The 109,485-nt window shown below is 74.1% G+C and carries 115 protein-coding genes and 1 pseudogene (2 of these 116 cut by a window edge); 58 read left to right on the forward strand and 58 right to left on the reverse strand.

Annotation, left to right across the window (positions count from 1 at the left end):
* The 4 genes from BT341_RS29985 to BT341_RS30000 all read left to right on the forward strand — a co-directional run.
* A protein-coding gene (locus tag BT341_RS29985; protein WP_072479462.1) for a hypothetical protein crosses the window boundary here: on the forward strand, window positions 1-300 show its 3' portion. Its footprint begins 147 nt before the window's first position; the window shows 300 of its 447 coding nt (coding positions 148-447); its start codon lies off the left edge, out of view; it ends in the stop codon at window positions 298-300.
* A 130-nt stretch (window positions 301-430) separates the two neighbouring features.
* Window positions 431-1,630, forward strand: coding sequence for a sialidase family protein (locus BT341_RS29990; protein WP_143168674.1), 1,200 nt, complete (start codon window positions 431-433; stop codon window positions 1,628-1,630).
* 73 nt (window positions 1,631-1,703) lie between these two features.
* Window positions 1,704-3,695 carry an NAD-dependent DNA ligase LigA gene (gene ligA / locus BT341_RS29995; RefSeq protein ID WP_072479463.1) on the forward strand — a complete coding sequence of 664 codons (1,992 nt, stop codon included), beginning with the start codon at window positions 1,704-1,706 and terminating at the stop codon, window positions 3,693-3,695.
* 57 nt (window positions 3,696-3,752) lie between these two features.
* Window positions 3,753-4,145 (forward strand): hypothetical protein, encoded by a 393-nt coding sequence (locus BT341_RS30000; RefSeq protein ID WP_072479464.1) that lies wholly within the window; start codon window positions 3,753-3,755, stop codon window positions 4,143-4,145.
* A gap of 44 nt (window positions 4,146-4,189) precedes the next feature.
* Here the strand turns inward: BT341_RS30000 and BT341_RS30005 are convergent, their stop codons facing one another.
* From BT341_RS30005 to BT341_RS30010, 3 genes are read right to left on the reverse strand one after another with little or no spacing between them, the layout of a single operon-like run.
* Entirely contained in the window at window positions 4,190-4,432 is a 243-nt protein-coding gene (locus BT341_RS30005) for an acyl carrier protein (protein ID WP_072479465.1), read from the reverse strand.
* 25 nt (window positions 4,433-4,457) lie between these two features.
* Window positions 4,458-4,598 carry a hypothetical protein gene (locus tag BT341_RS45545; protein WP_177328922.1) on the reverse strand — a complete coding sequence of 47 codons (141 nt, stop codon included), beginning with the start codon at window positions 4,596-4,598 and terminating at the stop codon, window positions 4,458-4,460.
* A gap of 42 nt (window positions 4,599-4,640) precedes the next feature.
* Window positions 4,641-5,486: a phytanoyl-CoA dioxygenase family protein gene (locus tag BT341_RS30010; RefSeq protein WP_072479466.1), complete on the reverse strand. Its 846-nt coding sequence runs from the start codon at window positions 5,484-5,486 to the stop codon at window positions 4,641-4,643.
* An 83-nt stretch (window positions 5,487-5,569) separates the two neighbouring features.
* Here BT341_RS30010 and BT341_RS30015 point away from each other — a divergent pair, with 83 nt between their 5' ends.
* Window positions 5,570-6,565, forward strand: a complete 996-nt coding sequence (locus BT341_RS30015) for a LacI family DNA-binding transcriptional regulator (RefSeq protein ID WP_072479467.1) — start codon at window positions 5,570-5,572, stop codon at window positions 6,563-6,565.
* Window position 6,566: 1 nt separating this feature from the next.
* On the opposite strand, the gene BT341_RS30020 is transcribed toward BT341_RS30015, so the two are convergent.
* A complete protein-coding gene (locus BT341_RS30020) occupies window positions 6,567-7,016 on the reverse strand; it encodes a hypothetical protein (protein ID WP_072479468.1) in 450 nt (149 codons plus the stop codon).
* Between the two features lie 133 nt (window positions 7,017-7,149).
* On the opposite strand from BT341_RS30020, the gene BT341_RS30025 reads away from it, so the two are divergent.
* Together BT341_RS30025 and BT341_RS30030 are read left to right on the forward strand one after the other, a co-directional pair.
* On the forward strand, window positions 7,150-8,331 hold the full coding sequence (locus BT341_RS30025; RefSeq protein WP_072479469.1) for a sensor histidine kinase: 1,182 nt from the start codon (window positions 7,150-7,152) through the stop codon (window positions 8,329-8,331).
* A gap of 20 nt (window positions 8,332-8,351) precedes the next feature.
* Window positions 8,352-9,002, forward strand: coding sequence for a response regulator (locus BT341_RS30030; RefSeq protein ID WP_177328923.1), 651 nt, complete (start codon window positions 8,352-8,354; stop codon window positions 9,000-9,002).
* On the opposite strand, the gene BT341_RS30035 is transcribed toward BT341_RS30030, so the two are convergent.
* Window positions 8,883-9,464 carry an RDD family protein gene (locus BT341_RS30035; RefSeq protein ID WP_072479471.1) on the reverse strand — a complete coding sequence of 194 codons (582 nt, stop codon included), beginning with the start codon at window positions 9,462-9,464 and terminating at the stop codon, window positions 8,883-8,885. The genes BT341_RS30030 and BT341_RS30035 overlap by 120 nt on opposite strands.
* Window positions 9,465-9,622: 158 nt before the next feature.
* On the opposite strand from BT341_RS30035, the gene BT341_RS30040 reads away from it, so the two are divergent.
* Complete coding sequence (locus BT341_RS30040) at window positions 9,623-11,284, forward strand: alpha/beta fold hydrolase (RefSeq protein ID WP_072479472.1); 1,662 nt, start codon at window positions 9,623-9,625, stop codon at window positions 11,282-11,284.
* On the opposite strand, the gene BT341_RS30045 is transcribed toward BT341_RS30040, so the two are convergent.
* Both BT341_RS30045 and BT341_RS30050 read right to left on the reverse strand, forming a co-directional pair.
* Window positions 11,265-12,467: an MFS transporter gene (locus BT341_RS30045; protein ID WP_072479473.1), complete on the reverse strand. Its 1,203-nt coding sequence runs from the start codon at window positions 12,465-12,467 to the stop codon at window positions 11,265-11,267. The genes BT341_RS30040 and BT341_RS30045 overlap by 20 nt on opposite strands.
* Window positions 12,468-12,485: 18 nt before the next feature.
* Window positions 12,486-13,337 (reverse strand): helix-turn-helix domain-containing protein, encoded by an 852-nt coding sequence (locus BT341_RS30050; protein WP_072479474.1) that lies wholly within the window; start codon window positions 13,335-13,337, stop codon window positions 12,486-12,488.
* Window positions 13,338-13,451: 114 nt separating this feature from the next.
* Here BT341_RS30050 and BT341_RS30055 point away from each other — a divergent pair, with 114 nt between their 5' ends.
* Both BT341_RS30055 and BT341_RS30060 read left to right on the forward strand, forming a co-directional pair.
* The gene (locus BT341_RS30055; protein WP_072479475.1) at window positions 13,452-14,510 is read left to right on the forward strand and encodes an aldo/keto reductase; all 1,059 of its coding nucleotides are present in this window, start codon (window positions 13,452-13,454) and stop codon (window positions 14,508-14,510) included.
* Between the two features lie 69 nt (window positions 14,511-14,579).
* Window positions 14,580-15,776 carry an amidohydrolase family protein gene (locus BT341_RS30060; RefSeq protein WP_072479476.1) on the forward strand — a complete coding sequence of 399 codons (1,197 nt, stop codon included), beginning with the start codon at window positions 14,580-14,582 and terminating at the stop codon, window positions 15,774-15,776.
* 189 nt (window positions 15,777-15,965) lie between these two features.
* Here the strand turns inward: BT341_RS30060 and BT341_RS30065 are convergent, their stop codons facing one another.
* Window positions 15,966-16,817 (reverse strand): C1 family peptidase, encoded by an 852-nt coding sequence (locus BT341_RS30065; RefSeq protein WP_072479477.1) that lies wholly within the window; start codon window positions 16,815-16,817, stop codon window positions 15,966-15,968.
* A 270-nt stretch (window positions 16,818-17,087) separates the two neighbouring features.
* On the opposite strand from BT341_RS30065, the gene BT341_RS30070 reads away from it, so the two are divergent.
* Window positions 17,088-19,811, forward strand: coding sequence for a helix-turn-helix transcriptional regulator (locus tag BT341_RS30070; protein WP_072479478.1), 2,724 nt, complete (start codon window positions 17,088-17,090; stop codon window positions 19,809-19,811).
* Between the two features lie 6 nt (window positions 19,812-19,817).
* Here BT341_RS30070 and BT341_RS30075 read toward each other — a convergent pair whose 3' ends face one another.
* Entirely contained in the window at window positions 19,818-20,630 is an 813-nt protein-coding gene (locus BT341_RS30075) for an alpha/beta hydrolase (protein WP_072479479.1), read from the reverse strand.
* 56 nt (window positions 20,631-20,686) lie between these two features.
* On the opposite strand from BT341_RS30075, the gene BT341_RS30080 reads away from it, so the two are divergent.
* Complete coding sequence (locus tag BT341_RS30080) at window positions 20,687-21,292, forward strand: SGNH/GDSL hydrolase family protein (protein ID WP_072479480.1); 606 nt, start codon at window positions 20,687-20,689, stop codon at window positions 21,290-21,292.
* A gap of 280 nt (window positions 21,293-21,572) precedes the next feature.
* On the opposite strand, the gene BT341_RS30085 is transcribed toward BT341_RS30080, so the two are convergent.
* A complete protein-coding gene (locus BT341_RS30085; protein ID WP_072479481.1) occupies window positions 21,573-22,268 on the reverse strand; it encodes a helix-turn-helix transcriptional regulator in 696 nt (231 codons plus the stop codon).
* Window positions 22,269-22,384: 116 nt separating this feature from the next.
* Here BT341_RS30085 and BT341_RS30090 point away from each other — a divergent pair, with 116 nt between their 5' ends.
* The 4 genes from BT341_RS30090 (at window position 22,385) to BT341_RS30105 (ending at window position 24,242) form a co-directional block, all read left to right on the forward strand.
* Complete coding sequence (locus tag BT341_RS30090) at window positions 22,385-22,909, forward strand: DUF2231 domain-containing protein (protein ID WP_072479482.1); 525 nt, start codon at window positions 22,385-22,387, stop codon at window positions 22,907-22,909.
* 27 nt (window positions 22,910-22,936) lie between these two features.
* Window positions 22,937-23,341 carry a hypothetical protein gene (locus tag BT341_RS30095; RefSeq protein ID WP_072479483.1) on the forward strand — a complete coding sequence of 135 codons (405 nt, stop codon included), beginning with the start codon at window positions 22,937-22,939 and terminating at the stop codon, window positions 23,339-23,341.
* A gap of 85 nt (window positions 23,342-23,426) precedes the next feature.
* A complete protein-coding gene (locus BT341_RS30100; RefSeq protein WP_072479484.1) occupies window positions 23,427-23,771 on the forward strand; it encodes an STAS domain-containing protein in 345 nt (114 codons plus the stop codon).
* Window positions 23,772-23,834: 63 nt separating this feature from the next.
* Window positions 23,835-24,242, forward strand: coding sequence for a DUF6924 domain-containing protein (locus BT341_RS30105; RefSeq protein ID WP_072479485.1), 408 nt, complete (start codon window positions 23,835-23,837; stop codon window positions 24,240-24,242).
* A gap of 22 nt (window positions 24,243-24,264) precedes the next feature.
* Here the strand turns inward: BT341_RS30105 and BT341_RS30110 are convergent, their stop codons facing one another.
* A complete protein-coding gene (locus BT341_RS30110; protein ID WP_072479486.1) occupies window positions 24,265-24,984 on the reverse strand; it encodes an SDR family NAD(P)-dependent oxidoreductase in 720 nt (239 codons plus the stop codon).
* A 55-nt stretch (window positions 24,985-25,039) separates the two neighbouring features.
* Between BT341_RS30110 and BT341_RS30115 the strand changes: the two genes are divergently transcribed.
* The 3 genes from BT341_RS30115 to BT341_RS30120 all read left to right on the forward strand — a co-directional run bounded on the left by BT341_RS30115 (window position 25,040) and on the right by BT341_RS30120 (window position 26,638).
* Complete coding sequence (locus tag BT341_RS30115) at window positions 25,040-25,591, forward strand: MarR family winged helix-turn-helix transcriptional regulator (protein WP_245805152.1); 552 nt, start codon at window positions 25,040-25,042, stop codon at window positions 25,589-25,591.
* 326 nt (window positions 25,592-25,917) lie between these two features.
* On the forward strand, window positions 25,918-26,079 hold the full coding sequence (locus tag BT341_RS44510; protein WP_143168675.1) for a hypothetical protein: 162 nt from the start codon (window positions 25,918-25,920) through the stop codon (window positions 26,077-26,079).
* A 58-nt stretch (window positions 26,080-26,137) separates the two neighbouring features.
* The gene (locus tag BT341_RS30120; protein ID WP_072479487.1) at window positions 26,138-26,638 is read left to right on the forward strand and encodes a hypothetical protein; all 501 of its coding nucleotides are present in this window, start codon (window positions 26,138-26,140) and stop codon (window positions 26,636-26,638) included.
* Window positions 26,639-26,643: 5 nt separating this feature from the next.
* Here BT341_RS30120 and BT341_RS45550 read toward each other — a convergent pair whose 3' ends face one another.
* The 3 genes from BT341_RS45550 to BT341_RS30130 are packed head-to-tail and all read right to left on the reverse strand — an operon-like array spanning window position 26,644 to window position 27,954.
* Window positions 26,644-26,808, reverse strand: a complete 165-nt coding sequence (locus tag BT341_RS45550) for a hypothetical protein (RefSeq protein WP_177328924.1) — start codon at window positions 26,806-26,808, stop codon at window positions 26,644-26,646.
* 32 nt (window positions 26,809-26,840) lie between these two features.
* Window positions 26,841-27,317, reverse strand: coding sequence for a DinB family protein (locus BT341_RS30125; protein ID WP_072479488.1), 477 nt, complete (start codon window positions 27,315-27,317; stop codon window positions 26,841-26,843).
* Complete coding sequence (locus BT341_RS30130) at window positions 27,301-27,954, reverse strand: SAM-dependent methyltransferase (RefSeq protein ID WP_072479489.1); 654 nt, start codon at window positions 27,952-27,954, stop codon at window positions 27,301-27,303. The genes BT341_RS30125 and BT341_RS30130 overlap by 17 nt, the downstream gene beginning before the upstream one ends.
* Window positions 27,955-28,021: 67 nt before the next feature.
* Between BT341_RS30130 and BT341_RS30135 the strand changes: the two genes are divergently transcribed.
* Window positions 28,022-28,609 (forward strand): helix-turn-helix domain-containing protein, encoded by a 588-nt coding sequence (locus BT341_RS30135; protein WP_072482259.1) that lies wholly within the window; start codon window positions 28,022-28,024, stop codon window positions 28,607-28,609.
* A 9-nt stretch (window positions 28,610-28,618) separates the two neighbouring features.
* Here the strand turns inward: BT341_RS30135 and BT341_RS30140 are convergent, their stop codons facing one another.
* The 4 genes from BT341_RS30140 to BT341_RS30155 form a co-directional block, all read right to left on the reverse strand.
* Entirely contained in the window at window positions 28,619-29,212 is a 594-nt protein-coding gene (locus tag BT341_RS30140; RefSeq protein WP_072482260.1) for a LutC/YkgG family protein, read from the reverse strand.
* Window positions 29,209-30,651 carry a lactate utilization protein B gene (locus BT341_RS30145; protein ID WP_072482261.1) on the reverse strand — a complete coding sequence of 481 codons (1,443 nt, stop codon included), beginning with the start codon at window positions 30,649-30,651 and terminating at the stop codon, window positions 29,209-29,211. The genes BT341_RS30140 and BT341_RS30145 overlap by 4 nt, the downstream gene beginning before the upstream one ends.
* 17 nt (window positions 30,652-30,668) lie before the next feature.
* Window positions 30,669-31,388, reverse strand: a complete 720-nt coding sequence (locus tag BT341_RS30150; protein ID WP_072479490.1) for a (Fe-S)-binding protein — start codon at window positions 31,386-31,388, stop codon at window positions 30,669-30,671.
* Window positions 31,389-31,466: 78 nt separating this feature from the next.
* The gene (locus BT341_RS30155; protein WP_072479491.1) at window positions 31,467-31,748 is read right to left on the reverse strand and encodes a helix-turn-helix transcriptional regulator; all 282 of its coding nucleotides are present in this window, start codon (window positions 31,746-31,748) and stop codon (window positions 31,467-31,469) included.
* Window positions 31,749-31,934: 186 nt separating this feature from the next.
* Between BT341_RS30155 and BT341_RS30160 the strand changes: the two genes are divergently transcribed.
* The 5 genes from BT341_RS30160 (at window position 31,935) to BT341_RS30180 (ending at window position 35,834) form a co-directional block, all read left to right on the forward strand.
* Entirely contained in the window at window positions 31,935-32,849 is a 915-nt protein-coding gene (locus BT341_RS30160; RefSeq protein WP_072479492.1) for a TerC family protein, read from the forward strand.
* 78 nt (window positions 32,850-32,927) lie between these two features.
* Window positions 32,928-33,656 carry a hypothetical protein gene (locus BT341_RS30165; RefSeq protein WP_072479493.1) on the forward strand — a complete coding sequence of 243 codons (729 nt, stop codon included), beginning with the start codon at window positions 32,928-32,930 and terminating at the stop codon, window positions 33,654-33,656.
* Window positions 33,657-33,740: 84 nt separating this feature from the next.
* Window positions 33,741-34,304 (forward strand): TetR/AcrR family transcriptional regulator, encoded by a 564-nt coding sequence (locus tag BT341_RS30170; RefSeq protein WP_072479494.1) that lies wholly within the window; start codon window positions 33,741-33,743, stop codon window positions 34,302-34,304.
* A 10-nt stretch (window positions 34,305-34,314) separates the two neighbouring features.
* A complete protein-coding gene (locus BT341_RS30175; protein ID WP_072479495.1) occupies window positions 34,315-35,064 on the forward strand; it encodes a cupin domain-containing protein in 750 nt (249 codons plus the stop codon).
* Window positions 35,061-35,834 (forward strand): SDR family NAD(P)-dependent oxidoreductase, encoded by a 774-nt coding sequence (locus BT341_RS30180; protein WP_072479496.1) that lies wholly within the window; start codon window positions 35,061-35,063, stop codon window positions 35,832-35,834. The genes BT341_RS30175 and BT341_RS30180 overlap by 4 nt, the downstream gene beginning before the upstream one ends.
* On the opposite strand, the gene BT341_RS43705 is transcribed toward BT341_RS30180, so the two are convergent.
* The 5 genes from BT341_RS43705 to BT341_RS30205 are packed head-to-tail and all read right to left on the reverse strand — an operon-like array spanning window position 35,769 to window position 38,819.
* A complete protein-coding gene (locus BT341_RS43705) occupies window positions 35,769-36,191 on the reverse strand; it encodes a hypothetical protein (protein ID WP_084743032.1) in 423 nt (140 codons plus the stop codon). The genes BT341_RS30180 and BT341_RS43705 overlap by 66 nt on opposite strands.
* Complete coding sequence (locus BT341_RS30190; RefSeq protein WP_072479497.1) at window positions 36,188-37,126, reverse strand: metallophosphoesterase family protein; 939 nt, start codon at window positions 37,124-37,126, stop codon at window positions 36,188-36,190. The genes BT341_RS43705 and BT341_RS30190 overlap by 4 nt, the downstream gene beginning before the upstream one ends.
* Window positions 37,123-37,518, reverse strand: coding sequence for a cupredoxin domain-containing protein (locus BT341_RS30195; RefSeq protein ID WP_245805153.1), 396 nt, complete (start codon window positions 37,516-37,518; stop codon window positions 37,123-37,125). Before BT341_RS30195 ends, BT341_RS30190 begins: the two co-directional genes overlap by 4 nt.
* Before the next feature lie 39 nt (window positions 37,519-37,557).
* Window positions 37,558-38,241, reverse strand: a complete 684-nt coding sequence (locus tag BT341_RS30200) for a QcrA and Rieske domain-containing protein (RefSeq protein ID WP_072479498.1) — start codon at window positions 38,239-38,241, stop codon at window positions 37,558-37,560.
* Window positions 38,238-38,819 carry an RNA polymerase sigma factor gene (locus BT341_RS30205; RefSeq protein ID WP_072479499.1) on the reverse strand — a complete coding sequence of 194 codons (582 nt, stop codon included), beginning with the start codon at window positions 38,817-38,819 and terminating at the stop codon, window positions 38,238-38,240. The genes BT341_RS30200 and BT341_RS30205 overlap by 4 nt, the downstream gene beginning before the upstream one ends.
* Before the next feature lie 115 nt (window positions 38,820-38,934).
* Here BT341_RS30205 and BT341_RS30210 point away from each other — a divergent pair, with 115 nt between their 5' ends.
* A complete protein-coding gene (locus tag BT341_RS30210; RefSeq protein ID WP_072479500.1) occupies window positions 38,935-40,203 on the forward strand; it encodes a vanadium-dependent haloperoxidase in 1,269 nt (422 codons plus the stop codon).
* A 167-nt stretch (window positions 40,204-40,370) separates the two neighbouring features.
* On the opposite strand, the gene BT341_RS30215 is transcribed toward BT341_RS30210, so the two are convergent.
* Window positions 40,371-41,495, reverse strand: a complete 1,125-nt coding sequence (locus BT341_RS30215) for an FAD-dependent oxidoreductase (RefSeq protein ID WP_425426406.1) — start codon at window positions 41,493-41,495, stop codon at window positions 40,371-40,373.
* 68 nt (window positions 41,496-41,563) lie between these two features.
* Between BT341_RS30215 and BT341_RS30220 the strand changes: the two genes are divergently transcribed.
* Together BT341_RS30220 and BT341_RS30225 are read left to right on the forward strand one after the other, a co-directional pair.
* Window positions 41,564-42,271: a TetR/AcrR family transcriptional regulator gene (locus BT341_RS30220; RefSeq protein ID WP_072479502.1), complete on the forward strand. Its 708-nt coding sequence runs from the start codon at window positions 41,564-41,566 to the stop codon at window positions 42,269-42,271.
* Complete coding sequence (locus BT341_RS30225) at window positions 42,258-42,719, forward strand: DinB family protein (RefSeq protein ID WP_245805154.1); 462 nt, start codon at window positions 42,258-42,260, stop codon at window positions 42,717-42,719. The genes BT341_RS30220 and BT341_RS30225 overlap by 14 nt, the downstream gene beginning before the upstream one ends.
* Window positions 42,720-42,744: 25 nt before the next feature.
* Here BT341_RS30225 and BT341_RS30230 read toward each other — a convergent pair whose 3' ends face one another.
* Complete coding sequence (locus tag BT341_RS30230) at window positions 42,745-43,473, reverse strand: TetR family transcriptional regulator (RefSeq protein ID WP_072479504.1); 729 nt, start codon at window positions 43,471-43,473, stop codon at window positions 42,745-42,747.
* Window positions 43,474-43,571: 98 nt separating this feature from the next.
* On the opposite strand from BT341_RS30230, the gene BT341_RS30235 reads away from it, so the two are divergent.
* Window positions 43,572-44,021, forward strand: coding sequence for a glycogen operon protein GlgX (locus BT341_RS30235; protein ID WP_072479505.1), 450 nt, complete (start codon window positions 43,572-43,574; stop codon window positions 44,019-44,021).
* Between the two features lie 468 nt (window positions 44,022-44,489).
* Here the strand turns inward: BT341_RS30235 and BT341_RS30240 are convergent, their stop codons facing one another.
* Window positions 44,490-45,743: an ROK family protein gene (locus tag BT341_RS30240; RefSeq protein ID WP_072479506.1), complete on the reverse strand. Its 1,254-nt coding sequence runs from the start codon at window positions 45,741-45,743 to the stop codon at window positions 44,490-44,492.
* Window positions 45,744-45,873: 130 nt separating this feature from the next.
* Here BT341_RS30240 and BT341_RS30245 point away from each other — a divergent pair, with 130 nt between their 5' ends.
* Together BT341_RS30245 and BT341_RS30250 are read left to right on the forward strand one after the other, a co-directional pair.
* Window positions 45,874-46,881: a sugar phosphate isomerase/epimerase family protein gene (locus BT341_RS30245; protein ID WP_072479507.1), complete on the forward strand. Its 1,008-nt coding sequence runs from the start codon at window positions 45,874-45,876 to the stop codon at window positions 46,879-46,881.
* A 20-nt stretch (window positions 46,882-46,901) separates the two neighbouring features.
* Entirely contained in the window at window positions 46,902-48,002 is a 1,101-nt protein-coding gene (locus tag BT341_RS30250; protein WP_072482264.1) for a Gfo/Idh/MocA family protein, read from the forward strand.
* Between the two features lie 10 nt (window positions 48,003-48,012).
* Here BT341_RS30250 and BT341_RS30255 read toward each other — a convergent pair whose 3' ends face one another.
* The gene (locus BT341_RS30255; protein WP_072479508.1) at window positions 48,013-48,699 is read right to left on the reverse strand and encodes a methyltransferase domain-containing protein; all 687 of its coding nucleotides are present in this window, start codon (window positions 48,697-48,699) and stop codon (window positions 48,013-48,015) included.
* Between the two features lie 28 nt (window positions 48,700-48,727).
* On the opposite strand from BT341_RS30255, the gene BT341_RS30260 reads away from it, so the two are divergent.
* A complete protein-coding gene (locus BT341_RS30260) occupies window positions 48,728-49,108 on the forward strand; it encodes a helix-turn-helix domain-containing protein (RefSeq protein WP_072479509.1) in 381 nt (126 codons plus the stop codon).
* Between the two features lie 65 nt (window positions 49,109-49,173).
* Window positions 49,174-49,986: an alpha/beta fold hydrolase gene (locus BT341_RS30265; RefSeq protein ID WP_072479510.1), complete on the forward strand. Its 813-nt coding sequence runs from the start codon at window positions 49,174-49,176 to the stop codon at window positions 49,984-49,986.
* A 9-nt stretch (window positions 49,987-49,995) separates the two neighbouring features.
* Here the strand turns inward: BT341_RS30265 and BT341_RS30270 are convergent, their stop codons facing one another.
* Together BT341_RS30270 and BT341_RS30275 are read right to left on the reverse strand one after the other, a co-directional pair.
* Window positions 49,996-51,549 carry a Na+/H+ antiporter gene (locus tag BT341_RS30270; RefSeq protein ID WP_072479511.1) on the reverse strand — a complete coding sequence of 518 codons (1,554 nt, stop codon included), beginning with the start codon at window positions 51,547-51,549 and terminating at the stop codon, window positions 49,996-49,998.
* A gap of 289 nt (window positions 51,550-51,838) precedes the next feature.
* Window positions 51,839-52,165 carry a rhodanese-like domain-containing protein gene (locus tag BT341_RS30275; RefSeq protein WP_072479512.1) on the reverse strand — a complete coding sequence of 109 codons (327 nt, stop codon included), beginning with the start codon at window positions 52,163-52,165 and terminating at the stop codon, window positions 51,839-51,841.
* A gap of 81 nt (window positions 52,166-52,246) precedes the next feature.
* Here BT341_RS30275 and BT341_RS30280 point away from each other — a divergent pair, with 81 nt between their 5' ends.
* A complete protein-coding gene (locus BT341_RS30280; RefSeq protein ID WP_072479513.1) occupies window positions 52,247-52,819 on the forward strand; it encodes a TetR/AcrR family transcriptional regulator in 573 nt (190 codons plus the stop codon).
* A gap of 352 nt (window positions 52,820-53,171) precedes the next feature.
* On the opposite strand, the gene BT341_RS30285 is transcribed toward BT341_RS30280, so the two are convergent.
* From BT341_RS30285 to BT341_RS30300, 4 genes are all read right to left on the reverse strand, one after another.
* A complete protein-coding gene (locus tag BT341_RS30285; RefSeq protein WP_072479514.1) occupies window positions 53,172-53,552 on the reverse strand; it encodes a YunG family protein in 381 nt (126 codons plus the stop codon).
* Window positions 53,553-53,574: 22 nt separating this feature from the next.
* Window positions 53,575-54,489 (reverse strand): ABC transporter substrate-binding protein, encoded by a 915-nt coding sequence (locus BT341_RS30290; protein ID WP_072479515.1) that lies wholly within the window; start codon window positions 54,487-54,489, stop codon window positions 53,575-53,577.
* 73 nt (window positions 54,490-54,562) lie between these two features.
* Window positions 54,563-55,852, reverse strand: coding sequence for an NtaA/DmoA family FMN-dependent monooxygenase (locus tag BT341_RS30295; RefSeq protein WP_072479516.1), 1,290 nt, complete (start codon window positions 55,850-55,852; stop codon window positions 54,563-54,565).
* Window positions 55,849-56,985, reverse strand: coding sequence for an LLM class flavin-dependent oxidoreductase (locus tag BT341_RS30300; RefSeq protein ID WP_072479517.1), 1,137 nt, complete (start codon window positions 56,983-56,985; stop codon window positions 55,849-55,851). The genes BT341_RS30295 and BT341_RS30300 overlap by 4 nt, the downstream gene beginning before the upstream one ends.
* Before the next feature lie 121 nt (window positions 56,986-57,106).
* Here BT341_RS30300 and BT341_RS30305 point away from each other — a divergent pair, with 121 nt between their 5' ends.
* On the forward strand, window positions 57,107-57,559 hold the full coding sequence (locus BT341_RS30305) for a winged helix-turn-helix domain-containing protein (RefSeq protein ID WP_072482265.1): 453 nt from the start codon (window positions 57,107-57,109) through the stop codon (window positions 57,557-57,559).
* Between the two features lie 21 nt (window positions 57,560-57,580).
* On the opposite strand, the gene BT341_RS30310 is transcribed toward BT341_RS30305, so the two are convergent.
* From BT341_RS30310 to BT341_RS30345, 8 genes are read right to left on the reverse strand one after another with little or no spacing between them, the layout of a single operon-like run.
* On the reverse strand, window positions 57,581-58,423 hold the full coding sequence (locus BT341_RS30310; protein ID WP_072479518.1) for an SAM-dependent methyltransferase: 843 nt from the start codon (window positions 58,421-58,423) through the stop codon (window positions 57,581-57,583).
* A gap of 44 nt (window positions 58,424-58,467) precedes the next feature.
* Window positions 58,468-59,685: an MFS transporter gene (locus tag BT341_RS30315; RefSeq protein WP_072479519.1), complete on the reverse strand. Its 1,218-nt coding sequence runs from the start codon at window positions 59,683-59,685 to the stop codon at window positions 58,468-58,470.
* 12 nt (window positions 59,686-59,697) lie between these two features.
* A complete protein-coding gene (locus BT341_RS30320) occupies window positions 59,698-60,741 on the reverse strand; it encodes a 3-oxoacyl-ACP synthase III family protein (RefSeq protein WP_072479520.1) in 1,044 nt (347 codons plus the stop codon).
* Between the two features lie 37 nt (window positions 60,742-60,778).
* Window positions 60,779-62,041 (reverse strand): ATP-grasp domain-containing protein, encoded by a 1,263-nt coding sequence (locus tag BT341_RS30325; protein ID WP_072479521.1) that lies wholly within the window; start codon window positions 62,039-62,041, stop codon window positions 60,779-60,781.
* Window positions 62,042-62,052: 11 nt separating this feature from the next.
* A complete protein-coding gene (locus tag BT341_RS30330; RefSeq protein WP_072479522.1) occupies window positions 62,053-64,005 on the reverse strand; it encodes an acetyl/propionyl/methylcrotonyl-CoA carboxylase subunit alpha in 1,953 nt (650 codons plus the stop codon).
* Between the two features lie 7 nt (window positions 64,006-64,012).
* Entirely contained in the window at window positions 64,013-65,617 is a 1,605-nt protein-coding gene (locus BT341_RS30335) for a carboxyl transferase domain-containing protein (protein ID WP_072479523.1), read from the reverse strand.
* On the reverse strand, window positions 65,614-66,819 hold the full coding sequence (locus BT341_RS30340; RefSeq protein WP_072479524.1) for an 8-amino-7-oxononanoate synthase family protein: 1,206 nt from the start codon (window positions 66,817-66,819) through the stop codon (window positions 65,614-65,616). The genes BT341_RS30335 and BT341_RS30340 overlap by 4 nt, the downstream gene beginning before the upstream one ends.
* A 14-nt stretch (window positions 66,820-66,833) precedes the next feature.
* Window positions 66,834-67,694 carry a 3-hydroxybutyryl-CoA dehydrogenase gene (locus BT341_RS30345; RefSeq protein ID WP_072479525.1) on the reverse strand — a complete coding sequence of 287 codons (861 nt, stop codon included), beginning with the start codon at window positions 67,692-67,694 and terminating at the stop codon, window positions 66,834-66,836.
* Window positions 67,695-68,370: 676 nt separating this feature from the next.
* On the opposite strand from BT341_RS30345, the gene BT341_RS30350 reads away from it, so the two are divergent.
* Window positions 68,371-71,202, forward strand: a complete 2,832-nt coding sequence (locus BT341_RS30350) for a helix-turn-helix transcriptional regulator (RefSeq protein ID WP_072479526.1) — start codon at window positions 68,371-68,373, stop codon at window positions 71,200-71,202.
* A 21-nt stretch (window positions 71,203-71,223) separates the two neighbouring features.
* Here BT341_RS30350 and BT341_RS30355 read toward each other — a convergent pair whose 3' ends face one another.
* Window positions 71,224-71,712, reverse strand: a complete 489-nt coding sequence (locus BT341_RS30355; protein ID WP_072479527.1) for a hypothetical protein — start codon at window positions 71,710-71,712, stop codon at window positions 71,224-71,226.
* 98 nt (window positions 71,713-71,810) lie between these two features.
* Here BT341_RS30355 and BT341_RS30360 point away from each other — a divergent pair, with 98 nt between their 5' ends.
* From BT341_RS30360 to BT341_RS30375, 4 genes are all read left to right on the forward strand, one after another.
* A complete protein-coding gene (locus tag BT341_RS30360; RefSeq protein WP_072479528.1) occupies window positions 71,811-71,996 on the forward strand; it encodes a hypothetical protein in 186 nt (61 codons plus the stop codon).
* Window positions 71,997-72,084: 88 nt separating this feature from the next.
* Window positions 72,085-73,710, forward strand: coding sequence for a cytochrome bc1 complex cytochrome b subunit (qcrB, locus tag BT341_RS30365; RefSeq protein WP_072479529.1), 1,626 nt, complete (start codon window positions 72,085-72,087; stop codon window positions 73,708-73,710).
* Window positions 73,707-74,213 carry a hypothetical protein gene (locus tag BT341_RS30370; RefSeq protein WP_072479530.1) on the forward strand — a complete coding sequence of 169 codons (507 nt, stop codon included), beginning with the start codon at window positions 73,707-73,709 and terminating at the stop codon, window positions 74,211-74,213. The genes qcrB and BT341_RS30370 overlap by 4 nt, the downstream gene beginning before the upstream one ends.
* 29 nt (window positions 74,214-74,242) lie before the next feature.
* Window positions 74,243-74,836, forward strand: coding sequence for a DUF2231 domain-containing protein (locus tag BT341_RS30375; RefSeq protein WP_072479531.1), 594 nt, complete (start codon window positions 74,243-74,245; stop codon window positions 74,834-74,836).
* A gap of 232 nt (window positions 74,837-75,068) precedes the next feature.
* Here the strand turns inward: BT341_RS30375 and BT341_RS30380 are convergent, their stop codons facing one another.
* Window positions 75,069-75,599 (reverse strand): copper resistance CopC family protein, encoded by a 531-nt coding sequence (locus tag BT341_RS30380; RefSeq protein ID WP_072479532.1) that lies wholly within the window; start codon window positions 75,597-75,599, stop codon window positions 75,069-75,071.
* Window positions 75,600-75,987: 388 nt separating this feature from the next.
* Here BT341_RS30380 and BT341_RS30385 point away from each other — a divergent pair, with 388 nt between their 5' ends.
* From BT341_RS30385 to BT341_RS30415, 7 genes and pseudogenes are all read left to right on the forward strand, one after another.
* Window positions 75,988-76,620 (forward strand): hypothetical protein, encoded by a 633-nt coding sequence (locus BT341_RS30385; protein ID WP_072482266.1) that lies wholly within the window; start codon window positions 75,988-75,990, stop codon window positions 76,618-76,620.
* A gap of 2 nt (window positions 76,621-76,622) precedes the next feature.
* A complete protein-coding gene (locus BT341_RS30390; RefSeq protein ID WP_072479533.1) occupies window positions 76,623-77,531 on the forward strand; it encodes a copper resistance D family protein in 909 nt (302 codons plus the stop codon).
* A gap of 28 nt (window positions 77,532-77,559) precedes the next feature.
* Complete coding sequence (locus BT341_RS30395; protein WP_072479534.1) at window positions 77,560-78,537, forward strand: cupredoxin domain-containing protein; 978 nt, start codon at window positions 77,560-77,562, stop codon at window positions 78,535-78,537.
* A gap of 68 nt (window positions 78,538-78,605) precedes the next feature.
* On the forward strand, window positions 78,606-79,106 hold the full coding sequence (locus BT341_RS30400; protein WP_072479535.1) for a YceI family protein: 501 nt from the start codon (window positions 78,606-78,608) through the stop codon (window positions 79,104-79,106).
* Window positions 79,103-79,753, forward strand: coding sequence for a cupredoxin domain-containing protein (locus BT341_RS30405; protein WP_072479536.1), 651 nt, complete (start codon window positions 79,103-79,105; stop codon window positions 79,751-79,753). Before BT341_RS30400 ends, BT341_RS30405 begins: the two co-directional genes overlap by 4 nt.
* 34 nt (window positions 79,754-79,787) lie before the next feature.
* Window positions 79,788-79,886, forward strand: a pseudogene (locus tag BT341_RS46770) (HD domain-containing protein); the annotation flags it as partial.
* A 497-nt stretch (window positions 79,887-80,383) separates the two neighbouring features.
* A complete protein-coding gene (locus BT341_RS30415; RefSeq protein ID WP_072479537.1) occupies window positions 80,384-81,109 on the forward strand; it encodes an SDR family NAD(P)-dependent oxidoreductase in 726 nt (241 codons plus the stop codon).
* Window positions 81,110-81,155: 46 nt separating this feature from the next.
* Here BT341_RS30415 and BT341_RS30420 read toward each other — a convergent pair whose 3' ends face one another.
* Window positions 81,156-81,737 carry a TetR/AcrR family transcriptional regulator gene (locus BT341_RS30420; protein ID WP_072479538.1) on the reverse strand — a complete coding sequence of 194 codons (582 nt, stop codon included), beginning with the start codon at window positions 81,735-81,737 and terminating at the stop codon, window positions 81,156-81,158.
* A 113-nt stretch (window positions 81,738-81,850) separates the two neighbouring features.
* On the opposite strand from BT341_RS30420, the gene BT341_RS30425 reads away from it, so the two are divergent.
* The 3 genes from BT341_RS30425 (at window position 81,851) to BT341_RS30435 (ending at window position 84,324) form a co-directional block, all read left to right on the forward strand.
* Window positions 81,851-83,380 carry an MDR family MFS transporter gene (locus tag BT341_RS30425; protein ID WP_072479539.1) on the forward strand — a complete coding sequence of 510 codons (1,530 nt, stop codon included), beginning with the start codon at window positions 81,851-81,853 and terminating at the stop codon, window positions 83,378-83,380.
* Between the two features lie 9 nt (window positions 83,381-83,389).
* The gene (locus BT341_RS30430; RefSeq protein ID WP_072479540.1) at window positions 83,390-83,875 is read left to right on the forward strand and encodes a universal stress protein; all 486 of its coding nucleotides are present in this window, start codon (window positions 83,390-83,392) and stop codon (window positions 83,873-83,875) included.
* Between the two features lie 107 nt (window positions 83,876-83,982).
* A complete protein-coding gene (locus BT341_RS30435) occupies window positions 83,983-84,324 on the forward strand; it encodes an STAS domain-containing protein (RefSeq protein WP_072479541.1) in 342 nt (113 codons plus the stop codon).
* Window positions 84,325-84,793: 469 nt separating this feature from the next.
* On the opposite strand, the gene BT341_RS43715 is transcribed toward BT341_RS30435, so the two are convergent.
* A complete protein-coding gene (locus BT341_RS43715) occupies window positions 84,794-86,014 on the reverse strand; it encodes a serine/threonine-protein kinase (RefSeq protein ID WP_245805156.1) in 1,221 nt (406 codons plus the stop codon).
* A gap of 254 nt (window positions 86,015-86,268) precedes the next feature.
* On the opposite strand from BT341_RS43715, the gene BT341_RS30445 reads away from it, so the two are divergent.
* A complete protein-coding gene (locus BT341_RS30445) occupies window positions 86,269-87,222 on the forward strand; it encodes a helix-turn-helix domain-containing protein (RefSeq protein ID WP_072479542.1) in 954 nt (317 codons plus the stop codon).
* On the opposite strand, the gene BT341_RS30450 is transcribed toward BT341_RS30445, so the two are convergent.
* On the reverse strand, window positions 87,135-88,001 hold the full coding sequence (locus tag BT341_RS30450; protein WP_072479543.1) for a helix-turn-helix transcriptional regulator: 867 nt from the start codon (window positions 87,999-88,001) through the stop codon (window positions 87,135-87,137). The genes BT341_RS30445 and BT341_RS30450 overlap by 88 nt on opposite strands.
* A gap of 133 nt (window positions 88,002-88,134) precedes the next feature.
* Between BT341_RS30450 and BT341_RS30455 the strand changes: the two genes are divergently transcribed.
* Entirely contained in the window at window positions 88,135-89,151 is a 1,017-nt protein-coding gene (locus tag BT341_RS30455) for a zinc-dependent alcohol dehydrogenase family protein (RefSeq protein ID WP_072479544.1), read from the forward strand.
* A gap of 223 nt (window positions 89,152-89,374) precedes the next feature.
* Window positions 89,375-89,782 (forward strand): (R)-mandelonitrile lyase, encoded by a 408-nt coding sequence (locus BT341_RS30460; RefSeq protein ID WP_072479545.1) that lies wholly within the window; start codon window positions 89,375-89,377, stop codon window positions 89,780-89,782.
* 50 nt (window positions 89,783-89,832) lie between these two features.
* On the opposite strand, the gene BT341_RS30465 is transcribed toward BT341_RS30460, so the two are convergent.
* From BT341_RS30465 to BT341_RS30485, 5 genes are all read right to left on the reverse strand, one after another.
* Window positions 89,833-91,029, reverse strand: a complete 1,197-nt coding sequence (locus BT341_RS30465; RefSeq protein WP_072479546.1) for an acyl-CoA dehydrogenase family protein — start codon at window positions 91,027-91,029, stop codon at window positions 89,833-89,835.
* A 156-nt stretch (window positions 91,030-91,185) separates the two neighbouring features.
* Entirely contained in the window at window positions 91,186-95,439 is a 4,254-nt protein-coding gene (locus tag BT341_RS30470) for a cation-translocating P-type ATPase (protein ID WP_072479547.1), read from the reverse strand.
* Between the two features lie 115 nt (window positions 95,440-95,554).
* Window positions 95,555-96,040, reverse strand: a complete 486-nt coding sequence (locus BT341_RS30475) for a GreA/GreB family elongation factor (protein ID WP_072479548.1) — start codon at window positions 96,038-96,040, stop codon at window positions 95,555-95,557.
* Window positions 96,041-96,072: 32 nt separating this feature from the next.
* Window positions 96,073-97,326, reverse strand: coding sequence for an NAD(P)/FAD-dependent oxidoreductase (locus BT341_RS30480; protein ID WP_072479549.1), 1,254 nt, complete (start codon window positions 97,324-97,326; stop codon window positions 96,073-96,075).
* A 189-nt stretch (window positions 97,327-97,515) separates the two neighbouring features.
* On the reverse strand, window positions 97,516-99,039 hold the full coding sequence (locus BT341_RS30485) for a PucR family transcriptional regulator (RefSeq protein ID WP_072479550.1): 1,524 nt from the start codon (window positions 99,037-99,039) through the stop codon (window positions 97,516-97,518).
* Window positions 99,040-99,171: 132 nt separating this feature from the next.
* Between BT341_RS30485 and BT341_RS45555 the strand changes: the two genes are divergently transcribed.
* The gene (locus BT341_RS45555) at window positions 99,172-99,342 is read left to right on the forward strand and encodes a hypothetical protein (RefSeq protein ID WP_177328926.1); all 171 of its coding nucleotides are present in this window, start codon (window positions 99,172-99,174) and stop codon (window positions 99,340-99,342) included.
* Window positions 99,343-99,404: 62 nt separating this feature from the next.
* Here the strand turns inward: BT341_RS45555 and BT341_RS30490 are convergent, their stop codons facing one another.
* Window positions 99,405-100,793: a serine hydrolase domain-containing protein gene (locus BT341_RS30490; RefSeq protein WP_072479551.1), complete on the reverse strand. Its 1,389-nt coding sequence runs from the start codon at window positions 100,791-100,793 to the stop codon at window positions 99,405-99,407.
* Between the two features lie 87 nt (window positions 100,794-100,880).
* Complete coding sequence (locus BT341_RS30495; protein ID WP_072482267.1) at window positions 100,881-101,429, reverse strand: TetR/AcrR family transcriptional regulator; 549 nt, start codon at window positions 101,427-101,429, stop codon at window positions 100,881-100,883.
* 90 nt (window positions 101,430-101,519) lie between these two features.
* On the opposite strand from BT341_RS30495, the gene BT341_RS30500 reads away from it, so the two are divergent.
* The 3 genes from BT341_RS30500 (at window position 101,520) to BT341_RS30510 (ending at window position 104,029) form a co-directional block, all read left to right on the forward strand.
* Window positions 101,520-102,590: an MFS transporter gene (locus BT341_RS30500; RefSeq protein ID WP_245805157.1), complete on the forward strand. Its 1,071-nt coding sequence runs from the start codon at window positions 101,520-101,522 to the stop codon at window positions 102,588-102,590.
* A 118-nt stretch (window positions 102,591-102,708) separates the two neighbouring features.
* Complete coding sequence (locus BT341_RS30505) at window positions 102,709-103,071, forward strand: hypothetical protein (RefSeq protein ID WP_072479552.1); 363 nt, start codon at window positions 102,709-102,711, stop codon at window positions 103,069-103,071.
* Window positions 103,072-103,267: 196 nt separating this feature from the next.
* A complete protein-coding gene (locus tag BT341_RS30510; protein WP_072479553.1) occupies window positions 103,268-104,029 on the forward strand; it encodes a GAF and ANTAR domain-containing protein in 762 nt (253 codons plus the stop codon).
* Here BT341_RS30510 and BT341_RS45560 read toward each other — a convergent pair.
* Both BT341_RS45560 and BT341_RS30515 read right to left on the reverse strand, forming a co-directional pair.
* Window positions 104,023-104,169, reverse strand: a complete 147-nt coding sequence (locus BT341_RS45560) for a hypothetical protein (protein ID WP_177328927.1) — start codon at window positions 104,167-104,169, stop codon at window positions 104,023-104,025. The two genes, BT341_RS30510 and BT341_RS45560, sit on opposite strands and share 7 nt — an antisense overlap.
* Window positions 104,166-104,810 (reverse strand): RNA polymerase sigma factor, encoded by a 645-nt coding sequence (locus BT341_RS30515; protein WP_072479554.1) that lies wholly within the window; start codon window positions 104,808-104,810, stop codon window positions 104,166-104,168. Before BT341_RS30515 ends, BT341_RS45560 begins: the two co-directional genes overlap by 4 nt.
* 108 nt (window positions 104,811-104,918) lie before the next feature.
* Here BT341_RS30515 and BT341_RS30520 point away from each other — a divergent pair, with 108 nt between their 5' ends.
* Window positions 104,919-105,626, forward strand: a complete 708-nt coding sequence (locus tag BT341_RS30520) for a TetR/AcrR family transcriptional regulator (RefSeq protein ID WP_483860502.1) — start codon at window positions 104,919-104,921, stop codon at window positions 105,624-105,626.
* Between the two features lie 114 nt (window positions 105,627-105,740).
* On the opposite strand, the gene BT341_RS30525 is transcribed toward BT341_RS30520, so the two are convergent.
* The 3 genes in view from BT341_RS30525 to BT341_RS30535 are tightly spaced (at most 31 nt apart) and all read right to left on the reverse strand, a layout consistent with a single transcriptional unit that may run on beyond the window.
* Window positions 105,741-107,210 (reverse strand): endo-1,4-beta-xylanase, encoded by a 1,470-nt coding sequence (locus tag BT341_RS30525; RefSeq protein WP_072479556.1) that lies wholly within the window; start codon window positions 107,208-107,210, stop codon window positions 105,741-105,743.
* A 31-nt stretch (window positions 107,211-107,241) separates the two neighbouring features.
* Complete coding sequence (locus BT341_RS30530; RefSeq protein WP_084743035.1) at window positions 107,242-108,708, reverse strand: arabinofuranosidase catalytic domain-containing protein; 1,467 nt, start codon at window positions 108,706-108,708, stop codon at window positions 107,242-107,244.
* A 28-nt stretch (window positions 108,709-108,736) separates the two neighbouring features.
* Window positions 108,737-109,485, reverse strand: the final stretch of a protein-coding gene (locus BT341_RS30535; RefSeq protein WP_072479558.1) for a ricin-type beta-trefoil lectin domain protein. Its footprint extends 1,642 nt past the window's final position; 749 of the gene's 2,391 nt are visible here — the last part of the coding sequence; the start codon falls outside the window, past its right edge; the stop codon is at window positions 108,737-108,739.

A 109,485-nucleotide genomic window follows, 5' to 3' on the forward strand; every position in this document is an offset into this window, starting at 1 on the left:
GCCAGCTTCGGCGGCGCGCGCACCAACACGGTCGCCGACGCCACCCCCGTGCTCCTGCACTGCTACTTCACCTTCGGCGACGAGGGCGACGTGGTCTTCGCGGTCGTCCCGGCGGGCAACCTCCGCGGCAGCGGCTGCCCGGTGCACGACACGCGCGAGCGCCGGTTCCCGCTCACCGAAGCGGGCCGGGTGGACCTGGTCACGCTCACGACGGTGCTGGACGAGCTGGAGCCGCGGGCCCGCGCCCACGACGTCCACGCTCTGGTCGAGTGCCTGTACTTCGGCCCCTGCACCCGCTGACCCGCGCTCGCACCGTCACCGTCCGACCGCACAACGTAGTCCTTGACGCGCGTGCCGCGGCCTCCTTAGGTTGTCGAGACATAGGACGTCAGACATCCCATGTCCTACCTCGACGAGGAGGTCGAACCCGGTGTCCCCGATTCGCAGGTTCAGCACCGTTCTCCTGGCCGCCGCCACGCTCGGGCTGCCGTTCACCCCCGCCGCCACCGCCGCCACTCCCGGCTGCGCTTCCTCCGTGCCGTTCACCTCGGGCGCCGACGGCTACCACACCTTCCGCATCCCCGCGGTGGTCCGCGCCGGCGACGGGGCGCTCGTCGCGTTCGCCGAGGGGCGGCGGGACTCCGCCGGGGACTCCGGAGCCATCCAGACCGTGTCCCGCACCTCCCGCGACGGCGGCTGCACCTGGGGCCCGCTGTCGGTGGTGGACAGCAACGGCGACGCCACCGCCGGCAACCCCACGCCGGTCCTCGCACGGGACGGGTCGCTCGTGCTGCTGACCGTCCACAACGGACCGGTGTCGGAGAAGCAGATCATGACCGGGCAGGTGTCCGATCAGGACAGCCGCCGGGTGTTCGTCCTGCGCAGCCGCGACGACGGGCGCACCTGGAGCGCCGCGCGCGACATCACCGCCGACACGAAGCTGCCGGCCTGGCGGTGGTACGCCACCGGTCCCGGGCACGCGACGCTGCTGCAGCACGGCCCGCACGCGGGCCGGATCGTCGTGCCGGCCAACCACTCCAGCGCCCCGCCCCCCGGCTCGCCCGACGCCGGCACCGAGGCGAAGTACTACGGCGGCCACGACCTGTACAGCGACGACGACGGCCGCACCTGGCACCTCGGCTTCACCGACGACCGCACCGACGGCGTCGTCGCCGCGAACGAGACGACGGCGACCGAACTGCCCGACGGCACCCTCTACTTCTCCAGCCGCAACCAGGGTTCCGCCGCCGAGCACCGCGTCGACGGCTACAGCACCGACGGCGGCGAGACGCTCGTGCGGCCGTACCGGGTGCAGCCGTCGCTGTCCGGGCCGAAGGTCGAGGGCAGCGTGCTGCAGACGACGATCCCCTGGCTGCTGGTGTACTCCGGCCCGGCGGACCCGGCCACGCGCAAGACGATGCAGCTGCGGCTGAGCACCGACCGCGGGCGCACCTGGCGGCCGGGCCCGGTCGCCGCCGCCGGACCGGCGGCCTACTCCGACCTCGTCCAGGCCGGCCCCGGCAGGGTCGGGCTGCTGTACGAGACCGGCACGGCCGGACCCTACGAGACCATCGTGTTCCGGCGGATCCCGCTGGGCAGCCTGGCTTCGGGCGGCCCGGGGAACGGCTGACCGGCACGACGCCACCCGGCCGCGCCGGGCGGAGCGCCGCGATTGTCGGACCCGCCCGGTAACGTCCTGAGGCGTGGAAGCTCGCGAACGCATTCAGGAACTCGCCGACCGCGTCGTCGTCCTCCGCGACGCCTACTACCGGGGCTCGCCGCTGGTGGCGGACGCGGAGTACGACGCGGTCGAAGACGAGCTGCGCGCCCTGATCGAGGCGAACCCGGACCTCGCGCCGGACCCGAACCCGCTCGAGCAGGTCGGCGCGCCCGCGGTGCTGCACGCGCCGATCCGGCACGCGCGGCCCATGCTGTCGCTGGAGAAGGCCACCAAGCCCGAGCAGGTCGAGGCGTTCTTCGCCCGCTTCCCCGGCCAGGCCGTCGTGGTCATGCCGAAGCTTGACGGCCTGTCCCTGTCCGTGGTCTACGAGAACGGCCGCCTGGCCAGGGCCGTCACCCGCGGGGACGGCACGACCGGCGACGACGTCACCGTGCTGGTCAAGGCCCTGACCGACGGGATCCCGGACCGCGTCGGCGCGCCCGGCCGCGTCGAGGTGCGGGGCGAGGCCGTCATGCTGCGCTCCACCTTCGCCGCCTACAACACCGCGCACCCGGACAAGCCGCTGATCAACCCGCGCAACGCCGCCGCCGGCACCCTGCGGGCCAAGGACCCGGCGACCGTCGCCGAGCGGCGGCTGCGGTTCTTCGCCTTCGACCTGGACACCGACCCCGACAGCGCCGAAACCGATCTGGCCGCCGCGCTGGGCACGCTCGGGTTCACCGCCGCCGACATGCGCCGCTGCGCCGGCGCCGCCGAAGCCCAGGCGGTGATCGCCGAGATCGAACGGCAGCGCAACGACCTGGACTACGACCTCGACGGTGCCGTCCTGCGGCTGGCCGACCGCGACGCCTATGCCGCCGCCGGCACGCGGTCGAGCTCGCCGCGCGGAGCGCTCGCCTACAAGTTCGCCGCCGAGGAGAAGACGACCGTGCTGGCCGACGTGGTCTGGGACGTCGGCAAGACCGGCAAGATCGCCCCGGTCGCCTGGCTCGAGCCGGTGTTCGTCGGCGGCACCACCGTCACCCGCGCGACACTGGCCAACCAGGAGGTCATCCGCGCCCGCGGCATCAAGATCGGCGACACGGTCCTGGTGCGCCGCGCCGGTGACGTCATCCCGTTCGTCGCGGGCGTGCTCGACGCGTCCCGGCGCACCGGCGCCGAGCGGGACATCGTCCCGCCGACCACCTGCCCGTCGTGCGGGCAGCCGCTGACCGAGCAGGGCAACAGCCGGGAACTGTTCTGCACCAACGTCTCCTGCCCCGCCCAGACCGTGCGGCGGCTGATCCACTGGGCCTCGCGCGCCGCGGCCGACATCGACGCCATCGGCGGGGTGTGGATCGAACGGCTCGCCGAGTCCGGCGACCTCGAGCACCCGTCGGACTTCTACCGGCTGACGAAGGAGCGGCTGCTGGAGTTCGACCGCATCGGCGAGGTCTCGGCCACGCGCATGATCGAGTCGATCGAGCACAGCAAGTCCGTCGGGCTGCGCCGGGCGCTGATCGGGCTGGCGATCCCGATGGCGTCGGAAGGCACCGCCGCCCGCCTGTGCCGCGCGGGCTTCGGGTCGCTGGAAGAGGTCGCCGGCGCGGGGGTCGACGGGCTCGTCGCCGTCGAGGACATCGGGCCGAAGGTCGCCGCGTCGCTGATCGAGCACCTCACCCGGCTGCGGCCGGAGCTGGAGCGGCTGCGGGAGCGGGGCGTGTCGCTGGACGTCCGCGAGGAAGACCTGCCGCCGGTCGTCGCGGCCGGCGCGCCCCTGGCCGGCAAGACCGTGGTCGTCACCGGCGCGATCAGCGACCCCCGCTCCGGCGAGAAGGTGCCCAGGCCGACCTTCCAGCGGCTCTGCGAGAAGGCCGGCGCGACCATCGCGTCGTCGGTGTCGGCGAGCACGGACCTGCTCATCACCGGCGCCGACGTCGGAGCCGCCAAGCTGACGAAGGCCGAGAAGCACGGCGTCGAGGTCGCCGACCAGAGCGAAATCTGGCCGCGGCTGATCGAAGCCGGGATCGTCTGAACCCGTGGCCCGTGAGATGCTGCGACCGCGCAGCAGGTGCGGAGAGAGGCGGAGCGCGTGACCACCTGGACCGAAGTGATCACCTATGTCCGGACGCGGTACGAGGTCCTGGAGGAGTCCGACGGCTGGCTCCGGTTCCGGCTGGAGGGCCCGGACTCCCGGACGCAGCAGGTCACCGCGCACCACGTGGAAGACCTGCACGGCGGCGCGTGGGTGGAGCTGTCTTCACCGGTCGGCTGGGCCGACAAGATCGACCTGCGGCGCCTGCTGGAGCTGGCCGGCACCTCACCCGTCGGCGGCGCGGCGGTGGTCGACGGGGTGGCGCTGCTCAAGCACACGGTGCCGCTGGAGGACCTGAGCATCCAGCACGAGTTCGAACGCCCGCTGAAGGCGGTCGTCGCCCGGGCCGACGCCCTCGAACACGAGCTGACCAGCTCCGACGAGTTCTAGTCCCGCGTGGGGCGCGGAGCCGGGCTCCGCGCCCCGGCGCGGTCTCAGGAAACCGCCGGGCCCGACTGCGAGCTGCCGGACAGTTCCTTGAGGAATTCGTGGCACTGCTTGGCGCGGGCGGAGTCCTCGTCCATCACGCGCCGGAAGAAGTCGGCGATGTCCTTGCGGCCCGCGTTGTCCGCGTCGCGGACGTACTGGCCGTAGTCGTGCCCGGCCTTCAGCGCGTGGTACTGCACCGAAACCAGGTCGTAGGTCACGTCGTCGAAACCGGTCTCTCCGGTCGCCATGTCCGTTCCTCCCTTCACCGGGACCCTAGAGATGCATCGCGAGCCAGAGCGCCATCCAGGCGAGGCACGCGAGCGCGCCGCCGACTCCGAACGCCAGCAGGACACGTCGCAAGCCCGCGACGACCCCGGCCCGGCCCGACATCTCGGTGATCCCTGCTTCAGCCATGGCCCCCTGATGCCCGGGTCCGCGGCCGACAAACATCGGGATTCACGCCTCCCCCATCACCAGCCCCTCGATCGTGTGCTTCTGGGTGATCGGCCGCAGCGTGTCGACGACCGGGCAGCCCAGGTGGGCGCGCACGGACTCCGGCAGCGACGCCCAGTACTCGCGCGTCACGGCGGCGTCGTGGCGTTCGTCGTTGCCGGCGCCCGGCGCGTCGAGGCCGAGGACCAGCACCGGCCGGGACTTGGCCGAGTGGTTGGCCGTGCCCCGGTGGATCGTCAGCGCCGAGCGGATCGAGATGTCCCCCATCTTGGGGTACTTGCGGACGGCGAGCTCCCGGTAGCGCGGGTAGGCCTCGCGCGGCGGGAACATGCCGTGGTCGAAGGCGCTGCCGTCGTCGAAGTGGGTGCCCGGCGCGATCTCGAACGGCCCCATGTCCGGTTCGGTGTCGACGGCGGTCACGTTGACGGCCAGCGAGTTCAGCCTGCGGTGGCGCGCGGTCTCCTCGGGCATCGGGAAGTCGCGGTGCCACGGCTGGTCGACCGCGCCGGCCAGCGGGACGTCGAACCCGACCTCGACGATCTTGTACTCCGGGCCCAGCACGGCTTCGGCGATCGCGGTGATCCACGGGTGGCCGGCCAGGTCGGCGAACCCGCGCAGCTGCTCGGGGTGGATCTCGACGTAGAACCGGTTCGGCCCGCGGCCGACGGCGCCGCCCGGCCGGGCGCGGGCCTCGGCGAACGCCGTGTCGATGTCTTCGCCGAGCTGCTTGACCCAATCCCGCGAAAACGCCTGGGGCAGGCCGATGATGCCGTCCTGGTACAGGCGGGCGGTCAGCGACTCGGCTTCGGCGGCGCCGAGCGGGGCGGGGGCGGTCCGGTGCACGGTCATTCTCGGCCTCCGAGTGGTCACGACGGCGTGGCGACCTCAGTTTGCAACGTGGCATGCCACGTTGCAAGAGGTACGCTGCGGGCGTGAACCCGAAACTGCGGGATGTGGCCGAGCACGCCGGGGTGTCCGTGCGCACGGTGTCCAACGTGGTCAACGGCTTCCGCTACGTGGCCCCGGCGACCCGCGAGCGGGTGCAGGCGAGCATCGACGCGCTCGGCTACCGGCCCAACCTGGCCGCGCGGACGCTGCGGCGCGGCCGGACCGGTCTCGTGGCGCTGGTCGTCCCGGAAATCGACTCGCCGTACTTCGCCGAGCTGGCCGCGCGGACCGTGCGCATCGCCGGCCGCCGCGGGCTGACCGTCCTCATCGACCAGACGGACGGCGACGCCGAGCGCGAGAAGGAGCTGCTGCACGGCAAGCGCAGCCAGCTGGTCGACGGCGTGCTGTTCAGCCCGTGGGCGGTGGCCCCGGCCGAGCTGACGGCCCGGACCGACACCGTCCCGCTCGTGCTGCTCGGCGAGCACGACGGGACGGGCGGCGTCGACCACGTCGCGATCGACAACGTCGCCGCCGCGCGCGAGGCCACCGGGCACCTGCTGGCGGCCGGCCGGCGGCGCATCGCGGCGCTGGGCATCCAGCCGAAGTCCCTCAACGCGACCGCTCGCCAGCGGCTGGCCGGGTACCGCGAGGCGCTCGCCGCCGCGGGGGTGGCCGCGGACCCGGCGCTCGAGGTGCCGGTCCGGCGCCTGCACCGGGCCGACGGCCACCGCGCGATGCTGCGGCTGCTGGACCGGCCCGAGCCGCCGGACGCGGTGTTCTGCTTCACCGACGAACTGGCACTCGGCGCGCTGCGGGCGGCCGCCGACCGCGGCGTCCCGGTGCCCGCCGGCGTGGCGCTGGTGGGGTTCGACGACATCGAGGACGGCCGGTTCAGCGTCCCGGCGCTCACGACGGTGGCACCGGACAAGGACCGCATCGCCGAGCTGGCCCTCGACCGGCTGGCCCGCCAGGCGGCCGAGCCGGAGCCGCCGCGCTCGATCGTCGCGCCGCACCGGCTGGTGGTGCGCGGGACCAGCTGAGTCAGGTGTCCCGGTTCACCACCCGCAGGATCAGCCACTGGTCGAACCACGCCCCGGCCGTCGTCACCACGAGCATCACCAGGCCGAGGATGAGGTGCGTGTAGCTGTGCAGCGGCGCGGCCCGGTCGGTCAGCTTCGTCAGCCCCACCTGCAGCAGCAGCCGCAGCGTGAAGAGGACGACGACGAGGGTGAGCGCCTGCTTGCTGCGCCACACCGCGCGCAGGTACTTGCGGCGCCGCGCCAGCAGCGTGAACCACAGCACCAGGTGCACCGCCAGGAGCGCGACCGGCAGGAACACCACCCACCGGTACCGGTCGCCGAACTGCAGGCTGAGGTCGTTGCTGGCCACCAGCAGCCCGACGAGCACGAAGTACCAGCCCGGCAGGCCCTCGATCTTCCCGGCCCCGGTTCCGGCCGCTCGCGTGGGAACTGCTCCGCTCGGATCGGTCATGATCCGAGCTTTCCCGGATCGCCGGTGTCCGCGATCGACCTGCGGTACGAGATTGCGCGCCGCGTCTCGTACCCAGGTACGAACTCACCGCGCGAGAGCGGCACCCGGCCGCCGGGTGCGGCACCATCGGCGGATGACCTTCGCAGGCGCGGCACGCATTCCGTGGACCGGCCGCCGGGGGCCGCTGGTCGCCGAAGCCGTCGTTCTGGGCGCGCTCGTCGTGCTCGACACGGTCCTCGCCGCCCGGGCCGGCCCCGGCCGGGGTCAGCTCACGACGATCGCCGTCGAGTTCGCGCCGGGCGTCGGGCCGGTCGTGGCGCTGCTGGCCGTGCTGCGGCGCCGGTTCCCCGCCCACATCGCGGGGCTGGCCACTGCCGTGTCCGGGCTTTCCCTGCTGGGCACGGCGATCGCCGCCGCGCTCGCCGCCGCGGACGCGCGGCTCCCGCCGCAGCCCGGCGCGGCCGAAGCCCTCGCGATCGCGTTGCTGGTCGGGGCCTGCTGCCACCGGCTCCCGCCCCGGACGGCCACGGTCCAGGCCGTCCTCGGGGGCTGCGCGGCCACGCTCGCCCCGATCCTGCGCTACGGCACGGATTCCCCGGCCGCGCTCTACTCGGCCGGCGCCGCGCTGCTCTGGGGCGGCGCGCTCGCCGGCGGCCTGGTCCTGCGCGACGCCGACGTCCGGCACCGCGTCGAGGTGCTCGAACTCCGCTCCGCCGAACGCCTCCGGCTCGCCCGCGAGCTGCACGACCTCGTGGCCCACCAGATCACCGGCATCGTCGTGCGCGTGCAGGCCGCGCACCGCGTCGCCGAGCGCACCGGCGGCGACACCGCGACGTTCGCCGAGCTGGAAGCCGCGGGCACGGCGGCCCTGTCCGCGATGCGCCGGCTGGTCGGTGCCCTGCGCACCGGCGATGAAGACCTCTTCGTGCCGCCGGCCGACCTCGCCGCCGCCGTCGACCGCGCAGTGCCCGACGACGAGCGCGTCCACCTCGACGTCAGCCCGGACCTCGCGAGCCTGGCGGTCGCGCCCGAAGTGGTGACCACCGCGCACCGGCTGCTCACCGAGTCGCTCACCAACGTCCGGCGGCACGCGCCCGACGCCGCCGAAGTCCGGGTGCTCGTCCACCACGAACCGCCCGGCGAGCTCCGCGTCGAAGTGGTCAACGACGGCGCTGCCCGGCCCGCGCGCCGGGGCGGCTACGGCCTGCTCGGGATGGCGGAGCGGGTGGCGGCGGTGGGCGGTACGGTGCAGGCGGGACCGGCGGCGGGCCGGCGCTGGCGCGTGGTCGCGCGGCTGCCGCTCGAGCCGGGCTGACGCGGCAGAGGGGAGCGCGGGTGCCGACGCGAGTGCTGATCGCCGACGACCAGGCGATGGTCCGCGCGGGGTTCCGCCTGATCCTCGAGGGCGAACCGGACATCGAGGTGGTCGGCGAGGCCGCCGACGGCGACCAGGCGGTCCGCCTGGCCCGGGAGCTGCGCCCGGACGTCACGCTGATGGACATCCGGATGCCCGGCGTCGACGGGCTGCGCGCGACGGAGCTGCTGGCCGGCGCGGGCGTCCCGGACCCGCTGCACGTCGTGATGGTCACGACGTTCGGGCTCGACGAGAACGTGCACGCCGCGCTGCGGGCCGGCGCCTGCGGGTTCCTGCTCAAGGACGCCGGGCCGAACCTGCTCGTCGAAGCCGTGCACGCGGCCGCCCACGGCGAGGCGCTCGTCTCCCCCGCGATCACCACCCGGCTGCTCGCCCACTTCGCGCGCCGCGACACCCGGCGTGCCGCCGAACCCACGACCCCGCTCACGCCGCGGGAGCTCGACGTCGTGAAGGCCGTGGCGCGCGGCGCGACGAACGACGAGATCTGCCGCTCACTCGTGGTTTCGCTGCCCACCGTCAAGACCCACATCGGCGCGGCCAAGCGCAAGCTGGGGGCCCGCAACCGCACCGAGATCGCCATCTGGGCGTGGGAAAGCGGACTCGTCGGCTGAGCCGCCGGAGCCGTCACGGCGCCGCGGGACCCGCACGACGACCGTGCGCGCGACGACGTCGCCGAACCGCTGCCGCCGTCGCGTCACCAGCATCACCACCACGCCGGTCAGTCCCCACGCGAAGCCGTCGACCACCATCAACAGGTCCCGGACGACGAACGCCCCCAACGACGGGTGGCCGCCTTCGACGGTCCTGACTCGCAGGCGCAGCCAGCGCATCGCCGGTGTCTGGCCGCCGTGCCGGTACGGCCACCACGTGTTGAGCAGCTGGAGGCCGGCGAAGTCGAGCGCCAGCATGGTGTAGAGGACGACCTTCAGGAACGTCAGCAACCCGGGGCCGTGCGGGTGGAACAGCCAGACCACGGCGATCGCCAGCAGCAGCATGGGCACGAAGACGAGCATCTCGTCCAGCACGAACTGCGCGAGGCGGCGCCCGACGACACCGATCCCCGAACCGGTCATGCGCCCATGATCGCGGCTGCGGCGGGCGGCCGCGCGCTGAGTGGCCTCATACCCCGGGCGGAGGCGGGCGGCGCGACTTCGTCCCACGGGCTGATCACCGCCGGCCGCGGCCGGGCCAGGCTCGGGCGCACCCCACCCGGCGACGGAAGGAACCCCCGGTGCGCATTTCCCGGACAGGACTGGCGGCCGCGACGGCTGCCCTCTTCGCGGCCGCGGTGCCCGCTGCGGCCGCGGACCCGCTCACGCCGTACACGACCCAGCAGCTCCAGTGGGGCGACTGCCCGTTCAAGCCGGGCGCGGACGACGCCGCGGTGCAGTGCGCGCTCGTCACCGTGCCGCGCGACTGGGCCGACCCGGCCGCGGGCACCGACCTGACGGTGTCGATCAGCCGTGCCGCCGCGACCGGCGAACGGCGGGGCGCGCTCCTGCTCAACCCGGGCGGGCCGGGCGGCCAGGGCACCACGCTGGCCGGCCCGCTCGCCGCGCTGGAACCGTCCGTGCACCGGCTCTACGACTTCGTCGGCATGGACCCGCGCGGCACCGGCCATGCGGGCACCGACGACAAGGGCTTCCAGTGCCAGGTCCCGGTCGGCAGGCTGCCGCAGGGCCCGCTCGACGCCCGCGACCGTTCGGCCGCGAGCATCGCGAACCACCAGCAGGTGCCGCGCGCGGTCGCCGAGGCGTGCCAGAGCGACGCGCTCGCGCCGTACGTGACGACGTGGCAGACCGCGCACGACATGGACCTGATCCGCACGCTGCTGGGCGACGAGAAGCTGAACTACCTCGGCTACTCCTACGGCACGTGGCTCGGCGCCAAGTACGCGTCGCTGTTCCCGGAGCACACCGGCAAGACCGTGCTCGACTCCAGCGTGAACTTCGAAGGCCGGCTGCAGGCGGACTTCGAGGCGTTCCCGGTGATCGACCAGCGGCAGTTCGACGACGTCTACCTGCCGTGGCTGGCCCGCAACTTCACGGCCCAGCTGGGTGGCACGGCGGCCGCGGTCAAGGCGAAGTGGGAACGCGTCCGCGCGTACTACGGCAGCCACGGCGTCTCCCCCGACACCTACGACGGCATCTTCGTCGGCAACGGCAGCGAACTGCGCTGGCTGCTCGGCGCGCTGGTCCTCCTGCAGGGCGCGGCGGCGCTCGACGGCACGCCGGCCACTCCCCCGCCGGTGCTGGCCGGCCGGCTCGACGCCGCGGCGCGCCAGGCGTTCGGCGTCCCGGCCGCCGCGGTGACCCCGGCCGTGGTGGCCGCGTCCGCGCCGGACTACACCCGGGCGCCCGGCACCCGCTACGCCGTCGCGTGCGGTGACCAGCCGACCCGCCCGGCCCCCTGGTACAAGCGGCTGTCCGACCGGCAGGGCCCGGCGTACCCGCTCTTCGGCTGGGCCTACGGCCTCGGCGAGACGTGCGGCTTCTGGTCGGACGAGCCGCGGCACGCGCTGCCGGACGTGCCCGCGTCGGTGGCGGGGAACATCCTGGTGGTGCAAGGGGAATTCGATCCGCAGACCGGCTACGAGCAGGCTTCGTCGGCGGCGCGGGCGGCCGGCGTGCCGCTGGTGTCGGTCGACGACTCGCCGTTCCACGGCCAATACGCGCTGGGCGGCAACCCGTGCGTCGACGGGCTGGTGAACGTGTTCCTCACCAGGAACTCCCGGCCCGGCAGCACGACGTGTCCCGGTGTCCCGCTGCCGGGCGAGGACGAGGTCCACCCCGTCGCCGGGCCGGTGCGCGGCACGGCGGCCGTCCAAACGCGACTGTCCGGCGACGCCGTGCGCACCCGGGTGCAGGACGAAGTCAGCGCGGTGAACCGCTGACGGCGCGGCCGCGGCGCGCCAGGTGCGCCGCGGCCAGCACGCCCGCCACGAGCGCGGCCAGCACCCCGGCGAAGACGTACGTCCGGCCCAGGCCGGCCGCGTCGATCACCGGCTGGGCGAGCAGGGGTGAGGCGAACTGGCCGAGGAACAGCGCCGAGGTGAGCAGGCCCAGCGCCTTCGTCCGGGCACCCGGCGCCACCGACGCGACGACCCAGCCGTTGACCGTCGGGTTCTGCAGGCCGATGCCGAGGCCGACCACGACCATGCCGATCGCCGCCGTCGCGAGGCCACCCGCCAGGCCGATCACCACCAGGCCCGCCGCGAACGCGGCGAACATGCCGGTCGCCAGTCCCGGGAAGCTCCACCTCGTCCGCAGCCGCGGGAAGTTGAGCCCCACCAGCGTCATCACCAGGTTGACCGCGGCGATGAGCGCGCCCGCGGCGGCCGGGCCCGCGCCGCCGACCTGCGCCAGCCAGAACGGCGCCTGCGTCGGCACGGTGTAGAACACCACCACGCCGAGGAACATCACCGCGTACAGGCCGAGCAGCCGCGGCTGCCACGGCGACTCCGCCGTGGCCTCTTCGGCGGCGGGCTGGGCGACGGCCTCGGGCACGAACCGGAGCACCAGGACCAGCAGCGGCACCGCGAGGAGGTAGACCGCGAACGGCCCGCGCCAGCCGGCCGCGGCGAGCAGGCCGCCCAGCAGCAGCGCGACGACGCCGCCGAACCCCATCGCCGCCCCCTGCAGGCCCAGCACCCGGCCGTGCTCGGTGACCGGGTGGTGGTCGGCGAGCAGCGCGGTCGACGTCGTCATGACACCCGCGATCCCGACGCCGAGCAGCGCCCGCCCGGCCAGCAGCGCGGGCAGCGAGTCCAGCACCAGGCCGGAGCCACCGCCCACGGTGTACAGCACGAGGCACGCGGCCAGCACGCGGACCCGGCCGATCCGGCCGCCGAGCCGCGCCAGCAGCGGCGCGGACACCATGATCGCCAGCCCCGGCAGGGTCAGCACGAGCCGCACCAGCAGCTCGGCGTGCGCTTCGGCGGCGAAGTGCCGTTCCATCCCGGGCAGCGCCGGGGTGATCGTGGCGCTGGCCATGATGGTCATGGTGCTGACGCCGAGCAGGGTCGCCAGCAGGGACCGCGGCGGGCGGCGCACCTCGGTGAGCATCGTCTCCGTCATGCCGCCGACGGTAAGACCTCAACCTTTGTCGAGGTCAACATCCGGGGCGCGCAACCGGTCCATCGCGGACTGGCTCGCCGCGTCCGCGGCCCGGTAGATCACCAGCAGCTGGTCCGGATCCTGAAGGGGCGCAAGCGTTTCGTACTGCACGGCGAACTCGCCGGCGACGGGATGCCGCAGCCGCTTGCGCCCGCGTCCGCTGACCTTGACGTCCCGCTCGGCCCACAGCCGGGCGAAGTCCGCGTCACGGGCGGTGAATTCGGCGATGAGACCGGACAGGGCCCGGTCGCCGGGGTGCGCGGCCCACGCGGCGCGCAGGTGGGCGATCCCTTCCCGCACCACGCGTTCGCGGTCGACGTAGAACTCGCGCACCTGCGGGTGCAGCAGGCACAGCCACATCGCGTTGCGCCGCGACGGCGGCAGGGTGGCGAAGTCCACCAGCAGCCGCGTCATTTCGGCGTTCCAGGCGAGGATGTCGTAGCGGTGGTTCATCAGCATGGCCGGCAGCGGTGCCAGATCGGTGACGAGCCGGGCCAGCGGTGGCGCCGCGGCGGTGGCGGGCTCGCCGCCGGTGCGGGGGCGGTGGCCGGCCAGGTCGAAGAGGTAGGCGCGTTCGTCCGGCGTCAGGCGCAGCGCCCCGGCCAGTGCCTCGGCCACCTCGGCCGACGGCCGCAGCCCGCGGGCCTGCTCCAGCCGCACGACGTAGTCGACGCTGACGCCGGCCAGTTCGGCGACCTCTTCCCGGCGCAGTCCCGGCGTCCGCCGGGCCCGGCGCGGCGGGAGGCCGAGGTCGCCCGGGTCCAGGCGTTCCCGCCGGCTCCGCAGGAACGCGGCCAGCTCCTGGGTCCGGTCCACGGTGCTGGTGATCATGGCGTGTGCAACGGCCGGGGTGGGACGCGTGTTCCCAGGATGTTCCTTCCCTTACCCCGGGCCCGCGGCGATCGCAGACTCGGTCCCGCACCGATCACGAGCACAGGAGGACCGATGTCGCTCACCCTCGACACCTACCGGCTGCTGGGCCGCTCCGGGCTGCGGGTCTCACCGCTGGCGCTCGGCACGGCCACCTTCGGCACCGAGTGGGGCTGGGGCGCCGGGCAGGACGACGCGCGCAAGCTGTTCGACACCTACGTCGAGCGCGGCGGCAACTTCGTCGACACCGCCGTCACCTACACCGAAGGCAGCGCCGAGCGCATGCTGGGCGAGTTCGCCCGCGGCCGGCGCGAGAGCCTGGTGCTGGCCACGAAGTACACGACGCTGCGCCGTCCCGGCGACCCGAACTCCGGCGGCAGCCACCGCAAGAACATGTTCGCGTCGGTGGAGACCAGCCTCCGCCGCCTGGGCACGGACTACCTGGATCTGCTCTACCTGCACGTGTGGGACTTCACGACCCCGGTCGAGGAGATCCTGCGCGGCATGGACGACCTCGTCCGCCAGGGCAAGGTCCGGTACCTGGCGATGTCCAACGTCCCGGCGTGGGAGATCTCGCGCATGCAGGCGATCGCCGACCTGCGCGGCTGGTCGCCGCTGATCGCGCTGCAGATCGAGTACAGCCTGATCCAGCGGACCGGCGAACGCGACCTCATCCCGATGGCGCGCGAGCTGGGGCTGGGCGTGCTGCCGTACTCGCCGCTGGGCGGCGGGGTGCTGACCGGCAAGTACGGCCGCGCGGACCTGACCGCGCCGAGCACGGCCGAGAGCACCCGCAAGAGCTTCAACGCCGCCCAGGGCATGGTCACCGAGCGCACCCTGGCCATCGCCGACGTCGTGCGGGAGGTCGCCGCGGAGCTGGACCGCACGCCCGCGCAGGTCGGGCTGGCCTGGACGCTGCGCAACCCGGCCGTGACCGCGCCGGTCGTCGGCGCCCGCACCCCGGCACAGCTCGAGGACAACCTGGGCGCCCTCGAGGTCGAGTTCACCGGCGCGCAGCTCGCCCGCCTCGACGAAGCGAGCGCGATCGACCCCGGCATCCCGCACGGCCTGCTGACCGGCGGCTTCGGCCGCCAGGTGACCCGCGGCGAGCTGGCGATCGAACCCCGGCGCTGAGGATCTCCGTACCCCGGTTCCGTAGTTGCCCCGACGCCCCGGACGCCGTCCGCGGCGATCGTGTCCGCCATGACGAAACAGCTTGTGGTGACCGAGCGGCGCCGGCTCACGGCGGTCCGGGCGGCTCGGTTGTTCGACGGCGTGGGTGCGGCCCTGGTCCCGGACCCGCTGGTGGTGCTCGACGGCGCCACGATCCTGGGTGTCGAGTCCGGCGGGACGGTGCCGGCAGGGGCCGACGTCGTGGACCTCGCCGGGACGACGCTGCTGCCGGGCCTGGTCGACACGCACGTCCACCTGGCCTTCGACGCCAGTGCCGACCCGGTGGCCCGGCTGGCCGCCCGCGACGACGACCAGGCGCGGGAAGCGATGGCCGAGGCCGGGCGGGCGTCGCTGCGGGCGGGCGTGACGACGGTGCGGGACCTGGGCGACCGCGGCTACCTCTCGCTGGCGCTGCGCGAGCGGGCCGGCCAGCCGACGGTGGTCGCCGCCGGGCCGCCGATCACCAGTCCCGGCGGGCACTGCCACTTCCTCGGCGGAGCCGCCGAGGCGAGCGAGGCCGGGGTGCGGGCGGCGGTGCGCGAACACGTCGAGCGTGGCACCGACGTCATCAAGATCATGGCCAGCGGCGGGACGATGACGCCCGGCACGCGCCAGGAGGACGCGCAGTTCGACCGGGACGTCCTGCGGGCGGCGGTCGACGAGGCGCACCGCCACGGGCTGCCGGTCACCGCGCACGCGCACGGCACGGCGGCGATCGTGGACGCGCTCGCCGCCGGTGTCGACGGCATGGAGCACGTGACGTTCTGGTCCCCCGCCGGCGTCGACCATTCCGAGGAACTGCTGCGGGCCCTGGTGGACCAGGGCGTGGCGATCGGGGCGACGGTCGGCATGGTCCCGGTCGAGGGCCTGGCCCCGCCCGCGGAGATCGCCCGCCGCCTGCCGGCGGTCACCCGGAACTACCGGCGCCTCCACGAACTGGGCGCGCGGGTGGTGGCGGGCACGGACGCGGGCATCGCCCCGGTGAAGCCGCACGGCGTGCTGCCGTGGGCACCGCTGATGCTGCGCCAGATCGGGCTGTCCCCGGCGGAGACGCTGCGGGCGATCACGTCGGTCGCCGCCGGCGTCTGCGGGCTGGCGCACCGCAAGGGCCGTGTGGCGCCGGGCTTCGACGCGGACCTGCTGGCCGTCGACGGCGATCCGCTGGCCGACCCGCGTGCGTTGCTCCGGGTGCGTGCGGTCTGCGCGCGAGGGACGTGGGTCGCATGAGGGGGTTGCGGAAGGTCTGGGACGTCGTGGTGGCGGGTTTGGCGCGGGCCGCGTGGTTTCCCGCGCCGATCTGGCCGGCGGGCCCGAAGTCGCGGTGGCCCGGCGAATCTCGCTGAGGCGCGTTGCGGACCGAGGAGAGCCGAGCGTCCGTCCGGCCGTGGCCAGGCGGACGCTCGGCTGCCGGATCGGTCAGCCCTGGGCGAGCGGGCCCATCGCGTGGATCTCCATCACGTCACCGGTGTCGAAGAAGCTCCACGGCACCGTCACGAACCCGCCGTCGCCCCAGTTGGCGCCCCACGAGTTTTCGATTTTCACGCCCTGGCTGTTGTAACCGACGATGGTGACCTCGTGACCGCCGACGATCGGGTCGCTGCGCTGATCGCCGGGCAGATAGCTGTAGTCCGAAGCGGACCGGGCGTCCAGGTCCATGAAGCTCTGGTGCACCTGGAAACCGATCGGCACCGGCTTGCCCTGCGAAATCGCGTTTTGGATCGCGGTGCGCGCGGAACTGCCGCTGGTGGGCAGCTCGGTGAAGCCGGAAAGCCGGTAATGGGCGGCGTTCGCGCGCTCGGCGGCGTCCGGCTGGGTGGTGTAGTCGAAGTCGCCCTGCCAGTAGTCGCTCTTGGTGTCGATGCCCTGGTTCTGTTCCATCGGCAGCGCGACGGAGGCGGTGGTGCCCTCGTCGTTGCCCTTCGCGATCTGCGAGTAGATGAACATCGGCGCCATGGGCGCGCCGTCGACGTTCTGCTCGTTCGTCAGGATTCCGTAGCCGGTGTAACCGGTGGCCCACGTGACGCAGGAGCCGACCTGGCCCTGGTCGCCGGGCGCCGGCGCGTACTGCGAAAGGTCGTAGCTCGCCGGGGCGCGCAATGCCTGTGGCGCGGCCAGGTGCGCGGTGCTGTGGTGCGCGCGGGCCGCGGCGAGGTTCAGGCCCAGCCCGTGCGCGAGGTGGTGATGCTCGGCCGCCGCCGCGGCAGCGGTCGTGGCCGACAGCCCGGCCAGCGCGACGGCGACGACGCCGACAGCTTTCTTGAAGTCCACCGGTTTTCCTGTTCTCGAAAAGGGAATGGGGAAAAGGGAGGGAATGGTTCCCGATGTTTGTGCGACGAATCGCGTCGGAGGCGACAGTAGGGTGTCGTTGGAGTTTCACGGAACCCGACGAAGGTATGTTCCTCGGATACGAAGACACGTCTTACGTCGGAATTCGGGCATCGGGAACGGCGTGCCCTTGCCGGCAACGGGGAATTCGGCGCCGCGCCCTCGGATGACAGGTGCGGCTGATCAGGCCGGCGCGCCGTATCGTATGGGCGCATGGAGCTCGGGCGGGGCTTCGTCGGGCGGGCCGGCGAACTGGACCTGCTGCGCGGCCGCCTCGACGAGGCCAGAGCCGGCCGCGGCGGGCTCGTGCTCGTCGTCGGCGAGCCCGGCATCGGCAAGACCAGCCTGGCCCGGGAGCTGACCCGGCACGCCGGGCAGGCCGGGGTGCCGGCCGGCTGGGGGCGGGCCAGCGACGACCAGGGCAGCCCGCCCTACTGGATCTTCCGGCAGCTGGCCCGCTCGCTCGGCCGCCGGTTCCCCATCGGTGGCGCGGACGGCTCGCCGGAGGCGCGGTTCACCGCCTTCGAGACCTTCGCCGACGAACTCCGCGCCGCCGCTGCGTCCCACGGCCTGCTCGCCGTGCTCGACGACCTGCAGTGGGCCGACGCCGCGTCGCTCGCCCTGCTCGTGCACCTGGCCCGCGACCTCGACCGGATGCCGGTGCTGGTCGTGGTGACCTACCGGGACACCGAGACCACCGGCCGGGAGGCCCTCACCGCCGCGCTGGCGGCGCTGGCCCGCGAGCCGGTCCTGACCCGGATCCGGCTGGCCGGGCTGTCCGAGGCCGAGGTCGCCGCGCAGATCGGGACCGGCGTCCCGCCCGAATTCGCGAAACTGGTCAGCCGCCGGTCGGGCGGCAACCCCTTCTTCGTGACGGAGCTGGCCCGGCTCGCCGGCACGGCCGGAGAGGCGCTGCCCGACGGGGTCGCCGACACCGTCCGGGCGCGCCTGGCGCGGCTGAGCGAGCCGTGCCGCCGGCTCGTCGCCACCGCGGCCGTGCTCGGCGGCGAACTCGATCCGGCCGCGCTCGCCGACGTCACCGGCAGCCCCGTCGCCGACGTCCTGGCCGGGCTCGACGAAGCCACCGAAGCCGGCATCGTCACCGCGCGCGGCTTCAAGCACGACCTGATCCGCGAGTCCGCGGCGACCGGCCTGCCGACGGTTGCGCGGCTGACCGCGCACGCCCGGATGGCGGCGTGGCTCGAGCGGCGCGACCCGTCCCGGACCCCCGCGATCGCCCACCACTGGCTGGAATCGCTGCCCGTCGGCGACGCGGCGCGGGCCGCGCGGTGGGCCGAGCGGGCCGGTGACCAGGCACTCGCGGAACTGGCCTGGGAACGCGCGGCGCAGCTCTACCGGCGCGCGCTCGACGCGGCACCCGCGTCCGCCGCCTGCCGGGCGCGGCTGCGGCGCCGGGAAGGGATCGCCCGCCTGCGCGGCGGCGAGATCGAACGCGGCTCCCGTGCCCTGGAAGCCGCCGCGGCGGCGGCGCGGGAAGCCGGTGACCCGGCCGCGCTGGGCGAGGTGGCGCTGGCCGTGGAGGGCCTGTCCGATCCGTGGGGCAGCTTCAACGGCGGCAAGATCGCGCAGGAGGCGCTCGCGCAACTGCCGCCCGGCCACGACTCGCTGCGGGCGCGGCTGCTCGCCCTGTACGCGGGCGAAGCCGGATTCCTCGGCGGCGGCGAAGCGGAGGCGGCGTCCGCCGAGGCCCTGGCCATCGCCGAGCGGCTGGGCGACCCGGATGTGCTCCGCTCGGCGTTGCGCGCCCGGCAGATGGTGCGCTCGGATCCCGGCGGCGTCCACGAACGGCTCGCCCTCGCGCGTCGCATGGTGGCCCTCGGCGAAGCGGCCGACGACGCCGACGCCATGCAGTGGGGCCGGCTGTGGCGGTTCGACGCGCTGCTCATGCTCGGCAGGCTCGGCGAAGCCGAGCACGAGCTCACCGCGGTCCGGCAGCTGGCCGGACGGCTGCGCCGCCCGCTCGCGCGGTGGCACCTGCTGCGCAGCACCGCCACGATCGCCATCGCCCGCGGCCGGTTCGGCGAAGCCGTCGAAGCGCTCCAGCAGAGCTTCGCGCTCGTCGCCGACGAAGCGCACATGTCCCTGCGCGGGGTGCCGATCACCGTGCTGGCGACCATCGCCGGGCTCACCGGCCGCGCGGAGCTCGTGACGCCCGCGATGTACCGGGTCTTCGCCGAGCACGCGCCGCCGTTCGTCGGCTTGATGCACGCCGGGTGGCTGCTGCTGGCGGGTGACCGGGCCGGGGCGTGCGAGCTGTACCGGCGGGCTTCGGTCGGCGAGCCGGTCCCGGTACCCGCGACGCTGCCGGTCGCCGCCACGGCCGTGGAGCTGGCCGCCGAGTTCGGGCCGCCGGCGGCGGTCGAGTCGGCGGCGGCGATCCTGCGTCCGCACGCGGGGCTGTTCGTCACCGGCGGCGCCGGCTCGATCGTCGTCACCGGCTCGGTCCGGCGGTACCTGGGTCTCGCCGCCGCGTCCGCCGGACGGCTCGGCGAAGCGGTCCGCGAGCTGAAGCTCGCGGTCGCGGCCAACGACGAAGCCGGCACGCCGCCGTATGCCGCGCTGGCCCGCTTCGATCTGGCGAAGGTGCTCGCGCGGCGCGACCGTCCGGGCGACGCGGCCGAAGCGCTCGGGCTGGCCGCGTCCGTGTCGGCCACGGCCGCGCGGCTCGGGATGGCGCCGCTGCGGCGGGCCACCGAAGCTCTGACCGCGTCCCTGCGCGGTGACACCCCGGGCCCGTTGACGCGGCGCGAACGGGAGGTCGCCGCCCATGTGGCCGACGGGCTGACGAACAAGCAGATCGCCGCCCTGCTGCACATTTCCGAGCGGACGGCGGAAAGCCACGTGCAGCACATCCTCACCAAGCTCGGCTTCACCAACCGCGCCCAGATCGCGACGTGGGTGACAGCCGGCCGGTGACGGCCCTCAGCGCGGGACGAGCGACAGCACGGCGTCGACGATCTCGGGGCCGTCCAGCAGCACCGGATCGTTGTGGTCGGCTCCGGGAATCTCGACCAGCCGGGCCGACGCGGCCGCGGCGACGTCCCGGCTCTGCGCCGGCGGGACGATCGAGTCGCGGGTGCCCAGCACCACCACCGACGGCACGCGCAGGCGCGTGACCTCGTCCCGGACCGGGAACCGGTCGCGCAGCAGCAGCCGCACCGGCAGGTACGGGTGGATCTCGGCCGCCACGGCCGCGAGGTCGGCGAACGGCGACCGCAGGAGCAGCCCCGCGGGCGGGTGTTCGAGAGCCAGCTCGGTCACGACGGCGGACCCGAGGCTTTCGCCGTAGAAGAGGATCCGCCCGGCGGGGACGCGCCGGTCCTCGACCAGGAAGCGGTAGGCCGCGCGGACGTCGAGAGCCAACCCGGCTTCGCTGGGGTCGCCGGGATTGCCGCCGTAGCCCCGGTAGTCGGGCAGGAGCACGGCCAGCCCGGCCTGCGCGAGCTTCGCGGCCAGTGGCGCCCGGCCGGCGCGGTTGCCACCGTTGCCGCCCGCGACCAGGACCGTCGCCGCCGGGTCGCCGCCCGGCGGCCGGACGAACCAGGCGCCCAGCTCCAGTCCGTCGGCGGTGCGGAGGCGGACGTCCTCGCCGCCGGGCAGCACCACGCCGGCGGCGGCCACGGGCGTGGTGTCCGGGACGAAGACGAGCCGCCGCTGGAAGGTCCACAGCAGCGCCAGAGCCAGGACGACGACCAGCGCCAGCCCCAGCAGGACCCGCACGAGCGGCTGGGCCATGCGCAACCCCCTTCGCGCCGGGAAACAACGACACGGCGCCGACGTTGTAGGAGACGATGACCATTCTGCGCTTTTGCGTCCTCGGCGACTCGCTGGCGGCCGGAGTCGGCAGCAGCCGCGGCGAAGACACGCTCGGGCAGCGGCTCGCCCGGCGGCTGCGCGCCGCGGGCCACAGCGTCCGGCTTCGCGTGACGGGCGTGCCCGGCGCCCGGTCGGCGGACCTGGGCCGGCAGGTCGGCGCGGCCGTGCGCGACGGCGTGGACCTGGCGCTGATCGTGATCGGCGCCAACGACCTCGCGGGGTTCGTCAGCCCGGCGGCGGGCGCCCGGCAGCTGCAGGAGGCGGTCGCGCGCCTGGTCCGCGCCGGCGCCCGCGTCGTGGTGGTGCCGGCGCCGGATCTGGGGATCGTGTCGAGGGTGCCGGGCGCCTACCGAAGCCTGGTCTCGGCGGCGAGCGGCGAATACGCGCGGGTCCAGGCGGAAGCGGCGAGCCGGGCCGGCGGCGTGGTGGCGACGGCGGGACCGCGGCTCGCGGCCCGGTTCGCGGCGGAACCGGGCTTGTTCTCGGCGGACCGGTTCCACCCGTCGTCGGCGGGCTACGCGGCGATCGCGGAGGCGCTGGCACCGGAAGTCTTGGCCGCCGCGGCCGATCTCGCCGCCTGAGGCCGCTCCGGCAGCGGGCCACGCCGGGCCCGGGCCTGCCCGCTGCGCTGGGCCGATCCGCGTGGCCACGTCCGGCCCGGATCTCGCCGGCGCCCATGGCGCGGGCGGGCCACCAGTGACCCGGCCACGGCTCCGGCGCCCCCGCCGGAGCCGCGAACGGAGTGGCCGGGCCGATCACTCCGTCGCGGCTGGCCTGAGCTCCACGCAGCACTCACCCGCCCGCGGGCCCAGAACCGCCTCCACCGGCCCCCGCGAACAGCGTGCGACCGGCCCGGGCCGATCACTCCGTCGCGGCCGGCCTGAGTTCCACGCAGCACTCACCCGCTCGCGGGTCCAGAACCGCCTCCACCGTGCGTGCCTCGAGCCCCGCCAGCAGGCCGCTCATGAAGGCCTGGTTGATGCCGCACACCAGGTCCGGCGCCTTCGCCGCCAGCGGGTGGAACGGGCAGTTGCGCAGCCGCAGGCAGGTCGGGGCCTCGCGGCCCGGCTCGAAGCCGTGGCGCTCGACGATCGACGACGCCAGCGTCAGCGCCCGTTCCGTGCCCAGGCGGCCGGGGCGGGTCTCGGCGCGGGCTGCCGCGCCCAGGCGCTCGCCGTGGCGGTGTGCCGTGCGCAGTGCCGCGTCGCGCGCCGTTTCGTCGCCGCCTTCGTCCAGGACCGCGTCCAGCAGGATCTCCGCCAGGACGTCGTGGTGCCGCGGCGGGATGCTCACCCGCACCTCGAGATCCGACGGCTCGTACACCTTCGGCGCGCGCCCGACCTTGCGGACCCCGCCGGCGAACTCGTAGCGCGTCCGCAGCAGCCCGGCGTCGACCAGCTTGTCCAGGTGGAACGCCGCGAGCTTGCGGGAGATCCCGACCGCCTCCGCGGCCTCGTCGCGCGTCACCGGGTGCCGGGCCTGCCGGATGTGCGCGTACATGCCGCGCCGCAGCGGCTCGTCCAGCGCGGCCAGCGCGCCGATCGGCTCCCGGTCCATGGCTGCAGGCTAACACCGACGCACGTTTACGTAACTCCGATCGGGTAACGCTCGCCGGGCCGGGTTGACCACTCCCGGCAATAAGACCAAACTTCGTTGGCGAAAAGGAGCCTGACATGACGAACGAACTCGAACACGCGAAGCAGCCGGTGAGCGCCGTGCTGGCCGGCCCGTACGGACACCCGTTCCACCCGATCCTGGTCACCGTCCCGATCGGTGCCTGGGTTTCCAGCCTCGTGTTCGACATCGGGTCGCTGATCGTCGACGACCCCGGGTTCCTGGCCCGCGGATCGGTCTGGCTCATCGCGATCGGCGTCGTCGGGGCGCTGGCCGCGGCCCTGATCGGCACCCTCGACCTGCTGGCGGTCCCGACCGGTACCCGGGCGTTCCGCACCGGGCTGACGCACATGAGCCTCAACCTCGCCGTCACCGCCGCCTACGTCATCGGGTTCTTCTGGCGCCGGGCGTCTTCCGACGGGCCGGGAGCGGTCGGGACCGGCCCGCTGGTGCTGTCGGTGGCCGCGCTCCTCGCGCTCGCCGCGTCGGGATACCTCGGGGGAAAGCTCGCCTACCACTACGGCGTCCGCGTCGCCGCCGAATCGACCCAGGCCGAGGGCTACGCGACCCGCCACCCCGCCTGACCCACCACCACACCGAGGAGACCGATCATGAACATCGCCGCGCTCATCGCCTGGCTCGTCACCGCCGTGGGCGGCTTCGTGATGCTGGGCACGTGGATCGCCAAGGGCGGCACCCGCGAGCCGGCGCGCAGCCGCTTCTCCCCCGGGCTGATCTTCGGCCACTTCGCGCTCGCCGCGGCCGGGCTGGTCCTGTGGATCATCTACCTGATCGCCGGCGGCAAGACGCTGGCGTGGATCGCGTTCGTCCTGCTCGTGCCGGTGGCGGCGCTGGGCTTCACCATGCTGGCCCGGTGGCTCCCCGGCCGCCGCGCCCGGACCACCGACGCGCCGGAGCAGCACTTCCCCGTGGTCGTGGTCGGGGCGCACGGGCTGGTCGCGGTCGCGACGGTCGTCCTCGTGCTCCTCGCCGCGCTCGGCGTCGGCAACAGTTGACGCAGGCAACAGTTCGCGGGGTTGAGAGTCACGCGGTTTCCTCGTAGGTTCGAAGGAGCAGCCAGGACACACGAGGAACCGGGACATGGACGCCGAACCGAACATTCCGGCACTGGCCGGACCGCTGGAGATCCACACCGAGACCCGAGGCGACGGCGTCCGGACGATCCGGCTCGACGGCGCCGTCGACCTGACCGACCGCGACCGGCTGCACGCCGAGTTCGACGCGGCGCTGGCGGCCCGTCCCACGGCCGTGGAAGTCGACATGACCGGGGTCGGCTTCTGCAGCTCGACCGGCCTGGAGGCGCTGGTGCGCCTCCAGGCCAGTGCGCGCGAAGCCCAGGTGCCGGTGCGGATCCGCCCGACGGCCCGCCTGCGCCGGCTCATCGACATCACGGGCTTGAGCGACGCCCTGAACCTGACCTCCTGACCTCCTGACCCCGCCAGGGTGCGGGCGCGTCCGCGCGGGGGCCTGCGCCGCTAGGGTGCGGGCATGACGACGTTGCCGAGCAGCCCGGTCCTCGTCCGCACGTGGTTCGGGGACGACGACGCCTGGGCCGCCCTCGCCGAAGAAGCCCGCACCCCCAGCGAAGACGGCTTCCTCGCGCATCTCAGCCTCGTCGACGACCGGGCGTTCGAAGGCATGGACGCGGACGCGTTGCGGGCGAAGCAAACGGCCGGGCCGATCGTCTCCTTCCTCGCGGACGAGACGACCCTCACCAGCGCGGAGCACCCCGTCCTGGCGGTCTGGGTGCTGCCGCGCGCGGACGGCGGCTTCCGGCCGTTCCGGGTGCTGCCCGCCCACCTGTGGAGCGTGGAGAACAACATCAACCTGGCCAACATGGACTGGGCCGACTTCACCACTTCGACCGGCGAGGACGGCGTCTTCCGCGGGTTCTGACGAGCCGCTCCACAGTGGACGGTCAGCGCGTGGTGTGCGCGCCGCCGTTGACGTGCAGGGTCTGGCCGGTGATGTGCCGGGCGCCCGCCGAGGCCAGGAAGTACGCGGTTTCCGCGATGTCGCGCGGGTGCCCGGCCCGCCCGTTGTGCGTCGCCGCGATGAGCGCCTCCCGCCGCTGCTCGCTGAGCTGCCCGCGGAAGAAGTCCGTTTCGGCGATGTAGCCCGGCGAGATCAGGTTGGCGGTGAGGCCCTTCGGGCCGACCTGCGCGGAAAGCCCGGCCGTCCACGCGGCCAGCGCGGCTTTCGCCGCACCGTAGGACGAGGACGCGTATTCGGCGCCGATCGACCCGACGTTGACGATCGTGCCGCCCGGGCGCAGCTTGCCGAGCACCGCGGTGGTCGTCAGCACGGCGCTGAGCAGGTTGGCGTCCAGGTTCGCCCGCCACGCCGCGAGCACGCCCGGCAGCCCCGGCTCCGGTTCGGCACCGAGATCGGTGTTGCCGCCGGCCATGTTGACGACCACGTCGAGCTCCGGGCCCAGCTCGTCCGCCAGCCGGGTGACCTGCGCGGGATCGGTGGCGTCGCACGGGATGGGCCGGACGTCGAGCTCGGCGGCCGCGCGGTCGAGCTTGGCGGCGTCGCGGCCGGTGACGACGACGCTGTCGCCGTCCGCGCGGAACCGCGCGGCGACGGCCTTGCCGAGGCCGGACCCGCCTCCGGTGACCAGCACGATGCGACTCACAGCTACCTCCACCTCTGCTACGTTTAGCTCTAAACATAGCAACGGGAGGGCGACGGTGTCCAACGACAGCTACCCGATGGAAGCGATCCTGCGCTGGCCGGCCGCGGACATCGCGGCGGCGTGGGAGCGCGAGCTCCCCGGTGTGCGCACCGAATCGATCGAGGTCATCACGCCGGCGTGGCGCGTCGCCAAGCTCCTGGCCGACGACCGCCGCCGGACGCTGGCCGCATTGGGGATCGACCCGTCGACCCTGGACCTGCTGAGCGTGATCCGGCGGGCGGGACCGCCCTACGAGCTGACGACTCGCGAGATCACCCGCCGGACCCTGGTGACGGCGGGCGCGGTCTCGCAGCGGGTGGCGCGCGCGGAGGAGGCGGGGCTGGTCGAGCGAGCACCGTCGACGGCCTCGCGCCGAGCGGTGGGGGTCAGGCTGACGGAAGCGGGACATACGCTGATCGAGGCGACGGTACGCCGCCTGCTGGAGCACGAGGCGGACCTCATCGGCGCCTTGACGCGCGAGGAACGCACGACACTGACCGGCTTGCTCGCCAAGCTGGAGGCGAGCTTGCACGCCCGCGCGGAGTCCCGGGCCCGCGGGGAGAGGTGAGGTTCGAGGGCGCCGGGGCACGGCCGGAGCGGCCCGCAAGGAGGCGAACCTCGACGCCCGCACGGCCACGCCCGGCCTAGCCACTCCCCCGCGAATCCCGTCCCGAACTCCACCGGCCGCGCGGCCCTCCCGCGAATACCGCGGCCGCAAGCACCACCGACCACCCGGCCCAGGCCCCCGGCTACCGCAGCCCCAAGCACCACCGGCCCCCAGGTCACCCTGCACCCGGTCGCCGTCACCTCCGCGTGCGGAGCCGCCACCTCCGCGAGGTGTAGCTCGGCCGCCGGGCGGGTATCACTCCCGCCACCTGCAGAAGGGAAGCGGTCATGGGACTTCTCATCGGGCTACTCGTGATCTGGGCCGTCCTCGTGGTCCTCGGCATCGTCATCAAGGGCCTCTTCTGGCTGATCATCGTGGGCGCGGTGCTGTTCGTCGCCACCGCGGTGATCGGCTTCGTCAAGCGGGAGGCGCTCGGCAGGCGACACTGACCAGCCAGAAATGGTCGCTCGATCAGCGGGTCATCCGAAAGAGTGCTATTCGATCTCCATGACTGATTCAGCGAACTACCCGAACCACCCCGATTCCGCGACCACCGGCCACCCCGTTGCCGCCGAGCGGCCCAGCACCGTCGAAGGCGCTTTCTGGGCGTTCATCGCCTCGACGGTGCTCGGGCTCGTCGGCGGCGTGCTCATCTTCGCCAGTCGCGACGCGATCGCCGCCGCGTTGCGCGATTCCACCAGACGAAGCGGCGGCACCCTCACCGACGCGCAGATCGACCAGGCGGTGAACATCACGATGATCGTGGCGCTCGTGATCGCCGTGATCATCGCCGCGCTGTACCTGCTGTTCGCGTTCAAGCTGCGGGCCGGCCGGAACTGGGCGCGGATAGTGCTCACGGTCATCACCGCCCTGCAGCTGATCTCGCTGCTGGCCGGGCAGAGCACGGTCCTCGGCTACGTCAGCGTGGCCGCCGCCGTCGTCGGGGTGATTCTGTCGTTCCTCACCCCGTCGAATGCTTATTTCGCGGCGGCCGCGCGGATCCGCTGACCGATTCACCCTTCCGGTTCGTCGTCGTCCTCGCCGGGGACGATCACGTCGGGACCGGTGGCGCCGGGGCCGAATCCGTCGGCCGTTTCCGGCGCTCCCGGTCCCGGGTCGGCGGCCGCGATTTCCTGCTCGCCCACGTGCGGATCCGGTTCGAACGGCGAAGTCGTCATGCGGCCGGCATACCCGGCAGGCGGCGTTTCATTCACCGGCCGGTCGAGCCGTCGATCAGTTCGCGCAGGATGTCGGCGTGACCGGCGTGGCGGCCGGTCTCCTCGATCATGTGGACCAGCGCCCAGCGCATCGACGGCGGTGTGCCACCCGGCCGGGCCACCGGCTCGGTCAGGTCGGTGCACGCGTCGATCACCGCGTTGGCCTCCCGGACGGCGGCGCGGTAGCCCGCCAGCACCGCCGCCGCCGTCTCGTCCGGACGCGGCCGGAACGTGCCCGGCCAGTCCCGGGGACGTTCACCGAGGAAGGTGAACCGTTCGACGTGGGTGAGGTGCCGCACCAGGCCCAGCAGGGACGTCCCTGACGGCACGCCCGGCGCGCGGACGCGGGGTTCCGGCACGCCTTCGGCCTTGGCGGCCACGGCGGCACGCAGCTGGTCGAGAAAACCGCGCAGGACGTCCTTCTCGCCGGGCCCGGTCCGCGGGGGCGGGGTGTCACGTCGGCGGGGCATGAAAATCCTCCTCGGAGGTCCAGCGCGTCCGGCGGATCAGCAGCAGCTGGTCGACGACTTCGGCGCGCTGCCCGCCGGGCCCGGCCGCCCGCCGGGGAAGCACGTCGGCGCGTTCGACCGTCCACTCCCGGGGGTCGAGCGAGAGCGTCCCGGCCACTTCGCGCGGGGACGGCAACCGGTCGCCGGAGCTCCAGGACCACGGCGTGACCGACCCGTGGTCGACGACCAGCAGCCGTCCCCCCGGCGAGAGCGCCTCCGCGGCCCGCCGCAGGACCCGGGCTCGCGCGAGGGGGAACGGCGTGTGCAGGTACGGCACCGATACGAGGTCGAAGCGGCCCTCGGGGAACGTCTCGGCCAGATCGTGGCGCTCGGCCTTGACGCGGTGGCCGAGCCCGAGGCCGCGGGCCCGGCCGGTCAGGCGGGCGATCGCGACGCGGGAGAGGTCGGCCGCGGTCACGCGCCAGCCGCGCCGGGCGAGCCACAGCGTGTCACCGCCGGCGCCGCAACCCAGGTCGAGCGCCGTGCCCGGGCCGAGGGTGGCGGCGACTTCGGTGAGCCGGACGTTGGCGCGCGGCGCGGGCCGCCGGGTCCCGTAGTGCCGGTCCCAGAAGCGGGCGGCCTCTTCGGTGACGGTCATGCGGCCCACCTTGCCCCGCACCTGCCGGGGTGGCACGCCTTCTTGCGGTTTCGGCAAGATGGCCGGGGTGAGCGACGACTTCGAGGACGTGCTGCACGCCGTCGGCCCGCGGCTGCGGGCACTGCGCCGCGCCCGCGGGCTGACGCTCGCCGAGCTGGCCGTCACGACCGGCGTGTCGGAAAGCACGCTGTCCCGGCTGGAAAGCGGGCAGCGGCGAGCCACCCTGGAACTGTTGCTGCCGCTGGCCCGCGCCTACCGCGTCCCGCTGGACGACCTGGTGGGCGCGCCGCCGACCGGCGACCCGCGGATCCACTTGACGCCGATCCACCGGCACGGCATGACGTTCGTCCCGCTGTCGCGGCGGCCGGGCGGCATGCAGGCGTACAAGATGATCATCCCCGGCGACGGCCCGCGCGAGCCGGACCACCGGTCGCACGACGGCTGCGAATGGCTCTACGTGCTCCACGGGCAGCTGCGGCTGGTCCTCGGCGAACACGATCTGGTGCTGCCGGCGGGCGAGGCGGCGGAGTTCGACACGACGCTGCCGCACTGGCTGGGCAGTGCCGACGGGAATCCCGTCGAGCTGCTGATCCTCTTCGGACAACACGGCGAACGGGCCCACCTGCGCGCCCGCGCGGCGGCCCGCCGCCGGTGACCGAGCCCGTCAGGGGGCCACGAGGATGACGTGCAGGGTTCTCGGCCCGTGCACGCCTTCCACCCGCGTCAGCTCGATGTCGCTGGTGGCGCTGGGGCCGCTGATCCACGTCTGCGGGCGCGCCGGATCCAGCGCGGCGACGGCGTGCGGCACCCCCGGCACGATCTGGTCTTCGCGCAGCACGCACATGTGCACGTCCGGCACGAGGCTCAGCGCGCGACGGCCCTGTCCGCGGCCGTGGTCGAGCACGATGGTGCCGGTGGCGGCGATGCCGAGCGCGGCCGTGGTGACGACGGCGTCGAACCCGGCCAGCTCCGCCGTGGTCCGGACCGCGGACGCGGGCACGCCGTCCACCTCGGCCGGAAACCCGTCCGGCACCAGAACTTTCCGCGCGGGGCCCAGCGCCGCCCGGATCGTCTCCGGCAGCGAAGCGGTCGTGCAGCGGGTGAGCGTGGCGCGGTAGCCGGCCACTCGCTCGGCGAACAGCTCGACGAAGTCGTTCGCCACAGCCGAACGGTACCCGCGTGGAACGTCCACTTCGGACCGGTCGGCGTTCCGCAGCGCACCACGGACGGCCGCCAGGATCTCTTCGCGCGCGCTCATCGCTTCCGCCACCACACGCGGAACGGCTCGCGCGGCGGAGCGGGCAAGTCACGGGCGTTCGTCCACAGTGAACCGGGCCACGGCAGCCACGACACCGCGCGGCGGCCGCCCGGCAGCACCCGGCGCCCGAACCGGGTCACGGCCCGGTTCGCCACCGCCAGCCCGCGTTCGGCCCACCCGAGCCGCCGGACGTCGGACAGCACCCAGGAGGCCGTCTTCATCGCCACCGCCTCGGGTTCCGGCGGCCGGCCGCGGTGCGCGTCCACCACCCGGGATCGCAGGTGCACCAAGACTTCGGGGATGTCGATCCGCACCGGGCACGCCTCGAAGCAGGCCCCGCACAGACTGGAGGCGTAGGGCAGCGAGTCGGTCTGCTCGTCGACACCGACGCCCTTGAGCAGCGGGTTGAGGATCGCTCCGATCGGTCCCGGGTAGACCGAGCCGTAGGCGTGGCCGCCGGTGCGCTCGTAGACCGGGCACACGTTCAGGCGCGCCGAGCACCGGATGCACCGCAGCGCCTGACGGCCGACGTCGTCGGCGAGCGCCCGCGTGCGGCCGTTGTCCAGCAGGACCACGTGCATCTCCCGCGGCCCGTCCGCGGGGGCCGGTCCCGACCAGGTCGAGGTGTACGGGTTCATCCGCTCCCCCGTGCTCGACCGCGGCAGCAGCTGGAGGAAGACGTCCAGGTCGGACCAGGTCGGGACGACCTTCTCGATGCCGACCACCGAAACGAGCACCTCGGGCAGCGTCAGGCACATCCGGCCGTTGCCCTCCGACTCGACGACGACCAGGGTGCCGCTCTCGGCGACCGCGAAGTTCGCCCCCGACACGGCCATCTTCGCGCGCAGGAACTTCTCCCGCAGGTGCAGCCGGGCGGCGCCGGCCAGCTCGGCCGGGTCGTCGGTCAGGCCCGCGGGCGCCGGACGTCCCGCCGCGGCCATCTCGCGCCGGAAGATCTCCCGGATCTCCGCGCGGTTGCGGTGGATCGCCGGCACCAGGATGTGGCTGGGCAGGTCGGCGCCGAGCTGCACGATCAGCTCGGCCAGGTCGGTCTCCCACGCCGTGATGCCGTGCCCGGCGAGAACTTCGTTGAGCCCGATTTCCTGCGTCGCCATCGACTTGACCTTGACGACCTCGTCGGCACCGTGGTCCCGCGCGATCCCGGCGACGATCTCGCACGCCTCCCGCGCGTCCCGCGCCCAGTGCACGGTCGTGCCCCGGGCCCGCAGGGCGGCTTCGAGGGTCAGCAGGTGCTCGTCGAGCCGCCGCAGGGTGTTGTCCTTGATCGCCGCGCCGGCCAGGCGCAGTTCCTCCCACTCGACCACCTCGCCGACCACGGCCGCGCGCTTGGCGCGGATCGTGCCGGTGGCGTGCGCGAGGTTGCGGCGCAGCTGCGTGTCGGCCAGCGCTCGCCTGGCCGCCTCGGGAAACGCGGGCATGCCGACGAACGTGGCGCTCACGCGTCCTCCTCGGTCGAAGCCAGCACGTCGGCCAGGTGCAGCACGCGGACACCGGAACGCTGCCGCGAGAGCAGGCCGCCGATGTGCAGCAGGCACGAGTTGTCCCCCGCCACCAGCACCTCCGCCCCGGTCTCCCGCACGTGCCAGGTCTTGTCCGCGCCCATCGCGGTCGACGTCTCGGCGTTCTTCACCGCGAACGTCCCGCCGAACCCGCAGCACTCCTCCGCGGCGGGCAGCTCGGCGAGCTCGAGCCCGCGGACCGCGCGCAGCAGCCGCAGCGGCTTGTCGCCGACGCCCAGCATCCGCAGCGAGTGACACGTCGGGTGGTAGGTGACGCGGTGCGGGAAGCAGGCGCCCACGTCGGTCACGCCGAGCACGTCCACGAGGAACTCGCTCAGCTCGTAGACCGCCGGGCCTTCGCGGGGCGGGTCGCCGGCCCGCCGGGCCACGAGCGCGTGCTGGTGCCGCGCCGACCCGGCGCACGAACCCGACGGCGTCACGACGGCGTCGTAGCCCGCGAAAGCTTCGGTGAACGCGCGGACCACGGGCACGGCCTCGTCGAGGTAGCCGGTGTTGATCATCGGCTGGCCGCAGCAGGTCTGCGCCTGCGGGAAGTCCGCGTCCACGCCGAGGCGCCGCAACAGCCGGAAGACGGCCTTGCCGGTGTCGGGGAAGAGCGCGTCGTTGAGGCAGGTGACGAGCAGGGCGACCTTCATGCGTGCCTGCCGCGCATCGTGACCTCCGCGTTGAAAGCTTTCACAAGTTGAGCGTCCCGACGCTACTACGGCAGCTTATTACGTTTCAAGACGTCCGAAGGCGGCGATGAGGTCCGCCACCCGGTGGTGCGCTTCCAGCGGGTGGCGCAGCCGTCCTTCCGGATGCAGCGTGTAGTGGTTGCGCCGGCCGACCCGCTCGCGCTCGACGTAGCCGCCGTCGATGAGGTCCGCGAGGATGAGCTGCACCCCGCGTTCGGTGATGCCCACCCGCTCGGCGATGTCGTGCAGCTTGTGGTCCGGGTTTTCCGCCAGGCACAGCAGGACGTGCGCGTGGTTGCTCAGGAACGTCCACGAAGCCATGGCGGCAGCCTAGCCGTCCACACTTGACAGACGAAGCGCAGTTCGTCATTCTGGAGTGGACGGAGGGGAGTACCCGTCTCGGTCCGGCATCGTCAATCCGGCTGCCCCGGCGCAGACCCGGTGCCGGCGCCACCTTCGGGTGGCCGGGAAGACCTCCGGTTCGCCACCGAACCGGAGGAGTGTGCCGTGACCGTTCCGTTCTGGGCCTGGGCCGCTGTGCTCGGCGTCATCCTGCTCATGCTCGCGGTCGACCTGTTCGCCCACCGCAAGGCGCACGTCGTCGGCGTGCGCGAGGCGCTGGCGTGGTCCGGCGTGTGGGTGGCGCTGGGGGTCGCGTTCGGCGCCGTCGTCTGGTGGGCCTGGGGTGCGGAGTTCGCCGGCCAGTACTTCGCCGGCTACCTGATCGAGAAGTCGCTGGCCGTGGACAACGTGTTCGTCTTCGCGATCATCTTCGGGTACTTCGCCGTGCCGCGCGAGCACCAGCACCGCGTCCTGTTCTACGGCGTGCTCGGCGCCCTGGTCTTCCGCGCGGTCTTCATCGCCGCCGGCTCGGCGCTGCTCGCGAGCTTCGGCTGGGTCCTGTACGTGTTCGGCGCGTTCCTGGTGCTCACCGGCGTCCGGATGGCCCGGCACCGCGAGCAGGCCGTGGACTACGAGCGCAACGTCGTGCTGCGCGTGTTCCGCCGCCTGGTCCCGTCGACCGACACCCGCCACGGCGGCAAGTTCGTCGTCCGCGAGGCCGGCCGCCGGGTGGCGACGCCGCTGCTGGCGGTGCTGGTGCTGGTCGAGGTGACGGACATCGTCTTCGCGATCGACTCGATCCCGGCGATCTTCGCGGTGACGCAGGAGCCGTTCCTCGTGTTCACCTCGAACGCCTTCGCCATCCTCGGCCTGCGCGCGCTGTACTTCCTGCTCGCCGACCTCATGCACCGGTTCGTCTACCTCAAGCTCGGCCTCGCTCTGATCCTCGTCTGGGTCGGCGCGAAGATGCTGCTGCTGGAGGTGTGGAAGATCCCGACCACGCTGTCGCTGGCCGTGATCGGCGTGATCCTCGCGACCGCCGTCACCGCCAGCCTGCTCCGGACCCGCACCGCGAGCTGACCGGGTGTAACGGATCACCCCTCCGGCCGATACCCCGTTCGTGTCCGGGACGCCCGGACCCTGCACGAATGGAATCCCATGTCTCGTTCTCACCTGGCGGTGCTCGTCGCCGTCGCCGCTGTCTGCGCGGCCTGCTCGAGCGCTCCCGCCACCCCGGCCCCGGCCGCCGGCACGTCCTCGTCCTCGTCGGCCGCCCCGGCGAGCGCCGCGCCCGCGGGCCTCGAGGCCGCCAAGGCGGGCTCCGCCGTGGCCGACGCCGCCAAGCAGGCCTCCGCCGTCCACGTCCGCGGCACCATCTCGCAGGAGGGCACGATCAACCTCGACCTGCAGCTCAACCAGGACAGCGCGAGCGGCACGGTGGTGAAGGACGGCATCGAGATCCCGGTCCTGCGCGTCGGTGACAAGTACTACTTCCGGTTCACCGCCTCGCTGATCAAGGAGGCCGGGATCCCGGCCTCGGCGGGCAAGCTGCTGCAGGACAAGTGGGTGCCGTCCACGGCCAAGGTCGGGGCCGGCATCGCCGACGCCTTCAAGCAGTTCCTCGACTACCGGACGTTCACCGACAACACCGTCGGCCAGCTCGCGACGTCGACCTTCACCGGTGGCGAGCAGACCACCGTCGGCGGCACGCCCGCCCAGACCTTCACCAGCACCGACGGCACCCTCACCGTGGCCGCCGCGGAGCCGCACTACCTGCTCCGCATGCAGCAGCCGAAGGACGGGACGATGGAGTTCAGCGACTGGAACAAGCCGACGACCGTCGAGGAGCCCGCGGGCGCGGAGGTCTACTCCGGCCCCGGCGCCTGAACCACCGTCGAGGCGGCGGGCCCGGCCGGGCCCGCCGCCTTTTCGGTCTTCCCTTCTGTACCTACTAGTATGTACAGTGCGAGTGTGGACACGAGGGACCAGCTCATCGACAGCACCCGCGAGCTGCTGTGGGAACGCGGCTACGTCGGCACCAGCCCCAAGGCCATCCAGCAGCGCGCCGGCGCCGGCCAGGGCAGCATGTACCACCACTTCAGCGGCAAGCGACAGCTCGCGCTGGAAGCCGTGCGCCGCAGCGCGGACGAGCTGCTGGCCGCCGCCGAGGCCCAGCTGAGCCGGCCGGGGACCGCGGTCGAGCGGATCACCGCGTACCTGCGCCGCGAGCGCGAAGTGCTGCGGGGCTGCCCCATCGGCCGGCTCACGCAGGACCCGGAGATCGTGGCGGATCCGGAGCTGCGCGCGCCCGTCGACGAGACACTCACCCGTCTGCGGGCGCGCCTGGCCGGGGTCCTCGACGACGGCCGGGACGCGGGTGAGCTGCCCGCCGCACTGGACACCGCGGCGCTGGCCGCCACGGTCGTCGCCGTGCTCCAGGGCGGTTACGTGCTCGCCCGCGCGGCGAACGCGCCCGAGCCGTTCGACCAGGCCGTTTCCGGAATTCTCGCCCTGCTCGCCACCCACACCGACTGAGGAGCCCGCCGTGCACGTCCGTCCCGTTCCGCCGGCCAGCGTGGCCGCGCCCGCCGATGCCGTCACCGGCAGCGCCTGGATCACGTCGCTCGCCGTGCCCGAAGGCCCGTCGCGGACCCGGGTGGACCGGGTGCAGTTCGCGCCCGGCGCCCGGACCCGCTGGCACCGGCACCCGCTCGGGCAGGTGCTCGTCGTCACCGAAGGCACCGGTTACGTGCAGCGCCGGGGCGGTCCGGCCCAGCTGGTCCGGCCGGGCGACACCGTCCGCGTCGGCGCCGGGGAATGGCACTGGCACGGCGCCACCGACACGTCCGCGATGACCCACCTGGCAATCGAGGAAATCCCCGGCGACGGCACCCCTACCGAACTCGGCGACGCCGTGGCCGGTGCCGATGCCGCCGCGGTCCCGGCCGAGCCCGTCACCCGGACCCTGGTGCTGGAGCAGCGGCTCCCGCAGCCGCGTCTGGTCGACCACGTCGAGATCCGCCGCATCACGATCGCCCCCGGCCACGGGTCGGGCCTGCACGTCCACAACGGACCGGTGTTCGGCAGCATCGAAACCGGTTCGGCCGTCTACCAGGTCGAGGGCGAACCCGCCTCGGTGCTGCGCGCGGGCGACGTGTTCCATGAGCCGGAAGGAGCGCGGATCGCCCGGTTCGACGCCGGGGAAGACGGGGTCACGTTCATCGCCCACTTCCCCGCCGGCCCGGGCGAGACGCCGCAGCTGTTCGCCCTCAGCACCCGGGGAGAAGACGGATGAACCGAGACACCGCCCACGGTGTCCTCGTGACCGGCGGGTCGCGCGGCATCGGCCGGGCCACCGCCCGTGCCTTCGCCGACCGCGGATACCGCGTCGCGGTCCACTACGCGAGCCGCCGCGAAGACGCCGAGACGACGTTGCGCGAGCTGCCCGGCTCCGGGCACGTCTGCCTCGCGGGCGACCTCGGCGACCCGGCCGCGGCCCGCCGGATCGCCGACGAGGCGGTCGCGGCGCTCGGCCGGGTCGACGTCCTGGTCAACAACGCCGCCCAGGCCCCGACCGAGCAGACCCGGCACGCGATCGCCGAGGTCGGCTACGACCGGTGGGTGGAGGTCTGGCGGCGCACCGTCGAGGTCAACCTCCTCGGCGCCGCGAACGTCACCTGGGCCGTGGCCCGGCACCTCATCGGACAGGGCCGCCCGGGCAGTGTCGTCAACGTCGGCTCGCGCGGCGCGTTCCGCGGCGAGCCCGAGCACCCGGCCTACGGCGCGAGCAAGGCGGCGCTGCAGGCGTTCGGCCAGTCCATGGCGATCGCCTTGGCCCCGCACGGGATCTCGGTGACGTCGGTCGCGCCGGGGTTCGTCGCGACCGAGCGCCAGGAGACGGCGCTGGCCGGCCCGCACGGAGACCGGCTGCGGGAACAGAGCCCGTTCGGTCGGGTCGGCACGGCCGAGGATGTCGCCGCGGCGATCGTGCACCTCGCCTCACCCGAGGCCGCCTGGAGCTCCGGCGCCGTCCTCGACGTCAACGGCGCGTCGTACCTGCGCTGACCGCGCCCGCCAGAGCGTGATCGCGACGAGCACGAGCACCGCCACTTCCGCGAGGACGCTCAGCAGCGCCTCCGGCGCGGGCTGGAACCCCCGCTCGGAGAAGCCGAACACCCCGATGGTGCGCGACGCGGCGAACCCCGCCAGCGCCCCCGCCGCCAGGCCGGCCGCGGCCGGCCGCAGCAGCAGCGGGCCGCCGGCGGCGACCAGCACCGCGACCGCGAACGCCGCCGCGGCCTGCGCCAGGAACGCCGGCCCGATCACCGGGATCACCCGGTACCCGCCGACGTAGAGCTCCGCGTGGAGGTAGCCGCTCACCGCGAGGCACGCGGCCGTCGCGAGGCGGAGAAAGAGGTTCATGCCAGCTTCACGTCCTTCACGGCCAGCCCCGGCCGGCCGGGCCGGTAGGACACCTCGCGGATCCCGAGCGCGTCCGCGAGCTTCCCGGCCGGCAGCGTCACCGGGGTCGGGGCCGGCCGGGTGCCCGGTCGCGGCAAGGGATAGGCCGTCGTCGTCGCGCTGTGGAAGGTGATGTTGCCTTCGGTTTTGGTGAACAGCTGGTGCACGTGCCCGTTGAGGCAGGTCACCGACGAAAACCGCTTCAAGTACGACAGCGCCTGCGCCGCGTCGTCGGTGCCCCAGCCCCACGCCGGGTACATGGCGAACAGCGGGATGTGGCTGAACACCACGATCGGCGTGTCCGAGCCGAGCTTCGCCACGTCCTTGCGCACGAACTCCAGCTGGTCGGTCCCGAGGTGGCCGAGCTTCTCCAGGCTCAGCGTGTTGACCAGCGCGATGAAGTGGACGCCTTTGACGTCGAAGCTGTACCAGCCGTCGCCCGCCGTGCCGGCGCCGAACGCCGCGCGGTACTTCTGCCCGGCGTCGTCGACCGAGTCGTGCTCGCCGGGCACGGTGGACACGTGCCCGGTGTTCAGCGTGCCCATCATCTGCTTGACCTGGTCGAACTGGGCCGGCGTCGACAGGTGCGTCAGGTCGCCGGTGTGCATGACGAAGTCCGGGCGGTAGCCGAGGCCGTTGATCTGGGTCAGCGCCCGGGAGAACGACGACTCGACGGCGGTGTTGGCCGGTCCCTTGAACCCCAGGTGGCTGTCGCTGATCTGGACGAACCGCAGCGCGTTCGGGTCGTCGACGGCGGCGGCTTCGCCCGGGGCGGCGATCCGGCTGATCACCTCGCCGCCGGTCACCGTCAGGACCACCGCGGCGCCGAACCACGCGGTGTGGCGCAGCAGCTGGCGCCGGGTCATGCCGCCGGGGCCGTGCTCGTCCCCGGTCACGGCGTCACCGTCACGGTGGCCGTCATGAACGGGTGGATGGTGCACAGGTACTCGAAGGTGCCCGCGGTGCTGAAGGTGTACTGATAGGACTGTCCGGTTTGGAGGGTCGGGGACCGCAGCGGGCCGCCGGACCCGGTGCTGGTGACGGTGTGCGCGTCCTGGTCCTGGTTGGTCCACGTGACCGTGGTGCCCTTCTTCACCGTCGTCGCCGCGGGCGCGAACGCGAAGTCCTTGATGGCCACGGTGTTCGTGGTGGCGTTCCCGCTCGCGCTCGGCGACGTCGGCGCCATGCTCGCCATGTCCGGCATCGACGGCGGCGGCGTGGCCGGTGCCGGCGCGGCGCAGGCCGTGAGCGCCAGCGCCGCCACGCTCACGAGCAGGAAGTGTTTCACCCCAAGGGAATTCCTCATGCCCGGGAATACGCGCGGGGGTTACGCCCCGGCCGGCGGCACCAGCACCTCGACCACTCCCCCCGCTTCACGCACCACCAGGTGCGGCAGCGGCGGCGGCGTGACCGGCAGCTGGTGGGTGAGGACGACCCCGTCGACGGCGAACGACGTCCGGTGGCACGGGCAGTTCAGCCGCCGTGCCGGCGCGTCCAGGTTCAGCCGGCAGCCGAGGTGCGTGCACGTCGCCGACACACCGCGCACCTGCCCGCCGGTGCGGTGCACGAACCCCGCCACCGCCCCGAAGTCGAACGGCAGGACCCCGCCCTCGGGCAGGTCGTGCGCCGCGACGACGGCGCGCCACTCGCCGTTCTCGGGCTGCAGGGTCTCCTCCGGCGGAGGGGGCGCCGCGGCCGGTTCGGCGGCCGAGGTGACCAGGTACTCGGTCCCGGCCCCGGCCGCGGCCGCCACCGCGGCGGCCGAGGACACCTGGATGAACCGGCGGCGGTTGCCGCCGCGCGCGGGAGCCGGCTCGCCGAGCTCCTGGGCGAGCCGCCGGTGCAGCCCGGCGACGAACTCCTCGCCGGGCGCCGCGCCGCCCGGCCGGGCGGCGCGCAGCAGCACCGCCGTCCGCAGCTCGGCTTCGTCGCCCGGACCGGCCGCGAACGGGCGCGGCCGCCGCCGGCGCAGGAGGTCCTTGACGAACCGGCGGACGCCTCGAGTGCTCACGTCTCCATCCCTTCCGCCAGCTGAGCCGCCTGACGCAGTGCGCGGTGCTGCAGCACTTTCGCGTTGCCGACGGTCACGCCCAGCTCGGCCGCCGCCTCCTTGAGCGAACAGGCCTGCAGGAACCGCAGGCGCAGGATCCGGCCGTACCGCTCGGGCAGCTGCGCCAGGATCGCCTCCGCGCGGGCCAGTATGCCCGGGTCCACGGTGCCTTCCTCGAAGGCGGCGACGTCGCGTTCCTCGTCGAGCGTCGTGATCTCCCGGCCGAGCGTGCGCCGCCAGTGCCCGGCCAGCACCGTCCGGGCCGTGGCCAGCAGGTATGCCCGTACCTCGCCGACGCTCGCCGAGACGCGCAGCGGCCGCAACGCGGTCAGGAAGACCTCGGTCGTGAGGTCCTCCGCGTCGGGCCGGTTGCCCACCTTCGAGAACATCAGCCGGTAGACGCGGTCGACGTTGTCGCGGTAGACCGCCTCCCAGTCCGGGTAGACGTCCGCGCCGACCGCGTGCAGCCGCGGGCGCGGCGCCGCGCCCGCCTCGTCCTGTTCGGCGCGCCTGCGCCGGAACCGCTGTGCCACCGGCACCGCCCGCCTTCTCCCCGCCGACTCTTCTCCCACCACCCGAGGGATACGCGGCGGGGTTACGCCGTAACCGGTGACCGTATCCGGGAGCGGACCATCCGACGACCCGGGGAGCGCCATGACCACATCGATGTCCCGCCGTCAGCTGCTCGTCTCGGGCGGGACGGCCGCCGCCGTCCTCGCCACCACCGGCCTGCCGGGACCGGCCGCCGCCGCACCGCCCCGCCCGAACGGCGCGGACGTCGTCCTCGCCTGGAACCGCGAGCTGCTGGCCGTCGTGCGCACGCCCGGCCTGCAGCCCGCGACCGTGCACCCGACGCGGAGTTTCGCGCTGCTGCACGCGGCGATGCACGACGCCGTCGTCGCGACGGCCGGCACCGGGCGGCCCTACCTGTTCACCGTCGACGTCCCGGGCCACGCGGCGCCGGAAGCGGCGGCGGCGCAGGCCGCGCACGACGTGCTGGCCACGCTCTACCCGAGCGAGGGCAGCGAGTTCGCGAGCCTGCTGGCCGGGCAGCTGGTCCGGGTGGGCCCGGCGGGCCGGGACGCGGGCGTGCGGGCCGGGCGGCTGGTCGCCCGGCTGCTGCTCGGCCTGCGCGCGAACGACGGCTCGGCCGCTGTCCCGCCGGTACCGGCCCCCGGGACGGCGCCCGGGCAGTACCGGCCGGCCCCGCCCGCGTTCGCGCCGGCGGTGTTCACCCACTGGCCCGCCGTGACGCCGTTCGTGCTCGACCGGGCGGAGCAGTTCCGGCCCGGCCCGTACCCGGCGCTGACCGGCGAGCGGTACGCCCGCGCGGTGCGCGAAGTGGCGGCGGCCGGGCGTGACACGAGCACGACCCGCACCGCCGACGAGACGGTCCGGGCACGGTTCTGGGCGGCGCCGATCTGGAACTACTGGAACGAGATCGCGCAGGCGGTGGTCGGCGGTTCCCGCGGCGGCCTGCTGGTCGCGGCCCGCGTGTTCGCCCGGCTCAACCTGGCGTTCGCCGACGCGGTGATCGCGTTGTACGAGGCGAAGTACCACTACCGGATCTGGCGCCCGATCACGGCGATCCGCCTGGCGGGCGAGGACGGCAACCCGGCGACGGAGGCGATCCCGGACTGGTCGAGCTTGGCGAACACCCCGCCCGACCCGGCGTACCCGGGCGCGCACAGCGTCGTCTCGCAGGCGGGGGCGCTGGTGCTGCGCCAGGAGTACGGGCCGCGGTGGCCGCTGGCGGTGACGTCCGAGGCGCTGCCGGGCGTGGTCCGCCGGTTCGCGACGTTCCAGGACGCCGCCGACGAAGCCGGGCTGAGCCGGATCGTGGCCGGCGTGCACACGCGTCTCGACCACGAAGCCGGGCGGCAGCTGGGCCTCGACGTCGCCGCCTTCGTGCTCCGCCCGTGAGTTGCCGGGGCCGTGGTGGTCCGGCGCCTCACGGCGGCAGGCGTCGGCTCTGACGCCCGTCGGCGCCACAGCGGCCAGGCGGGGCACGTCCCCGCCGGTCCGGCGCCGGACCTCCTCCCCACCGATGAGCGGCAGCCGCAGGCGTGGTGCAGCCGCCGGCGCCGGCGCTAGATCTCCTGCCCGCCGGCGAACGCCGCCACCAAGCCGTGGGGTGCGTCGGCGCCGTAGAGGAACTCGTGCAGCCGCGTGCCGTCCGCCGCCGCTTCCTTGCCGCGCGGGAACATCGCCGCTTCGTACTCGGCCAAGGCCGACTCCACGTCCTCCGGGTGCGCCGCGATCGCCTTCGCGAGTTCCGAGCCGTCGAACATGGCCAGATTGGCGCCTTCGCCGTTCGGTGCCGCGAGGTGCGCGGCGTCACCCACCAGTGTCACCCCCGGCACCCGGTCCCAGTGGTGCCCGATCGGCAGTGCGAACAGCGGCCGCAGCACCGGGGCGGTGTCGCTGCCGGTGATCAGCGCCGTCAGCTCCGGCGCCCAGCCGTCGAACTCCCGCGCGACCCGCGCGGCCGCCGCGGCGGGGTCGGTGAAGTCGATGGCGGCGAACCAGTCCTGCGGCTCGGTCAGCGCCACGTAGGCGTGGAGGGTGCCGCCCTTCTCCCGGTGCGCCTGGATCCCCTTGCCGGGCGCGAGTGCCATCATCGAGCCGCCGCCGACCGCTTTCGCCGCGGCCGGGTGGCGGGTGTCGCTGTCGAACAGGTAGGTCTCGACGAACGACCGGCCGACGTACTCGGGTATGGCGGCCGAAAGCAGCGGCCGGACGCGCGACCACGCGCCGTCCGCGCCGACGAGCAGGTCCGCCACCACCGTGCTGCCGTCGGCGAACGTCACCTCGTGGCGGCCCTCCCCCACGGTCCGGGCGCCGGTGCCCCGGTGTCCCCATCGGACGGTGCCGGCGGGCAGCGCGTCGAGCAGCATCCGCCGCAGCTCGCCGCGCTGCACCTCCGGACGTCCGCCCGTACCGTCGTCGGGCTCGTCGTGCAGGACGGTGCCGTCGCGGTCCAGCACCCGGGTCGCCTGGCGGCCCGGCAGGACGAGGGCGCGGAACTCGTCCACCAGGCCGGCCGCTTCGAGGGCGAGCTGCCCGTTGTGCTCGTGGATGTCGAGCATGCCGCCTTGAGCGCGGGCCGCCGGGGACGCCTCCGCCTCGTAGACCGTGGCCGGGATGCCGTGGACGTGCAGGACGCGGGCGAGGGTGAGGCCGCCGAGGCCGGCGCCGATGATCGTGACGTTCACGGTGACTCCTTCAGGTTGGAATGCCATTCCATGTTGGAACGTCGTTCCAGATGTGTCAAGATGGCCGCATGGCAACGCGGACGCGCCGGGCCCAGCGGCGCACTGAGGCCCTCACCCGGGAGCGCATCGTCGAGGCGGCCGTCGAGCTGCTCGACACGGCCGGCGAGAGCGGGCTGACGTTCCGGGCGCTGACCGAGCGGCTCGCGACCGGCGCCGGCGCGATCTACTGGCACGTCGCGAACAAGAACGAGCTGCTCGACGCGGCCACCGACGGCGTCGTCGCCGCCGCGCTGGCCGTCGAGCCCGCGGACTCGCCCCGCGACGGGATCCGCGCCGCCGCGCTCGGGCTGTTCGACGCGATCGAGCGTCACCCCTGGCTCGCCGCGCAGCTCGCCCTGCAGCTGTCGCGCAGCCCGTGGGGGTCGGTGACCCCGCGGATCTTCGAAAGCATCGGCAGGCAGGTGCTCGCGCTCGGCGTGCCGGAAGGCAGCCTTTTCACCGCGACGTCGGCGCTGGTGCACTACGTTCTCGGCGCGGCGGGCCAGAACGCCGCGAACGCGGGCGGCCCGCCGTCCGAAGTCGACCGTGCCGAGTTCCTCGACGCGGTTTCGCAGGCGTGGGAAGAACTCGATCCCGGCGACTACCCGTTCACGCGGGCGATCGCGGCCGAGATCCGCGGGCACGACGACCGCGAGCAGTTCCTCGCCGGGATCGACCTCGTCCTCGCCGGCATCACCGCCGTCCACCTGGGAGGCGATGCCGGTGCGGATCGCTGACGAGGACTACCTGTGGTTCGCCGGGCGCGCGCTCGACGGCATGGCGGCAATCCTGGCCGAGCTCGGCGACGAGCGGGCGAACCGCCGTCCGGACCTGCCCGGCGCCAACTCGCCCTACGCGATCGTCACGCACTGCCTCGGCGTGCTGGAGTTCTGGGCCGGCTCGCTCGTCGCCGGACGCGCGGTGGAGCGTGACCGGGACGCGGAGTTCACCGCGACGGGACCGGTCGCTGAGCTGCTGGACCGGGCGGCCGCCGCCAAGGAGCGGCTGCGCGCCGACGTGGCCGCCGCCGAGCCCGCGGCGCCGTTGCGGGCCCGGCCGCCGGCGAAGTACGCGGACACGCCGGCGGGCCGTTCACAGGGCGGCGCGCTGCAGCACGTCTACGAGGAACTGGCGCAGCACCACGGCCAGCTGGAGCTGACCCGCGACGTCCTCCGCCACGTATGACACTCAGTGCCAGAACCGGCCGGCTTCACCGCTCGCCGTCGCGCAGGGCCGCGCCCACCTTGGCGACGACTTCGTGCAGGGGCGTCGCCGTGGTCAGGACCGCGACGACCGTCGACCCGTCGCCCGCCGGGGCGCGGAAGGCGTCGGCGACCAGCGCGAACGCCTCGGCCGCCGCGGCCTTGATGTCGTCCTTGCCGCCGGCGCGCAGCCACCGCCGGAGCACGTGGTTGTTGGCGGCCGCGATCGCCGCCGCGGCGACGGCCGCGCGCAGGCTCGCCGTCTCGTCGCCCTGTTCCTCGAAGCGGGCCTGCAGGTAGCGCGCGAGCACGCGCTGGTAGCGATCGACGGTCGCGACCTCCTTGTCGCGCAGCGCGGGCACCGCGCGGGTCAGCGCGAAGCGCTTGAGCGACACGTCCAGCTCGCCGGCGTAGGAGTCGAGGACCAGGCCGACCGCCGCGCAGGCGACGTCGATCGGGTCGCGCGCCGGGTCCGCGGTGGCGAAGGCCGCCTCCATCTCGGCCACGATCTCGTCGTGGTTGGCGAAGAGGACGTCGTCCTTGGTGTCGAAGTACCGGAAGAACGTGCGGCGGCCCACCCCGGCGGCGGCCGCGATGTCGTCGACGGTCGTGGCCTCGTAGCCGTTGGCCGCGAACAGGTCCACGGCCGCGGAGGCGAGCGCGCGGCGCAGCTGCCGCCGTCCGGCGGGGGTCGCCCCGACCCGGGTGGCCGGCGCGCGGCGCGGCGAATCGGTCATGCCGGGACGGTAGCAGCCGGTCTTGCTAACGGCACTCAGTGCCGTTAGACTGTGTGACGCCCCTCCCCCCTCCCCGCCCGAGCGGAAAGGCGTCGACGATGTCGCTCGACCAGCAGGTGCAGCCCGCCCCATCCGGCGACCCGGTGGACACGTACTACGGCAGGCTGTTCGGCTGGCCGGTGCGGTGGCGCGGCGGCCAGCCGTTCCTGGCGCTGGAGCACGGGATGTGCGCGGTGACGCTCCCCAAGCTCAGCGCGGCCCCGGTCCTGACCCGCCTGGCGGCAACGGGCTGCCAGGGCCCGTCGATGGTCTTGCCGACCCAGCACGGCGCGCGGGTGGCACTGCTGGCGGAGACGGACGGACTGATCCCGCCGCGCGACGCGCTGCCGAGGGACGTCGACGTGCTCGCGTGGGGAACACTGCTCCCGTTGCCGGTGGGCACCCGCCGCCGGGAGGTGGCAACGGAGTGGCTGACGGCCCCGGACCCGCACCGGCGCTGGCTGCCCAGCCTGGGCGCGATCCTGGCGGCCATCCCGGCCCGCCTCTGAACCGGCGCGAGCCTGCGGCGGCCTGGGTCCGCCGCTGGACCGGCACTGCCCGGCCCAGTCCGCCGGCGCGCGACTGAAGTTGCCCGGCTCCGGCCCAAGCCGCCAGCGGCCGGGCTACCGCCGCAGCGCGCCGCACCGGCGCCCGCGACTGAACTTGCCCGGCCCCACCCGCCAACGGCCGGGCTACCGCCGCGGCACGCCACACCCGCCCAGCCCACCAGCGCCCACACCGAACATGCCCAGCCCCGGCCCAACCCGCCAACAGCCGGACCCGCCGCCGCGGCACGCCACACCGGCCCAGCCCACCAGCGCCCACCACCGAACATGCCCAGCCCCGGCCCAACCCGCCAACAGCCGGACCGCCACCCCGGCACGCCACACCGGCGGGATCGTCCTCGCTGGGTGAACCCCCGGCGCCGGAACGGCTCACCCACCGCGCGCCGCCGATCTCGCAGCCGCCGGATCGTCCTAACGGGACCCTGCCAGCCACGGCAAGCCCGCCGGGCTGCCGCGGTCGATCCAGTCCGCCAGGCGGTCCCGGGCGAACAGCTCGTCCAGCACCATGAACGCCGCACCGACGACACCCGCCCGGTCGCCCAGTCCCGCTCGGGCGATACGCAGGTCGCGAGTCGCCAATGGCAAGGACCGTCCGTAGATCTCCCGGCGGATCGTCGCCAGCAGCTGGTCGCCCGCGCCCGCCACTCCGCCGCCCAGTACCACCAGTGACGGGTTGAAGAAGCTCACCAGCATCGCCAGCTGCTCGCCGATCAGCCTCCCCGCGTGCTCCAGCAGCTCCACCGCCGCGCGGTCGCCGCCGCTCGCCGCCCACGCGACGTCCTCCGCTTCGACCGTGCCCGTTCGCGCCAGCCGTTGCGCCAGCGCCGGGCTTCTCCCCTCGCGGGCCGCCGCTTCGCCGTCGCGGGCCAGTGCCGCTCCGCCCGCCAGTGCCTCCAGGCATCCGATGTTGCCGCAACGGCACACCACCGCCGTGGCTTCGCGGGCTGCCGTGTGGCCGATGTCGCCGGCGCAGCCCTGGCTGCCGCGGTGGAGCCGGCCGCCGGAAATCAGCCCGGCTCCGATTCCCGTGCCCAGCTTGACGTAGACGCAGTCCCCGACGTCCTTCGCCACCCCCGCCCGGTACTCGCCCAGCGCCATCGTGTTGACCTCGTTGTCCACCCACACCGGCGCGTCGTAGGCCGCCGCGAAACTCTCGCGCACCGGGTAGCCGTCCCAGCCCGGCATGATCGGGGGCGCGCTCGGCCGCCCGGTCGCGAACTCGACCGGCCCCGGAAGCCCGAGCCCCACGCCCCAGACCGGGGCGCCGGGGCGCATCTCGTCGAACAACGCCCGCGCCCGGGCCAGCACGGGTTCCGGCCCGTCGGCGACGTCGATCCGCTCCGCGCGACGGTCCAGCAGCGAGCCCGCCAGGTCGGTGACGCCGGCGACGAGGCTCGTCGCGCCCAGCTCGGCCGCCAGCACGACCCCCGCTCCCGCCGACAACCGCAGCTCGCGGGGCGCGCGGCCGCCCGTGGAGGCCCCCAGCTCGCCGTCCTCGACCAGGCCGGCACTCATCAAGTGACCGATGCGCTGGCTGATCGCCGTGCGGCCCAGTCCCGACCGCCGGCCCAGCTCCGGCCGGGTGCGGGCCGCGCCGGAGCGCACGAGGTCCAGCACGGTCACGAGGTCGTCGAGCGGCGCGGGCACGCTCCGGGATCCGGGCACGGGCGGCCTCCTGACACTTCTGTCTCTTCTGCACGCAGTGTACAAAAGCGCGCTCTTGACACGCTTAAGTGGCGCGGCAAGACTTCCCGACGACTCGACCGGAGACCGCGACGACGCCAGGGACCCCGCCATGACCCGACCGATCACGCTCTTCACCGGCCAGTGGGCCGATCTGCCGTTCGAGGAGGTGGCCGGGCTCGCCGGCGGCTGGGGCTACGACGGCCTGGAAATCGCCTCCTGGGGCGACCACCTCGACGTGTCGCGCTGGGACGACGCCGCCTACGTCCGCGGCCGCCGCGAGGTGCTGGCGCGCCACGGCCTCGACGTGTGGACCATCTCGAACCACCTCGTCGGCCAGGCCGTCTGCGACGACCCCATCGACGAGCGCCACCGCGGGATCCTGCCGGACCGCGTGTGGGGCGACGGCGAACCGGAAGGCGTGCGCCGGCGCGCCGCCGAGGAGATGAAGGACACCGCGCGGATGGCCGCCGCGCTCGGCGTCCGGACGGTCACCGGGTTCACCGGCTCGGCCATCTGGAAGACCGTCGCCATGTTCCCGCCGGTGCCCGACAGCATGATCGAAGCCGGGTACCGGGACTTCGCGGACCGGTGGCACCCCATCCTCGACGTCTTCGACGAGGTCGGCGTGCGCTTCGCCTTCGAGGTCCACCCGAGCGAAATCGCCTACGACTACTGGACGACCCGGCGCGCGCTCGAGGCGATCGGCCACCGCGAGGCGTTCGGCCTCAACTGGGATCCGAGCCACATGGTGTGGCAGCAGGTCGACCCGGTGGGCTTCCTGCTCGACTTCAGCGACCGGATCTACCACGTCCACTGCAAGGACACGAAGGTGCAGACCGGCGACGGCCGCGCGGCCCGGCTGTCCTCGCACCTGCCGTGGGCCGACCCGCGCCGCGGCTGGGACTTCGTCTCCACGGGCCTGGGCGACGTGCCGTGGCAGCGCTGCTTCCGCACCCTCAACCACATCGGCTACCGGGGACCGCTGTCGATCGAGTGGGAGGACGCCGGCATGGACCGGCTCGTCGGCGCGCCCGCGGCGCTGGAGTTCGTCCGCACCAACGCGGTTTCGCCGTCGGACACGGCTTTCGACGCCGCCTTCGCCACGGACCGCTCGTGAGCACGCCGCTGCGCGTCGCGATGATCGGCGCCGGGTTCATGGGAGCGGCGCACTCGCAGGCGTGGCGCACCGCGCCGCGGGTCTTCGCGCTGCCCCGGGACGTCGAACTGACCGTCGTCGCCGGCCGGGACGCCGGTCGCACGGCGGCGGCCGCCGCGCGCTGGGGCTGGGCCGAGTCCACTGTGGACTGGCGGAATGCGGTCGCCCGCGACGACATCGACGTCGTCGACGTGTGCACGCCGGGTGACACCCACGCCGAGATCGCGATCGCCGCCCTGCGCGCCGGCAAGCACGTCCTCTGCGAGAAGCCGCTCGCCAATTCCGTGGTCGAAGCCGAAGCGATGGCCGCGGCCGCGGAGGACTCGCCCGCCCGGGCCATGGTGGGCTTCACCTACCGGCGGGTGCCCGCGGTGACGCTCGCGCGCGACCTCGTCGCCGACGGCGCCATCGGCGAGCTGCGCCAGGCCCGCGCGGTCTACCTGCAGGACTGGCTCGCCGACGAGAACGCGCCGCACACCTGGCGCCTCGACAAGGCGATCAGCGGGTCCGGTGCCCTCGGCGACATCGGTGCGCACATCATCGACGCCGTGCAGTTCGTCTCCGGTCAGCGGGTCGACGCGGTCAGCGGCCTGCTCCGGACGTTCGTCACCGAGCGGCCGGCCGGCTCCGGGCGCGCGCCGGTCACCGTCGACGACGCCGCCGTGTTCACCGGCACGCTGTCCGGCGGCGGGATCGCGACGTTCGAAGCCAGCCGGGTCGCCACCGGGCGCAAGAACGCGCTGCGCTTCGAGCTGAGCGGCTCGGCCGGCGCGATCGCGTTCGACCTGGAACGGCTCAACGAGCTGGAGCTCTACCGCGCCGCCGACGGCCCGACGGCCGGCTTCCGCCGCATCCTGGCCACCGAGCCCGAGCACCCGTACGTCGCCGCGTGGTGGCCGCCCGGCCACGGCCTCGGCTACGAACACGGCTTCTCGCACCAGGTGAAGGACCTCGTCGAGGCGATCGACGGCGGTCACCGGCCGCGGCCGTCCTTCGCCGACGGCCTGCAGGTGCAGCGCGTGCTCGCCGCCGTGGAGCAGAGCGCGGGGCACGGCTCGGCCTGGGTGCCGGTTCCCGCCTGACCCAGGCCGTTCAGGCCGCGCGGGTGCCGGTGGCGAGGAACATCGGGACGGCCACGAAGAGGCGGTCGTCTCGGGCCCGCGCCGCCTGCTCGTCGAGCCACGGGCCGTCGCCGAGGTTCGCCAGGACCGGCAGGACACCGGCGTCGGTCCACACGATCGTGTGGACTTCGACGGTGACGTCCGTGAACCCGTTGTCCAGCAGGAGGTTCCGGTACCGGCGGGCGATCCGGGGGTGGGGCATGCCGTCCGCGCGCGCGTGCACGAGTTCCCGGACGCGGGCCGGATCGTCGGCGTCGATGACGAACGTGTCCCAGTCCTGGCCGACGAGCACGGCCCGGCCGTCGCGGGCCAGCACGCGGCGTGCCTCGGCGACGGCCTGTTCCGGTTCGGCGAGGGCGTGCAAGACCTTGTCGGCGCGGTAGCCGGTGACCGAGCCGGCTTCGAGCGGCAGGGCGGTGGCGTCGGCGACGTGGAATTCGCCCGCGGGCCAGCGTTCGGCGGCGATCCCGATCATCGCGGGGTCCCGGTCCACGCCGATGGCCCGCACCCCGCGCGCGGCCAGCTCGCCGACGGCCCGCCCGCTCCCGCAGCCGACGTCGACGACCGTTTCGCCGAGGGCTTGATAGGTCCGTTCACGCAGGTCACGAGCCTGTGGGCGGTCGTCGAGAGCGTCGAGGAGGGGCAGCAGCGTGGACATGGCCGCCAGTCTGCGACTTAATGTCGGGATGAAGTCAATCGGCGAGGTGGCGGCGAGGTTCGGGCTGCCCGCGCACGTGCTGCGCCACTGGGAGGCGGAGGGCCTGCTGAGCCCGGCCCGCGCCGGCGACCGCCGCCGCTACACCGACGCGGACGTGGACCGCGTCGCGGCGATCCTGGTCGCCAAGGAAGCGGGTTTCGGGCTGGCGGACATCCGCACGATGCTGGCGGCCCCGGCCCGCGACCGCGCGGCGGTGACGGCCCGCCACCGCGACCGCCTGCGGCTGCGGATCGCCCGGGCGCAGGCCGCACTGGCGATGCTGGAGGGCGACTGCCCGCACGACGACCTCATGACGTGCCCGAAGTTCCGGAACGTCCTGGCCGGCCGGCTGCGGGAATCGGCGCCCTGACCGCACCCGAAGTGGTTCCGGAGCCGTGTCAGGGCCGTGTCAGGCCCTCCGGCGACAGTCGTCGCATGACGAACGACAGCACTGCTCAGACCACGGCGAAGTGGACCGGCCTGGCGCCGGTCGAGGACACGGCACTGGCCGTCACCGACACCGGTGGCCCCGGAGTGCCCGTGCTCTACCTCAACGGCCAGTTCGCCACCCAGGGCTACTGGCGGCGGGTGCTCGCCGAGCTCGGCGACGGGTTCCGGCACATCACCTACGACGAGCGGGCGCGCGGCCGGTCGAAGCGTTCGGCCGACTACTCCTTCGCGGCCGCCGTCCGCGACGTCGACGCCGTGCTCGCCGCCCGGGGCGTAACCCGCGCGCTGGTCGTCGGCTGGTCCTACGGGGCCGTCGTCGCCGCGCACTGGGCGGCCCGGCACCCGGACCGGGCGCTCGGCGCGGTCCTCGTCGACGGCGCGTTTCCCTACGACTGGCTCGACGACGCCATGGAACTGCGGATCCGGAAGCTGTTCAAGCGGCTGAACTGGGTCATGCCGCTGCTGCGCCCCACGGGCCTGACGCCGCGGATGACCGCCGCCCAGCAGGCCGAGAGCAACATCGAGCTCGGGAAACTGTCCCGTGAACGCGAGCTCGGCCCGGTGCTGGAGGCCATCACCGTCCCCACGCGGTACGTCGTGGCGTCGGGAACGTCGTTCGGCAGCAAGGGCGACGAGCAGGAACGGATCCGCGCCGGCCTCGACGCCGTGACCGCTCGCAACCCGCACATCGAGGTCAGCGCGAAAGTCGCGAGCAACCACGGTGCGTTGCTGCGCAAGGACTTCCCCGCCATCGCGCGGGCCGTCCGCGAGGTCGCCGCGCTCGGCGGGGACCGCTGAGGACGTGGCTCAGTCCTCCAGGCCGGCGTATTCCAGGTCGAGGAGGCGCTGGATCCGGCGCCGGGTGCCGTCGGTGATCTCGCCCGCCTCGAACAGGCGCGTCAGCTCCGCGGCTTCGATGTCGACGAGCTCGCGTCGCAGCGCCCGGTGGTCGATGCCGCGGGCCGGGTCGCCCGCGTCGTCGCCGTCTTCGCGGATGCGGTCCAGGCGCGCCTGCCAGCTCGCCCGCAGCCGGTCGACGGCGAACGCCGCGGCGGACTCCGTCTCCGCCAGGTGGTCCAGGTGGCTCAGCCCGGCCTCGGCGAGCTTGCGGCGGGCGGTGGTGTACTCGGTCCGCAGGTCGGCCGGGTCGAGCGCGATGCCGGCCCGCCGCACCAGCGGCGCGAGCGTGAAGCCCTGGACGACGAGCGTCAACACGATCACCGCCGTGGTCAGCAGCAGCACGAGGTCACGCGCGGGCAGCGCCGAACCGTCCACAGTGGCCACCGGCAGGGACAGCGACGCCGCCAGCGGAACGACACCGCGGGCGCCCGCCCACGAGACGACGGCGGGCACCTGCCACGTGATCCGGCCGGCCGCACGCCGTTGCCGCAGCGCCGAAAGGACGAACACCAGCAGCAGCCGCGCGAGCACCAGCGTCGCCGCGATGGCCAGCGCCTGCAGCAGCCACCACGCGCCGCCGCCGGCCGCGCGCCGGACCAGCGCGGGCAGCTGCAGCCCGATCAGGCCGAACACGACGCTTTCCAGCAGGAACACCACGGTCCGCGACACCGCGCCGACCTGCAGCCGGATCCGCGCGGTCGTCAGCCGCTCGGCCTGGGTCCCCAGTATCACGCTCGCGACGACGACCGCCGTCACGCCCGAACCGCCGACCGACTCGGCCGCGACGTAGCCCGCATACGGCGTCACCAGGGAAATGACCGTCTCGAGGACGGGGTCCTCGGTGCGCCGCCGGATCACGAACGCCCCGGCGGCGGTCAGGACGCCGACCACCAGCCCGCCGCCGGCGAGGGTGGCGAACTCCCCCAGCGTCCGGCCCCAGGACGCGGCGCCCCCGGCGACGGCCAGGAACAGCGCCACGCGGAACAGGAGCAGGCTGGTCGCGTCGTTGAACAGGCTTTCGGCCTGGATGAGCGCCTGCACCCGCGGCGGCAGGGCGAGCCGCCGGGCCAGCGCGGTCACCGCGACCGGGTCGGTGCTGGCGAGGACGGCACCGAGGACGAAGGCCATGCCGACGGGCAAGGGCGTCACGGCGACGGCCGTCCCGATCACGGCCGCGGCCGAGAGCAGCACCAGCCCGACGGAAAGGACGGCGACCGGCCGCGCGACGGCCCGCAGGTCCCGCCACGGCAGCTCTTCCCCGGCGGCGAACAGCAGCGGCGGCAGCACGACGAGGCTGATGACGTCCGGGGTGACGGCCACGGCGGGCACGCCGGGCAGCAGCCCGACGACGACCCCGACCACGACGAGCAGCGACGGCGCGGGAACCCGCAGCCGCCGGGCGAAGGTGGCCACGACGGTCGCCACGACCACGAGGAAGAGGACGGTTTCGACGCCGCGCATGCTGGTCCTTCCGATCCGGATCCGGATGCCGACCAGACTTCCCGGCGCGCCGCGCTCAGCCTACGCGATCCACCCATCGGGTGAGTCCCGCACGGCCGGGCTCGCCAGCTGTTGGGTGGCCAGCGCCACCTCGTGCGGTGGCCAGCTTGCCGCGGCGATGGCCAGGAGCGCACCGCCCGCGGCTGGGCAGCCGACCCACTTCCCACGGCAGCGAACTTCCCCCGACGACCGCCCGTGAGCCCGGCACCGGCGGCCGTCGACGTCGCGCCGACGGCCACCGGGCCGGCCTTCAGGCGGTCTCGGTGGGCAGGCCCGCCGCCACCCAGTCCTCGATGCCGTCGCGGTACTTCCGGACGTTCACGTACCCCAGCGCGGTGAGCCGGTCGGCGACCTGGCCGCTGTTGGGGCACGCGGGGTTCGAGCAGTAGGTGACGATCGCGGCCTCGCGATCCGGGAGCAGGGCGGCCGCCTGCGCGTCGACCTCGCCCGGGACCAGCGGGACGGCTCCGGGCAGGTGCTGCTTGGCGTAGTACTCGCCGCCGAGCGCGTCGACCACCGTCACGCTGCCGGTTTCCACCGCCGCCTTCAGCTCGTCGCGGGTGATGAGTGCGGTCATGTCGCTACCTCCAGGTAATCGGACTATAGTCCGGATGTGCCTCGTGAACATAGCGGACCGCAGTCCGGTTACGCAACCCCGTTGGAACTGCTGCGCACGCCGCCGCCCAAGGAACGGGCCGACGCCGCCCGCAACCGCGCCGCGATCCTGGACGCCGCCGCCCGGCTGTTCGCCGAACACGGCGTCGACGCGGTGTCCATGGACGAGATCGCCGCGGCGGCGGGGGTCGGCAAGGGCACGCTGTTCCGCCGGTTCGGCGACAAGGCCGGGCTGGCGGCGGCGTTGCTGGACGCGCGCGAACGAGTGCTCCAGGAAGCCGTCCTGCACGGGCCGCCACCGCTCGGGCCCGGCGCGCCGCCCGCCGACCGCCTCGCCGCCTTCGCCGACGCCTACCTCGACTACCTGCTCGCGCACCTGCCGCTGGTCCGGATGTCGGAGAACGCGGCGCCCGGGGCCCGGTACCGGATCGGCGCCTACCGGTTCTGGCACCGGCACCTGGCGATCCTGCTCGACGGCGTCCCGGACCCGGAGCACACCGCGCACGCCCTGCTCGCGCCGCTCGCGGCCGAGCACGTCACCGCGCTCCTGCCGGACCTCGGCGAACAGCGCGTCCGGGCGGGCGTCGCGCGGCTGTGGCGGCGAGCCGTCCCGTGACGTGGATGGGGCCGCCGGGCGCCCACGGCGTGACCGGGTCCCGCGGCTCGGCGGGCATGCCGCGTCCTGCCCGCCGACGACGACCCACCATCCGGGAGCGGCGCAGATCCGCACGGTCAGCGGCGCCACCACAGACGGGCCACCGTCCATGCGACCCCGGTGGCAGTTGCTCGCGCTCGTGGTGGTGGCGCCAGTGCGGAGGCACGGGGACCGCCACCCGCACGTTCGGCGGCCCGGCGTCGAAGGCCGTGACGGCGGTGGTCGCCGTGCTCGACGTCCACCGGATCGGCGGTTCCGGTGCGCAGGTCGGTTCAGCGCCACGCCGGCCCGGCCGCTGAGGCGGCGGAGTCTTTCACGCCTCCCGCAGCGCGCGATGCACCCTGCCGCGCAGCAGCTCGTACTCCGTCACGAGGCGCTTCAGCTTCGGTTGCCGGGCAACGACTGTCGCGGGGACGACGACCTCTCCTGCCGTGAACTGCTCGCGGGTCAGGTCGATCTCCACGCCGGCCAGGCGGTTCCACCAGTGGAAGTCCGTCCGGCGGCCGTCGGCGTGGACTTCGCCGCGGACCAGGTCACCGCCCAGGAGGTCGTTGAGCACCAGCGCCGTCACGCCGCACTGGCCGCGGGCCGGGTTTCCGGGGTGCCAGGCCGGCCGGTCTTCGGGCGCGCACGTGTCCGCGCCCCACGAACGGCGTACGGCGCGCTCGATCTCCGCCAGTGTCCAGGTTTTCACCGGTGTCCCGGACCCGGCGGCCTCAGGCGAGGCCCTGCTGCGCGAGCCAGTCCTTCGCCACGTCCACGGCCTTCTCCCCTTCCGCGTCCACGCGCTTGTTCAGTTCGCGCATGCCGTCCGTCGTCAGCTTCGCGCTCACCGCGTTCACCGTGTTCGCGAAGTCGGGGCCGCGCTCGTCGAGGACCTTCCTGTTCACCGCCGGGACCACGTTCTCCGTCGGCACCATCGCCCGGTCGTCCTTCAGCACCACGTACTTCGGGTCGCCCGCGGCCGGGCTCACCGAGTCGACCGGGACGAGCGTCACCGCTCCGGAGTCGAGCTGCTGGATCCGCGGGCCCAGCTCCTGCACCGTCTGGAACGTCACGTTCGTCAGCTGGTACACGTCCGTGAGGCCCTTGAAGCACGTCAGCCGCTTCTCGCATTCGGGGCCGCCCGCCAGGACCACCTTGTCGAGCTTCTTCAGGTCGCTGATCGACGCGATGCCCTTGCTGTGCGCCAGATCCGCCTTGACGATGTAGGTGTTCTTGTCCTCGGCCGCCGCGTAGTCCAGCAACGCGACGCCGCTCGGCTCCAGGAGTTTCGCCAGCTGCGCGTGCTCGCCCGCGGCGTCCTTCACCGGCTCCTCGCCGAACCCGGCGGCGATCGCCGACCCCTGGTACTCCGGGATGAACTGCAGCTCGCCCTTCTTCAGCGACGGGTAGATCAGCTCGCGCGAGCCCAGGTTCAGCTTCCGCGTCACCGGGTAGCCCTTGGCCTCCAGCGCACCCGCGTAGATTTCGGCCAGGATCTGGCTGTCGGTGAAGTTGAAGGACGCGACGACGATCGGCGCCCCGCCCTTGCCCGCCGCGGCGGGCCGGTCACTGCCGCCGCAGGCGGTCAGGCCCAGCGTGGCCACCGCCAGCAGCACGGCCACTCGGATGTTCCGGGTCCAGCCCACGTCCCACGCTCCTCGATCGATCGTCCGGTGCCGACCCTAGCCAGCACCACCGACAGAATTCACATCGTGGGACTCACCCGGCGAGGTGCCCGCGCAGCGTCGAGCCGGTGTACTCGGTGCGGTACCGGCCCTTCGCCTGCAGGATCGGCACGACGTGGTCGACGAACGCGGCCAGCTCGTAGGGCAGCGTCGAGCCCATGATGGTGAACCCGTCGACGGCGCCGGCGTCCTGCCAGGTGAGCACGTGGGCGGCGAGCTGCTCGGGCGTGCCCACGAAGTGGACCTGGCCGGCTCCCCCGGTGACCTTCTGCGCGATCTCGCGCAGCGGGGCGCCGGGCCGTTCGCGCGCCGCCGCGGCGAGCTGCTGCAGCCTGCTCGATCCGGCGCCGTCGCGCACTTCGGCCGGCAAGGGGGCGTCCGGGTCGAACGCGTCCGGGTCGAGACCCGCGGTGTACAGCGCGTTCTGCCAGCGGAACTCGGGGCTGGCCAGCTCTTCCAGCCGTCCGGCCCGCGCCTTCGCCTCGGCCTCGGTGCCGCCCAGGGTCACCATCAGCGCGGGCAGTACCCGGACGTTCGCGGGGTTCCGGCCCGCAGCGGCGACCTGGGCGTCCAGCGCGGCGCGGAAGGCGACCGCCGCCTCGAGCGACGGCGGGCCGGAGAACACCAGCTCGGCGTACCGCGCCGCGAGCCCGATGCCGGCCGCCGACTGTCCCGCCTGGACGAGCACCGGCCGTCCCTGCGGCGACCGCGGGAACGGCAGCACGCCTTCGACGTCGTAGAACCGGCCGTGGAAGCGCGGCGCGTGCAGCTTGGCGCGGTCGGCCCACACGCCCTTCTCGCGGTCGCCGACGATCGCGTCGTCGTCCCAGCTGTCCCACACCCGGGTGACGGCCTCGACGAACTCGTGCGCGCGTTCGTACCGGTCGGCGTGGTCCGGGTGGGCGCGCTCGCCGAAGTTGGCCGCGGCCAGCGGGGTGATCGTGGTGACGATGTTCCAGCCGGCGCGCCCGCCGCTGAGGTGGTCGAGCGTGGCGAAGCGGCGGGCGAGCTCCCACGGCTTGCTGTAGGTGGTCGAGCCCGTGCCGATCAGCCCGATCCGCGTGGTGACCGCGGCCAGCGCGGAAAGCACGGCGACCGGGTCGAACTGAGTCTGCGGCAGGTGGGTGACGCGGTATTCGGCGATGGCGATGTTGTCGGCCAGGAAAACCGAGTCCATCAGCCCGCGTTCGGCGGTCTGGGCGATGCCGGCGTAGTACGGCAGCCCGAGCACTCCGCGCACGTCGTCGTCGACGACCCGCCACGCGGACTCGTGGTAGCCGTTGGGCCAGACGAAGGCGTTGAAGTGCAGCTGGTTCCCGCTCATCGGCCCGCTCCCGCCAGCACCGCGGCCGCGTCGGCGACGGTGCGGCCGTGCACGGCCGGGCGGCCGCCGTACGGGTCCTGCGCGGTCCACAGGTTCGTCGGCGCGGCCGCCCGCACGACGGGGACGACCTCCGCGGCGAAGCGTTCCAGCATGTCCAGCTGCCGCTCGTGCGGGATCATCGTCGGCAGGCTGAACGACTGCAGGTCGTGGCCGAAGGCTTCGTGCCACCACAGGATCTTCTCGGCGATCCGGCCCGGGCTGCCGACGAGGACGGGTCCGCGCTCGATGGCGTCGTCGATGGTCGGGAACTCCATCGCGTTGCCCGGCGTGTGGTTCCCGGGCTGGTTGAAGAAGGCGACGAGCTTTTCGTACGTCGGGCCGAACGCCTCCCGCGCCTCCTGCGTCGTGTCGGCCAGGTACAGGAAACCCGCGCCGGCGCCGACGAAGGCGTACCGCGGGTCGTGGCCGTGCCCGGCGTACTCCTTGCGGTAGTGGTCGATCAGGACGGTGTAGTTGTCGCGCGGCTGGATCGCGTTGGCGGAGAAGAGCGGGTCGCCCCACTTGGCGGCCAGCTCGGCGGAGGTGAGCGTGGTCGCGGAGCCGTGCCAGATCCGGGGCGCGCCGGCGAACGGGCGCGGCAGGCTGGTCACCTCGTGCAGCGGGCCGCGGAACCGGCCGCTCCAGGTGACGTCCTCTTCGCGCCAGAGCCGGCGCAGCAGCTCGTACTTCTCGGCGAGCGCGTCCCACTGGTCGCCGTTCTCGATGCCGAACATGGGCAGCTGGCGCAGCTCGTTGCCCTTGCCGACGACCAGCTCCAGCCGGCCGCGCGAGAGCTGGTCCACGGTGGCGTAGTCCTCGGCGGCCCGCAGCGGGTCCTGGATCGACAGGACCGAGACGCCGGTCTGGATCCGCACCCGGCTGGTGGTGGCGGCGATGGCGCCGAGCAGCACGGTGACGCCGCTGCTCAGGAAGTGACCGGCATGCCGTTCCCCGAGCGCGACGGCGTCGAAGCCGAACTCCTCGGCGTAGCGGGCGGAGGTGAGCGCTTGGGCGAAGCGCTCGTCGGTCCGGATCCGGCGACCGGTCACCGGGTTCGTCAGGTGAGGCAGGATGTCCAGCACCTGGAATCTCATGGCGGTCTCCGTCCGGGTCGTGGAACACGATCATCGTGCCGACACCGGCCGCGGTGGCGTCAAGTCGTTCCACGCAGCGGGCGTGCTTCGCGCCGCAGTGCCGGAGGTTCACACTCGCGGCATGACGATCGCGACGGCCGAGGTGCTCGAAGTCAGCATCCGGATCGACCTCACCGGCCGTCCCGGCGACGCGGCGCTGGTCGCCACCCGCCTGGCCACGGCGCTGGACGGCCTGGCGAGCGTCGACGTGACGGCCGTGCGGCCGCGGCAGGCCACGGACCCGTTGCTGCGCATCGAAACCGGGCCGCGCCGGGCGGTCCTGCTGGGCAGGCAGCTCACGCTGACCCGGCTGGAGTTCGACCTGCTGCGGTTCCTGCGCGCGCACCCGGACCGCGTCTTCACCCGCAGCGCGCTGAAGACGGCGCTGTGGCCGCGGCCGGACGGCAACGACCGGACGGTGGACGTGCACGTCCGCAAGCTGCGGGCGAAGCTCGAGCCGCACCTCGACCCGATCACCACGGTCCGCGGGATCGGGTACCGGTTCGAAGCCTCGGCGCCGGTGACCCTGGTTTGACCGCTCGGCCGCTTCCGGGGTTCAGGGCTTCCGCGCCACCACACCCGCGATCAGCCGCTGCGCCGCGTTGAGCGGCTTGAGGTTCGGCCCGTCCGGCCACCAGTCGGCCAGCAACGCGACCCCGGGCTCGACCGGCTCCAGCCCCGGCAGCAGTTCCCTGATCTCCTCCTCCGTGCGCGCGGTCGCGCCGCCGAGGGAGCCTCGGGCCACTGCTTCCTGGAACGCCGCCATCGTTTCGTGGTCTGCGCCTTCGCCCGGGTCGAACAGGTGCGAGATCGCCACGTAGGAGCCCGATGGCAGCGCGTCGACGTACTCGCGCATGATCTCCGCCGGGCGGTGGCGGTCTCCCTTGAAGTGGTGCAGGGTCGCCACGAACAGCAACGCCATCGGGCGCGTCCAGTCGAGGTGCTCGCGCACCACCTCGTGGTCCAGGATCGACTTCGGCTCGAAGATGTCTCCGGCCACGAACCGCGTGCGGTCGTTCTCCTCCAGCAGCGCCCGGCCGTGCGCGACGACCACCGGGTCGTTGTCGACGTACACCACCTTCGCCAGCTTCTCGACGCGCTGCACCACCTGGTGCACGTTCTCCGTCGTCGGCAGGCCGGACCCGCAGTCGAGGTACTGGTCGATCCCGGCCCGCTCGGCGAGGAACCGGCACACCCGGATGAGGTACCGGCGGTTCTCCAGCGCCAGGTCGGCGACCTCGGGCATCACCCGCCGCAGCCGCTCCACCTCGTCGCGGTCGACCTGGTAGTGGTCCTTCCCGCCGAGAATGTAGTCGTACATGCGCGCGACGCTGGCCCGGTTCGGATCGACCCCGACCGGCGTGTTCGCGCCGGCCCCCGCCTCGGATGACACAACCATCTCCCTGCGCTCGTGAAGATCGAAACCAGGGTAGTCGATTCACTCTATTCCGTGAAGGCGGGTTCGGGCCGGTGCGCCCGGTCGCGCTCCGCCCAGCGCACGACGGCCGGAACCGCCAGCCCGGTCGCGACGAAGAGACCGCCGACCACCCACCAGCCGGGTGTCCCCCAGGTGATGCACAGCGCGATCAGCACCGCCGGCCCCAGCGTCACGCCCAGGCCCAGCCCCATCCCGAACAGGCCCTGGTACTGCCCGACCGCGTGCGCCGGCGCGAGCGCGAACGACAGTTCGAACCCGCCCGCCGCCTGCCAGATCTCGCCGACCGTGTGCACGACCACCGCGGCGAGCAGGAGGACCAGGGCCAGCCACGCCGGCGCGCCCGCCATCGCCGCGATCGCCACGCAGGCGGCGAAGAACGCGAAGCCGGCGCGCCGGAACGCCACCGCGCCCGACCGCGTCGTCTCGATGCGGCGGCTCGCCCGGACCTGGAAGAACACGACGATGACGGTGTTGACCACCATCACGCCCGAGACCGTCCAGCCCGGCGCCGTCGTCCGGGCGACCAGCCACAGCGGGACCGCCGCCGTCAGCACCCGGTACTGGATCGCCATCACGCCGTCGAGCACGGTCAGCACGAGGTAGGGCCGATCCCGCAGGGCGACCCACCGCGGCCCGGTGCCCGCCGGTTTCGGCGGGACCGGCGGCAGGAAGAGGACGACGGCGGCGCTCGCCGCGTATGACACCGCGCTGCCCGCGATGAGCAGCAGGTAGGCGAACCGGGTGTCCGCCGCGACACCCCAGCCGGCCAGCAGCGCGCCCAGCGCGATGCCGAGGTTGGTCACCGAGCGCAGGTAGCCGCGGAACTCGGCGGGCCGGTCGCCGCCGTACTCCTGCACCAGGGGGCTGCGGGCGGCGGGCCCGGCGGTCTGGGCCGCCGCGCCGAGGCTCGCGAACACCACGAACGACCAGAACCCCTGCGCCAGGCACAGCCCCGCCATGGAGACGGCGCCGAGCACGAGCGTGAGCGCGTAGACCGGCCGCGCGCCGTGGCGGTCGGCGAGGTGCCCGAACGGGATCCCGGCCGACAGCGACACCGCGCCGGCGATCGTGAGCCCGGCGCCGACCTGCCCGGCGGGCAGCTGGACGACCCGGGTGAAGTACAGGACGCCGGCGGTGAGGTAGACACCGTAGCCGGTCATGGTGACCAGGGTCGCCACGGCGAGCAGCCGGGGCGGGCCGCCGCGGGGCAGGAGCGCGGGCATGGCAGGCCTTTCTCAGCGGTGGGACAGGGCGCTGGTGCGGTGGTGGACGCCGGTGCCGCGGCGGGGCGGTGCCGCGGTCCAGCGGCAGAGGCCGACGCCGAGGTTCATGCCGCCGCCGAACCCGGCCAGCAGCACGACGTCGCCGGTGCCGAGCGCGCCGGCGCGCTGGGCCGCGTCGAGGGTGATCGGCACGGACGCCGCGCCGGTGTTGGCGAACCGGTCGACGGTCAGGTGCAGGGCCGCGTTCGGCAGGTCGAGCGCGGCCGCCAGCTCGCGCAGCATGACGCCGTTGGCCTGGTGCGGCACGAGATGCCTCACCGCGGCCGGGGCCAGCCCGGTGTCGCGCACCGTCCCGGCGATCGCCGCCGGGACGTGTTCGGTGACGAACGCGCGCACGCCGCGGCCGTCCATCCGGAAGAAGTGCTCGCCGCCCAGGACCGAGCGCACCGACGCGGGCAGCCGGCTGCCGCCGGCGCGGACGCCGATGAGCCGGTGATCGTCGCCGTGTCCGCGCAGCCGCGTGCCGATGATGCCCCCTCCCGCCGGGACCGGGCCGAGCACGACCGCCCCCGCACCGTCACCGAACAGGATCGCGGTCCGGCGGTCACGCACGTCCAGGATGCGGGAGTAGATGTCGGCGCCGATCACCAGCGCGTGCCCGCCCGCGCGGCCGCGCAGGAGGCCGTGGGCCATCGCGAGGGCGTAGACGAACCCGCTGCACACGGCGTTGACGTCGGCGGCGCTCGCCGAGCGGGCGCCGATGAGGTGCTGGACCAGGCTGGCCGTGGCCGGCTGCGGGTGGTCCGGGGTCGAGGTGGCGACCACGATGTGGTCGACGTCGTCCGGGCTCAGGCCCGCCGCGAGCAGCGCCCGGTCGGCCGCGATGGCCGCGAGGTTGGAGGTGGCCTGCCCCGGCGCGGCGTGCCGTCGTTCGCGGATGCCGGTCTTGCGTTCGATCCACGCCGCGTCGACGCCGGCCGCCGGAGCGATCTCGGCGTTGGGCACGACGCGGTCGGGCAGGTAGGAGCCGGTGCCGATGATGCCGATGTCGGTCATGTCGTCCTCTGTCACGAAAGCGGTCAGCGGAAAGCGGTCAGCGCAGGGCCCACAGGCCCGGCAGGCGGCCGGGTTCGGGCTCCGGCACGAACTTCACCGAGTCCACGAGGTCGGCGGCCAGCGCGTGGGCGGCTTCGGCCGTGTCGGCGCCGACGACGACCAGCCCGACGCGGTCGCCGGAACGGTGGAGCGGCTTGATCTCGTCGCCGGGCCGCACGCTCAGCTCCGCGTGCAGGACCGCGGGGTGCGCGAGCACTTCGTCCCAGCCTTCGACGGCGGCGAGCCGTCCCGGCGGGGGCGTGAAGTACCGGACGGCCGCGCCCCGACTGGGCTCCGGCGGGATCCGCGGGAGCGGGCGGCCGAGCATGTCGTCGAAGACCAGCCCGTACAGCTCGAGGCCGGGGATGGCGTGGGCGAGCATGCGGTGGATCCAGTCGCCGCCGAAGCGGCCGTGCACCTCGCCGAGCACGACCCCGGCGGGGGTGAGCCACAGCTCGACGTGGAAGCCGCCGACGCGCAGCCCGAGCGTCTTCAGCGCCGCCGTGACCTGCTCTTCGATGTCCCGCCGCCGGGCGTCCGGCAGCGGCGCGGGCAGCACGTGCCCGGTTTCGACGAAGAACGGCGGCGGCACCTTCTCCTTCGCGGTGACGGCCAGGATCTTCGGCTCGCCGCCGAGGAAGACGCCCTCGACGCTGAACTCCGGCCCCTCGACGAACTGCTCGACGAGGAACGGTTTCGCGTCCGGCAGCAGCGCGATCGCCGCGGGCAGCCGGGCGGGCTCGGTCACCAGGCTCACGCCGGTGCTGCCCATGGCGTCCCGGGGCTTGACGATCCACGGGCCGGCGTGTTCGCGCAGGAACGCCTCCGCCTCGGCCCGGCCGGCGCACAGCCGGACGACCGGCTGCGGGAAGCCGGCGGCGGCCAGTGCTTCGCGGCAGGCGTCCTTGGTCCGGACGCGGTGCACGGCCTCGGGCGGGTTGCCCGGGGCGCCGACGGCTTCCGCCGTCTCCGCGACGGCGACCTGGGCCAGCTCCTGGAGGGCGTAGACGGCGTCGAAGCGCTCACCGGCTTCGGCACGGGCGCGGGCCCACGCGGCGGACTCGCCCGGCCGCAGGATGTCCACTGTGGACGTTTCGGCCGCCTTGCCGACGACGTCCGCCGTCGCGGCCAGGACCTCGGCGGTGTTGGTGACGTGCACGCGAAGGCCACGGGCCGCCGCCTGGGCCAGCGCCTCCGCGGCCATGTCCAGGCTGAAGCTCAGCGGCCGGGCGCCGCCGACGAACAGCAGGGTTTCGGGCATGGGTGGCTCCTTCAGGGATTCAGGGTGACGAGGACCTGGTCGGCGGTGACGCTGTCGCCCGTGGCGCAGGACAGCCGCTCGACCGTCCCGGCGAACGGCGCGAGGACGCGGTTCTCCATCTTCATCGCCTCGACGACCACGAGCAGCTCCCCCGCTTCGACCCGGGACCCGGGCCGGCACGCCACGCCGACGACGACCCCCGGCATCGGCGTGCGCACCGCGCCGTCGGACCCTTCGCCGCCGCCCTCCTCGAACGTGCGGCGGGCCAGGGCGACGCGGTGGCCGCCGACGACGATCTCGCAGCCGTGCGCGGTGGGCAAACCCGTCCAGCGGGTGGTCCCGGCCGTGCCGTGGAAGAGCCCGTCCGCCGCCCGGCGGGCGACGACGGTGAAGCGGCGGCCGCCGGTTTCGACGTGCAGCCCGGCGTGGTCGCGGGCCAGCAGCCGGGCCTCGCGGTCGCGGCCGCCGTGCCGCAGGACGACGCGCCCGAGCGGGGCTTCCGGGTCGAGCGCGGCGCGGTCGAACGCCCCGATCGTGCCGGTCCACGGCGACGCGGCCGCGGCCCGGTCCGGTACCGCCATCGCCGCCGCGCACGCGAGGGCCACGGCGGCCCGGTCGGGCGAGGCGGGCCGGGCGGCGAAGGCGTCGACGAGGTGCGTGTCGACCCGGCCGTCGGCGACCCGCGGTTCGGTGAGCAGCTCGGCGAGGAAGCCGAGGTTCGTGGTCAGCCCGACGAGCGTGGTCTCGCCGATCGCCGCCCGCAGCCGGGCGAGCGCCGCCGCCCGGTCCGGTCCGGCGGCCACGAGCTTCGCGACCATCGGGTCGTAGAACCCGGGTACCGCCCCGGCGTCGTCGAAGGCGGCCTCGACCCGCACGTCCGACGGCCACCGGACGGCTTCGGCGCGGCCCGGCGCCGGCCGGAACCCGTGCTCGGGATCCTCGGCGTAGACCCGGCACTCGATCGCGTGCCCGGTGGCGCGGATCTGCCACTGCGGCAGCGGGAGCGGCTCGCCGTCGGCGACGCGCAGCTGCCACTCGACGAGGTCCAGCCCGGTGATCTCCTCGGTGACCGGGTGCTCGACCTGCAGCCGCGTGTTGACCTCCAGGAAGAAGAACCGCCCGTCGCCGTCGAGGATGAACTCGAACGTGCCCGCGCCGACGTAGCCGAGCGCGGTGGCCCCGCGCACCGCCGCGTCGAGCAGGGCGTGCCGCGTCGGCGGGGGCAGGTGCGGGGCCGGCGCCTCCTCGACGATCTTCTGGTGCCGCCGCTGCAGCGAGCACTCCCGTTCGAAGAGGTGGACGACGTTGCCGTGCCGGTCGCCGAAGACCTGCACTTCGATGTGCCGCGGCGCGGCGACGTACCGTTCGGCCAGCAGCCGCCCGTCGCCGAAGCCGGCGCGGCCCAGCCGGACCGCCTCTTCGACGGCGGCGGGCAGCTCGGCTTCGTCGCGCACCACCCGCATGCCCTTGCCGCCGCCACCGGCGACCGGCTTGAGGATCACCGGGTACCCGATCCGGCGCGCGTCGGCGAGCAGGACGTCCGCGGATTCCGTCGCGTGCGCGGAGCCCGGCAGCACCGGCACCCCGGCCGCGGCCATCAGCTCCCGGGCGCGGGCCTTGTCGCCCATCGCCGCGATGGTGGCCGCGTCGGGCCCGACGTAGACCAGCCCGGCCTCGGTGACGCGGGCGGCGAACTCCGGGTTCTCGGACAGGAACCCGTAGCCGGGGTGGACGGCGTCGCAGCCGGTGCGCAGCGCCGCGTCGACCACCGCGTCGATGTCCAGGTAGCTCTCCCGGGCCGGCGCGGGTCCGATGTGGACGGTCTCGGCCGCGCCCTCGAGGTGCGCCGCCCCGGCGTCCGCGGCCGAGTGCACCGCGACGTGGTCGACGCCGAGCCGGCGGCAGGTGCGCGCGATCCGGCGGGCGATCTCCCCGCGGTTGGCGATCAGCACACGTTTCGGCATCGTCCCCTCACATCCTGAAGACCCCGAAGCGGGTCTCCCGCTTCGGCGCGTCGGCGGCCATGGCCAGGCACAGCGCCAGCCAGTCCCGCGTCTCGACCGGGTCCACGACGGCGTCGACCCACAGCCGGGCCGCGTAGTACAGCGGCTGCGCCTGCCGTTCGTAGGCGGCGAGGATCGGCTCGCGGATCTCCGCCTCCTCTTCGGGCGTCAGCTCGCGGCCCTCCTTGGCGAGCTGGTCGCCGCGGATCAGCGTCATCACCTTGGCCGTCTGCTCGGCGCCGACGACCGTGGAGCGCGCGCTCGGCCACATCGCCATCAGCTGCGAGCCCATCGACCGGCCGCACATGGCGAAGTTGCCGGCGCCGTAGCTGCCGCCGATCACCAGGCTGAACTTCGGCACCTTGGCGCACGAAACGGCGTTGACCAGCTTCGCGCCGTGCTTGGTGATCCCGCCGGCCTCGTACTCGGCACCCACCATGAACCCGTTGATGTTGTGCAGGAACAGCAGCGGGAGGTCCCGCTGGGCGCACACCTCGATGAAGTTCGCGGCCTTCTGCGCGCTCTCGGAGAACAGGACGCCGTCGTTGATCAGCACGCCGGCCGGGTAGCCGCCGATGTGGCCGGTCCCGCACACGATCGTCGGGCCGAACCGGGCGCGGTACTCGGTGAACTCGCTGTCGTCCAGCAGCCGCGCGAGGACTTCGCGGGCCGGGATGTGCTCCTTGAGCCCGGCGCTGACCACACCCGGCAGCTCGGCGGGGTCGTACTTCGGCGGCCGGGGTTCCCGCGGCGGCGGCGACAGCGGTGGCCGCGGGCTGCGCGCGGCCAGGTCGCGCAGGATTTCGAGGGCGTGCTCGTCGTTTTCGGCGAGGTGGTCGGCGACCCCGGTGACACGGGTGTGCAGGTCGGCGCCGCCGAGGGTCTCGGCGTCGACGACCTCGCCGGTCGCCGCGCGCACCAGCTGGGGCCCGCCGAGGAACACCGTGCCGGTGCCGCGGACCATCACCGTCTCGTCGCACATCGCCGGGATGTACGCGCCGCCCGCGGTGCACGACCCGAGCACGGCGGCCAGCTGGGGCAGCCCCTCGGCCGACAGCTCGGCGATGTTCCGGAAGATCCGGCCGAGGTGGTCCTCGTCCGGGAAGAGGTCTTCCTGCAGCGGCAGGAAGACCCCGCCGGAGTCGACGAGGTAGATGCAGCCGAGGCCGTTCTCGCGGGCGATCTTCTGCCCGCGCAGGTGCTTGCGGACGCCGAGCGGGAAGTACGTGCCGCCCTTCACCGTCGCGTCGTTGGCGAAGACCATGAACGGACGCCCGGCCACGATCCCCACGCCCACGACGAGCGCGGCCGACGGCACCGGCTCGTCGTACACCTCGTGCGCGGCGAGCTGCCCGATCTCCAGCAGCGGGGTCCCCGGATCGAGCAGCCGCGCGACACGCTGCCGGGCGGTCAGCTTGCCGCGCGCGGCGTGCTTGCGGCGGGCCTTCTCGCTGCCGCCGGCCAGCGCCGCCGCCCGGGCCCTGGCGATCACCTCGCGGTTGGCCTCGAAGTCCTCGGCGTTGCGGCGGAACCCGGCCGACGCGACGTCGACGTGCGAGCGCAGCGCCGTCACGCCTCCCCCAGTTTGCCGAGGAGGGCGGCGAACCGCTCGATCTCCGCGGTGGTCATGCCGGCGCGCAGCATGATCCGCAGGCCCGCCTTGCCGCGGCCGATGATCGGGAAGAAGATCGGCGAGGCGTAGAAGCCGTGGCGGAACAGGTCCTGCGCGAGGCGGACGGTCGCGTCCTCCGAGCCCACCCGCACGAACCGGATCGGCAGCCCGTCGCCGCGTTCCCCGGTCTCGACCAGGCGGTCGAAGAGGGCGATGTTGTCCTGCAGCCGCTGCTGCAGGCGGGTCAGCTCGTCGGTGCGGTGCAGCTCCGCCGACGCGAGCACGCCGCCGAGGCCCGCGGTGTTGATCCGCTGCGACCACATGAGCGGGCCGCCGTTGCGCTGCGCGGTGTCCAGCCGCCACTGCGAGCCGCGGCGGCCGAGGAAGATCGCGCCGCCGGACGCGCCGAAGCCCTTGTTCAGCGAGGTGATGACGATCGTGCGGTCGTTGATCTGCCCGAGCTCTTCCAGCACGACGCCGCGGCCGCGCCTGCCCACCGTCGAAATGCCGTGGGCCTCGTCGAAAACGAGGAACAGGCCGTACTTCTCCTGCAGGCGGAGCAGTTCCCCGACCGGCGCCTGTCCCCCGGTGCTGTAGACGCCGTCGGCGACGTAGGCGACGCGCTTGTGCTGCTTGCACAGGGCTTCGAGGGCTTCGACGTCGTTGTGCGGCACGACGGCGACCTCGGTCTCGTCCGCGACGCTCGGTTTCATGGCGTTGAGGCAGAAGTGCGCGTTCTTGTCGAACACCATCAGCGGCGGCTCGTCCTCGGTGAACAGGCCGGAGGCGACCAGCGGCAGCGTCGCCCACGCGGCGGCGGCGCACGAGTTGACCGTCACGGCTTCGACGTCGAACAGCTCCGACAGCGCCGCCTCGGCGTCCTTCAGCGCCCCGAACCGCACCCGCATCCGGGACGTCGAGGTGTTCAGCGCGCCTTCGGCGAGCACGGCGTCGGCCGCGGCCCGCACCAGCTTCGGGTGGGTGTCGAGGCCGAGGTAGGAGTAGGACGACATGTTGACGAACTCGTGGCCGTCGGCGAGCGTGCGGTGGCGGCCGTCGCCCAGGCCGGCCACGACGACGTCGAACAGGCCCGCCTTGTCGGTGACGTCCCAGAAGCCGTCGCTGATCCGGGCGGACTTCTTGATGTTGAGGAACGAGTGCATCGGGTTCTCCTGGCTCAGTAGGTGTGGAAGCCGCGGCCGGTCTTGCGGCCCAGGTGGCCGGCCTCGACCAGCCGGGACAGCGACGGCGGAGCGGCGTACCGGGGCTCCTTGAACTCCTCGTGCAGCGCGGCCGCGATGGCGGCGACGACGTCGAGCCCGATCAGGTCGGCCAGCCGCAGCGGGCCCAGCGGGTGCGCGCAGCCCAGCTCCATCGCGCGGTCGACGTCTTCGGCCGGGCAGTACCCGGTGTCGACCATGCGGATCGCCGCCAGCAGGTACGGGATCAGCAGGGCGTTGACGACGAACCCGCTGCGGTCGGCGACGGTGACGGCCCGGCGGTCGAGGGCGTGCTCGGCGAAGGCGGTCACCTGCTCGGTCACGTCGGCGGCCGTCGGCAGCGCCGGGACCACCTCGACCAGCTGCATGGCCGTGACCGGGTTGAAGAAGTGCAGGCCGATCACGCGGTCCGGGCGCGTGGTCGCCGCGGCGAGCCGGGTGATCGCGATCGCCGAGGTCGTGCTGGCCAGGATCGTCGCGTCGCCGGCGATCTTGTCGAGCGTGGCGAAGAGGCCGAGCTTGAGCGGCTCGTCCTCGGGGATCGCCTCGATCACCAGGTCGCGGTCGCCGAGTTCGGCCAGGTCCGTGCCGACGCTGATGCGCGCCAGCGCGGCGTCGCGCTCGGCGCGTGTCAGCTTGCCCTTCTCGACGCCGCGGTCGAATGACGCCGCGATCCGCGCCGGCGCCGACGTCAGCGACGACTCGCGGGACACCGCCAGCCGCACGTCGAGTCCCCGGGTCGCGCAGAGCTGCGCGATCCCGGCCCCCATCGTGCCCGAGCCGACCACGCCGACCCGGGTGATTCCGTTCGCACCCACTTGTTTCCCCGCATTCTGCCGGGCCGTCACATTCGCGGCCCGGCGGGAAGGAGCTGTCCGTTCAGGAACGAAATGCCCGTTCGTTCTCACGAAAGGGCGTACCGGCTTCGCCGGATCGAAGGCACGCCGATGTCCGGGGCGGATCGCTCCGCGCCGAATTCGCCGTGGTACCCCCGTGCCCCGGTTCACTTCACCCCAGCCGTGGCGTTCGCCAGTCTGCCCATGCGGGGTGCCGCGGCGCCATGGGGGCCACTCCCCCGACTTTTCCGCCCGCCCCCCAGCCGGCACCCGGATTCCCGGCGAACAGGGCAAATCCTGCGGCCATGGCCGGACAACGGCGATGGACTGGACCACCGATGCGGCCGGGGTCACGGCCACGGCGCGGGACCCGGCGGCGCCGGATCCGTGTCAACCTCCGAACGGAGGATCCGGCAGGCCGCCACGCCCGGCGTCCCGGCCGGGAAACCTGGGGGAACCGGCCCCATGCCCTTCTCGGAACACCGTTCGGTTTTCGCCGCGGGCGAATTCCAGCATTCGGTCCGGCTTGGCGCCGGCCCCGCCGTCGGGTATATCCGACAAGGGCCATCACGGAGCGGCCGGAGAGCTGGGGGATCAATTCGATGCGCGAATGCGATTATTCCGATGATCATGCGTTTTTCCCGGGTGGCCGCCGGGCATGCTGATCCGCTCGCCGGAGCTGGTCGGCCGGGCCGGGGAGCTGCGGGAGCTGAGCCGGGCCTTCGACGACGCGCTGGCCGGGCGCGGCCGGGCGGTCTTCCTCGCCGGGGAGAGCGGGATCGGCAAGTCGCGGCTCGCGCGCGAGGCGGCGGCCCGCGCGGCCGGCCGCGGCGCCCGCGTGCTGCGCGGGCAGGGCAGCACGGTCGGCCCGGTGGTGCCGTTCCGGCCGCTGGCCGAGGCCCTGCTGTCGCTGACGCGGGACGCCGAACCGGTCGACGTCGGCGAGCTCGGCCCGTACCTGCCCGCGCTGGGCGTGCTGGTGCCGGACTGGCGCTGCGCCGCGGCGGACGAGCCCGCGCCGCCGCTGCTGGTCGTCGCCGAAGCGGTGCTGCGGCTGCTGGCCGTCGTGGGCCGGGCCGGCGGGTGCGTGCTCGTCCTCGACGACCTGCACGACGCCGACGCGGAGACGCTGTTCGTGCTGGAGTACCTGCTCGGCAACCTGGAGTCCGCCCGCGTGCTGCTGATCGGCACGATCCGCGACGACGCCTCCGCCGCCCGCGACATCGCCCGCTCCGCCGCCCGGCGCGGTGCCTGCACCCTGCGCACCCTGCCCCGGCTGGGCGGCGAGGCCGTGCACGAGCTCGTCGCGGCGTGCCTGGGCACCGACCGCGCCCGCGTGCCCGCCGAGACGGCGGCCCACCTGGGCCGGCTCAGCGCCGGGATCCCGTTCCTGCTCGAAGAGCTGCTGCACGAGCTGGTCCACGACCGGGTGCTGACCGAGCGGCCGGCGGGCTGGCGCCTGGCGGACACGCCGACCGGGGCCGTGCCCGCCGCGCTGGCCGGCAGCATCGCCACGCGCACCGCCCGGCTCGGGCCCGAGGGGGCCGCGCTGCTGGCCGTCGCGGCGGTGCTCGGTCCCCGGTTCTCCGCGCCGGTGGTGCAGCGGGCCGCCGGCGCCGACGACCGGACCATGGCGGCGTTCCTCGACGCCGCGGCCGACGCGCGGCTCGTCGAGCCGGACCCGGCGGCCGTCGGGTGGTACACGTTCGGGCACCCGCTGACGGCCGAAGCGGTGCTGACGCAGCTGGGCCCGACGCGGCGGGCGGAGCTGGCCCGGCTGGCCGCCGACGCCGTCGAGCTGCTGCATCCGGGGCTGCCCGGCGACTGGTGCGCCCTGGCCGCGGAGCTGCGGCAGCTCGCGGGCGACCGGGCCGCGGCCGGACGGCTGTTCGCCGACGCCGGGCGGCGGGCGCTCGAGACGGCGGCGGCCGGTGCCGCGGTCAGCCTGCTCACCCGCGCCGACGCGGTGCTGACCGAAAGCCCGGACCTGCCCCTGCGCGGCGCCGTCCTGGAGTCGCTGGTGCACGCCCTCGGCGAGACCGGGCAGGCCGATCGCGCCTTCGCGCTGGCCGCCCGGTTCTCCGAGGTCGGGCTGTTCGACCGGGCGGCGGTGCTGCACGCCCGGCTGGCCTGGGCCGCGCTGCTTGCCGGGCGGACCGCGGACGGCCTCGCCCAGGTCACCGCGGCCCGCACCCGCCGCGGGCCGGACCGGCAGCGCGCGGCGATCGACGCCGTGCACGCGCTTCTGCTGCTGGAACTGCCCGGGCGCGCGGCCGAGGCCGGGCAGCTGGCCACCGCCGCGCTCGCGCAGGCCGAGCGGCACGACGACCCCGTGGCCACCTGCCAGGCGTTGCTCGCGCTCGGCGTCCTCACGCGCGAGCGGGACCCGGACGCCGCGCGCGGCCACCTCGACCGGGCCCGGCGGCTCACGGAGTCCCGGCGGATGCCGTTGTGGCGCACGCACGTGCTGCTCCGGCTGGGTGAGCACGTCGCGCTGACGGACGGGGACACCGGCGGGCTGGTGCTGGCCCGGCAGCACGCCGAGCGCGGCGGCTCGGTGGCCGCGGCCCGCGCGGCCGACGTCGCGATCACGCTGTACGGGCCGGTACTGGGCGGGGATTTCGGCGCCGCCGAGCACCGGCTTTCCACGCTGGCCCACGGCGACGTCGTGCGGGCCGTGTGCGCCGCGCACCGCGCGGACCGCCCGCGCATGGCGGAGGCGATCGCCGCGGTCCGCGCCGCCGGCGGTGACCACCACCCGGACCTCGCCCTGTGCCTGGGGCTGGCGCAGGCGTTCTGCGCGTTGCTGGAGGAGGACCGCGACCGGGCCCGGCGCGACCTGAAGCTCGCCCGCGCGCACGAGCCCGGCGGCTCGCCGCTGTCCGGGCAGCACGGGCTGGCGCTGCTGCTGGACGTTCTCGCCGGCGACGCCGAACCGGACGCCGCGGCGGCACCGGCGGCCCGGCTGCGCTGGAACCGGCAGTTCACCGCGCTGGCGCAGGCGGTCTGGCACGGGCGGCAAGGCGACACGGCCGCCGCGGAGGCCGCGGCGAAGGAGGCCCGCGAAGCGGCGTACCCGTACCGGATGGCCGCGCACCTCGGTGCCCGGCTGGTCGCCGAAGCCGCACTCGCCGACGGCTGGGGCGACCCGGTCCCGTGGCTGCGTGCGGCGGAGGAGTACTTCCACGACGCGGCGATCCCGGCCGTCGCGGCGGCCTGCCGCACGCTGCTGCGCCGGGCGGGCGAGCCGGTCCGGCAGCGGCGGCCGGGCCTGCACCACCTGCCGCGCGAACTGCGCGAGGCGGGGGTCACGGTCCGCGAGTACGACGTCTTCCGGCTGCTGGCCCACCGGCTCGGCAACACCGACATCGCCCGCCGCCTGCTGATCTCGCCGAAGACGGTGGAAAAGCACGTGTCGAGCTTGATGACGAAGACGAAACTGCCGGACCGCGTGACGCTGTTCGACTACGCGGCGACGCTCAGCTCCTGACCGGTGTCCACAAAGGACGTCCTACTCCGCCGGCACCCCGAACGCCGCCTGCCCCGCGGCACGCCGGTACGGCTCCACCGTCGCGCGTTGCTCGGCCGCGCGGGCGAGCAGGCGGTCGAAGTCGATGTCCGGGAGCCGGGTACGCAGGCCGGCGAGGTCGGCGAGGGTCGTCCACAGCGTCCGCTTGCCGTCGATGCCCATGGCGAGTGCTTCGAGCTCCCAGAACCGGCTCAGCGGGGAGTACCCGCGAAGGCGGCCGTTGAGTTTCAGCCGCCCGGCGCGTTCGGCGGCCACCGCGGCGGCGACCTTGAGCGGGTTGGGCCGCACCCGCAGCCGGCCCATGATCCGTTCGTAGGACCGGACGTCCTCGGCGATGGCGTCGGCGAGACCGGCCAGCACGGTGCCGAGCTCCGTACCGCGGTTGTGGTCCCGCGCGCGGCGGGCCAGCTCGCGCCACGTGACGCCGAGGGCCAGCTGGTCCCGTAGGTAGATGGCGAGATATTCGTCCATGGAAGGCAGCTACCCGTTCCGGCGCCCGCCAACCCGATCCGTGTGGTCTCCCCTCGCGGGGGTACCCGGACGGTCCTGCCCCGAGGATGGAGGACCCGATGGCGCCGGAACCACTGCGCAGGCTGCTGGCACTGGCCGTGGGCTGCGTCGCGCTCGCGGGCGTGACGTGCCTGGCCGCCGCTGATCGGCACGCGCCGGTGTCGGCCGGGAGGGCGCACGGCATCGCGATCGAAGGCCACCTGGCGACCACGGCGGACGTCCGCTCCGACGTCCGGCACGGCTGACGCACGGAAACTTCCCGGCGGTCCGGAGGTTCTCCGCACCTCGGACGGGTACGCGCGCCTCGACGCCCGCCGAGCCCGCGGAGGAACCATGAGTCCCAGCCAGCCGCTTTCCCCGACCCGCGGGCCCGGCCGTGCCGCCCGCGCGGCCGCCACAGCCGCCGGAAACGCCGACCGGCGGCTGCACGCCGCCGCCGGCCTGCGCCGCCAGCTCACCAAGGTCTTCCCGACGCACTGGTCGTTCCTGCTCGGCGAAGTCGCGCTCTACAGCTTCCTCGTGCTGCTGCTCAGCGGCGTCTACCTGACCCTGTTCTTCGACCCGTCGATGCAGGAGGTGACCTACCACGGCGCCTACGCCGACCTCCGCGGCGTCCCGATGTCCCGGGCTTTCGCCACCACCCTCGACCTGTCGTTCGAGGTGCGCGGCGGCCTCTTCGTGCGGCAGCTGCACCACTGGGCGGCGCTGATCTTCGTCGGCGCGATGATGGTGCACATGCTCCGGATCTTCTTCACCGGAGCGTTCCGCCGTCCCCGCGAAGCCAACTGGGTGATCGGCGCGCTGCTGCTGATCCTCGGCATGTTCGAGGGGTTCTTCGGCTACTCGCTGCCCGACGACCTGCTCTCCGGCACCGGCATCCGCGCCACGCTGTCCGGGATCGTGCTGTCGCTGCCGGTGATCGGCACCTGGCTGCACTGGGCCCTCTTCGGCGGTGAGTTCCCCGGCGACGTCATCATCCCCCGGCTCTACGCCATCCACATCCTGCTGCTGCCGGGGATCATGCTCGCGCTCGTCGGCGTGCACCTCGCGCTGGTCTGGTACCAGAAGCACACCCAGTTCCCCGGTGTGCGGCGGAAGGAGACCAACGTCGTCGGCGTCCGGATCCTGCCGGTGTTCGCCCTCAAGGGCGGCGCCTTCTTCGCCGTCGTCACCGCCGTCCTCGCCCTGATGTCCGGGCTGTTCCAGATCAACCCGGTCTGGAAGTTCGGGCCCTACGACCCGTCGAAGGTCTCCGCCGGTTCCCAGCCCGACTGGTACATGGGGTTCGCCGACGGGCTGCTGCGCGTCTACCCGCCGTGGGAGCTGTTCCCCGGCAACCACACCATCCCGCAGCCGTTCTTCGCCGGTGTCCTGGGCATGACCGTGCTGTTCACCGCCCTGATCGGCTACCCGTGGATCGAACGGCGCCTCTCCGGCGACACCGCGCACCACAACCTCGTCCAGCGTCCCCGTGACGTCCCGGTCCGCACCGGCATCGGCATGATGGCACTGGCCCTCTACGGCGTCCTGACGCTTTCGTCGTTCAACGACATCATCGCCCTGCAGTTCGACGTCTCCCTCAACGCGACGACCTGGGCCGGGCGCATCGGTCTGCTGCTCGCCCCGCCGGTCGCGTACCTGGTCACCTACCGCGTGTGCCTCGCGCTGCAGCGCGCCGACCGCGAAGTCCTGGAGCACGGCATGGAAACCGGCATCATCACGCGCGCGCCGTCCGGCTCGTACGCCGAGATCCACCAGCCGCTCGACGGCCAGGCGCTCACCTACCAGGGCGCGTCCGTCCCGAAGAAGCCGAACAAGCTCGGCGCGGCGGGGCACCCGGTACCGGGCAGCCTGCTGCGGCCCGATCCCCCGGAGGAGACCGCCGCCCTGGAGGCGGCCGCCCGTCGCGGCGAGCTGCGCCACGGCCTGGGCGGCGACCCGGGCGGGGAGGGGCGGTGACGACCCCGCCCGGGCCCGGCGGCACGGCGATGCCGTCACGCTGGCAGATCGACGTGCTCGTGTACGAGGAAACGTCCTCCTACCCGGTGCTGCTCCTGCAACCCGGCCACCCCGGCGACCACGGCCGGCTGCACGGGATCCTGCGCCGGGCCGGGCTCGCCGCGCCGACGGCGTGGGAGTGGGAGCGCGGTCTCTGGCCGCTGGCCGCCGGCTGCCGCGTGGAGCTGTCCGACGGCCCGGCCGCGGTCACGGTGCACGCCGGCGGCTACCGCCTCACGGTCGGCTTCGAGCTGGTCGAAGCACCGCTGCCGTGGCTGACCGCCGCCCGACGTCAGCAGCAGGTGCTGTTCGTGCTGCTGCCGCCGGGACCACCGGCGGACGCGCTGATCGCCGACGACGCCAGCCTGATGCACACGGCGGCGGAACGAGCCGCCTGCCTGGCGGGGACGATCCCGCTGGATCCGGGCTTCCGCCGAAGCCCCGATCGTGGCCGGAGCGGTTGACCCGCCGCGGGTGGGGTAGCCAGCCCGGTATGACGCGACAGCAATCCGCACCCCATCGGGCCTTGGACGCCGTCGAAGAAGCGCGGGCCCTCGACGGTCCCGCGGCTCAGCTCACCCGGCGGCTGCGCAAGCCGGCTGCGAGCGCCGTCGGCGGATTGCTGCGCGGGCGCTGGCTGGGGCACCCGCTGCACCCGATCGCGGTAACGGTGCCGATCGGCGCGTGGCTGTGCTCGGCGGCCTTCGACCTCGTGCCGGGACGGCACGAGGAGGCACGACGGCTGGTGGGAGCCGGCCTGCTGGCCGCACCACCGGCGATCGTGCTGGGCTTGGCGGACTACGCGGACCTGGACGTCCGCCAGCAGCGCGTCGGCCTGGTCCACGCGGCGTGCAACACGGTGGCCATCGCCCTGTTCGGCGCGTCGTACCAGGCCCGCCGGCGCGGCCGCCACGCCCGCGGCAAGCTGCTGGGCGCCCTCGGCCTGGCGACGGCCGGCGCGGGCGGTGCACTCGGTGGCCACCTGGCGTACGCGCAGGGCGCCGGAGTCTTCCGCTGGCAGCCGCTCGACGCCGAGCCCGCCGAGATGGCCGGTCCCGACCCGACGGCACCGCGGAACCCCGCCTGACCCGCGACGCACCGTCGCAGTCCGGACGAGCGGTGGCGGTCCGGCCGGTGCCTGGGCCGCCCGAACCGGCCGCCGCGGCGATGGGTCCGGCCGCCCGAGGTAACCACGGTGGCTGCCGGAACACTCGGGGCAGGCCACCCAGGCGGCGGACTTCGCGATACGCGCCTCCACTCCGGACTCTCCGACGCCGAGCCCGGATCGGGATCAGCTCACCGTCACCCGCCCGTGCCACTCAGCCGCGGGCCAGGCGTCTCGCCACCGCGAACCCCGTGCCCAGCAGGACCGCGCCACCGGTGATCCACGGCCACAGCGGCATCGCGCCGTCGGCCGCCGGACTCGTCATCGCCGCCGTCACCGGCACCGCCGATCCCGGGCCCGCCACCGTCAACCGGAACGGCACCGTGCCCGACACCGGGTGCCCGTCGGCCGACGTCACCCGGTAGTGGATCGTGTAATCGCCCGCCGGGCCCAGCGGACGCACCGGTGCCGAGACCTTGGCGTCCACAATGGACGCCGGACCGGCCTCCCAGTGCGATGTCCCGTCAGGGCCGAGCACCCCCAGCTCGGTGAACTGGTTCTCCACGGGCTCGTTGAACACGAGCACCACTTCGGCCGGCGACGCGGCCACGGCCGCGTCGGCCGCCGGCGAACTGGACACCAGCACGCTGTGCGCGTCCGCCGGGGGCGCGCCGAGCAGAGCCACGCACGCCGCGGCCGCCAGCGTGACGACGATCCGGGCGGGGCAGGACAACCGGGAAGCCATGATTTCCTCGCGGGAGCACTCGGGGAGCAGGAATTCGAGAACACTAGCGAGCACATCCCGGACGCCGACGGGTAACCGTGAAACGGCTGCGTTAACCAATTCTCACCGCCACCGTCCGAGAACCGGACAAAACGGTCTGCTACTCCACCGGTTCGCCACCCGGGCCACCCACTCGGCGTAGCAAACCGGCCGTACGGCGGAGCAACTCACCGCGTCGAGCCGTCTGCCGCCCGGCCGACTTTACCTGTCCTTCACGTACGGATCACGCCAGGAAACGTGAGTGCTGGTTTTCTGCTCACCGCATCCCGTTCTTTCCCCACCGCTCCGGCATTCCGGCGGATTCCCATTCCCGGACGAGCGGATCCCGCGTTCTTTGGAGGACGAAACCGTGCGAGGAGCCGCCCTGCGCCGTGACCACGTCATCGCCGCCGGCCTGGCCGGTGCTGTCGTGATCGTCGTCGGCTACGCGTCCGGCATCGGCCTGCGCCCCGGCGGTGCCGCCGACGCGGCCACCCCGCCGCCGGTCGCGGACGGCGGGCACCCGGCCACCGCCGACACCCCCGGCGCGGCACCCCTTCCCTCGGCGCTGCCCCCGTCGGCCGTCGCGGTGCCGCCGCTGCCCGCGGTACCCGTCGGCGACCAGCCGGCCGCGGCGATGCCGTCCGTCCCGGGCGACGTCGCCGCGACCCCGGCTCCGGGCGTTCCGGGGACACCGGGGACACCGGTTACGCCCGATCCGCCGCCACCCGAGCCGCCGCAACCCCCGACGTCGACGCTCCCGCCACCGCCGCCACCGGGCACCGCGGTTCCCGCCTGCCAACCCGGTGCGGCGCAACAGGTCCTGGGCACCGTCGGCGGCCTGCCGCTGCTCGGCGCGGTGACCACCGGCCTCGGCGTCACCGGCCCGGACGGGCTCGGCGCGCTCGTCCTCGGCTACTGCCGCACCGCCGACGCCGGCCTCGAGCCCGCGATGGTGCCCGCCGCCGCCGTCGGGATCCCGGCCGTCCCGAGTGGACGGTGAGCGTGGACTCCGTCAAGGCGTGGTACGTGCTCGCCCGTGCCGTCGACTACACGGGCCTCACGCTGTTCGCCGGCGGCCTGCTGTTCGTGGCGGTGCTGTGGCCCGCGGGCGCCGGGCACCGCGGGACCCGGACGGTGCTCGGCACGGGCTGGGTCCTCGGCCTGCTCGGCACGGTCGCCGGGCTCGGGCTGCAGGCGGCGTGGGCCGCCCAGCGCCCGCCCGGGGACTTCCTGGCGCTCGACCTGCTCACCCAGGCGCTCGGCAGCCAGTTCGGCCGCGTCTGGTTCTCCCGGGCACTGCTCTGGCTGCTCGCCGGCGTCGTGCTGGCGTGGCTGCTGCAGCGCGGCCGCGACGCCGCGAAGGCGGTGGCGTGGCGCGCCGGGGCCGGCGCCGTCGTGCTGGGCCTGCTGCGCACGACCGGCCTCACCGGCCACGCGGCCGAAAGCACCCGGCCGTGGCTGAGCCAGCTCGCCGACCTCGCCCACCTCGCGGGCGCGTGCGCGTGGATCGGCGGCCTCGCCGTGCTGCTCTTCGGCGTCCTGGCCCGGCGCGACCCCGGGGAGCTCGCCTCGGTGGTCCCGCGCTATTCGAAGCTGGCGATGGTCTCGGTCACCGTCGTGGTGGCCGCGGGCGTGGCCCTCGCCTGGCAGACCGTCGGCGGCTTCGGACGGCTGTTCGCCACCGCCTACGGGCAGACCCTGCTGGTCAAGCTGGCCGTGCTCGCCGTCGTGCTCCTCGCCGCGCAGGCCAGCCGCGCCTGGGTCGGCCGCCGCCTCGACTTCGCGGTGGTCCTGCGCGGGGACGCCCGCACGGTCCGCCCGTTCGTCCACTCCGTCGCCGCCGAGACCACGCTCGTGATCGTGGTCCTCCTCGCGGCGAGCTTCCTCGTCACGGCCAGTCCCGGCCGCTGATCGCGCACCCTGCGAAAGGAGTCCTTCAATGGACAACCCCCGATCCGCCCCCGAACAGCCGGAGGCGGCGCGGCGACGGCGGCACTGGCCGGTCGCCGTGGCGATCCTCGCCCTGGCAACGGCGTTGTTCAGCCTCGCCACGCTCCGCGGCGGGCCCAGCGAGTCGGCCGCTCCCGCGTCCGCCACGAACGTCGACCTCGCCGCGCTGGCGAAGCAGAGCCCGCTGGCCGTCCCGCTGTACCAGGGCCTGGAACAGCAGCAGGCGGCGGCACCCGCGGCCCCCGCCGCGCCGGCCGGGTCGGCGAAGTCGGTCGAGGCCATGGGCTACAAGTTCACCCCGGCGAGCCTGACCATCTCGGTCGGCGACACGGTGACCTGGACCAACCACGACACCGCGCCGCACAACATCGTCGTCACCGACGGGCCGGAGAAGTTCACCTCCCCGACGCTGCAGACCGGGCAGACGTTCAGCCACACCTTCACCAAGGCCGGGACCTACTCCTACTACTGCTCGATCCACCCGGACATGAAGGCCACCGTGACCGTCACCGGCTCCGCGCCGACCAGCGCCCCGCCGACCACCGCCCCGCCCACGTCGGCCCCGACGTCCGCGCCGAGCCACTCGATGCCGATGCCGTCCACCCCGACCGGCGGCGGCTCCTGCGTGCCGAAGTCGGTGCTGCAGCCGATCATCGACCACGTCAAGAGCGCGCACCTGGAGACCTCACCCGGTCAGCAGGTGCAGGACATCCTCAACCTCGACCAGTACATCAAGACCCACACGGTGTGGCTGGAAACGGTGCTCGCGCCGGCGTTCGACGGCTCGGCGGGCCAGGTCGTCACCGACACGCTCGCGCCGATCGTCGCGCACATCAAGAGCGCGCACCTCGAGGAGTCGCTGGGCCAGCAGGTGAGCGACCTGCTCAACCTGGACCAGTACATCAAGACGCACACGGTGTGGCTCGAGAACGTGCTCACCCCGCTGCTGAACCAGGCGAGCTGCTGACCCGCGATCCCGTCCCGGCGGCCCGGCCGGCGTCGACCGGCCGGGCCGCCAACCCCGTGGAGAAACCCATGCCCGACACCGAAGTGCTGCCCGCCGTCACGACCTTCACCCTGCGGCGCGACCGCTGTGTCGCCGAACCGTCGATCCGCCTGCTGGGCCTGCCATTGCTGCGCGCCAGGCTGACCGCCACCGGCGGGCACTTCGACGACCTGGACCTCACGGTCGTCCTCGACGCGGCGTCGCTGCGCCCCGGCGTCAAGCCGCTGCGCCGCCCACTGACCGGAAGGCGGGGCCTGCGCGCCGCCGACCACCCGGCCATCACGTTCACCGGCGACGTCGAGCCGGACGGCGGCACGATCGACGTCGCCGGTCGGCTCGAGGTGGCCGGGACGAGCCGGGACCTGCGCCTGCGCGGCGACCTCCGGCACGTCGGCGACGACCGGGTCCTCTTGTGGCTCAAGGGGTTCCTGCCCGCGCCGCGCCGGAAACCACGCGGCCTCGGTCCGCTCGCGCGGCTGGTGGCCACCCGGCGGATCCACGTCGAGTTCGCCGCGGAGTTCGTCCGATGAGGCGTGTCGCCGCCCTCGCCGCGGCCGGGCTGTTCGTCGTGCTGCACGCGGTCCTCGCCGCGCCACCGGCCCGGGCCGCGACCCAGCAGGTGATGATGGCGGACTACGCGTTCAGCCCGGCCGCCCTGACCGTGCACGTCGGGGACACGGTCACGTGGATGCAGCACGACCAGGCCCCGCACGACGCGACGACCACGAGCGCGCCGGTCGCGTTCCGCAGCCCGCAGCTGTCGCAGGGGCAGAGCTGGAGCTACACCTTCCGCACCCCGGGCACCTACGCCTACTACTGCTCGGTGCACCCGGACATGCGGGCCACGGTGACGGTCCTGCCCGCGGAGACGTCCGCGGCCCAGCCGAAGCCCACGCGGGCGCCGGCCACGCAGAGCCCGCCGAAACAGCAGCAGGCGACCGCGGCGGCGGTTCCGGCGACGGTCCCGGCAGGGGTACCGGCGGCGACGACCGGCCCGGCCCAACCGGCCCCGGCGTCCAGCGCGGCAGCGCCCGCTTCGGCGGCACCGGAGACGGCCGCCCCGGCGGTCGCGGCGGCGACGGCGCCTTCGCTGGACCCGATGCTGCTCGTCGCCGGGCTGGTCACCGGGGTCGCCGTGCTGTGCCTGCTGCTCCTCGGCTCGCGCCACGCGTCGTGAAGGCTTCCCCGACAGCCCGCCGTCCAACCACTCGATGCGCGTGTCCACGTGGGCGGTGGCGCTCGGCGCGGTGCACGACGCGGAGTTCGATCCGGAGCTGCTGTTCGTCGCGGCGATGCTGCACGACGTCGGGCTGGCGGCGGAGTTCGACAGCCACACCAGGCCGTTCGAGGAGGCGGGCGGGCACGTGACGTGGGTGTCCGCGGCGGGCGCGGGCCGGCACATGTGGCCGGACGTGGGCCCGGGGCTTCCTGCTTTCCCGCGCGGCGGCACCGGACATCGCCGGACGCGACGCGGCCACGCTCCCGGCGGGCTTCCGGACGGAAGTGCTGGAGCGCTATCCGCGCCTGGATCTGGTGGCGGAGTTCCTCGGCTGCTTCCGCGACCAGGCGGCCCGCAAGCCGGAAAGCCCGGCGGCCGCGGCGTCCGCAACACCTCGGGCGCCGATCTCGACCGGCGCCTGGAAGATGCGCCCGAGCACCGGGCCCGACCCGGCGCTGCCACGCCAACCGGGCCAGGTTCTCGACGGCGGGCCACCGGCTCGCGTCCTGGCGGCGCCGCCCGAAACGGCCCGGTCCTCGACGGCCACCACGCCGACTCCCCACGTGACCGCGGGCGTAGCCTCGGGGCGTGGCACGGATCTTCGTCACCGGGTGCGCACAGGGTCTCGGCCGCCTCACCGCCGAAGCCCTCCTCGCCGACGGTCACCGCGTCGTCGTCCACGCCCGCGGCGCCGGGCGGCTGGCGGATCTCGCCGCGCGGGGCGCCGATGTCGTCACCGGTGATCTCGCCGACCTCGGCCAGACGCGCGGGGTCGCCGAGCAGGTGAACCGGCTGGGGCGGATGGACGCGGTGATCCACAACGCCGGCGTGATGACCGGGCCCACCGTGCTGCCGGTCAACGTCGTCGCGCCCTACCTGCTGACCGCGCTGGTCACCACTCCCCCGCGCCTGGTCTACCTCAGCAGCGGCATGCACCGCGGCGGCCGGCCGGAGCTGGACGGGCTCGACTGGTCCGGCGCCCGCCCGACCGCGTCCTATTCGGACAGCAAGCTCCTGCTCACGACGCTCGCCGCGGCCGTCGCCCGCCGGTGGCCGCGGGTGCGCAGCAACGCCGTCGACCCCGGCTGGGTCCCGACCCGGATGGGCGGCCCGGGCGCCCCAGACGACCTGCAGCTGGGCGCGGCGACCCAGGCATGGCTGGCGACGAGCGACGACCCGCAGGCCACCACGACCGGCGGCTACTGGTTCCACCGGCGCCACGCCGACCGCCACCCGGCGGCCGGTGACCCGGACTTCCAGGACCGGCTGCTCGACGCCTTGGCCGCCCACACCGGGACTCCTCTGCCCGAGTGAGCGGCCGCCGGTCCGGCCGCACCGGCGGCCGGTCCACCACGCGCCCTTACTCGAAACTCACCCGCCCCAGCAGCCGGTCCACCAGCTCCGGCAGCGGCTGCTCCCCCGCGCCCTCCAGCCAGCGGACACTCGCCGTGCGCACCGCGGCCAGGAACGTCGCCGTCATCAACCGGGCCAGCTCCTCGTCCAGCCCGTGCCCTCGTGCCAGCAGCACCGCCGCCAGGTCGCGCTCCAACGCGATCTGGTCACCGGCCTGCCGCGCCAGCAGTGACGGATGCCGCCTGAGCAGGCGCAGCTGCGCGACCCACGAACGGTCGGGCACCGCCTGGGCCCGGTACAGCTCGCCGCTCGCCGCTCGCAGCGCCTGCCAGGGCCCCTCCGCCTCCGGCCGGCCCGCCACCAGTGACATCAGCTCGCGGGTCCGCTCGCGGTCGGCGTGGAGGATCGCGTCCTCCTTGTTCGCGAAGTAGTTCGAGAACGTCCGCCGGGACACGCCCACCTCGCCCGCGATGTCCTCCACCGTCACCCCGTCGAGCCCGCGCTCCATCGCCAGCCGCAGCGCCGCCTCGTGCAGCGACTGGCGCGTCGCCGCCTTCTTGCGGGTGCGCAGCGTGTCGAGGGTGTCCATGGGCGTCAGCCTAGCGACGGGAATACACTGCCCATTGTGCAAGTTTGCACAATGGGCAATAATTTACCCGGACGTGAAGGGGTGCTGTGAAAACTGAGAGAGAAGCCGGGGCGATGCGCCACCGCGAGGTGCTCGAGTCGCTGTCGGGCCTGCTGCTCGCGCTGTTCGTCGCCATGATCAGCTCGACCGTCGTCTCCACGTCGCTGCCGCTGATCATCGGCTCGCTGAACGGCACCCAGACGCAGTACACCTGGGTGGTCACGGCCACGCTGCTCGCCGCCACGGCCACCACCCCGATCTGGGGCAAGCTCGCCGACCTGTTCAACAAGAAGACGCTCGTGCAGGTCGCCATCGCGATCTTCGTGGCCGGCTCGATGATCAGCGGCTTCAGCCAGGACACCGGGCAGCTGATCGCCGCGCGCGCGTTCCAGGGCGTCGGCGTCGGCGGGCTGCAGGCGCTGGTCCAGGTCGTGATCGCCGCGATCATCCCGCCGCGCGAACGCGGGCGCTACAACGGCTACCTCGGCGCCGTCATGGCCGTCGCCACCGTCGGCGGGCCGCTGCTCGGCGGCCTGATCGTCGACGTGCCGTGGCTGGGCTGGCGGTGGTGCTTCTTCGTCGGCGTCCCGATCGCCGTGCTCGCCTTCGTCGTGCTGCAGCGCACCCTCAAGCTGGAGACCGTGCGCCGCGAGAACGTCCAGGTCGACTACCTCGGTGCCGGCCTCATCGCCGCCGGGGTGAGCGTCCTGCTCATCTGGGTGTCCTTCGTCGGCAGCTCGTTCGGCTGGCTCTCGTGGCAGACCGCCGTCATGGTCGCGGCCGGGCTCGTGCTGCTCGCGGCCGCCGTGCTGGTGGAGACGAAGGTCCGCGAACCGGTCGTGCCGCTGAAGATCGTCGTCCAGCGCACGCCCGCGCTGGCGATCATCGCGAGCCTCGCGGTCGGCATGGCGATGTTCGGCGGCGCCGTGTTCCTCGGCCAGTACTTCCAGGTCGGCCGCGGCTACACGCCCACCGAAGCGGGCCTGCTGACCATGCCGATGATGGCGGGGGTGCTCGTGTCCTCGACCGTCTCCGGACGCCTGATCAGCCGCACCGGCCGGATCAAGCCGTACATCGTCGCCGGCACGCTCATCCTGGTCCTCGGTTTCCTCGGCCTCGGGCTGGTCGACCACGCCACGCCGTTGTGGATCGTCGGCGCCGCGATGGCCGTCGTCGGCATCGGCGTCGGCATGACGATGCAGAACCTGGTCCTGGCGGTGCAGAACGACGTCCCGCTGCGCGACCTCGGCGCGGCGAGCGCGTCGGTGACCTTCTTCCGATCGCTCGGCGGCACCATCGGCGTCTCGGTACTGGGCGCGGTGCTCGCCAACCGCGTCTCCGCGGACCTGGCCGCCGCCCTGCACGTGCCGGCGGGCCAGACGTCGACCGGCGGGGTCAGTGCGCTGAACCTCAAGGCGCTGCCGCCGCAGGTCCAGTCGGTGGTGCACACGGTGTACGGCGACGCGACCGCGCACATCTTCCTGATCTCCGCGGCCGTGGCCGTCGTCGGGGTGGTCGCGGCGCTGCTGCTCAAGCCGATCACGCTGCGCACGACGATCGACGTGGCCGAGCACGCGGAAGACCCGGCGCCGGCCGCGCGGTAGGAGCCGACCATGAGCGTGGCCGAGCCCGGCGCCTACCAGTCCACAGCGGAACGGTTCGGCCCGCGCCGCGACCCCGCGGCGCGGGCCATCCTGGCCGGCGTCGACGGCTCGGACACCGCGATGCGAGCCGCGGCCTTCGCCTTCGGCCTGGCCCGGCGCCAGGACAGCAGTCTCATCGTGGTCTTCGTCGCCTGCCCAGCGCCACTGGGCCCGCTGCGGCCGGCGGTCGCGACGGTGATCGACCACGACACGGCCGCGCACCTGTACGCGGAACTGCGTGACCAGACGCGCTCGGCCGCCGAGGAACTGCAGGTGCCGGTCACGCTGGTGAAGACGTTCGGCGACCCGTTCACGGCACTGCGCGACACCGCCGACCGCGCCCGCGCCGACACGGTCGTCGTCGGCGCGTCGCAGAAGGCGGGCCACCGGTTCGCGGGTTCGGTCGCGACGAAGCTGATCCGGGCGGGCCACTGGCCGGTGCTGGTGGTGCCCTGACCTCGGACACTGGCCGGCGGCGAAGAGCCGGGAATATCCTGGTGCCCGAAGCGCAGCGGACCCGGGCAGCCCGAGTGCCGGCCGGGGCCTCCTGACGGGGGAACGGGATGAGCACGACGACCGAACCACACGACCGCGGCTCCAGACCGGCGGAGTTCGAGGCCGCCGGCGAGGTGGTCCGGGTACGCGCACCAGGCGACCACCTCGACGCCCGCACCGCCGGGCAGCTGGTCGCCCCGGTGGCGGCGGCCCCACCGGGTGCGACGGTGGTGGTGGACCTGTCGGCGGTGACCCACCTGAGCCTCGAAGCGGCGGGCACGCTGATGACCCTCACCCGGCACTGCCAGGCCGAGGGCCGGACGCTGCGGGTCGCCGCCTCGGACTCCGCCCGGCGGAAGCTCGCCTTGCTCGGGTTGGACGCCGTGCTGCCGTTGCAGCCGCCCGACTGAGCGGAACGCCGGCTGGCGGCTGGGCCGAGCGGGCGCGGTGACCGCCGGACCGGCTACGCGCCGGACGGGCGCTGCGGCCGCCATCCTCAGCTGACCCCATCGAACCGGCCGCCCCCGCGAGCGCGGCAACCCCCATCCTCAGCACACCCATCGGACCAGCCGCCCCCGCGAGCGCGGCAACCCCCATCCTCCGCACACCCATCGAACCGGCCGCCCCCGCGAGCGCGGCAACCCCCATCCTCAGCACACCCATCGGACCAGCCGCCCCCGCGAGCGCGGCAACCCCCATCCTCAGCACACCCATCGGACCAGCCGCCCCCGCGAGCGCGGCAACCCCCATCCTCCGCACACCCATCGGACCAGCCGCCCCCGCGAGCGCGGTAGCCGCCTGAGCGGGCCGGCCCCGCTGGACCCGCCGCCCCGGGCGGGCACGGCGACCGCCATCCCGGCGGCCACCGCAATCCAGGCCTCACGGACGGTCGCGGCCTTTCCCCTTCCCCGGCTTGGCCGGTTTCGGCTTCTCATCCGCCTTGCCGCCGCCCCCGGCGTCACCGCTCGCCGCCGGGCCCGCCGCCGCACGCTGCGGTGCCGTGGCCGGTTCCGGCGCGGTGCGGCTGCGGGGAGCTCCCGCCATGATCGTCGATGCCGGGGGTCTCGCCGGTACCGTTGCCGGGCCCGCCGGGGCCGTCGGTCCCGGGACCGGCAGGAGGCCCGGCGGCGAAATGTCCGGGCGCGTGAGCAGCACCGCCACCGCGACCGCCACCGCGGCCGTCGCGAGACCTCCCGCCGCGGCCATCTTCCGCCGGCGCGGCCCCGGCCCCGGCGCCGCCGCGGCCGGCTCCGCCAGCATCGCCAGCACCTCCGCCGCCGTCGGCCGGTGGCCCGGGTCGCGCGCCGTCATCCGGTCCAGCGCCGGGCCCAGTGGCGCCGGCAGGCCGGGCGGCACCCGGGGCGCCCGGTTCAGGCGCGCCATCGCCGACTCGGCCAGCGTTCCCGGGTATTCGCGCTCGCCCGTCAGGCACTCCAGGAGAATCAGGCCCAGCGCGTAGACGTCGGCCGCCGGGCCGGCGTGCTCGCCCACGACTTGCTCCGGCGCCAGGTACGCCGCCGTTCCGGTCACCAGGCCCGTTCCGGTGACGTGCGTCGCGTCCAGCTCGTGGGCGATGCCGAAGTCGGTGATCAGCGGTCCGTCCGCGCCGAGCAGCACGTTCGCGGGCTTGAGATCACGGTGCACGACCCGGCGCGCGTGGACGTGCGCCAGCGCTTCGGCCAGCTGAACGCCCAGCTCCAGCACCCGCTCCGGCGGCAACGGCCCGGCCAGCAGGCGCTGGGCGAGCGTCTCGCCGTCCACCAGCTGCATCACCAGGTACGGCCGGTCGCCGTCGGTGCCGCTGTCGAGCAGGGCCACGACGCCGGGGTGGTCGATGCTCGCCTGGATGGCCTTCTCCCGCGCGCGGCGCAGCTCCTCCACCGCCACCGCGCCCCGGTCGTACACCTTGACCGCGACGTCCCGGCCCAGCCGCCGGTCGAACGCCTGGTAGACGCGGGCCGTCCCGCCGGTGCCGATGAGGCCGGCCACCTCGTAACGCCCGGCGATGACCTCGGGCGGGTCGTCGCCGGTCCACCGCGGCCGCTCGCCGGTCACGTCCAGCGAGAACCGGGGAGCCGTGGAACCACCGTCGCCGAGCAAGGGGGATCGACCTCCGCAGCCAGAGCGTGAACACCGGCCGGGGCACGCGGGCCCGGCGCGGCACGGGAGCACGGCTGCTGGGCTGAACCGCGAACGGGCCCCGACTTTACGCCAGGCCGGGCCCGTTCCGCGGGCACTGTGCCGATTCCGACAAGGGGTTTGGCGCCCGCGGCGGCTGGGCATGCCGGGGGTTCTCCCGGAACGTGTACCGGCAGGGCATCCCTCGCCCGGCGCGCCGGTTTTACAGTGGCGGAGTGGACAACCGTCAGGAAGTGCGCGAGTTCCTCGTCTCGCGGCGGGCCAAGATCACCCCGCAGCGGGCCGGGCTCCCGGCCGGCGGCAAGCGCCGGGTACCGGGGCTGCGCCGCAGCGAGGTCGCGATGCTCGCCGACGTCAGCGTCGAGTACTACGCCAAGCTCGAACGCGGCAACCTCGCCGGTGTCTCGCCGTCGGTCCTGGAGGCCGTCGCCCGTGCCTTGCAGCTCGACGACGCCGAGCGCGCCCACCTGCTCGCCCTCGCCCGCGCGGCCGACGGCACCAGCGCCATCCTGCACCCGCCGAAGCCGAAGCGGCGGACGCCGCACCCCAGCCTGCAGTGGGTGCTCGACGCGGTCACCGCCGGGCCGGCGTTCGTCCGCAACGGACGGCTCGACCTGCTGGCCGCGAACCGCCTCGCGCGGGCCTTCTACGCCGACGTCTACGCCGGCTCGCAGCAGCCCCCGAACCTGGCCCGGTTCCAGTTCCTCGACCCGGCCGCCCGCCGGTTCTACCCGGACTGGGACTTCTTCGCCGACGTCTGCGTCGAGATCCTGCACGTCGAAGCGGGCCGGAACCCGCACGACAAGGGCCTGCACGACCTGGTGGGCGAGCTGTCCACGCGCAGTGACGAGTTCCGCACCCGGTGGGGCGCGCACAACGTCCGCCACCACGGCACCGGCTCCAAGACCTTCGACCACCCGGTCGTCGGCAGGCTCACGCTGGCCTACGAGGGCCTCGAACTGACCGCCGAACCCGGCCTCACCCTGACGATCTACACCGCCGAGCCGGGCTCACCGTCGGAAGCGGCCCTGCGGCTGCTGTCGTCCTGGGCCGCCACGCCGTCCACTGAGGACACTCCGGTTCACTCCGCGGCGGCGCGCGGAGAAGCGGCCCAGGACGCGAGCAGCTCCAGGCGTTCCGCGGACGGCGAACCGGGTTCGGCGGTGTAGACCACGAGCGACAGCCCCGGCTCGGCGGTCATGGCCATCGCCTCCCACGTGAGGGTCAGCGCGCCGACGACCGGATGGTGAAAGCGCTTCGCGCCCGTGCCGTGCCGCCGGACGTTGTGTGCGCCCCAGCGGCCGCGGAACTCGTCACTGCGGGTCGACAGCTCGCCCACCAGGTCGTGCAGGCCCTTGTCGTGCGGGTCGCGGCCGGCCTCCGCGCGCAGCAGGTCGACCGTGATGTCGGCGCCCGGCTCCCAATCGGTGTAGAAGCGGCGGGCCACGGGGTCGAGGAAGACGAACCGGGCCACGTTCGGGGTGTCCACGCCGCGGTACATGTCGCTGAAGAACGCGCGGGCGAGCCGGTTTTCGGCCAGTATGTCCAGCCGTCCGGTGGTGACGAACGCGGGCCCGGCGGTGATCGCGTCCAGTGTCCACTGCAGACTCCGGTGCGGCGTCCACCGCTTGCCGGAACGCGGCCGGGGCCGGGCGAGCACGTCCGCTCCCTCGGCGGCCTGGGCCAGGTGCAGCAGGTGGGCGCGCTCGGCGCCGTCGAGCCGGAGGGCGGAGGCGACGGCTTCCAGCACGGCGGGCGAGGCACCGGCGAGGTTGCCGCGTTCCAGCTTGGCGTAGTACTCGACGCTGACGTCGGCCAGCGCGGCGACCTCGCTGCGGCGCAGGCCCGGGACGCGGCGCCGGGCGCCACCCGGCAGGCCCGCCTGCGCGGGCGTGATCTTGGCTCGCCGCGAGACGAGGAACTCGCGGACTTCGGCACGGTTGTCCACAGCGCGACCGTACGCGCCACGGCCACCCGTTGGGGTGTACTGCCGGTACACCCCTCGTCAGTGACTCGCTGTCCGCGCGGAACGGGGGTTCCCTGGAAGGACGAGAACCATCCTCGCACCCGAAGGAGTGACCATGCGCGGAGCTGTCATCCACGCTCCCGGCGACGTGCGGTTCGAGCAGCTCGCCGAGCCGAAGATCGAGCAGCCGGCCGACGCGATCATCCGCACGGTCGCCACCTGCGTCTGCGGCTCGGACCTGTGGCCCTACCGCGGCCTCGAGCCGATCGGCGACCCGCACCCCATGGGACACGAGTACGTCGGCGTCGTCGAAGAAGTCGGCAGCGAGGTGACCGCGGTCAAGCCCGGCCAGTTCGTCGTCGGCTCCTTCGCCACCTCGGACAACACGTGCGCGAACTGCCGCAACGGCTGGCAGTCCAACTGCCTGCACCGCGAGTTCATGAGCACGTGCCAGGCCGAGCACGTCCGCATCCCGAACGCCCAGGGCACCCTCGTCGCCACCCCCGAGCACCCGGACGCGGGGTTCGTGCCCGGCCTGCTCGCCGTGTCCGACGTCATGGGCACCGGCTGGTACGCCGCGCTCGCCGCCGAGGTGAAGCCCGGCAGCACGGCCGTCGTGGTCGGCGACGGCGCGGTCGGGCTCTGCGGCGTCATCGCGGCCAAGGAGCTCGGCGCCGAGCGCATCATCGCCATGAGCCGGCATGAGTCCCGGCAGAAGCTGGCCACCGAGTTCGGCGCCACCGACATCGTCACCGAGCGCGGCGACGAGGGTGTCGCGGCCATCAAGGACCGCACCGGCGGCATCGGCGCCGACGCGGTCCTCGAATGCGTCGGCACCGCCGAATCCATGCGGCAGGCCCTGCGCTCGGCCCGTCCGGGCGGCAACGTCGGGTTCGTCGGCGTCCCGCACGACGTGCGGATCGCCGGCGACGAGCTGTTCTTCTCCCACGTCGGCCTGCGCGGCGGCCCCGCGCCGGTGCGCCGCTACCTGCCCGACCTGATCGATCGCGTCCTGTCCGGCCGCATCGACCCGGGCCGGGTCTTCGACCTCACCCTGCCGCTGGAGCAGGTCGCCGAGGGCTACCGGGCCATGGACGAGCGGCGCGCGATCAAGGCCCTGCTCACCCCCTGACCGGACCGCCGGCGGAACGCGACCGCCGGCGCCGGCGCACCCGGTGAAAGGAATTTCCATGACCGGCACGCGTCCGGAGCCGTCCGGGGCGGAGAAGATGTTCGGTGACTTCGCGCAGCGAGCTGACGCCCGAGGAGCGCAGCCTGGTCACCGTCGCGGCCCTGACCGCCAACGACAACACCGAGCAGCTCGTCTACCGCAACTGACCCGCAGGAGCGACACCGTGGAGTTCATCCCCCTCGCCGACACCGTCAGGGCGCCCGCCGAGCGCTTCACCGGCGCCGTCCACCTGACCATGCTCAAGACACCCTCGCCGCCGTCGCGGTTGGTCGCGTCCCTGGTCCGCTTCACGCCGGGCGCGCGCACCCACTGGCATTCCCACGCCGTCGGGCAGACGCTCCACGTCACCGAAGGCGCCGGCCTCGTCGTCAACCGTGACGGCCAGGTGATCCGTATGCGCGCCGGCGACACGGTCTGGACCCCGCCCGGCGAGGAGCACTGGCACGGCGGCACGACCACGACGTGCCTGAGCCACATCGCCATGCTGGAAGCCCCCGAGCAAGGCGGGGACGGCACGACGTGGCTCGAGCCCGTCACGGACGAGCAATACGCGGCCGCGCACCGGGGCTGACACTCCGGGCCGGGCCGGCCGGCACGCCGGCGGCCCGGCGAGCCGACCGGTCACGTGTACCAGGTCGGCTCCGGCAGTTCGCCGCGCAGGGCGTAAACGCCGACTTCGCGGCGCTTGTAGGCCACCGGGTCGTGCAGCGAATGCGTGCGCAGGTTGCGCCAGAACCGGTCCAGGCCGTGCTTCGACGCGCTCGCCCGGGCGCCGGTCAGCTCGAAGATCTTCGTCCCGATCTCCAGGCCCGTCTCGATGACGCGCTGTTTCGCCGCCGCGATCAGGACGGCCAGCTCGCCGCGGACCTCCGGGGTCAGATCCGCGCGCGGGGCGTGCAGCACCCGGGAAATCGCCGCGCCCGCCTTGTCCGTCAGCGCCTCCGCCGCCCACAGCTTCGCCTGCAGGTCGCCGTAGCCGTCGAGGATGTACCACTCCTCCGTCGCGGATTCCTTGTCGTCGCCGCCGTACGGCCACGGGCGGGTGCGGTCGCGCGTGTACTCCAGGCCCGCCGCCAGTGCGCCCTGGGCGATGCCGAGGTAGAAGTTCGTGAACACGAGCTGGATGGCCGGGACGTTGAGCGTGTTGTAGGTCAGCGGCCGGAACTTCCGGTCCACGTACCCGGCGGCGCTCGCCCACGGGACGCGGACGTCGGTGATCGTGACACTGCCGGATTCGGTGAGCCGCTGGCCGATGTTGTCCCAGTCGTCGTGGAAGACGATGCCCTCCTGGCCGGACGGGACGATGGCGAAGATGTGGTCGCCGGTGCCGTCCAGGACGCCTTCGAGCACAGTCAGGTCGGAAACCCTGCTACCGGTGGAAAACGACTTGTGTCCGTTGTAGACCAGCTCGTCGCCGTCCTCGGTGACGGTCAGGTCGGAGTCGCGCGGGTTGACCGCGCCGCCGAAGAAGAAGTTGTTGCGCGTGTACAGTTCTTCGACCGCCGCGATCTGCTCGTCGGTCGCGACGAGCCGGGCCGCCCAAGCCCACAGGTAGTGGTAGCCGAGCAGCTGCCCGATCGAGCCGTCCGCGCGGGCGATCTCCCGGGTGACCCGGTAGGCGGTTTCCCAGGTCTGGCCGCCGCCGCCGTGCTCGGGCGGGCCGAGCAGGGTCACCAGGCCGGCTTCCTTGAGCAGCCGGACTTCCTCGTACGGCGTGGCATTGCGGCGGTCCCGCTCGACGGCGTCGACGGCGAGCTTCGCGGCGACGTCCTGGGCGGCCGCGATCCAGTCGGCGGCGGTTTTTTCTGTGGTGGTCAAGGTTTCCTCCGGTGCGCGGGCAGGACCGATCGCCCGGGACCCGGGACCGCACGCGGCGATGAACCCCGGGCACGGGGAGATCAGGCGGGAATCGTCAGGCGGTCCGGCGGCGGACGCCTTCCTCGATCCCGAGTACACCGAGCCGGTCGCGCAGTGTCAACGGGAGTCCGCGCGCTGGGACCGCTCGTTCCCGGGTTGCCGCGTCCCGCCCCAGATGGGAAGGGACGACGTCGCCGCGCCGACCGCGACGCCCGCGCCCACGCCGGCCCAGGCGAGCGGGCCCAGCGGGGTGCAGCCGAAGAACTGGCTCACCCCCGGCGTCTGCACGATCGCCGCCAAGGCGAGCGCGGACCCGACCGCCGTGCCCACCACGAGCGGGCTGCGCAGGCGGCCGCGCAGGGTCTGGGCCAGCTGGGTGCCCACCAGCCCGCACAGGGCCATCGTGCTCGTCCGGCGCACGGTGCCCGGGGTGTACCGGCCGATCAGCCACGCCGTCGCCGCGCCGACGCCGGTCGTCACGCCGCGGCTGGTGATGGCGCGGGACAGGCCCTCGCCGAGGCCGCCGCGGCCGTCGTCGTCCGGGCGGGTGACCGCGACCGCCATCGCCGGGAACAGGTCGGTGAGCAGGTTGACCAGCAGCAGCTGGCGGGTGCCGAGCGGCGAGTCACCCGAGAGCAGGGTGCCCAGCACCGAGAAGCCGATCTCGCCGGCGTTGCCGCCGACCAGGATGACGACGGCGTCGGACACGCTGCGCCACAGCGCGCGGCCCTCGGCCAGCGCCTCCAGCAGGACGGTCAGGTCGTCGCCGGTCAGCGCGACGTCGGCGGCGGTGCGGGCGGCGGTGGACGAGCGGGCGCGCACGCCGATGCCGACGTCGGCGGCACGGATGGCCGCCGCGTCGTTGGCGCCGTCGCCGACCATGGCGGTCACCCGCCCGGCCTCCCGCAGCGCCTCGACGACCTGCAGCTTCTGCTCGGGAGCGACGCGCGCGATCACTCCGGCACCGGACAGCAGCTCCGCCCGGCCCGCGCGGTCGAGGGCGGCGAGCTCGTCACCGGTGACGACCGGGGCGTCGGCGGGCCAGCCGAGTGACGTCGCGATGGCCCGTGCCGTGTCGGGGTGGTCGCCGGTGAGCATCACCGGCGCGACCCCGGCCGCGCGCAGGCCGCCGATCAGCGGCTCGGCGGTGGCGCGCAGGGTGTCGGCCAGCCCGACGAATCCGAGGAACTCCAGATCGGCCAGTGCGTCGCCGTTCACCGCGAAATCGGTGCCGACGGCTTTGCGGCGGGCGACCGCCAGCACCCGCAAACCCTTGCGCGCCAACGATTCCCCGGCCGGCGCGAGGGCGTCGCCGCCGTCGCAGGCGGGCAGCACGATCTCCGGTGCGCCCTTGACGACCAGCATCGGCTCGCCGCCGGGTTCGTGCCCCACCGCGGCCGAGTAGCCGCGGTTCGCTTCGAACGGCTGGCCGGCGGTCTCGGTCCAGCCCGCGTCCGGGCCGGCGGCGTCCAGCACGGCGCGGTCCGTGGCGTGGGCGCGGACGTGCGGGTCCTCCGGCGAGCCGGGGCAGGCGCGGGCGGCGGCGCGCAGCACCGGGTCGGCCGGACCCGGCTCGCGCGCCTGGCCGTCGGGTCCGGTCGTGGTCACCACGCGCAGCCGGTTCTCGGTCAGCGTGCCGGTCTTGTCGAAACACACGACGTCCAAGCGCCCCAGCGCTTCCAGCGCGCGAGGCGCGCGCACCAGCAGACCGCGGGCGGACAGCCGGCGGGCCGCCGCCCGCTGCGCGACCGTGGCCACGAGCGGCAGGCCTTCGGGCACTGCGGCGACCGCGATCGCCACCCCGCCGGCCAGCGCACGGCGCATCGGGCGGCCGCGCACGGCGGCCAGCCCGGTGACGAGCGCGCCGCCCAGCATGGTCAGGGGCAGGGCGCGGCGGGTGAGGTCCTGCAGCCGGGCCTGGATGCCGACCGCGGCCGAGGTGCGCGTGGCCAGCTCGACCGCGCGGCCCGCCACGGTCTCCGCGCCGACCGCGACGACCACTGCGGTGCATTCGCCGCTGACCACCGTGGTGCCGGCGAAGACCAGGCAGCTGCGCTCGGCGATCGGCGCGCCCGGCACCGGGTCGAGCTGCTTGGCGACCGGCAGCGATTCGCCGGTCAGCGCCGATTCGTCGACTTCGAGCCCGGCGCCGGACAGCAGCCGGGCGTCGGCCGGGACGACGTCGCCGACCCGCAGCTCGATCCGGTCGCCGGGCGCCAGCTCCCGGGCGTCGACGACCCGGCCGCCCGCGCGGCGCGCCCGCTGCCGTTCGCCGTCCCGCAGCTTGGCCAGCGCGCGGCGGCCGCGGAACTGCTGGGCGCCGCCGACCACGGCGTTGAGCCCCATCGCCGCGGCCACCAGCAGCGCGTCGACCGGCGAGCCGACCACCGCGGAGGCCACCGCGCCGAGCGCCAGCACGGGCGTGAGCGGATCGTTCAGCTCGCCGGCCACGTCGGCGGCCAGCCCGGCGCCGAACCGGACCGGCGCCGCCAGCGGGTGCCGGGCCAGCGTGCCCGCGCCCGCGCGGACCCGCCGCGCGGCCTGTTCCCACGGCGTCGGGTCGGCTTTCGCGGCTTCCAGCCGGCGGACGGCTTCGTCGGCGGTCAGCTCGTGCCACGCGACCCTGGCCCGGCCCGCCGGCGGCCGGGCCGCGGCTACGCGCAGCGCGGCGAACCAGCCCAGGCCCAGCCCGGTCACGCCGCCGAGCACCACCGGGTCCAGCCGCGGCATCGCCGGGAGCAGGGGCCGCCGGGCGCCGGGACGCCGGCCGGACATCAGCAGCAGCCCGCCGATCAGGCCGGCGGCGGTGGCGACCCGGGTGGCGCGCGTGCCGGTCGAGCGGGCGGCGGCCGCGGCCAGCAGCACCCGCCACACGCCGATCAGGCCCGGCCGGACGATGAGGTCGGCGCCCCACAGCACCGGCGCGTTCCGGTCGGCCAGCGCGACGCAGAGATCGGCGGCGAGCAGCCCGGCCACGTCGTCCGAGCCCGGCAGGCAGCCCGGCGACGGCCGCCCGACGGCGAGCACCACCCGGTCCTCGTCCTGCAGGCGGGTCACCAGCCCGGCGAGCGTCTCGTCGTCACCGGTGCTCACCACGTCGTCGGCGAGCGCGGCGAACTCGCCGAGCCGGTCGCGGGCGCCGGGCCCGGCGATGACGACCCGCGCGCCGGCGCGCCGGGCCGCGTCCAGCACGGCCTCGGCGTGCGGGTCGAGCCCGTCCTCGTCGTGCAGGACGCAGGCGTGCAGCAGCACGGTGTCGACCGTGTTCAGGGCCTTGAGCCGGTCCGGGTCGCGGACGAGCACGCCTTCGCGGGCGAACGCGGTGCCCAGCGCGGTGTGGAAGGCGGTGTCGGCATACCGGGCGGGCATGGGGGACGTCGCGAGGAACGCTTCGGCGGCTTCGCGGGCGTTGCGGCGCACGAGCAGATCGGCGAGCGCGGCGAGCAAGCCGCCGCCGACCGCGTTGCGGGCGTAGTCCTCCATGGGGACGCGGACACGCCGCGGTGGCGGTGTCACGCCGAGGCTGGGCCGGTCCGGGGAGCAGAGCTCGTCGTGCACGGCGTCGAAGGCGGCGAGCCGCGCGACCGCTTCGGTGAGCTGGCCGGCGCGCAGGACCGCGTCCAGCGCCAGCTCGACCGGGTCCTGGCTCAGCCCGCGCACCGCCGCGGACACGCCCGACCGCACGAGTTCGGCGGTGTACCAGCCGAACCGCTCGTCCAGCGCCGCCCGGACGGCCGGGTGCTCCCGTGCCGCGGACACCGCCGCGCGGACGGCTTCGTGCACCCGGCCGCCGCGCACCGCGCGGCTGCCGACGGAGACGCCGAGCCCGGCGACGTCCATGGCCAGTGCCAGGGCGGCCGTCCGCACGCCGTAGGTGTCGCCGGGGTGTGCCGGGGCGCAGTCGCCGGGCTCGGCCGGGGTCAGTCCATGGTGTCCACTGTGGACTTCGATCCAGTCGACGATTTCGGCCGTGACGGCGTCTTCGGCGAGGTACGCGACGACGCTGCCGAGTCCGCCGTCCCAGTACGCCCCGGCGACGTCGGCGTGCGCGGCCACCTGCGCGGCGAAGGCGTGCCCGTCGGGACGGCCCGCGTCGCCGGCGGGCCGCAGCGGCACGTGCAGCCGCCGCCCGGCGCGCCAGACGGCGGTGCGCGAGCCGGCGGCGTTGCGCACGACCCGCGCGGCCCGCACGGCGGTACGGCTGCTGGTGGTGGTCGCTTCCCCGGCGGCCCCGGCGGCGGCGGACGCCAGTTCACCGGCGAGCGGGGTGAGCGCGGCGACGGCTTTCCTGGCCTGCTGGGTCACGAGAACCGGCCCGGCGAGGGCCAGGGTCAGCGCGGCTTTGGGTACCGCGAGAAGAGCTCCGAGCACACCAACCTCCGCCGGGCGACCGTTCCCCGGTGGCATTCCCGGGAACGCGGCGGTCAAACCCGGGCGCGGCCCGGCCACCCGTCCGTGCCGGCCGGTCGTCGCGTCCGGGCGGCCGTCAGCCCTCGGCGAACTCCGCGGCACGCTCGCGATGGCGGCCGTAAGGCGCGGCGTCGAGCAGCGTCACCCGGACCGTCCCGCCGCTGGGCACCCGGTACGACCTCCGCTCGCCACGGCGGGCCCCGCCGAGCGCCAGCCCCAGCGGCGAATGCGGCGAGTACACCTCCAGGTCGGCGCTCCCGGCGTCGTCGCCCAAGCCCAGCAGGAACGTCTCCGTCGTGCCGTCGTCGTCGTAGCGCACCGTCAGCACCATGCCCGGCTCGGCGATTCCGTCGTCCGGCGGGTCCTCGCCGACCACCGCGTGGTGCACCAGGTCCCGGAGGTGCCGGATGCGGGCCCGGCGGTGCCGGGCCTCGACGTACCGGTCCGGGTCCTCCGGGCCGCTGTCCGCGGCCTCCGCCCGGAGCAACCCGGCCAGTTCCGCCCGGAGCCGCTCGTGGGCTTCCGGGGTCAGCCAGGTCTGCGCGCTGCTCGAACCGGCCATGACGTCTACTCCTCGGTGCGCAGGAACAGGGCTCAGCGGGTGGGGGCGAAGACCCGCAACGCTTCCGGCTGCTTGCCCGTCGTGATCTGCTCCGCGAGCAGCCGTCCGGTGATCGGGCCGTGGGTCAGTCCCCACATGCCGTGGCCGCCCGCGACGTAGACGCCGGGTTCGGCCGCGGCGCCGATGAGCGGCCGTCCGTCGGCGCTCACCGGGCGCGGCCCGACCCATTCGCCGGTGCGGTCTTCCCAGCGGACGCCGGTGAGCAGCGGCCGGGCCGAGGCGATGATCGCCTCGACGCGGGCCGGGTCGGGCGGGGCGTCCGGGCCGCGGAACTCCATCGTCCCGCCGACCCGCAGGCCACCGTGGTACGGCGTGCACGCGACGCGGATGTCCGGCAGGTAGACCGGGCCCGGCACCGGCCGGTCGGTCGGCACGGTGAACGAGTACCCGCGGCCGGCCCGTACCGGGACGGTGACGCCCCACGTCCGGCCGAGCCGGTTCAGCCACGCGCCCGTCGCCAGGACCACGGCGTTCGCCGACACGGACTGGTCGGTGGCCGAGCGCACGGTGAACGCGTGCCGGTGCCGGTGCACCGACCGGACGTCGAAGCCGTGCCGGATGGTCGCGCCGCGGCGCACGACCGAGCGCGCCAGCGACTCGGTGAACCAGCCCGGGTCCGCGTACCGCTGGCCGTGCACCGCGACACCCGCGGTGATCCGGCCGCTCACCTGCGGCAGCAGCTGCCGGACGGCGGCGGGACCGAGGGTCGTGTACTCGACGTCCTGCCCGGCCGCGGCGAGCCGGTCCAGCTCGCGCCGGAGCACGCCCGCCCGCGCGGCGGTCTCGAACACCGCCGTGATCGGTGCCTCGATCGTGGGTGCGTCGACGCCGTTCGCGGTGAGCACGTCGAACGCCTCCCGGCACTCCTCGTTGAGCGGCATGTTCGCCCGCACCGCACGGTCCCAGGACCGGTGGGTGCAGTGCGCGGCGAACTTCGCCAGGAACGCCCACAGGCGGGGGTCGGGGGTCGCCGGAACGTGCAGCGGTGCCTGCCGGTCGAACAGCGCGCGCACGCCGTAGCGCAGGACGGCCGGTTCGTTGAGCGGGATCGCCAGCCCGGGCGAGATCCAGCCGGCGTTGCCCCACGACGCGCCGGCCGCGACCCGGGCGCGGTCGACGACCGTCACCGCGACGCCGCGTTCCTGCAGGAACCACGCGGTCGACAAACCGACGACGCCCGCACCCACCACGACGACCGAACGGGGGCTCTCGCCGATGGTGTCCACGTCTGCCTCCACTCGCTCGTCACGGCCGGTGCCGTCAGGGCGGCTCGCGTTGGGAGGGGCCGGCCGCCCTGACGGCCGTTCCGGGCGGCGGTGCCCGGCAACCGCCACTGTGCAGCCGTGGCTCCCGCCGCCGGTTATCGGAAGCCGACAACCCCGGCGCCGGGTTTTGTCGGATCCGACAGGACGGGTTCAGGAGCGGTCGAGCGCGGCCAGCTCGATGACCAGGGCGAGCCGCTTGCCGCCGTCACGCAGGTCGAGGGTGGTCAGCTCGGTCATCTTCCGCAGCCGGTAGCGCACGGTGTTCTCGTGGACGCCGAGCCGCTTCCCGGCCTCGGCCGGATCCCCCTGGGCGTGCAGCCATGCCCGGAGCGTGTCGACGTACCGGGTGCCGTGCCCGGTGTCGTGCCGGCGCAGTTCGGCCACCGGGCCGCGGGCCGGCGCCCGGCCCGACCGCGCCGCGGCGCGCAGGCGCTGCAGCAGGATGTCGTCCCACGACTCCTCGTACGCCGGCGGCAGCCGGTCGGCGTGCCGCGTTTCGTGCAGCGCCAGGCACTCGTCCGCCTCGCGCCGGGCCGCGGGCAGCTCCCCGGGCTCGGCCGGCGCGCTGATGCCCGCGCACAGGGTCACGCGGGGTTCGACCGCGGCGCGCAGCGAGCCGATCCAGCCTCGCGCGGCGTCGACGTCCTCCCCCGGCAGCACCGTGTACAGGCTGTCGGCCGCCAGCGCGCTGCGGCCCGGCCGGGACCAGCCGAAACCCGTCGTCGCCCGGTCGAAGGCCAGCAGCAGGGCCGCGTGCCGCTCCTGCCCGGTCAGGTCGGCGCGGACCGCGATCACCCGCACCGGCCCCGGCGGCAGCCCCAGCCTGCTCACCACGACCGCCGCGTCCGCCGTGCCCTCCAGCAGGCGCAGCACCAGGTCCGTCTCCACCTGCCGTTCCAGGTCCGCGCTGGCGCGGGAGCGCAGCAAGTGCAGGGCCGCCGTGCGGGCGCCGTCGGTCAGGGCCGTCCGCCGCGCCCCGTCCAGCGGCTCCGGGCAGGCGACCCACACCGAGCCGAGCAGCTCCCGGCCCGCACGCACGGCGACGACCATCCGCCCGTTCAGCCCGTGCCCGGGATCCGCGGGGACGAACACCGGCTCGTCCGACGCGCCGAGGTGCGCCAGCACGCCCGCTCCGGCGAACAGCGCCATCAGCGACTCCGGCGCTTGGCGGCCGAGGATCGTCTCGGCCCGTGCGCGGTCGGCGTGCTGCTGCTGCCGGGAGTAGGCCAGCACCCGCGACAGGCGGTCCTCGATCGTCACCGCGCCGCCGACCGCCTCGGCGAGGCTGTCGGCCAGCGCGAACAGGTCCGTCGGACCGCGGCCGGACTCCGTCTCCCGGCCCTCCAGGACCAGGCCGTGGACGACCGCGGTCACCGCGCTCCAGGACACCGCCGGATCGACGAGCACCACCGCGACGGGCCGCTCGGCGCCGTCGCCGGGGTCGTCCCGGCCGCGGACCAGGACGACCGCCGCCCGCGCGGCCACCGCCCACTCCACCGCCTGGCCGACCGAGCCCGCGCCGACGGCGAGGAGCACGTCACCGGCCACGGCCCGGCCGCCGATCTCCTCGGGCAGGACCACGCTGCCCAGTTCCGTGGACCGCGGGACCGGGCAGCGCGCCAGCCGCAGCCCGTACCCGCCGAGCACGTTGACCAGCCGGTCCAACCTGACCATCTGCGCTCCTCGACCCGGCCGCGTTGTCGGAAACCGACACGATACCCGCGCGTGATTGTGCCGTTCCGACAATCACGGCGCCGGGCCGCGGAGTCATCCTGGCAGCGGACCAGCATCGAACCGGGAGGGCGCATGACCACCGAGGAGCCGGACGACGACCTGGCCTGGTTGCGCAAGGAGAACGCCCTGCTGCGCGTCGAACGCGACATGCTGATGCGGGTCGCGGCCGGCTACGCCCGGGACGTGGCCCGGCTGCGCGGCCAGGAGCGCCCCGGCCCGTGCGCCGGCGACCCACCGCACTGAGAGCCCTTCCCCCGAGTCCGTGTGAGCCGGCGCGCCCGACGCCCGGCTCACACGGGCGCCGGTCAGCGGCCGGCGCGGCGCACGGCCCGCCCGAGGTGCAGGTAGAGCGCGTGTCCGGTGCCGTCGTCGCCGAGGAAGGCGTGCGGCATGTGCATCCCCCGGTCGGCCTGCACCGGGATCAGCATGTCCTCGCGGTACGCGACGAGCTCGGTCCGCTCGACCTGTCCGCCCAGCTCCACGAACTCCCCTTTCGGGACCTGCTCGAGCCAGATCCGCCCGTCCTCGTCCTGGCTGACCGTGAGGTCGAAGACCCGGGCCGAATAGGTGCCGAGGTAGCGTGCGGCGTCGATCCGCGGCGGGTTCGCCGGCGGCACCGGCAGCGCGGGCAGCGTCACGTCGGTGAGCGCGCCGAGGACGTGGCCGGCGACTTCGCGGTAGAGCGAGACGACGTCGCCGCCGTTGGTCAGCAGCGCCACCGCCACGCCCGCCTGGGGCACGATCCGCAGGAACGCGTGCTGGCCGATGGTGCTGCCGTCGTGGCCGATGATCTGCCCCGCCGGCGTGTCGAACCGCTCGAAGCCCAGGCCCCACGACGTGCCCATCAGCCCGAGGTCGGGCAGGTCGACCTCGCGCGCGTGCATCCGGGCGGCGGTCCCGGGCGCCAGCACCGCGGTGCCGTCGGCGGACCGCCCGTCTTCGAGGTGCATGCGCGCGAACGTCACCAGGTCCCGCGGCCGCATCGCGAGCATCGACCCCGCCGGGGCGTTGGACCGGGCCATGGCCCACACCGGCGCGGGCACGACGCCGGCGTCCGGCCCGGCTTCGACGTGCCCCATCGCGGCGCGGAACATGATCGCCTCGTACGGGCCGGTGGCCACGTGCGTGAGCCCGAGCGGGCGCACGAGGTGCTCGCGCAGGCACGTGTCGTACGGCTGTCCCCGCAGCACCTCGACGAGCCGGCCGAGCACGCAGTACCCGGCGTTGTTGTAGGAGAACCGCTCGCCGGGCGGGAACAGCTGGGGCACGTCCCGCAGCAACCGGACGAACTTCTCCAGGCAGTCGTCGCCCACCCCGGTGTCGGTGAAGATGTCGCCTTCGAACCCGGCGGTGTGGTTCAGCAGCTGCCGCACGGTGATCGCTTCCGCGGCCGTCTTGTCGGCGACGCGGAACTCGGGCAGGTAGGTCCGGACGGGCCGGTCGAGGCCGATCCTGCCCTCGTCCACCAGCTGCATGACCAGCGTGCTGGTCCACAGCTTGGTGATGGACCCGATCTGGAAGAGCGAGTCCGCCGTCGCCGTCACGCCGGTGGCGGTGTTCAGCACGCCACTCGCGCCGTCGGCGATCCGGTCACCCTGGAGCACGGCCCACGCCGCACCGGGGACGGAGTGCTTGTCCAGCAACGAGGGCAGGTGCTCGGTGAGCCAGGCATCGATGTCCTGAAGGTCGGCCATGCGTCACGATGCTAGGAACGCGGCGGCCGGGTGTGTTCGTCGACAGCGACGACTCCCCGGCGCGAAGTTGGTCCGCGGTGACGAGCTTCAGGCGACGAGCGACTCGGCGAGCCGCTTCGCCACGTGGAACGGCCGGGCGTCCTGGGCGACGACCGACTGGACGGCCGCTCCCTCCAGCAGGAGCATCAGCTCGTCGGCGCGGCCGGAACCCAGGCGTTCGAGCTGGGCCGCGAGGTAGCCGCGCAACGCCGTCTTGTGGTGGCGGACCACTTCCCGGACCGGGTCGCCGGGATCGGGGAACTCCGAGGTCGCGTTGAGGAACGCGCAGCCGCGGAAGCCGTCGCGGGACAGCCAGGCCTCGTACGCGTCGAACACCGCCAGGACGCGCTCGCGCGGGTCGTCGTGCCCGGCCGTGATCGCGTCGATCTCCTCCTGCCAGCGCCGGTCGCGCTCACGCAGGTAGGCGACGACCAGGCGGCTCTTCGAGCCGAAGTTGCCGTACAGGGCCGCCTTCGTCACGCCGGCCTCGGCGGCGACCGTGTCGACGCCCACCGCGTGGATGCCGTCGCGGTAGAACAACGCCGACGCCGCGTTGAGCACCTTCGCCGCCGCATCGCCCGGGCGGGTCTTCGCCACGTCGCCTCCGTACCGATCGGTCTGAATGTCCAGCTGCGGTTCCACCGCTCTCGCTTGACATCATACAGACCTGTCTGTTTGGTGGACGGCATGGCAGTCACGACGGCGCAGGAGACCCGCTGGTGGCCGACAGCGGCGGCGGGCGCGGGCGTAATCGCCCTGTGCTACGGGTTCGCCCGCTACGCGTACGGGTTGTTCGTGCCCCGGTTCACCGAGACGTTCGGGCTCACGACGGTCACGGTCGGCGTCCTCGGCGGGCTCTCGACCGCGGGGTACGGCGCCGGGCTGCTGCTGTCGCCGGGAATCTCGGCGCGTTCGGCCCGCGGCACGGTGGTTTCGGCCGCGGCGGCCGCCACCGCCGGGCTGGCGATCATGGCCTCGGCCCCGGACGTGGCGGTGTTCGGCGGCGGCATCTTCGTCGCGGGCGCGGGCGCCGGGCTCGTGTCGCCCGGCGTCGCGCAGGTCATCGGCGAAACCGTCGGCGGGCGCGCCCGGGACCGGGCGCAGACGTGGGCCAACACGGGGACCGGGCTCGGGCTGGCGGCGTCGGCGTTCACGCCGCTGCTGGCCTTCGGCTGGCCGGCGATCTGGGGCGCGTTCGCGGTGCTGGGCGCGGGGCTGACGCTGGCCGCCTGGCGGACGCTGCCCCGGACCCCGCCCGCGGGCGTGGTCACCGGCGCTTCCCGTGGCGTGGCACCGCTGGTGCTCAATTCCGTCCTGATCGGACTGACGAGCGCGCCGTACTGGACGTTTTCGAGTTCCCGGCTCACCGGCGCGGGCCTCAGCCCGGTCGCGGCGACCTGGTGCTGGGCGATGATCGGCGTGGCGGGCCTGCTCGGCGGCCTGGCCGGGCGCGTCGCGGAACGCGCCGGCCTCCGGGCGGCGAACCTGGCCGCGTGGACCCTGGCGGCGGCGGGGATCGCGATGCTCGGCCTGCCGGACCCGGGACTGGCGGGAGCGTTGGTGTCGGGCGCGTTGTTCGGCGTGACGTACATGGCGCTGACGGGACTGTGCATCCTGTGGGCGGCACGCGTGTTCCCGGAGCGGCCGGCCCGCGGGGTGACCTGGTCGTTCGTCGGCCTGGGCATCGGCCAGACGGCGGCATCGCCGATCGCCGGCGCGGCGGCGTCGGTCGTGGGGCTGGGGCTGTGTTCGGGTTGACCGGGCTCGTGGCGTTGGCCGCGTGGAGCCAGCTCCATCCCCGCTTCGGTCCCGGCCGGTAGACACGCCGAGGCCACCGCCGGGTGGCCCGTCCGGCCGCGCTGCCTACGCTGGCCGCATGACGACGAGTGTCGAGCTGTGCTCGCGGCAGGTCGTGCTGTCCGATCGGGAAGCCGGGGCCATCCGCGGGCTCTCCGGACGGGCCGCGGACCGGGTGCTCGAGTGCGTCCTGGTCGCCGACCACGGGCAGGAGCACGCCGCCAGGACCGGCGGTGACGAGTGGTGGCTGCGCTGGTGGCCAGGACGGCGCGTCCTGCAGCGGATTCCGTCCTGCGGGGAAGCCGCCGCGGACGAGACCGGGGCGGCGCGGGCCGACGGCTGCGGCTGTCCGGCCGGGCACGAGGGCGGCCACGCCTTCGCGTCCCCGCCCGAGGGTCCGGGCGACCCCGCCGGCCCTTCTGTTAGAGCCGGCGGGGTCTAGGTCCGAACAGAACTCGTACGAGAGATCCAGACCCGCGACACCCGTACCCCGCCTCGCCCCCGCGAAACCTCGGCCCCCGAACCTGTCCGGTGGCGCCGCCGCATACAGTCGACCGGTGGCGGCCCGTGTGGTTGAGTGGGTCGTCGCGATGGTTGAGCAGGCAGCCGTCCTCCGCCGAGGCAGCGAGGAGAACGGCATGACCGGTACGCAGGACGGCAGAACGAGCGCCGAGGACGACACCACGGCCCGGCAGTTCGCCCGGCTGACCACCGCGTTGCTCGCCGCGCCCACGGTGGAAGACGTGCTCGACCGCGTCCTCGAAGCCACCAAGGTGCTCGTCCCCGCGGCCGACCTGGCGAGCTTCACGGTGATCGGCACCGACGGCCGGTTCCACACCCCCGCCCAGACCGGCGACGTGGCCACCGAGCTGGACGTCCTGCAGTACCGGTTCCGGGAAGGGCCGTGTGTCGAGGCCGCCGTGCCCAGCGGGCCGGCCGTGGCCGTCGCGCCCGACCTGGCCGACGAACCCCGCTGGCCCCGGTGGGCTCCCGCGGCGAGCGAGCTCGGCGTCCGCGCCGTCGTCTCCACCGCGCTCATACCCGGGCCGCCGTCGGGACGCTCCATCGGCGCGCTGAACGTCTACTCCCGGGCCGCCAACGGGCTCGACGGCGCCGACCGCGACGTCCTGCTGCTGCTGGCCACCCACGCCTCGCTCGCCCTCGCCACCACCGACGCCGTGACGCGGGCCGAGCTGGAGGCCGCGAACCTGCGCAAGGCGATCGACAGCCGGGACGTGATCGGGCAGGCCAAGGGCATCATCATGGCCCGGCGCGGCAGCACGGCGGACGAGGCGTTCGACGTGCTGCGGCGGACTTCCCAGGACTTGAACGTCAAGCTGGCCGAAGTCGCGCGCACGCTGGCGGCGCGGCACACCGAAATCGACCTGCCCGCCTACTGATCCGGGCGGCCCTCGCGGATCCGCTCGGCGTCTTCCGGCGCGTCGGCGAGGCCGCTTTCGGGCCAGCGCAAGCCGGTTTCGGCGACGAGCATGTCGAAGATCGGGGTCGCCGACGCGGCGCCGGGCGCGGTCTCGGTCATGCGCGGTCCTGGTGTGACGGGCCCGGCAGCCAGGAGCCCAGGCGGCTGCGAGCTTCGGGGCAGGAGCGCTCTCCGGCGGCGGGCAGCCGCTGGGCTTGCAGGTACGCCTGCCGCAGTCCCGCGCGGGCACGGCCGGCCAGCGCGGCGACGCCGTTGGGCGACACGCCCAGCACCGGGGCCAGCTCGGCCGCCGTGTGACCTTCGGCGATCGTGCTCCACAGCACCATCCGCCAGCGCGCCGGCAGTGTGTGGAACGCGGACCGGACCAGCTCGTCGGTCGAGCGCCGCAGCACCAGGTCGTCGGCGCCCTCGGTCTCGCCGGTGCCCGGCACCACCGCGTGGGGCTCGACCCGCCCGTGCTGGCGGCTCCACCGGGCCGCCAGGTTGCGCATCGTCACGACCAGGTACGGCCGGAGGTTCTCACGCGGCCCGCCGCCGGTGCGGAGCACCGAGAGCACACAGGCGAAGGCCTCCGCCACCAGGTCGTCGCGCTCGGCGGGCTGGCTGACCCAGCCCGCGGCGATCCGGCGCAGGGGTTCCGCGTGCCGGCGGAACAGCAGGTCACCCGCGTCGGCGTCGCCCCGGCGGAACTCGGCGATCAGCCGAGCGTCCGGCGGGCCGTCGTCCACCGCATCCCACATCGCGTTCTCCGCCTCCCCCGACGTCCGGCACTCTCCGTGATGAACCGGGGCCCAAAGTAACAGATACAGAAGTGTAAGCCCTACCCCGCTCCCGGTATGGTGCCGGAGGTGACGTCCTCTTCGGCGCCTCCGGGTGACGGCCGCGCGGCACGCTGGGCGGGACAACGCGAGCGCCGGCGTCGCGAATTCGTCGACGCCGCCCTGCGGGCGATCGCCGAGCACGGCCCCGACGTGTCGACCGGGCGCATCGCCGACGTCGCCGGTGTCGCCCGTCCGCAGCTGTACAAGCACTTCGACGACGCGACCGACCTGAAGCTCGCCATCGCCGACCGGGCCACCGAGCTGATCACCACGGCGCTGCTGCCGATCTGGGAGCCGCAGGGCAGCGCGATGCAGATGATCGCCGTCGCGGTCGACGCGCACACCGGGTGGCTCGCCGAAAACGGCAACCTGTACCGCTACCTGACCCGGCATTCCCAGCTCGAAGGGCACCTGGGCCGGGACGCCGTCGCCGACGTCAAGACCGTCATCGCCCGCCAGCTCACGCAGGTGTTCGAGTTCTACCTGACCGCGTTCCAGCTGGACACGCGCATCGCCGACGTCGTTTCGTTCGGTGTCGTCGGCCTCGTCGACTCGTGCGCCGCGCAATGGCTGGAAGAGCCGCGCGGCATCACGAGAACGCAGCTCACCGACCTGCTCACCCGCTGGATCTGGCGCATCGTCGACGACGCACTGCGCGCGGGCGGCATCGAACTCGACCCGCACCTCCCCCTGCCCCCGCCACCACGGCGGCAGCCGCCTTCGCCGCCCGGCTGACCTCCCACTGTCCGAACCGGGCTCCGGCGGACGCGGCCGAGCCATCTGCGCGGACCGAGCCGCGCGACGGCCCGCTGATCGCGTCCGATCTCGGCGCGATCAGCGGGCCGCTGTCTAGCGGGACAGCAGGGTCGGCCCGCCGCTCGGCACCGACGGGCCGGTCCACTGCTGGTTGGCGCCGCCGTTGCAGGTCCAGACGATGACGGCGGTGCCGTTCGCCGTCGCCGCGCCCTTCACGTCCAGGCACAGCCCCGACTGGCCGTTCGTGACGGTGCCGTTCGCGGCGAACGTCCACTTCTGGCCCGTGGCGCCGGTGCAGGTCGCGATGACCGCCGCCGTGCCCGCGACCGCCCCGCCGCCCGCGGTGCCCAGGCAGCGTTTCGCGTCTCCGGAGTAGACGGTCAGCTCGCCGGTGCTCGCCCGGGTCCACTGCTGGTTCGCGCCGGTGTGGCAGTCCCAGATCTCCAGCGCGGTGCCGGCCGCGGTCGCCGACGCGGGCACGTCCAGGCACCGGTTCGACGCGACGGCACGCACCGGGCCGGCACCTGCGCCGCCGCCGGGGTTGCCGCCGGCGTTGAGCGCGTCGAGGACGGCGGTGTAGGCCTGCTTCTTGCCGTAGTTGCCGTCGAACAGCAGCGGGGTGTCCCCCGAACGCCACGAGTACTTGTCCGTCACGCCCCACACCGTGATGCCGGTGCAGCGGGAGACCGCCAGGCACGCCTGGGTCACCTGCCGGTACACGTTCGCCTGCGCCGACCCGGACCCGCCGACGTCCAGCTCGGTGATCTGCACGTCGACCCCGAGGTCGGCGAAGCGCTGCAGGTTCGCCTGGTAGCTGCTCAGGGTGGCGGTCGAGCCGAGGTGGCTCTGGAAGCCGACGCAGTCGATCGGCACGCCGCGGCTCTTGAAGTCGCGGACCATGGTGTAGATGCCGGTGCTCTTCGCGTTGACGCCGTCGGTGTTGTAGTCGTTGTAGCAGAGCTTCGCGTTCGGATCGGCCGCGCGGGCCGCGCGGAAGGCGTCCTCGATGTAGCCGTCGCCGAGCTTCTGCTGGAAGACCGACTGACGGCGGGTGCCGTTCTCCTCGAACGCCTCGTTGACCACGTCCCACGCGTACAGCTGGCCTTTCCAGTGACCGGCCACCTGGCTGATGTGGTTGAGCATCGCCGAACGCAGGTTGCCCGCGTCCAGGCCGCCGACCCAGCCGGGCAGCTGCTGGTACCAGACCAGCGTGTGCCCGCGGATCTTCATGCCGTGGCTGCTGCCCTGGCTGACGATCTGCTGGCCCGGGGCGAAGTTGAACTGGTTCCGGTTCGGCTCGACCGTGTCCCACTTCATCTCGTTCTCGGGCGTGACGCCGTTGAACTCCGAGGTCCAGGTGCTGACGTAGGCCGCCTCGCCGAGGTGGCTCGTGGAGATCGCGGCACCGAAGTACCGTCCGCTCTGCGCCGCGGCGGCCCCGAGCGTGCTCGCCGCGCCGGCGACGCCGGGCGAGAGCACCAAGACGGTCGCCGAAAGGCCGGCGGCCGCGAAGACGGCGAGCGCCGCCCGGGCGCGCCGTCGCGGGGGTGAACCCGTGATCATGACAACCCTCGATTCGTCGGTGCGGGGGCGGTCAGCCCAGCGTCCACTGCTGGTTGCTGCCGCCGTTGCAGGTCCACAGTTCGACCGGCGTGCCGTCCGCGGTGGCGGCGCCGGTGACGTCCAGGCACAGTCCGGACTGGACACCGGTGACCGTGCCGTTGGAGTTGACCGTCCACTGCTGGTTGGCCTGGCCGTTGCAGGGCCAGGTCAGCACCTTCGTGCCCGGGCTGGTGCCCTGGCCGGACGCGTCCAGGCACATCGTCGATCCGCCGAGCGTGGCCGTCAGCCTGCCGTCCGAAGTGCGCGTCCAGGTCTGGTTCGGCTGGCCGGTGCAGCCGGCGATCTGCACCTGCGTGCCCTGGGCCGGGCTGGGCGCGGCCAGGCACTTGCCCGCGCCCACCGCGTGCAGCGGCCCGGTGCCGGTGGTGGTACCGCCGGTGCCGTAGCCGGCCGCGACGACGTTGGCCTGCACGGCGTTCTCGGTGGCGTCCGACGGGTAGCCTGAGGTCATCACGCCTTCGTAGAACGTGCCGGCCGAGCCGATGCTGTTGTCCCCGCCGGTGCCGAGGATGATGGCGCCTTCCTTGCGCATCGGGTTGTAGCCCGCCACGTTGGGCCGCGCGCCGTTGTAGAGAGTGGACAGTCCGCCCGACTGCGCGTCGCCGCCGCGGATCGACCAGTGGTTGGGCTCGCCCTTGAGGACCGCCGTCAGGTACCGGTGGTTCACGGTGGGGTCGTTGGCGTTGTAGCCGGCGTTGATGCCGGAGTACAGGCCGTTCTCGAGGTCGGCCATGATCCACGGGCCGTTGCCGGTGCCGTAGCCCCAGACCTTGATGTTGCCGAAGTAGATGGCTTCCATCGTGCCGTTGCCGTTGTCGTGGCTGTTGCGCTCGGCGTTGCCGTAGTCGAAGCAGCAGCCGCCGTTGTAGTGCGTGCCGTCGAAGATCGCGTACATGCCCTCCGGCTGGTCGCCGGTGGCGGTGCCAGTCGCGTTGTTGTTCCGGTAACCGGTGCCGGGCGCCACGAAGACGCCGTAGGCGCGCTGGCCGCCGACGGTGATCGGGGCGGCCGCGGCGTTGGCCAGGTTGTCGTACCCGCCGGCCGCCGGGCCGGAGAAGCCGCCCGGCGGGGCCTGGGTGAGGTGGTTGTTCCGGCCGGACTGGTCGTAGATGACGGTGATCAGGCACGTGGTGCCGGCGCAGAACGAGTCCTGCGCCGCCGCGTTCGCCACCCCGCCCGCGCTGAGCAGCCCGATGTCACGGGTCGTGTTGTCCGACGCCCGCCGGACCTGGTACAGCGGGCCGTTGTAGGCGCCGTACAGCGCCCGCGTGGTGGAATGCGCGGCCACGCACGGGGTTCCGCCCGCGGCGTAGATGTCGCACGGTCCCTGCGTGGCGGCCTGCGCGGGCGCGGCCGGGCCGGCGACCGTGCCCACGGCGAACGCCACCGCGGCTCCCGCGACCGGCAGCGCCCTTCTCCAACGTGCTTTCGCGCCCATCAGCGAACTCCTTCGTCCGGGTGAGGTGCTAGTTCCGTGCCCACTTCTGAGCCGTGCCGCCGGTGCAGGTCTGCAGGGTGACCGGGGTGCCGTTCCCGGTGCCGCCGCCGTTCGGGGTGAGGCACAGCCCGGACTGGACGCCGGTGATCGTGCCGTCGGTGCCCGCCGTCCACTGCTGGTTGGCGCCGCCCGTGCAGTCCCAGATGATCGCCCTGGTGCCGGGTGCGGTGCCCGCCGCTTCGGCGTCGAGGCACTTGGCGCCGTACACCAGGATCTGCTTGCCGGAGGTGAGCGTCCACTGCTGGTTGCTGCCGCCGTTGCAGTCCCACAGCGCCACCTGCGTGCCGTTGGCCTGGGACACGTTCGGGACGTCGAGGCAGCGGCCCGCGTTCGTGTTGCGCAGCACCGAGGTCGAACCGCCACCCGCGCCGGTGACGGCGAGGTTGTCGAACTGCGCGGTCTCCCCCTGGCTGGTGCCGAGCCCGGCCTGGCCGGCCGGGAAGGTCGTGTCGGTGACCGTCCCGAGCGTGGTCCCGTCGACGGCGGCGGTGATGGTGCCACCGGAGAAGCCCAGCGACAGCTGGTGCCAGCGACCGGTGCCCAGTGCCGCCGTCGTGCCGCTGCGCAGCGTCGTGACCTGCTGGCTGGTGTTGTTGCGCAGGATGGACCACGCCCCGGTGTCGCTGACCCGCAGGTAGTAGGCGTTCAGCGCGCCTTGGTTGCCGGTGTCCTGCGAGCCGGCCCGGCCGATCAGCTCGGCGTACCCGCTCTTCTCCA

It is taken from the genome of Amycolatopsis australiensis (assembly GCF_900119165.1).
GTDB lineage: Bacteria > Actinomycetota > Actinomycetes > Mycobacteriales > Pseudonocardiaceae > Amycolatopsis > Amycolatopsis australiensis.

What these genes read in the sequence shown, in the direction of transcription:
- BT341_RS30005 (WP_072479465.1), bottom strand. Translation starts at nt 4,432, where the DNA reads ATGGCGACCGGAGAGACCGGTTTCGACGACGTGACCTACGACCTGGTT.
- BT341_RS45545 (WP_177328922.1), bottom strand. Translation starts at nt 4,598, where the DNA reads ATGGCTGAAGCAGGGATCACCGAGATGTCGGGCCGGGCCGGGGTCGTC.
- BT341_RS30010 (WP_072479466.1), bottom strand. Translation starts at nt 5,486, where the DNA reads ATGACCGTGCACCGGACCGCCCCCGCCCCGCTCGGCGCCGCCGAAGCC.
- BT341_RS30020 (WP_072479468.1), bottom strand. Translation starts at nt 7,016, where the DNA reads ATGACCGATCCGAGCGGAGCAGTTCCCACGCGAGCGGCCGGAACCGGG.
- BT341_RS30025 (WP_072479469.1), top strand. Translation starts at nt 7,150, where the DNA reads ATGACCTTCGCAGGCGCGGCACGCATTCCGTGGACCGGCCGCCGGGGG.
- BT341_RS30035 (WP_072479471.1), bottom strand. Translation starts at nt 9,464, where the DNA reads ATGACCGGTTCGGGGATCGGTGTCGTCGGGCGCCGCCTCGCGCAGTTC.
- BT341_RS30045 (WP_072479473.1), bottom strand. Translation starts at nt 12,467, where the DNA reads ATGACGGAGACGATGCTCACCGAGGTGCGCCGCCCGCCGCGGTCCCTG.
- BT341_RS30050 (WP_072479474.1), bottom strand. Translation starts at nt 13,337, where the DNA reads ATGATCACCAGCACCGTGGACCGGACCCAGGAGCTGGCCGCGTTCCTG.
- BT341_RS30055 (WP_072479475.1), top strand. Translation starts at nt 13,452, where the DNA reads ATGTCGCTCACCCTCGACACCTACCGGCTGCTGGGCCGCTCCGGGCTG.
- BT341_RS30060 (WP_072479476.1), top strand. Translation starts at nt 14,580, where the DNA reads ATGACGAAACAGCTTGTGGTGACCGAGCGGCGCCGGCTCACGGCGGTC.
- BT341_RS30070 (WP_072479478.1), top strand. Translation starts at nt 17,088, where the DNA reads ATGGAGCTCGGGCGGGGCTTCGTCGGGCGGGCCGGCGAACTGGACCTG.
- BT341_RS30075 (WP_072479479.1), bottom strand. Translation starts at nt 20,630, where the DNA reads ATGGCCCAGCCGCTCGTGCGGGTCCTGCTGGGGCTGGCGCTGGTCGTC.
- BT341_RS30080 (WP_072479480.1), top strand. Translation starts at nt 20,687, where the DNA reads ATGACCATTCTGCGCTTTTGCGTCCTCGGCGACTCGCTGGCGGCCGGA.
- BT341_RS30085 (WP_072479481.1), bottom strand. Translation starts at nt 22,268, where the DNA reads ATGGACCGGGAGCCGATCGGCGCGCTGGCCGCGCTGGACGAGCCGCTG.
- BT341_RS30090 (WP_072479482.1), top strand. Translation starts at nt 22,385, where the DNA reads ATGACGAACGAACTCGAACACGCGAAGCAGCCGGTGAGCGCCGTGCTG.
- BT341_RS30095 (WP_072479483.1), top strand. Translation starts at nt 22,937, where the DNA reads ATGAACATCGCCGCGCTCATCGCCTGGCTCGTCACCGCCGTGGGCGGC.
- BT341_RS30100 (WP_072479484.1), top strand. Translation starts at nt 23,427, where the DNA reads ATGGACGCCGAACCGAACATTCCGGCACTGGCCGGACCGCTGGAGATC.
- BT341_RS30105 (WP_072479485.1), top strand. Translation starts at nt 23,835, where the DNA reads ATGACGACGTTGCCGAGCAGCCCGGTCCTCGTCCGCACGTGGTTCGGG.
- BT341_RS44510 (WP_143168675.1), top strand. Translation starts at nt 25,918, where the DNA reads ATGGGACTTCTCATCGGGCTACTCGTGATCTGGGCCGTCCTCGTGGTC.
- BT341_RS30120 (WP_072479487.1), top strand. Translation starts at nt 26,138, where the DNA reads ATGACTGATTCAGCGAACTACCCGAACCACCCCGATTCCGCGACCACC.
- BT341_RS45550 (WP_177328924.1), bottom strand. Translation starts at nt 26,808, where the DNA reads ATGACGACTTCGCCGTTCGAACCGGATCCGCACGTGGGCGAGCAGGAA.
- BT341_RS30125 (WP_072479488.1), bottom strand. Translation starts at nt 27,317, where the DNA reads ATGCCCCGCCGACGTGACACCCCGCCCCCGCGGACCGGGCCCGGCGAG.
- BT341_RS30130 (WP_072479489.1), bottom strand. Translation starts at nt 27,954, where the DNA reads ATGACCGTCACCGAAGAGGCCGCCCGCTTCTGGGACCGGCACTACGGG.
- BT341_RS30140 (WP_072482260.1), bottom strand. Translation starts at nt 29,212, where the DNA reads ATGAGCGCGCGCGAAGAGATCCTGGCGGCCGTCCGTGGTGCGCTGCGG.
- BT341_RS30145 (WP_072482261.1), bottom strand. Translation starts at nt 30,651, where the DNA reads ATGCCCGCGTTTCCCGAGGCGGCCAGGCGAGCGCTGGCCGACACGCAG.
- BT341_RS30150 (WP_072479490.1), bottom strand. Translation starts at nt 31,388, where the DNA reads ATGAAGGTCGCCCTGCTCGTCACCTGCCTCAACGACGCGCTCTTCCCC.
- BT341_RS30155 (WP_072479491.1), bottom strand. Translation starts at nt 31,748, where the DNA reads ATGGCTTCGTGGACGTTCCTGAGCAACCACGCGCACGTCCTGCTGTGC.
- BT341_RS30165 (WP_072479493.1), top strand. Translation starts at nt 32,928, where the DNA reads ATGTCTCGTTCTCACCTGGCGGTGCTCGTCGCCGTCGCCGCTGTCTGC.
- BT341_RS30180 (WP_072479496.1), top strand. Translation starts at nt 35,061, where the DNA reads ATGAACCGAGACACCGCCCACGGTGTCCTCGTGACCGGCGGGTCGCGC.
- BT341_RS43705 (WP_084743032.1), bottom strand. Translation starts at nt 36,191, where the DNA reads ATGAACCTCTTTCTCCGCCTCGCGACGGCCGCGTGCCTCGCGGTGAGC.
- BT341_RS30210 (WP_072479500.1), top strand. Translation starts at nt 38,935, where the DNA reads ATGACCACATCGATGTCCCGCCGTCAGCTGCTCGTCTCGGGCGGGACG.
- BT341_RS30220 (WP_072479502.1), top strand. Translation starts at nt 41,564, where the DNA reads ATGGCAACGCGGACGCGCCGGGCCCAGCGGCGCACTGAGGCCCTCACC.
- BT341_RS30230 (WP_072479504.1), bottom strand. Translation starts at nt 43,473, where the DNA reads ATGACCGATTCGCCGCGCCGCGCGCCGGCCACCCGGGTCGGGGCGACC.
- BT341_RS30235 (WP_072479505.1), top strand. Translation starts at nt 43,572, where the DNA reads ATGTCGCTCGACCAGCAGGTGCAGCCCGCCCCATCCGGCGACCCGGTG.
- BT341_RS30245 (WP_072479507.1), top strand. Translation starts at nt 45,874, where the DNA reads ATGACCCGACCGATCACGCTCTTCACCGGCCAGTGGGCCGATCTGCCG.
- BT341_RS30250 (WP_072482264.1), top strand. Translation starts at nt 46,902, where the DNA reads ATGATCGGCGCCGGGTTCATGGGAGCGGCGCACTCGCAGGCGTGGCGC.
- BT341_RS30255 (WP_072479508.1), bottom strand. Translation starts at nt 48,699, where the DNA reads ATGTCCACGCTGCTGCCCCTCCTCGACGCTCTCGACGACCGCCCACAG.
- BT341_RS30260 (WP_072479509.1), top strand. Translation starts at nt 48,728, where the DNA reads ATGAAGTCAATCGGCGAGGTGGCGGCGAGGTTCGGGCTGCCCGCGCAC.
- BT341_RS30265 (WP_072479510.1), top strand. Translation starts at nt 49,174, where the DNA reads ATGACGAACGACAGCACTGCTCAGACCACGGCGAAGTGGACCGGCCTG.
- BT341_RS30270 (WP_072479511.1), bottom strand. Translation starts at nt 51,549, where the DNA reads ATGCGCGGCGTCGAAACCGTCCTCTTCCTCGTGGTCGTGGCGACCGTC.
- BT341_RS30275 (WP_072479512.1), bottom strand. Translation starts at nt 52,165, where the DNA reads ATGACCGCACTCATCACCCGCGACGAGCTGAAGGCGGCGGTGGAAACC.
- BT341_RS30295 (WP_072479516.1), bottom strand. Translation starts at nt 55,852, where the DNA reads ATGAGCGGGAACCAGCTGCACTTCAACGCCTTCGTCTGGCCCAACGGC.
- BT341_RS30300 (WP_072479517.1), bottom strand. Translation starts at nt 56,985, where the DNA reads ATGAGATTCCAGGTGCTGGACATCCTGCCTCACCTGACGAACCCGGTG.
- BT341_RS30305 (WP_072482265.1), top strand. Translation starts at nt 57,107, where the DNA reads ATGACGATCGCGACGGCCGAGGTGCTCGAAGTCAGCATCCGGATCGAC.
- BT341_RS30310 (WP_072479518.1), bottom strand. Translation starts at nt 58,423, where the DNA reads ATGGTTGTGTCATCCGAGGCGGGGGCCGGCGCGAACACGCCGGTCGGG.
- BT341_RS30315 (WP_072479519.1), bottom strand. Translation starts at nt 59,685, where the DNA reads ATGCCCGCGCTCCTGCCCCGCGGCGGCCCGCCCCGGCTGCTCGCCGTG.
- BT341_RS30320 (WP_072479520.1), bottom strand. Translation starts at nt 60,741, where the DNA reads ATGACCGACATCGGCATCATCGGCACCGGCTCCTACCTGCCCGACCGC.
- BT341_RS30325 (WP_072479521.1), bottom strand. Translation starts at nt 62,041, where the DNA reads ATGCCCGAAACCCTGCTGTTCGTCGGCGGCGCCCGGCCGCTGAGCTTC.
- BT341_RS30330 (WP_072479522.1), bottom strand. Translation starts at nt 64,005, where the DNA reads ATGCCGAAACGTGTGCTGATCGCCAACCGCGGGGAGATCGCCCGCCGG.
- BT341_RS30340 (WP_072479524.1), bottom strand. Translation starts at nt 66,819, where the DNA reads ATGCACTCGTTCCTCAACATCAAGAAGTCCGCCCGGATCAGCGACGGC.
- BT341_RS30350 (WP_072479526.1), top strand. Translation starts at nt 68,371, where the DNA reads ATGCTGATCCGCTCGCCGGAGCTGGTCGGCCGGGCCGGGGAGCTGCGG.
- BT341_RS30355 (WP_072479527.1), bottom strand. Translation starts at nt 71,712, where the DNA reads ATGGACGAATATCTCGCCATCTACCTACGGGACCAGCTGGCCCTCGGC.
- BT341_RS30360 (WP_072479528.1), top strand. Translation starts at nt 71,811, where the DNA reads ATGGCGCCGGAACCACTGCGCAGGCTGCTGGCACTGGCCGTGGGCTGC.
- qcrB (WP_072479529.1), top strand. Translation starts at nt 72,085, where the DNA reads ATGAGTCCCAGCCAGCCGCTTTCCCCGACCCGCGGGCCCGGCCGTGCC.
- BT341_RS30375 (WP_072479531.1), top strand. Translation starts at nt 74,243, where the DNA reads ATGACGCGACAGCAATCCGCACCCCATCGGGCCTTGGACGCCGTCGAA.
- BT341_RS30380 (WP_072479532.1), bottom strand. Translation starts at nt 75,599, where the DNA reads ATGGCTTCCCGGTTGTCCTGCCCCGCCCGGATCGTCGTCACGCTGGCG.
- BT341_RS30395 (WP_072479534.1), top strand. Translation starts at nt 77,560, where the DNA reads ATGGACAACCCCCGATCCGCCCCCGAACAGCCGGAGGCGGCGCGGCGA.
- BT341_RS30400 (WP_072479535.1), top strand. Translation starts at nt 78,606, where the DNA reads ATGCCCGACACCGAAGTGCTGCCCGCCGTCACGACCTTCACCCTGCGG.
- BT341_RS30405 (WP_072479536.1), top strand. Translation starts at nt 79,103, where the DNA reads ATGAGGCGTGTCGCCGCCCTCGCCGCGGCCGGGCTGTTCGTCGTGCTG.
- BT341_RS30420 (WP_072479538.1), bottom strand. Translation starts at nt 81,737, where the DNA reads ATGGACACCCTCGACACGCTGCGCACCCGCAAGAAGGCGGCGACGCGC.
- BT341_RS30425 (WP_072479539.1), top strand. Translation starts at nt 81,851, where the DNA reads ATGCGCCACCGCGAGGTGCTCGAGTCGCTGTCGGGCCTGCTGCTCGCG.
- BT341_RS30430 (WP_072479540.1), top strand. Translation starts at nt 83,390, where the DNA reads ATGAGCGTGGCCGAGCCCGGCGCCTACCAGTCCACAGCGGAACGGTTC.
- BT341_RS30435 (WP_072479541.1), top strand. Translation starts at nt 83,983, where the DNA reads ATGAGCACGACGACCGAACCACACGACCGCGGCTCCAGACCGGCGGAG.
- BT341_RS30455 (WP_072479544.1), top strand. Translation starts at nt 88,135, where the DNA reads ATGCGCGGAGCTGTCATCCACGCTCCCGGCGACGTGCGGTTCGAGCAG.
- BT341_RS30475 (WP_072479548.1), bottom strand. Translation starts at nt 96,040, where the DNA reads ATGGCCGGTTCGAGCAGCGCGCAGACCTGGCTGACCCCGGAAGCCCAC.
- BT341_RS30485 (WP_072479550.1), bottom strand. Translation starts at nt 99,039, where the DNA reads ATGGTCAGGTTGGACCGGCTGGTCAACGTGCTCGGCGGGTACGGGCTG.
- BT341_RS45555 (WP_177328926.1), top strand. Translation starts at nt 99,172, where the DNA reads ATGACCACCGAGGAGCCGGACGACGACCTGGCCTGGTTGCGCAAGGAG.
- BT341_RS30490 (WP_072479551.1), bottom strand. Translation starts at nt 100,793, where the DNA reads ATGGCCGACCTTCAGGACATCGATGCCTGGCTCACCGAGCACCTGCCC.
- BT341_RS30500 (WP_245805157.1), top strand. Translation starts at nt 101,520, where the DNA reads ATGGCAGTCACGACGGCGCAGGAGACCCGCTGGTGGCCGACAGCGGCG.
- BT341_RS30505 (WP_072479552.1), top strand. Translation starts at nt 102,709, where the DNA reads ATGACGACGAGTGTCGAGCTGTGCTCGCGGCAGGTCGTGCTGTCCGAT.
- BT341_RS30510 (WP_072479553.1), top strand. Translation starts at nt 103,268, where the DNA reads ATGACCGGTACGCAGGACGGCAGAACGAGCGCCGAGGACGACACCACG.
- BT341_RS45560 (WP_177328927.1), bottom strand. Translation starts at nt 104,169, where the DNA reads ATGACCGAGACCGCGCCCGGCGCCGCGTCGGCGACCCCGATCTTCGAC.
- BT341_RS30515 (WP_072479554.1), bottom strand. Translation starts at nt 104,810, where the DNA reads ATGTGGGATGCGGTGGACGACGGCCCGCCGGACGCTCGGCTGATCGCC.
- BT341_RS30525 (WP_072479556.1), bottom strand. Translation starts at nt 107,210, where the DNA reads ATGATCACGGGTTCACCCCCGCGACGGCGCGCCCGGGCGGCGCTCGCC.
- BT341_RS30530 (WP_084743035.1), bottom strand. Translation starts at nt 108,708, where the DNA reads ATGGGCGCGAAAGCACGTTGGAGAAGGGCGCTGCCGGTCGCGGGAGCC.